We start from the raw sequence: 111,110 nt of genomic DNA on the forward strand, positions 1-111,110 counted from the left end.
TGCCGCCCCAGGTCGCCCCGGCAAGCGCCAGGGCACTGGCGGAGGCCAGCTTGAACGTCTTCATGTTTATCCTCCCGTTGGCATCACGCGACCCGGCTCCTCTCCGAATCGGCTGCTGACCCGACGGTAATTGAGGCACGTGCCTCACGTCTAGGGTTTTGTTCGCCGCCCAATGCGCGCGGCCATCTGTCCGGCAGGGCTTGCATCTCCGGGCGCCCGCTTCTATGTAGCGTCCAACAGCGGTGCCTTCGGGCTCCACCGACACTTCCAGCGGGCCGCACGGCCCGCTTTTTCGTTTCCGGGGACAGCAATGTCGGATCTCATCGCCAAGACGGCCATGGACAAGCGCCTGGCCGAGATCGTGACGCCCATCGTCGAGGACATGGGCTATGAACTCGTGCGCCTGCGCCTGATGTCCGGCAAGACCGCGACGCTGCAGATCATGGCCGACCTGCCCCAGGGCGGGATCGAGGTCGACGCCCTGGCCGCGATCAGCACGGAGCTGTCCGCCAATCTCGACGTCGAGGACCCGATCGAGGGCGAATACACGCTCGAGGTCTCCTCCCCCGGCATCGACCGGCCGCTGACCCGGCTCAAGGATTTCGACGTCTGGGAAGGCTACGAGGCCCGGATCGAGACGACGGACCTGATCGACGGCCAGCGCCGCTTCAAGGGGACGCTGATGGGAACCGAGGGCGACGAGGTCCTGATCGAGATCGAGCAGGGCAGCGAGACGCCGGTGATCGGTCTCAAGTTCGACTGGCTGAGCGACGCCAAGCTGATCCTCACCGACGAGCTGATCCGCGACGTGCTGAAGGCGCGCAAGGACGACGGTCGGATCGACGAGACCCAATTCGACGAAGTGAAGACTCTCATGGACGGTGAGGAGGACTGACGATGGCGATTACATCCGCCAACCAGCTGGAATTGCTGCAGATCGCCGACGCGGTCGCGCGCGAGAAGATGATCGACCCCGGCCTCGTGGTCGAGGCGATGGAAGACAGCCTCGCCCGGGCCGCCAAGTCCCGCTACGGCGCCGACATGGACGTGCAGGTCTCGATCGATCGCAAGACCGGCCAGGCCACCTTCACCCGCGTCCGCACCATCACCGACGAAGAGCTGATCGAGAACGAGAAGGCGGAGATGACCGCCAAGGCCGCCGCCGACACGGTGCGCAGCCAGGGCGGCGCCGTCTTCGTGACCCGGCGCAAGATCCCGATCTGGGGCGAAGAGGGCAAGAAGGTCGGCGAGAAGGAGGTCCGCGCCTTCTACCTGATGAAGCCCGGCGACAAGGACGCCAAGCGCATGGAAGGCGTCGACCAGCAGACGCCGCCGCAGCTAGGCGACGTGCTCGTTGACGTTATCCCGCCCGTCGACATGGGCCGCATCGCCGCGCAGTCCGCCAAGCAGGTCATCCTGCAGAAGGTCCGCGAGGCCGAGCGCGACCGCCAGTACGAGGAATTCAAGGACCGCGCCGGGACCATCATCAACGGCCTCGTCAAGCGCGAGGAATACGGCAACATCATCATCGACATCGGCGCCGGCGAAGCCGTGCTGCGCCGCAACGAGAAGATCGGGCGCGAGGCCTACCGTCCCGGCGACCGCATCCGCGTCTACATCAAGGACGTGCGGCGCGAGCAGCGCGGCCCGCAGATCTTCCTGTCGCGCACCTCGCCCGAGTTCATGAAGAAGCTGTTCGAGATGGAGGTCCCCGAGATCTACGACGGCGTCATCGAGATCAAGGCCTGCGCCCGCGATCCGGGCAGCCGCGCCAAGATCGCCGTGATCTCCTACGACAGCTCGATCGACCCGGTCGGCGCCTGCGTCGGCATGCGGGGCAGCCGCGTGCAGGCCGTCGTGAACGAGCTTCAGGGCGAGAAGATCGACATCATCCCCTGGAACGAGGACGCGCCCACCTTCCTCGTGAACGCGCTTCAGCCCGCCGAGGTGACGAAGGTCGTCCTCGACGACGAGAACGAGCGGATCGAGGTCGTCGTCCCCGAGGAGCAGCTGAGCCTCGCCATCGGCCGGCGCGGCCAGAACGTGCGTCTGGCGTCGCAACTGACCGGGCTCGACATCGACATCCTCACCGAGGAGGAGGAGTCGAAGCGCCGCCAGGCCGAGTTCGAGGTCCGCACCAGGCTCTTCATGGACACGCTCGACCTCGACGAGTTCTTCGCCCAGCTTCTCGTCTCCGAAGGCTTCACCAATCTCGAAGAGGTCGCCTATGTTGAGACCGACGAGCTTCTGGTGATCGACGGCGTCGACGAGGACACGGCGGCCGAGCTTCAGGCCCGCGCCCGCGACTACCTCGAGGCGCAGAACGCCAAGGCTCTGGAAGCCGCGCGCGAGAACGGGCTCCAGGACGATCTCGCCTCCTTCGAGGGGCTGACGCCGCAGATGCTGGAGGCGCTGACCAAGGACGGCGTCACCTCGCTGGAGGATTTCGCCACCTGCGCTGACTGGGAACTGGCCGGCGGCTGGACCGTCGAGAACGGCGAGCGCACGAAGGACGACGGCCTGCTGGAGCCCTTCGGCATCACCCTGGAGGAAGCGCAGGACCTGATCATGACCGCGCGCGTGATGCTCGGCTGGGTCTCGCCCGAGGATGCGCTCGGCCAGGCCGAGGACGACGCCGAGACAGAGGAGGCCGGGGCGTGATCGCCCCGGATCGTTTCCTTGACCCGCGGTGGCAGGACGAAAGACCGCAGCGAGCCTGAGCGCCGCTGCATCGTGACCGGCGAGACCGGCCCCAAGGAGGGGCTGGTCCGCTTCGTCGTCGGACCCGACGACATGGTCTATCCCGACGTGGCCGGCAAGCTGCCGGGCCGTGGCATCTACGTGACCGCGACGCGCGAGGCCTTGGAAAAGGCCGTCGCCAAGCGCATATTCTCCAAAGGGGCCAAGAGACAGGTCGGCGTACCCGACGGATTGGTGGCCCTGGTCGAGACGGCGCTCCTGCGACGGGTGCAGGACATGCTGGCGATGGCCCGGAAGGCGGGCCAGGCGATCACGGGATACGAGAAGGTCAAGACCGCCCTCGCCTTTGAGGACATGCGCGTCCTGCTCCAGGCCTCCGACGGGTCGGAGCGGGGCAAGGGCAAGTTGTCGACGCCCGAAGGCGGCAAGTGGATCGGATTCCTGACGGCGGACGAGCTGGGACAGGCCTTCGCCCGCGACCGGGTCATCCATGCGGCGGTGGCCGCTGGAACCTTGGCGGAACGTATTGTAGAGGAAGCCGCAAGGCTTCAGGGCATCAGACACGACGGCGGCAAACCGGCTGCCGAGAAGGATATCGGGAACGCATGAGCGATACGGACGGAAAGAAACCCCTCGGCCTCTCCGGAGGCGCCCGCAGTGGACAGGTGAAGCAGAGCTTCGCCCGCGGACGCACGAAGAACGTCGTGGTGGAGACCAAGCGCAAGCGCGTGCAGGTCCCAAAGCCGCAGGCGCAGAGCGCCGCGGCCGTGAACGCGCAGGGCGGCAAGGCCGCCGGCACCACCGACGCGGAGATGGAGCGTCGCCTCAGGGCATTGCAGGCCGCCAAGGCCCGCGAGGCCGAGGATAACGAACGCCGTGCCCGCGAGGAGCGCGAGGCCGAGGAGGCCCGCGCCCGTCGCCGCGAGGAGATCGAGGCCAAGGCCCGCGAGGAGAAGGAGCGCGAAGAGCTGCTCCGCCAGAAGGCCGAGGAGGACGAGCGTCGCAAGCGCGAGGCTCAGGAAGAGAAGGAAAGGCCCGCCGAACCCGTGGCCGCCGAGGCCCAGCCCGCGCCGGAGCGGCAGCGCAATCTCGGCCCCGACGCCAAGCCCGGCGGCGAGAAGCGCCGCCGCAGCGACGACGAGGGTGGCAAGCCCAAGGGCGGCGGCGAACGGCGCGGCGGCAAGCTGACCGTGAACCAGGCGCTGCGCGGCGGCGAAGGCGGGCGCACGCGCTCGCTGGCCTCCATGCGTCGCAAGCAGGAGCGGCAGCGCCGCGGCGGCGGCGACTCGGGTCCGCAGGAGAAGGTGGTCCGTACCGTCCAGCTTCCCGAGACCATCGTCGTCTCGGAGCTGGCGAACCGCATGACCGAGCGTGTGGCCTCCGTGGTCAAGGCGCTGATGCAGAACGGCATGATGGTCACGCAGAACCAGGTGATCGACGCCGACACCGCCGAGCTCATCATCGAGGAGTTCGGGCACAAGGTGCAGCGCGTCTCGGAATCCGATGTCGAGCAGGCCATCGAGGTCGAGGCGGACAGGCCCGAGGACCTCAAGGACCGCGCGCCCGTCATCACGATCATGGGCCATGTCGACCACGGCAAGACCTCGCTTCTGGACGCGATCCGCAAGACCAAGGTCGTCGCGGGCGAGGCCGGCGGCATCACCCAGCACATCGGCGCCTATCAGGTCGAGGTGAACGGCAAGAAGCTCAGCTTCCTCGACACGCCGGGCCACGCGGCCTTCACCTCGATGCGCGCCCGTGGCGCGCAGGTGACCGATATCGTGGTTCTGGTCGTGGCCGCCGATGACGCGGTCATGCCGCAGACGATCGAGGCCATCAACCACGCCAAGGCGGCGGGCGTCCCGATGATCGTTGCGATCAACAAGGTCGACCTGCCGGCGGCGGACCCGAACCGGGTACGCACGGCCCTGCTTCAGCACGAGGTCGTCGTCGAGGAGATGTCGGGCGACGTGCAGGACGTCGAGGTCTCGGCTCATACGGGCAAGGGCCTGCCGGAGCTTCTGGAAGCCATCGCGCTTCAGGCCGAGATCCTGGAGCTGAAGGCCAACCCGGACCGCGCGGCGCAGGGCGCCGTCATCGAGGCGCAGCTCGACGTGGGCCGCGGCCCGGTCGCGACCGTCCTCGTGCAGAACGGCACGCTCAAGCGCGGCGACATCTTCGTCGTGGGCGAGCAGTGGGGCAAGGTGCGCGCCCTGGTCGACGATACCGGCCGGCGCGTGGACGAGGCCGGCCCGTCGGTCCCGGTCGAGGTGCTGGGCCTCAACGGCACGCCCGAGGCGGGCGACGTTCTGAACGTCGTCCGGACCGAGTCCGAGGCGCGCGAGATCGCCGCCTACCGCGAGCAGGCCGCCAAGGACAAGCGCGCGGCGGCGGGTGCGGCGACGACGCTGGACCAGTTGCTGGCCAAGGCCAAGGACGACAAGAACGTCTCGGAGCTGCCCATCGTGGTGAAGGCCGACGTTCAGGGCTCGGCCGAGGCCATCGTCCAGGCGATGGAGAAGATCGGCAACGAAGAGGTGCGCGTCCGCGTGCTCCATTACGGGGTCGGCGCGATCACCGAATCGGATATCGGTCTCGCCGAAGCCTCGGGCGCGCCGGTCATCGGCTTCAACGTCCGCGCCAACGCGCCCGCGCGCGCGGCGGCCAACCAGAAGGGCGTGGAGATCCGCTACTACTCGGTGATCTACGACCTCGTGGACGACGTGAAGGCGGCCGCTTCGGGCCTGCTCTCGGCCGAGGTTCGCGAGAACTTCATCGGCTATGCCGAGATCCGCGAGACCTTCCGCGTCACCGGCGTCGGCAACGTCGCGGGCTGCCTCGTGACCGAGGGCGTGGCCCGCCGGTCCGCCGGGGTGCGCCTGCTGCGCGACAACACGGTGGTCCACGAGGGCACGCTGAAGACGCTCAAGCGCTTCAAGGACGAGGTGAAGGAAGTCGTCTCCGGCCAGGAATGCGGCATGGCCTTCGAGAACTACGACGACATCCGCGTCGGCGACGTCATCGAGATCTTCGAGCGGGAGGAGGTCGAGCGCTCGCTCACCTGATTCCCCCGTCACGAGACATGGAAAAGGGCGCCTGCGGGCGCCCTTTTTCGTGCCTGGCCGGTGTGAGTCGGGATCACCTCACCGCGTCATGGTCGAGTCAGGCCCGGGGATGCCGGCGCAGCGGAAACACCTCCGTGCGCCAGCGGAACACCCGGGAACGGGCCTATCTCGGCGGCCGCGCCATGAAGATCGGGTGCGGCTGGAACGGCTTGCCCTTGATCGGGGTCGCCTTGCTGGCCCGCTGGGTCGACTGGACGGGCTCCCGCTTCAGCGGCGGCGTCATCTGCGCCACCCTCGGGGATCCGGCCGCGGTTCCGGCGTCAGCCCCGGCGGCGGCCATGGCCGGCGCGGGCTTCGCGGCAGGCATGACGGCGGGCTTCGCCGCAGGCATGGCCACAGGCTTCGCCGCCTCCATCTGCGCGGTCGCCCGCAGCGGCGGCATTGGCTCCCGCATGGCGTGGGAATAGACCGCGGCCTGCGTGCGGGCGCGGTGCGTCTCCTCCTGCAGCAGGCGGATACTGGCCAGCGTGTCCAGCGTCGCGTTCAGATGCACGCCCCGCATCACCAGCCCCAAGCCCAGCAGGGCCACGACGAGGCCCGGCGCCAGCCCGACCAGCCAGCCCGCCTCCGGCAGGCCCGGCAGGCCCCCGGTCAGCACCGCCAGCCCCACGAGGCCCAGCCCCGCGATCACGCCGCCTGTTCCGATTATCGTCGCGATGGCCGCCATTCGCTCTGCCATCACGCTCCGGTCCGTTCGATCTGCCATCTGCCGTCCCTCTTGTTTTTCTTCTTGATGACCGCGCCGCGCCCGATCCCGCAACAGCAAAAAGCCGGCCCCACCGGGGCCGGCCAATTTTCCGCCGAAGCGTGACCTTGAATCAGGCGGGATCCTGCGCCTTGCGGCGCGACTTGACCGGCGCCCAGATCCGCTTGTTGGTCAGGTAGAGAAGCACCGACAGCACCGTCAGCATGATGACGGCGGTCAGCCCCATCTGCTTGCGCGCGGCCAGCTTCGGCTCGGCGGTCCACATCAGGAAGGCCGAGACGTCCTTGGCGACGCTCTCGATGTCGTTGGGCGAGCCGTCGTCGAAGTCGACGTCCTCACCGTAGATCGGCGGCGCCATCGAGATCCAGCCGCCCGGGAAGGCGGTGTTCTCGTAGAGGATGGTGCCCGCCACCTCCTGCTCCTCGCCGGTATAGCCGAGCAGCAGCGAGGTGATGTATTCCGGGCCGCCCATCCCCTTGAAGATCTGGTTGAGGCCCAGGTTGTAGGGGCCGTGGAACCCCGCCCGCGCCTTCGCCATCAGCGACAGGTCAGGCGCGCCGACCGCGGTCACCGCCGGGAAGTGGTCGGTGGGCAGCGCGGTGCGGAAGTCGCCTTCGCCGAAGTTCAGCGTCGGGTCCCAGACCTCGAAGGTCTCGGTGTAGGCCTTCATCTGCTCTTCCGAGAAGCCCGGCCCGCCCTCGTCCGCGAGGGTGCGGAAGGGGACGTATTGCAGGCCGTGGCAGGACGCGCAGACCTGCGTGTAGACCTTCAGGCCGCGCTGCAGCTGGATCGGGTCGTAGGTCCCGGTCAGCCCCTCGAAGGGGAAGTCGTAGTTGTAGACTTCCCCGGCGGACCCGGCCGCGAAGACGGGACCTGCCGAAAGGGCCAGGACGGCGAGGGATTTGGTAAAGATGTTCATGATGTCCCTCACTCCGCCGGCGATGCGGCTTTCTCACCGGGCAGGCGCATGCCCGTCCCGTCGGCGCCCCCCGCGCCGTAATGGGCGGCGAACTCCTCCTCGATCGTGGCCGGGCGCGGCAGCGGCTTCTCGAAGACGCCGAGCAGCGGCAGGATCACCAGGAAGTAGGCGAACCAGTAGGCCGAGCCGAGCAGCGAGAGCGAGCCCCACGGTTCCTCGGCGGGCATGGAGCCGAGCCACATCAGGAAGAAGAAGTCGACGACCAGCAGCCAGTACCACCACTTGAACATCGGGCGATACCGGCCCGAGCGGACCGACGACGTGTCGAGCCAGGGCGCGAACGCCATGACCGCGATCGCGCCGAACATGGCGAGCACGCCGAAGAAGGCCGCATCGATGATCCCGCCCGAGATCCAGCTGAAGAACATCACGATCCAGACGTCGGAGGTGAAGGCGCGCAGGATCGCGTAGAAGGGCAGGAAGTACCATTCGGGCACGATATGGGCCGGCGTCGCCAGGGCGTTCGCCTCGATGTAGTTGTCCGGGTGGCCCAGGTAGTTCGGCATGAAGCCGACCACCGCGAAGAAGACCAGCAGGATCACGGCCAGCGCGAACAGGTCCTTGATCACGAAGTAGGGCCAGAACGGCAGCGTGTCCGCCTCCGCCTCGGCCTTCGAGGTGCGGCGCACCTCGACCCCGGTCGGGTTGCTGTTGCCGGTGTGGTGGAAGGCCCAGATCTTCATGATCGTCAGGCCGAGGATCAGGAACGGCATCAGGTAGTGCAGCGAGAAGAAGCGGTTCAGCGTGGGGTTGCCCACAGCGGGTCCGCCCAGCAGCCAGGTCTGCAGCGGCTCGCCGATGAACGGGATGGCGCCGAAGAGGCCGGTGATCACGGTCGCGCCCCAGAAGGACATCTGACCCCAAGGCAGGACGTAGCCCATGAAGGCGGTGCCCATCATCAGCAGGTAGATGACGATACCCAGGATCCAGGTCAGCTCCCGCGGGGCCTTGTAGGACCCGTAGTAGAGGTTGCGGAAGATATGCGCGTAGACCGCGACGAAGAACAGCGAGGCGCCGTTCTGGTGGATGTAGCGCAGGGCCCAGCCGCCGTTCACGTTGCGCATGATGTGCTCGACCGAGGCGAAGGCCAGGTCGACATGCGGCGTGTAGTGCATGACCAGCACGATGCCGGTGACGATCTGCAGCACCAGCGTGAAGGACAGGATGATGCCCCAGATCCACATCCAGTTGAGGTTCTTCGGGGTGCGAATCATCAGCGTGTTGTAGAGCAGGCTGATGATCGGCAGCCGGGTCTCGACCCACTTCTCGCCCTTGGTGGACGGGGTATAGGTGTCGTGGGGAATACCAGACATGTGTCTCTCCTCAGCCCAGGGTCACGGTCGTCCCGTCGAAGACGACGGGCGGAATCGGAAGGTTGCGGGGCGCCGGGCCGCGCCGGACACGGCCGGACACGTCGTAATGCGACCCGTGGCAGGGGCAGAACCAGCCGCCGAAATCGCCGGCGCCGTCGCCGAGGGGCACGCAGCCCAGATGGGTGCAGACGCCCATCATCACGAGCCATTCACGGTTTTCGCCGATCGCGCGATTCTCGTCCAGCGCCGGGGCGGCGCCGTCGATATTGGCATTGTTCGCAAGCGGGTCCGGCAGCGCCTCGATGTCGATCTGCGCGATGGCCTCGAGGATCTCTTCCTCGGTGCGACGGCGGATGAAGACCGGCTTGCCCAGCCACAGGGCGGTGATCTGCGTCCCCGGCTCCACGCCCGAGACGTCGACGTCGATCGAGGCCAGGGCCTGCACGTCCGCCGAGGGGTTCATCTGGTTTACAAGCGGCCAGACCGCGGCGCCCGTCGCGACGATCCCTGCGCCAGCGGTGGCGTAGTAGAGGAAGTCGCGCCGGGTGCCCTCGTGATGATCGTCTGCATGTGCCACGTTGAGGCGTCTCCCCTGCTTGGGTGGGCGGTCCCGCCCGATTGCGCTGCGGCCGCCGCGTGCGGCGCCGCCATGTCCAGAGGCCCTTACCCCAATCGGGATACGGAATTCCAGCGGACAATCCACCGCAGCATCGTCCCTTCGTCGGAGCGCGATCTAGGCCCGGCCCGCGTCCCGTCATCGGGCTGCGACCGCGCGCCGCTCCCTACAGGGGGCGCGTCATGTCGCGGTGGGGAATGCCCGCATCGTCGTAGACCGGCCCCTCCGCCACAAAGCCCAGACGCTCGTAGAAGCCAAGCGCCTCGGTCTGCGCGCCCAGCAGCGCCGTCCCGAAACCCATCGCCCGCAGCTCCTCCATCACGTGGCGCATCAGCCGCGCGCCAAGGCCCCGGCCGCGGGCGCGGGCCAGCACCGCGACCCGCTGGATCTTGGCCACCTCGCCCAGCGGCATGACGCGCAGGGTCGCGACCGGCCCCTCGGCATCGGTCATCAGCCAGTGCAGGCAGTCCGGGTCCGCGCCGTCCACCTCGTCGGCGAGCGACACGCCCTGCTCGCGCATGAAGACCTCCGCCCGGATGGCGAGCGCGGCCTCGAGGTCCGTGACGCGGGCGATCCCGCTCATGCAGGCCGGGTCGCGTCCATCGCAGGCCGCGCGGCGAAGCGCTCGGCCCAGGCGGCGAGCGACGGGCGCCCCGGCCGCCAGTCGCGGTCGCCATGACGGAGGTCGAGATAGCCCAGCGCGCAGCCCATCGCGATCTGCGCGGCGTTCAGCGGCCCTTCCAGCAGCGGCATCGACCGGTCCTCGGCCGCGTCCAGCGAGCGCGTGACCTTCGTCCATTGCGCGTCCATCAGCGGCTGGTGCCACTTCTCCTCGGGGCGCAGGCGCTTCTCGTAGACGATGGCCAGCGCCGCCTCGAGGATCGCGTCTGCATTCGCCTCCAGCGCCAGCACCTCCCAGAGCCGGCTCTCGGGATAGAGCTTCCCCCCGCCGATCGCGTCGAGATAGCGCGTGATGACCCGGCTGTCGTAGAGCGCGGGTCCGTCGTCGCGGATCAGGCAGGGGATCTTGCCCGAGGGATTCGCGGCGTTCAGGTCGGCATCGCCGCCCAGCGGGTTCGCGGTCACGGTGCGGACCTCGACATCGGTCTGGCCGAGCTCCAGCAGGGTGACGCGGCACTTGCGCGCGAAGGGCGAGGCGGGGGAGCTGAGAAGCTGCATCGGGGTCTCCGGGAATGTGGTCGCGGCGACGCTAGCCGCGGCGCCCGCCGGAGGGAAGCGCCCCGGTCAGCCGTCCCGCATCAGCGCGGCCAGCGCACCAAGCTCCGACCCGACCCCCTGCCCCACCGCCCCGGCGGCGCGCAGGCGGACGTCGTCGGGCTTGTTCTGGCCCAGCTTCCAGGTCGCGTCGGTCTCGATCCCTTCAAGCCGGCAGGGCACGATCTGGCGCATCATCCGCTCCAGCACCTCGGGCGTCATCTTTGCCGTGGTCCAGGGCGCCTTGCCCTCGAGCCGTGCCTCGAACCCGGCGCTCTGCCGGTCGAGCATGTCGCGCATCGCGTCCTCCGGCAGCCGCACCAGCCGCCCGCGCAGATGCGCGGCGACATAGTTCCAGGTCGGCACCTGGTCGGGCACCCCGTACCAGTCCGGCGAGACGTAGCCGTCCGGCCCCGAAACGGCGATCACCGCCGCGCAGGGCAGGCAGGCGAGGATCGGGTTGGAGCGGACGAGGTGCAGATCCGCCGACCGCCCGTCCTCCGCCAGAAGGAACGGAATATGCGACAGCAGCGGCCCGGGTTCGGCGTTCACGGCAAGCGTGCCGAAGGACCGCGCGCGGACGAAGTCCAGCGTGCGGGGCTCGGGGACGCGGCGGAAGGCGGGGTTCGGATGCATGGTCCCGGCATGCCCTTGGGCTAGGTCGCAGGCAACGGAGGAATTGCATGCTGTCAGATCTTTCCACCCCCGTCGTCGCCGCGATCTTCGTCGCCGCGGCCGTCGTCGTGTTCCTCGTCTCGCTGCGGATCACCCGGCTGGCCGACGTCATCGCCGACCGCACCGGCATCGGCGAGGCGCTGGCGGGTGGTCTGCTTCTGGGCGCGGCAACCTCGCTCTCCGGCCTCACGGTCTCGGCGACGGCGGCCTGGTCCGGCGACGCAAGCCTCGCCATCGCGAACGGCGTGGGCGGCATCGCGGCGCAGACCGCCTTCCTCGCCGCCGCCGACATCGCCCTCCGCAAGGCCAATCTGGAACATGCCGCGGCCGAGCCCGCGAACCTGTTCCAAGCCGCGCTGCTGATGACGCTTCTGACCCTGCCGATTCTGGCCTTCGCCCTGCCCGCGCAGTCGGTCTTCGGCGTCCATCCGGCCAGCGTGATGATGGCCGTCGCCTATCTCTACGGGGTGCGGGTCGCGTCGCAGGTGCGCGAGACGCCGATGTGGCAGCCGGTGCAGACCTCCGACACCCGCAGCGACGAACCCGAGGACCCGGAGGAGGAGAACCGCAGCGCGCTGAAGCCCGCCCTGGCCTTCGCGGTGCTGGCCGCGATCCTCGGCCTGTCGGGCTGGACGATCGCGCAGACCGCATCCGTGGCGGTCGAGCGGCTGGGCCTGTCCTCGACCGCCGTCGGGGCGCTCGGCACGGCGCTCGTCACCTCCCTGCCGGAACTGGTGACGACCGTGGCCGCGGTCCGGCGCGGGGCGCTCCAACTGGCGGTGGGCGGGATCATCGGCGGCAACACCTTCGACACGATGTTCCTCGTGGTGTCGGACGCGTTCTACCGCGACGGCCCGATTTTCGCGGCGATGGCGCGCGAGGACCTGTTCTGGCTCGCCGTCGGCCTGACCATGACCGGAGTGCTGACCGCGGGCCTGATCCGGCGAGAGCGGCGCGGTCCCGGCGGCATCGGGGTCGAGACGGTCACGCTTCTCGCGCTCTATGGCGGCGCGGTCGTCGTCCAGTCTCGCCTGATGTGAGGCCCGGCGCCGACACGGCTTGCAACTGCCGGGCGGCGGACGCAATTTGCCCGAATGGCCGAAGCCCTCGCCTTCCCCCCCGACCGTCTGCGGTCGGCCATCCTCCTGCGCGTGCTGGCCGCCGCAATGGGAACCGGCATCGGCATCTGCATCCACGGCGCCAGCAAGGCGGGGGCGACGACGGGCCAGGTCGTGCTGCTGCGCGCGGCGCTCTCGATCCCGATCCTGCTTCTCTGGGTCTCCGTCTCGGGGCCGCTGAAGGCGGCGCTGCCTAACAGCACGCGAGCGCATCTGATGCGCGGCCTTCTGGGCGGAACGGTGATGGTCCTGAACTTCTATGCGCTGGGCCAGCTGCCGGTCACCCATGCGCAGACGATCTCCTACCTGACGCCGATCCTCGCCGTGCCCGCCGCCGTGATCCTGCTGGGTGAGCGGCTCAGCGTGAAGGCGGTGCTGGCCGTGTCGCTGGGCTTCGCCGGGATGATCGCGATGCTCTACACCACGGCGGCCAATCCCGACTGGGGCTGGGCGGAGCTGTCAGGCATGATCGCCGGGCTCTGCTCGGCGATGGTGATGGCGCTGCTGCGGGTGATGATCCGCAAGATGACGCTGACCGAGACGACCAGTTCGATCGCGATCTCCTTTGCCCTGATCGCCAGCTGCGTCGGGCTGGTCGCCGTGGCCTTCACCGGCTGGACGCCGATGACCGGGGAGCTCTGGGCCTGGCTCGCCGCGGCGGGCCTGTTCGGCGCGGCGACCCACATCACCGCGACCGAGGCGGCGCGCCGCGCGCCCATCGGCGCGCTGGCGGCCTACGACTATACCGGCCTCGTCTTCGCCGTGGCGCTCGACTTCCTGCTGTTCTCGAACCTGCCGGGTCCCTGGGCCTGGCTCGGCATCGCGCTGATCGTCGGCGCGGGCGGGCTGGCCGCCTGGACGCCGCGCCCCGAGGGCACCTGGCTGCGTCTCAAGTAGGGGCGCGGCGCCCGGGCATCAGGGCAGCAGCACCGCGTCGATCACATGGATCGTCCCGTTCGAGGCGACGACATCCGGCGTCGTCACCGTCGCCCCGCCGACATGCACCGCGCCGCCCCGCCCGTTCACGCGCAGCGGCCGGCCGTTCACCGTCGGGATCGTCCCACGCGCGCCCAGCAGCGACGAGGCAGGATAGTTCGCGGGCGCGACGTGATAGGTCAGGATCGAGGTCAGCCGGTCGCGGTTCTCTGGCAGCAGCAGGCTGTCGAGCGTGCCCGCCGGCAGCGCCGCGAAGGCCGCGTCGGTCGGCGCGAAGACGGTGAAGGGACCCGGACCCTTCAGCGTCTCGACCAGCCCCGCCGCCTCGACGGCGGCCACGAGCATCGTGAGGTCGCCCGCCGCGACAGCGGCATCGACGATGTCGGGCTGGCCCGGCGCGGCGGTGACGCAGCCCGTCAGGGCGGTCATCCCGACGAGGCCCGCGCCGAGCGTCAGCACGCGGCGGCGATCGTAGTAAAGGCTCATGGCAGTTCTCCCGCTTGCGGCCATCTCTGCGGATGACAAGGGCGCACTGCCCCCGCGCACCGGGAACGGTTCACCCGGCGGCGGTCACGGCTGTGTGAGCGGGCTCCGCCACGAGCCGCATGCCGTCGGTTCCCGCGATCCGGGCGGCGACGATCCGGCCCTCCGGCTGGTCGCTGTCGAAGGTCACCTCGGCGAACTGCGCCGTGCGGCCCATCCGCGGGCTCTCCATCAGCACCGCATGGCGCTTCCCGACCTGCGCCGACAGGTGGCGGGCGGCGGCGGCCTCCCCGGCGGCGCGCAGCCGCGCGGCGCGATCGCGAACGACCCGCCCGTCGAGTTGCGGCATCCGCGCGGCAGGCGTGCCCTCGCGCGGCGAATAGGGGAAGACGTGCAGCCAGGTCAGGTCGCAGGCCTCCACCAGCGACAGCGACTCGGCGAAATGCGCTTCGGTCTCGGTCGGGAAGCCTGCAATGATGTCGGCGCCGAAGGTCAGGTCGGGCCGCGCCGCCCGCGCCTCGGCGCAGAAACGGATCGCGTCGGCCCGCAGGTGACGCCGCTTCATCCGCTTCAGGATCAGGTCGGCCCCGTGCTGCAGGCTCAGGTGCAGATGCGGCATCAGCCGCGGCTCCTCGGCGATGCAGCGCAGGAGCGCCTCGTCCACCTCGATCGAGTCGATGCTGCTGATCCGAAGCCGCGGCACGTCCGTCAGCCGCAGGATCCGCGCCACCAGGTCGCCCAGCGGCGGCCGCCCCGGCAGGTCCGCGCCCCAGGAGGTCAGGTCGACCCCGGTCAGCACGATCTCGTTGAAGCCCTTCGCCACCAGCCGGTTGATCTGGTCGACCACCACGCCGGCGGGCACCGAGCGCGAGTTTCCGCGCCCGTAGGGAATGATGCAGAAGGTGCAGCGGTGGTCGCAGCCGTTCTGGACCTGGACATAGGCGCGCGAGCGGGTGCCGAAGCCGTCGATCAGGTGGCCCGCCGTCTCGGTCACGGACATGATGTCGTCGACCTGCACCGGCTCGCTGCCGCCGGTGGCGAGCCCGGCCCAGGTTCCGGCCTGCATCTTCTCGCTGTTGCCGAGGACGTGATCGACCTCAGCCATGGCGGCGAAGGACGCGGGATCGGTCTGCGCGGCGCAGCCGGTGACGATCAGCGTCGCCCCGGGATTGGCGCGGCGCAGGCGGCGGATGTCCTGGCGCGCCTTGCGCACGGCTTCAGCCGTCACGGCGCAGGTGTTTACGATGACGGCGTTCTCCAGCCCCGCACGGCCTGCGAGGTCGCGCATCGCCTCGGCCTCGTAGGCGTTCAGGCGGCAGCCGTGGTTCGACAGGATCGGCCCGCCCGCACGCGCGGGCAAAACGAGATCGTCCTTCATCGCCACACCCCGTCGAAGACATGGGCGGTGGGGCCCGTCATCCAGACCCCGTCCTCGCGCCAGTCGACGGCGATCTCGCCCCCGTCCAGCACCAGCGTCACCGAACGGCCCGTGATCCCCCGCCGCGCGGCGGCGACGGCGACGGCGCAGGAACTGGACCCGCTCGCCAGCGTGATCCCGGCCCCTCGCTCCCAGACCCGCATCCGCAGCCGGTCGGGGCCGATCCGGCTGGCGACCTGGACGTTCGTCCGCTGGGGGTAGAGCGGGTGATGCTCGTGCTCGGCGCCGAAGGCGGGCAGGTCGACGGCCTCTGCATCGGCGACGAAGAAGGTCAGGTGCGGGTTGCCCATGCCTGTCGCCGCCGGGTCGCCCGCGATGGGCAGGTGCAGCGTGCAGACGTCGCGCGCCAGCGGGATCGCGCGCCAGTCGAGGATCGGCTGACCCATGTTGACGGAGGTCAGCTCGCCCTCGGCCCGCGCCTCCAGCACGCCCCTCTCGGTCCGCAGCGTCAGGCGCGCGCGCCCGAGCCGCGCCATCTCCCAGGCCGCGATGCAGCGGGTGGCATTGCCGCAGGCGCCGGCGGTCGATCCGTCGGAGTTCCAGAACAGAAGCTCGACATCCGCCTCGCCGCTCTTTCGGATGACGGCGAGCTGGTCGAAACCCACGCCGCGGTGCCGGTCGCCCATCGCGCGCGCGAGATCGGCACCGACCGCCGGGCTGCCCGCCCGCGCGTCGATCACGACGAAGTCGTTGCCCAGCCCGTGCATCTTCATGAACGGCAGGCCGTCTGGTCCTTGGGTCGCCATCCGCGCCAGATACGTCCCCGCCCGCCAATTTGAAAGGCCCGGCTTGACGGGGGCCGGAGGCGGCGATAGGTGCGCCCCCGGAGAGCCGATAGCTCAGTTGGTAGAGCAACTGACTTTTAATCAGTAGGTCCAGGGTTCGAACCCCTGTCGGCTCACCACTCTCCCGCTTCCATCTCGGCCCGCGACAACGGCGACCGGCCCGCCATGCCGCTTTCCGGCGCCGGCCCCCCATTGCACCCGTTCCTTACCCATGACACCTTTGCTCATGTCACCCGAGACCCTCCCTTCCTGGCCCGACGCCGCCCCCGACCTCATCGCCATCGCCGCCGGTCGCGCTCCTGCCGAGACCGTGATCCGCGGCGGCCGGGTCGTCCTCGTCCACACCCGCGAAGTGCTCGACTGGCAGGTCGCCATCGCCCGGGGCCGCTTCGCCTATGTCGGCCCCGACGCCTCCCACTGCATCGGCCCGGAGACCGAGGTGGTCGAGGCCGATGGCCGCTACCTCATCCCCGGCCTTTGCGACGCGCACATGCATGTCGAATCGGGCATGCTGACCCCGGCCGAGTTCGCCGCCGCCGTGATCCCCCACGGCACGACAACGATGTTCACCGACCCGCACGAAATCGCCAACGTGCTGGGGCTCGGCGGCGTCCGGCTGATGCATGACGAGGCGCGGGGCCTGCCCTGCTCGATGTTCGTGCAGATGCCCTCCTGCGCGCCCTCGGCGCCGGGGCTGGAGACGACGGGGCGCGAGATCGGGCCCGAGGACGTGGCCGAGGCGATGACCTGGCCCGGCATCGTGGGCCTGGGCGAGATGATGAACTTCCCCGGCGTGGCCGCGGGCGATCCGAAGATGCTGGCCGAGATGGCGGCGACGGCGCGGGTCGGCAAGATCATCGGCGGGCACTATGCCTCGCCCGACCTCGGTCCGGCCTTCCACGCCTATGCCGCCGGCGGCCCCGCCGACGACCACGAGGGCACCTGCGAGGCGGACGCCGTCGCCCGCGTGCGCCAGGGGATGCGGTCGATGATGCGGCTCGGCTCCGCCTGGTACGACGTCGAGGCGCAGATCACCGCCGTGACCGAGAAGGGGCTCGACCCCCGCAACTTCATCCTCTGCACCGACGACTGCATGGCGGGCACGCTGGTCCGCGACGGCCACATGGACCGCGTGCTGCGCCACGCCATCGCGACGGGCTGCGATCCGCTGGTCGCGCTGCAGATGGCGACGCTCAACACGGCGACCCATTTCGGCCTCGAGCGCGAGCTCGGCTCGATCGCTCCCGGCCGCCGCGCCGACCTGATCCTGACCTCCTCGCTGACCGAGCTGCCGATCGAGCGCGTCGCGGCGCTGGGACAGTGGGTCGCCCGCGACGGCGAGATGACCGTCCCCTGCCCGCATATCGACTGGCCCGAGCCTGCCCGCGCCACCGTCAACATGGCGCGCGACCTGACCGCCGCCGATTTCGACATCCCCGCCCCCGAGGGCGCGAACGAGGTCCGCGCCCGCGTCATCGGCGTGGTCGAGAACCAGGCCCCGACGAAGGCCCTGAGCCGCGACCTGCCCGTGCGCGACGGCCGGGTCCAGGGCGACGCGCTGACCGGCGGCGACACCTGCCAGATCGCGCTGGTCGAACGCCACCGCGCCACCGGCGCCGTCACCAACGCCTTCGTCGCGGGCTTCGGCTACGACCGGCCGGTGGCGATGGCTTCGACCGTGGCCCATGACAGCCACCACATGATCGTCGTCGGCACCTGCCGCGACCACATGGCCCGGGCCGCCAACCGCCTGCGCGCGCTGGGCGGCGGCGTCACCCTCTTCGCCGAGGGCGAGGAACGCGCGACCGTCCCCCTGCCCATCGCGGGCCTCATGTCCGACAGCCCCGCCGCCGAGGTGGCCGCCCAGGCCGAGGCTCTCATGCAGGCGATGCGCGACGCCGGCTGCACCCTCAACAACGCCTACATGCAGCATTCGCTGCTGGCGCTCGTCGTCATCCCCGAGTTGCGTATCAGCGATATGGGCCTCGTGGACGTGACGAAATTCGAATTGACCGACCTGATCGAGACTTGATGACCCAGCACATTCCCATCTGCGCGCCCGAGGCCGCGGACCATGCCGCTTTCACCGATCCCGCCGCCGCGGTGGCCGAGCTCCGGCGCCTCTACGACGTGGCGACCCGCTTCCTGCGCGACGGCTTTTCCGCCGCCGTCGAGAGCGGGATGCCCGACTGCCGCTACCGCGCCTTCTACCCCGAGATCCGGATTACCACGACGACCTTCGCGCGCACCGACAGCCGCCTCGCCTTCGGCCATGTGCCCGAGCCGGGCCGCTATGCCGCGACGATCACCCGGCCCGATCTCTTCACCCATTACCTGACGCAGCAGATCGACCTGCTGATCCGGTCCCATGACGTGCCGGTGCATGTCGGCTGGTCGCGCACGCCCATCCCGATCCATTTCGCGATGCTGGGCGATGCCGACCTGACCGTGCCGCAGGACGGCGTGCTGCCCTTCCTGATGCGCGACGTCTTCGACGTCCCGGACCTCGAGACGACGAACGACGCCATCGTCAACGGCACCGGCTTCACCTTCCAGGACGGCGCCCGCCCGCTGGCCCCCTTCACCGCGCAGCGCGTGGACTATTCGCTGGCCCGCCTCGCCCATTACACCGCGACCGCGCCGGACGACTTCCAGAACCACGTCCTCTTCACCAACTACCAGTTCTACGTCGATGAGTTCGTCGCCTATGCCCGCGAGGCGCTGCGCGACCCCGACTCGGGCTATGTCGAGCTTGTCGGGCCGATGAACCAGCGCGTCACCCGCGACGATCCGGACGCGCCGATGATCGACCCGCCGAAGATGCCGCAGATGCCGACCTATCACCTGACCCGGAAGGGCAGCGCCGGGATCTCGCTGGTGAATATCGGCGTCGGTCCGTCGAACGCGAAGACGGCGACCGACCACATCGCGGTGCTGCGCCCGCATGTCTGGCTGATGGTCGGGCACTGCGCCGGGCTGCGCAACTCTCAAAGCCTCGGCGATTTCGTCCTTGCCCATGCCTATCTGCGCGAGGATCACGTCCTCGACGACGACCTGCCGATCTGGGTCCCGATCCCGGCGCTGGCCGAGGTGCAGGTCGCGCTCGAGGACGCGGTCGAGAAGGTGACCGAGCTCGAGGGCTACGAACTCAAGCGCATCATGCGCACCGGAACCGTCGCCACGATCGACAACCGGAACTGGGAATTGCGCGAACAGGCAGGCCCCGTTCAGCGCCTCAGCCAGTCCCGCGCCGTCGCGCTCGACATGGAGTCGGCGACCATCGCCGCCAACGGATTCCGCTTCCGCGTCCCCTACGGCACCCTGCTCTGCGTCAGCGACAAGCCGCTCCACGGAGAGCTGAAGCTGCCCGGAATGGCCTCGGCCTTCTATCGCACGCAGGTGAGCCGGCATCTTCTGATCGGGATCAAGGCCATGGAATCTCTCAGGGAAATGCCGCTGGAAAGGCTCCATTCCCGCAAGCTTCGGTCCTTCGAGGAAACCGCCTTCCTCTGATCGGCAGATCGGGGCCGGCCGATGTCGAACCCCGCTCACAATATGTTGTAGGCCCAATGGACATTGGGCTAGGTTGCCCGGGATAAACACGAACCTGCACAGGGAGAGCCGCAAATGGCACAAAAACCGATGACGAAGACGCAGCTTGTCGCCGCCATGGCCGACAGGATGGAGACGGACAAGAAGTCCGCCAGTTCTGCGCTCGACGCGATCACCTCGATCATCACCGAGGAAGTGTCCAACGGCGGGGCGGTCACCCTGCCCGGCATCGGCAAGATCATGTGCCGCGAGCGGCCCAAGCGGATGGTGCGCAACCCCGCCACCGGCGAGCAGTTCGAGAAGGAAGCCGACAAGGTGGTCAAGATGACCATCGCCAAGGCGCTGAAGGATTCCGTCAACGAGTGAGGCCCGCTGCGCACCCGGGACCGAGCTCGAGGGGCGCCGATCCGGCGCCCCTTTTTCGTTTCCGCCGCCTTGCCTTCGCGGCACCGGGGGGCGTATGGGCGCGGCACCCTCCCGACCCGAGCTTCCCCATGGACCTCCGCGCGCTCCTCCTCGGCATCTCCTTCGCGCTGATGTGGTCCTCGGCCTTCAGTTCGGCCCGGATCATCGTCGCCGAGGCCCCCCCGATCCTGTCGCTCTCCCTGCGTTTCGCGATGTCGGGCGCGCTGGGCGTCCTGCTGGCCTATGCGATGGGACAGCGGATGCGGCTGACGGCGGGACAGTGGCGTGCCGTGGTGGTGTTCGGCATCTGCCAGAACGCGCTCTATCTCGGCCTGAACTTCGTCGCGATGCAGTGGATCGAGGCGTCCCTCGCCGCGATCATCGCCTCGGGCCTGCCGCTGCTGGTGGCGCTGGCCAACTGGGTGATCTTCCGCGAGGGCACGCGCGCTCTGGGCGTCGCGGGGCTGGTCGCGGGCACCTTCGGCGTGATGCTCATCATGGGCACCCGGCTTCAGGGCGGGGCCGACCCGCTGGGCATCCTGCTCTGCCTGCTCGGTGTCGCGGCGCTGACGGCGGCCACGCTGTCGGTGCGCGGCGCGTCGGGCGGCGGAAACCTGATGATGGTCGTCGGGCTGCAGATGCTGGTCGGCTCTGCGGCGCTGCTGCCCGTGGGCCTTGCGACCGAGACCTGGGACGTCACATGGACGCCCCGCCTCGTCGCCGCCCTCGCCTACACGACCCTCGTGCCGGGCCTCGCCGCGACCTGGATCTGGTTCCTGCTGGTCGCCCGGATCGGCGCCACCCCGGCCGCGACCTTCCACTTCCTCAACCCGTTCTTCGGCGTCGTCGTCGCCTGGGCGCTTCTGGGCGAGGCGCTGGGCCCGCTGGACGTCGTGGGCGTGGCCGTGGTCACCGGCGGCATCCTCGCCGTGCAGGTCAGCCGGATGCAGACGCGGCGCGGCGCGCCCGTGGCCCCCGCGCAGGCCGCCGGCGCGATGGCCGCCGCGCCGGGCAGGACGTCACCGGAGTAGGCGCGGAGCGGAACGCTCGACAGCGTGGTGGTCCTCTACCCACGGCCCATCAGGGTACTCTCCGACGGTCGGCGACCTCGCGGTCGCGAAGCGCCTCAGCGCTTCTCCGCCTCGTCGAGTCCCTCGAAACTCCTTGCGTCGCTCAGCAGCAGCGCCACCGGGCGCAGGCGTTCCACGCGGGCGAAGCCCACGACCACCGCGATCAGGACGGGCGTCGACAGCAGCGCCCCGGGCAGGCCCCAGATCCAGATGAACAGCAGCAGCGCCGTCAGGATCACCACCGGCGAGATCGAGATCTGCCGTCCCTGCACCCGCGGGTCGACGTAGTTCCCGATCGCCTGCTCGATCACGAACAGCCCGGCTCCGACCATCATCGCAGTGCCGAAATCCTTCGTCAGGAAGGCGTAGATCGCCGGCAGGATCCCCGACACGACCGAGCCGAGATTGGGCACGAAGCTGAGCAGGAACGCCAGGATGCCCCAGACCCACAGCAGGTCGATGCCCCAGGGCCAGAGCCACAGCATGTAGAGCGCCCCGGTCACCAGCCCCAGGCCCGCCCGCACCAGCAGGAAGCGCTGGATCTGCCGGCTTGCCACCCGGGTCGCGCCGGCGATCTCGTCCGCCCGGTCGCCGCCGAACACCTTCGCCAGCCGCTCGCGCCAGTTCGGCCCGTCGATCAGCATGATCAGCGCCAGGAAGATCACCAGCGTCAGCCCGGTGACGGCCGCCGTCGCGAACTGCATCACCGTCAGCGCCGCGCTCGAGGCGAAGCCCGCGAGCCGCGACGCGATCTGCCCGCCCGGATTTTCGAGGAGGGAGCCAAGCCCCGAAGATTCCTCCCCATCCTCCTGCGACGTCTCCTGCCCGGCGCCCGACCCGGCCGCCGCACTCTCGGAGCCCGATGCCCCGCTCTCCAGACCGGACGCGTCCATGCCCGGGATCATCGCCCCGACCGACGGCATTTCCGAAAGCGGCGGGAATTCCGACGCGATCCGCTGAACCGCGAAGAACAACCCCGAGGCGAACAGCACGATCACCACCAGCATCACCAGGAACGCCGCCAGGTGGCCCAGCCAGTCCTGCCCCGTCCGCCGGATCACCCATTGGTGCAGTGGCGCCATCACGACCGCGAGGAACAGCGCCGCGACCACGACCGAGCTGACCGAGGCGGTGGCGTGCAAGGCCCAGCCCACAAGGACGACCGCCACCGCGATGCGCAGGCCGAGGACGGTGCGCGACAGGTCCAGCCCGCTCCCGTCCCGCCGGAAGGGAATCGATCCGTGTTCATTCATGTCAACCTCCGGGTGTCACGACCTGTCCGTGCCGTTGCCTCGTCGGGTCAACGGAACACAATCGGAGGTTGTTCCGGATTCCGGCCCGTCGACAGGCGCCTACCCGATCCGCCCGCCCGCGTCCCCGACCTGCCCGCGATGCAGCAGCAGGTGGTCCAGCACCACGCAGGCCATCATCGCCTCGGCCACCGGCACCGCGCGGATGCCGACGCAGGGGTCGTGCCGCCCCTTCGTCACGATGGTCGTGTCCTCGCCCGACTTCGTGATCGTCCGCCGCTCCGACAGGATCGAGCTCGTCGGCTTGACGGCGAACCGCACCACCACGTCCTGCCCGGTGCTGATCCCGCCCAGGATCCCCCCGGCGTGGTTGGACGAATAGACCGGCCCCTCCGGCCCCATCGAGATCTCGTCGGCATTGTCGCGCCCGGTCAGGCGGGCCGCGTTCATGCCCTCGCCGATCTCGACGCCCTTGACCGCGTTGATCGACATCATCGCCGCCGCGAGGTCGGTATCCAGCTTGCCGTAGACCGGCGCCCCCAGCCCCGCCGGGACCCCCCGCGCCACGCATTCGATCACCGCCCCGACCGAGTTGTGGTCGTCCTTCCGCAGCCAGTCGAGATGCGCCGCGAACTCCTGCGCCGCGACCGGGTCGGGGCACCAGAAATCGTTGCGCCCGATCTCGTCCCAGTCGAACCGCGCCCGGTCGATGTCGAGCGGCCCCATCGCCACCATGTAGCCCTGTATCCGCACCTGCGGGGCGAGCACCCCCAGCGCCGCCCGCGCCACGCCGCCGGCCGCGACCCGCGCCGCCGTCTCGCGCGCCGAGGACCGCCCGCCGCCGCGATAGTCGCGCACGCCGTATTTCTGCCAGTAGGTGATGTCGGCATGGCCGGGCCGGAACTTCTCGGCGATGTCGCCATAGTCCTTCGACCGCTGGTCGGTGTTCCGGATCATCAGCTGGATCGGAGTGCCCGTGCTGACCCCCTCGAACACGCCCGACAGGATCTCGACCGCATCGGGCTCCTTGCGCTGGGTGGTGTGCTTCGACTGCCCGGGCTTCCTGCGGTCCATCCAGACCTGCAGGGCCTCCGCCTCGACCGGCACCCCCGGAGGACACCCGTCCACCGTCGCCCCCAGAGCCGGCCCGTGGCTCTCCCCCCAGGTCGTGACGCGGAACAGGTGGCCGAAAGTGTTCAGGGACATGCGCGCTCTCCTTGCCGTGGGCTTAGTGGGAGGGGGGCGGGGGGGCAAGGTGGGGGCGCGTACCTCGACGTCATGATCGGTGCCCGTCACATTCCGCGCCCGCGGTGCTTTTCCCAAAGCCATTGAATGTCCTAGGCTTGCTTCGCTGCAAACCGGAGACATCGAATGGCCACCCCCACCCGCGTCAACGCACCCAATCCCGACATCGACGGCAACCCCGACGTCACCGACCTCGCCGACGGCCGCGCCGCCATCGCCTACCAGTCGCGCCGCGCCGATGGGGAGTTCGATATCGTCATGCGGATTCGCGAGGCCGACGGAACGCTCAGTGACGAGATCCACCCCGAGGGAGCCTGGACGCGCGCCGGCAAACCCGAAGTGACGACCCTGAGCGATGGAAGCGCCCTGCTGTCTTGGCTGGCAACTGACGAGGGCACGACGCCCCCGTCCAAGATTTTCGCGCAGCGCTTTGACGACGCGGGGACAGCGCTGTCTCCGGCGTTCCTTCTCGCCGACATAGCAGAATTGCGTCTGAGGGACAGGACATTTGACGAGTATCGCGTCGAAGCCGACCCCGACGGCGGGTTTTCTGTCTATTGGAGCTGGAATTTCGTGAACAGCGAGGGACAGGTGTACCCTCGGCAATCGGCGATACAATACGCTACGGACGATGCGCTCTTCGCATATGGGTCCCTCGGTTATTATACAACGCGACTGGACGGGAACGCCTCCATTACCAAAGGCGACGATTCGATTCTCTGGTCTGAAGGCGGACAAGTCGCAAGCTTCGGGGACGCGATCTATCTTGATCCCGATACAAGGTCGGATATCCGGATAACTGGTATCCCGCCAATCTACGGGGAACTGAACTCCCGTGACATGCGAGCTTGGGCTACCGAGTTCGTCCCCTACGGCGATGACAGTGTTCTCTTCGTGGTAAACAAGCCGTATAATCACTTCTTGGATTTCGACATGACGGATCCAGATAAGTCCAGCGTCGCGAGCGACTTCTCCCCGTTCCACGCATACATAATGACGCGCTCCGAGGTAGATGGGCAGGTCGAGATAACGGCGAGCGACCCGATATTTTTCCCTGAGGATCGAAGCTATATTGACCCTGTGGAAAGCTATGATGTCATCACGCTGCAGGGTGGCGGCTTCGCGGCGGCCTGGAGCCGAGATGCGGACATCTTCGCTCAGGTATTCGACGCGGATGGCACGCCGGTTGGTGATAATTTTGTCGTCGCGGGCGGAGAGGCACCCCAGCGCAACGCTTCCCTTGCGCAAGTCGATGACGGAAATCTCCTCTTCATCTGGTCCGAGAAACGGGACGGTGACAAGAACATTTATTCCCGGGAAGTCACGCTGTCCGAGATGAGCCAGGGCGATTACGCCGCCGCGCCGCGCCCCTTCATAGAATTCACTGGCAGACTGGAAGGGGAGGCGTTGGAAGGGACTGTTCTGCGTGTGACGGGCAGTGTCGAAAGCAGCTATTCAATCGTGGAGACGACACTACAGTGGGAACGGCTGCTGCCCGAGGACGGGACCGGACGATCCGAATGGGAGGCAATAACCGGCGCCACCGGCCTGAGATATACGTTGGGTGCTGCGGATGTCGGCGCGTCCGTCAGGTTCATCGCTACGGCGCGCGATACGACCGGCCTCGAACAATCGGCGGAACTTATTCTTACAGGGCCAGGGGGAAGACTGCTGGGCACTGTTAAGGACACTCCGGATCCTGCCGAAGGGACAATCCTGGTGAATGGCACGCCCGTCGTCGGTGAGACCCTGACGGCCCGGCCCGAAATCACAGATGCCGATGGCATCCCTGAAGGTGCTTTCCTCTACCAATGGCTACGCGACGGAGAGGAGATCGCAGGCGCCTTCCGTCCCACTTATCGGCTCACGGACGACGATATCGGCGCGAGGATAGAGGCCGAGATCCGGTTCTTGGACGCCAATGGCGCGCAGGAGCGGGTGGTGTCGGACGAGGTCTTCGTTCGGGCCGAGCCGACCAACGGCGTCGACACCCTTGTCGGTGGCGCGGCTGCCGATCTGATCTCGGGGCTCGGCGGTGACGACAGGATCGACGGAGGACTGGGGGCGGACACCCTTCGCGGAGACTCGGGTGCGGATGTCTTCGTCTTCGCGCGCGACTACGGCGTGGATGACATCAGGGACTTCACGCCAGGCACCGACCGCGTTGAGTTCGATTTCGAGGACATCGGCGGCATCAAGGCGCTGCTCCGCACTGCCGACGTGTCGCAGCGTGGCGACCACGTTCGGATCGACTTCGGCAACGACGACGTCCTGATCCTGCGTGACGTGGACAAGGGCGATCTCACGCCCGCCGACGCGCTCTTCCTCTGATGCCGAAAGGGAGGCGCGCGCACAGAACGCGGGCCTTCCCACTCCCAACCGTGCGCAGAACGCGTATGACGCGGATCACCCGCGGATCACCCGTGGATCACCCCCTGATCGTCCGGGGGCTTTACGCGGTCGCGCTCCGGGCCTATCTCAGGCGCACCTCGGGGTGCCACCAGGCTGAGATGCGCAAGCGAACCCGTTGAACCTGAACCGGTTAAGACCGGCGGAGGGAAGGTACGTCTCGTGTCCTCACCCCCGCCCGTCGCCATGGGAGCAGACATGAGACTGACCATCGCCACGGGACTGACCCTTATCGCCTCCGCCGCCAGCGCGGAGCCGCTAACCGTCTATGCCCCCGACTATTTTTCCTCCGAATGGGGCCCCGGCCCGGCCATCAAGGAAGCCTTCGAAGCCTCCTGCGACTGCGAGATACAATACATAACCGGCGACGTCCTCCCCCGCCTCAGGCTGGAAGGAAACCGCACCTCCGCCGACGTCGTCATCGGCCTGAACACCGACGACGCCGAACGCGCCCGACAGACGGGCCTCTTCGCCCCGCATGGCGTTGAAATCGAAGGGCTTACCATGCCCATCGACTGGTCCGACGAGACCTTCGTCCCCTTCAACTGGGGCCACACCGCCTTCGTCTACGACACCACCAAACTGGACGACGTCCCCGGCTCCTTCCAGGCCCTGCTCGACGCCCCCGACGACCTCCGCATCGTTATTCAGGACCCGCGTACCAGCGTGTCCGGCCTGGCACTGGCCCTCTGGATCGAAAAGGTTTTCGGCGAAGAGGCGAAGGCCGCCTGGGCCGCGCTGGAGCCGAAGATCGTCACCGTGACAAGGGGCTGGTCGGAGGCCTACGGCATGTTCACGGAAGGCGAAGCCGACATGGTCCTGTCCTACACCACCTCGCCCGCCTACCACATCATCGCCGAGGACGACCCGACCAAGAAGGCCGCAATCTTCGACGAAGGCCATTACGTCATGGTCGAGACCGCCGGCCAGATCGCCGAAACCGACCAGCCCGAGCTCGCCCAGGCCTTCCTCGACTTCATCCTCACCGAGGAGTTCCAGTCGATCATCCCCGAAGGCAACTGGTCCCTGCCCGCCAAGCTGGACCCGTCCAGGCTGCCCGAGGGGTTCGCCCAGCTCGAGATGCCCGAGACCGCGCTGATCTACGACAGCGCCGAGGCGGAGGCTCTGCGCGACGAGGCCATCGCCGCCTTCGAGGCCGGTCTGGGCCGCTGACCGTCCGGCCCCCGTGACCCCGCCCGCCTCTGCCGGCACGAGGCTTGGCCTCGCCGCCGCCCTCATGGTGGCGGCGGCGCTGGTCGGGCCCCTGATCGCCGTCGCCCTGCGGGCCGAGGGGTGGAGCGCGCTGAAACCCTCGGACTGGGGCGCGCTGCGCTTCACGCTCTGGCAGGCGGCGGTCTCGGCGGGGCTGTCGGTCCTGCTCGCCGTGCCGGTGGCGCGGGCGCTGGCCCGGCGGCGCTTCGCCGGGCGGGGCGCGGTGATCCTGCTGCTCGGCGCGCCCTTCATCCTGCCGGTGATCGTCGCCGTGCTCGGACTCGTCGCCGTCTTCGGGCGGACCGGACCCGTCGCATGGGTGGCCGGGGCCTTCGGCCTTGACCCGCCGTCGATCTACGGGGCGCATGGGGTGATCCTCGCGCATGTCTTCTTCAACATGCCGCTGGCGACGCGCCTGATCCTGCAAGGGTGGCAATCGATCCCCGGAGAGCGGCTGCGCCTCGCCGCCTCGCTGGGCTTTACCGCGCGGGACACGTTCCGCCTGCTGGAATGGCCGATGCTGCGGGCCACGGTGCCGGGGGTGGCGCTGGTGATCTTCCTGATTTGCACGACCTCCTTCGCTGTCGCGTTGGCGCTGGGAGGCGGCCCGCGGGCGACGACCGTAGAACTGGCGATCTACCAGGCCTTCCGCTTCGATTTCGACCTTGCCCGGGCCGCGACCCTTGGCGGCGTGCAGCTTCTGCTCGGCGCCGTCGCGGCGCTGGCCGCGCTACGGCTCACGCTTCCATCGGGATTCGGCGCGGGGCAGGACCGGGTGGTGCCGCGCTGGGATTCGCAGGCGCCGGCGCTCCGGCTCCAGGACGGTGTGGCGATCGCGCTGGCCTGCCTGTTCCTGCTGCTGCCGATGGTCCTCGTCCTGACGGAGGGTGCGGCTTACGTCCCGTCGTTGCCCGGCTCGGTCTGGGCCGCCGCCGCGCGGTCGCTCGCCATCGCGCTCGGCGCGGCGGTGCTGACGGTCGCCCTGGCGCTGGCCATGGCGGTGGCCGCGCTGCGGGCGCCCTGGGTCGAGGTTGCGGGGACGCTCGCCATCGCCGCCTCGCCGCTGGTGCTGGGAACGGGGCTCTACGTGATCCTGCTGCCGGTGACGAACCCGATCGCGCTGGCGCTGCCGGTGACGCTGTTCGTGAACGTTCTGCTCGCCCTGCCCTTCGCGCTGCGCGCGCTGATCCCTGCCGTGCGGGAGTTGCACGCGGATTACGGGCGGCTTTCGGCCTCGCTTGGCCTGACCGGCCTGACCTGGCTGCGCCGCGTCGGCCTGCCGCGGCTGCGCCGTCCGGCGGGCTTCGCCGCAGGGCTGACGGCGGCGCTGGCGGCGGGGGACCTCGGGGTGATCGCGCTGTTCGCGACACCGGATCAGGCGACGCTGCCGCTGATGCTCTACCAGCTTATGGGCGCCTATCGCATGGAAGAGGCGAAGGCCGCCGCGCTGCTGCTGGTGGCGCTCAGCCTCGGGCTGTTCTGGCTGTTCGAGAGAGGGTCGCGCGATGCTTGAGCTGGAAGGGCTGGAGATCGTGCAGGGCAGCTTCCGCCTGACGGCGGACGCGACGCTGCCCGAGGGCGGGATCACCGCGCTCATGGGGGCGAGCGGGTCGGGCAAGTCGACGCTGCTGGCCGCCATCGCCGGGTTCCTCGCCCCTGCGCGCGGCCGCATCCGGATCGGCGGAGAGGACGTGACCGACCTTGCCCCCGGCGACAGGCCGCTGTCGATGCTGTTCCAGGACAACAACCTCTTCCCGCACCTGACAGTCGCGCAGAATGTCGGGCTCGGCCTGCGGCCCGACCTGCGGCTGTCGGCCGAGCAGAAGGCCGCGCGCGCCGAGGTTCTCGCCCGCGTCGGGCTGGACGGGCTGGAGGAACGCCGCCCGCGCGACCTGTCGGGCGGCCAGCAAAGCCGCGCGGCTCTCGCCCGCGCCTTGCTGCGGGGGCGTCCGTGGCTGCTGCTCGATGAGCCGTTCTCGGCCCTTGGCCCCGCCCTGCGGACCGACATGCTGGAATTGCTGCGCGAGACAGCCGAGGCCGAGTCTCTGTCGGTGCTGATGGTGACCCACGATCCGCTTGATGCGCGCCGGGTCGCGGACCGGACCTGCCTCATCGCCGACGGGACGCTGCTGCCCCCCGCGCCGACCGAGGCGCTGTTCGCCGATCCGCCGCAGGCGCTGCGCGACTATCTAGGCGAATGACGGATTGCGCCGCAGAACCGACGCGTTCAGCGCCCCCGCGACCGTGACCCAGACGAGGTAGGGCACCATCAGGAGCGCCGAGAGCCGGTCGAGCGGCCAGGCCGACCAGATTAGCCCGGCGACAGCGACCCAGAGGAACAGCATCACGACGAAGGCCGCGCGCATCTTCTGCAGGCCGAAGAAGACCGGCGTCCACAGCGCGTTGAAGGCGATCTGCATCGCCCAGAAGGCCATTGCGTATTCCGACCCCGGCAGCGGCGCGAGCCGCGCGCCGACGAAGGCCAGCGCGAGGTAGAGCGTCGTCCAGACCACCGGGAAGACCCAGTCGGGCGGCGTCCAGGTCGGCTTGTCGAGCCGCTCGTACCAGTCGCCCGGCGGGAACATGGCGCCGGTCGCCCCGGCGCCGCCGGTGGCAAGGAGGAAGATGGCGAAGAGGATCCAGTCCATGCGCGGTCAGCTAGCGCGCGCGCGGGTTCGGTCCATGCCGCGATCGTTCGCGGCGAGCTGGGCGAAGACGTCGAGCACCTCCTCGCTCCAGCCGCCCTGGACCGGGCGCGGATCGCTGGCCGCAGAAACGAGGAAGGCGACCTCGTCCAGCGGGCGCGCGTGCAGCACCGCCGAGCGCGGGACCAGCGAGACCAGCCCCGCCTGCACCACCGCCCGGCCCAGCCAGCCCAGCTTCTGCCGACCGCTCGTGTGGGCACGGCGCGTGACGCTGTCGAACCCGGCGCGACGGACCTCTCCGCCGATGCCGTCATAGACGAAGCGCGCCGCCAGGATGCCGGGCCGCGCCGCGAGCGGCAGCGCCCGGACCCCGGCCTCGGAGCGATGGTAGAGCCTCTGCGCCTCGGCCAGCAGGCGGCGGGTCATGTCGCGCACCGCCGTGGTGGCCTGCGGGTCGGCGAGAAAGACGGCCGGGTCCAGCCCCGCCGCGTCGCACCATTCGGTCGGCAGGTAGAGCCGCCCGGCCCGCGCATCCTCACCCACGTCGCGGGCGATGTTGGTCAGCTGCATCGCGACGCCCAGGTCGCAGGCGCGGGCGAGGGCGTCCGCGTCGCGCACCCGCATCAGCACGCACATCATCGCGCCCACGGCCGAGGCGACGCGAGCCGAATAGCCGCGCAGCGCGCTCAGGTCGGGATAGGTCCGGCCCTGCGCGTCCCAGGCGAGCCCCTCCAGCAGGGCTTCGGGCAGGGCGCGGGGCATGTCGAAGGCTTCGATCACGCGGGTGAAGGCGCGGTCGGCGGGCGCGCCGAAGGGGCGGCCGGCATAGGAGGCGTCCAGCCGGTCGCGCAGGCGAAGGACGGCGGCGGCCTTGTCGGCGACCTCGTCGACCGAGTCGTCGGCCAGCCGACAGAAGGCATAGAGCGCCAGCGCCGGGTCGCGCACCGCGCCGGGCAGGAGGCGCGAGGCCGCGTGGAACGAATGCGAGCCGGTGCGGATCGCCTCGCGGCAATGGTCCATGTCGGCGCGCGCGCTCATTCGGCGGCCTGCGCCAGCGGCGCCCCCCAGGCGGCGGCGCCGCGCGCGGGCGGCACGACCTGCTCCAGCACCTCGGCCGAGGCGACGACGCCCGGCAGCCCCGCGCCCGGATGCGTGCCCGCGCCGACGAGGAACAGGCCCGGCGCCTCTTCCGAGACGTTGTGGGGCCGGAACCAGGCCGATTGCAGGATCCGCGGCTCGATCGAGAAGCCGCAGCCGTGGGGCGACAGGTAGCGGTCGCGGAAGTCCTGCGGGGTCAGGCACATGCTGGCGGTGACGCGGGTGCCGAGGCCCGGCATCACCTCGCGCTCCAGCACGGCCTGGACCTTGGCGCGATAGTTCTCGGCCTCGCGCACCCAGTTGACGGGGTCGCGGTGGCCCAGATGCGGCACCGGCGAGAGGGCATAGAACGTGTCGTCCCCCGGCGGCGCGACGCTCGGGTCCGTGACCGAGGGGCGGTGGACGTAGAGGCTCATGTCCTCGGCCAGATGCCCGCGCCGGAACACGTCGCGCAGCAGCCCCTCATAGCGGGGGCCCGACAGGATCGTGTGATGGCCCAGGTCGGGCCACATGTCGCGCGTGCCGCGGGTGCCGAAGTACCAGACGAACAGCCCCATAGACCAGCGCGCCCGGCCCAGCTTGCGGTCGGTCCAGCGGAGCCTCGGGCGCTTGCCCAGCATCCGCGCGTAGGTGTACCCCGCATCGGCGTTGGAGACGACGATGTCGGCGGCGATCCGCTCTCCGTCGCCCAGCCGGACGCCCGCGACCACGCCGCGCGCGTCCTGCAGGACGGTCTCGACCTGGGTGCGCAGCCGGACCTCTCCGCCCTGGGCATGGATCACGTCGACCATCGCCTGCGCGATCGCGCCGACCCCGCCCATGGCGTAATGCACGCCGTGCGTCTTCTCCAGATGGCTGACCAGCGCATACATCGAGGTCACCCGCGCCGGATCGCCGCCGATGAAGAGCGGGTGGAACGACAGCGCCATGCGCAGCCGCTCGTCCTTCACCCGCGACCGGGCCAGCGACAGGATCGACCGGTCGGCGCGCAGCATCGCGAATCGGGGCAGCACCTTCGCCGTCTCGGCGAAGCGGTGCATCGGCTTCGTCAGCAGGCCCTCGTAGCCGACGACATAGCGCTTGGCCGCGTCGTCGAGAAAGCGCCGCCAGCCGGCGACGTCGCCGGGCGAGAGACGTCGGATCTCGGCTTCCATATCCGCGTCGTCCGCGCGCGCGGCGAGGTGGGAGCCGTCGGGCCAGCGGATCGTGTAGAACGGGTCGAGCGGGATCAGATCGACCACCGAGTCGAAATCCTGCCCGCAATCGGCGAAGAGCTTCCGGAACACCTGCGGCGCCGTCACGATCGTCGGGCCGAGATCGAAGCGGTGGCCGCCGGAGTGGATCGCCGAGGCGCGCCCGCCCGGCATGTCGAGCCGGTCGAGCACCGTTACCCGCCAGCCCTTCGCGCCAAGCCGCATGGCGGCGGCCAGGCCGCCCAGCCCGGCCCCGATCACGACGGCATGGGAACGGGTCTCGGGCTCGAAGGAAGTGTGACGTGTCATGCGGTCGCGACTACCTCGGATGACTTGGCAGGAGTGTCTAATTGAGTTTACAGTGATCTTGTAACACACGACAAGCCCCCTGTGGCAACCCATTCCGTCGAGGACCGGACCATTCAGACCGTGACCCTAAGCCTCTTCCGGTTCGGCCCGATCCCGGCCCGGATCTGGGCCTTCGCGCAGATGGGGTTCGCACGCCTCGCGATGCGGCGCCTCCCCGAACTCAGCTTCTGGAAGCTTCTCGGGTCGGGCATGGGCGAGGGCTTCACGCCGATCCCGAACACCGCGGTCTATGCGATCCTCTGCGTCTGGTCGGATGAGGCGGCCGCGGCGCGCGGGCTGCGCGCGCCCGTCTTCGACCGCTATGCCCGCCATGCCGTCGAGATCTGCACCCTGACGCTCCACCCGTTGACGTCGCGGGGCCGCTGGTCCGGCGTCTCGCCCTTCCGCCCGCTGAGCGAGCGGCCAGGTCCCGGCCCGCTGGCCGCGCTGACCCGCGCGACGGTGCGGCCCGGGAACCTGCTGCGCTTCTGGCGCCGGGTCCCCGACATCTCCCGCCGGATCGGCGACAACACCGACGTCCTTCTCAAGATCGGCGTGGGCGAGGTGCCGTTCCTGCATCAGGTCACCTTCTCGATCTGGCCGGACGCCGCGTCCATGGCCCGATTCGCCCGGACCTCCGGCCCGCATGCCGCCGCCATCGAGGCGGTACGCGCGGGCGACTGGTTCGCCGAGGAACTCTATGCCCGTTTCGCCGTCGCCGATGCCCATGGCGTCTGGCAGGGCCGCCCAGCCGCCGAGGTGCTTTCATGACCGCATTCCCCTTCACCGCCATCGTCGGCCAGGACGAGATGAAGACCGCGATGATCCTGACGGCGGTCGACCCCGGCATCGGCGGCGTGCTCGTCTTCGGCGACCGGGGGACCGGCAAATCGACGGCCGTCCGCGCGCTGTCGGCCCTGCTTCCGCCGCTGGAGATGGTCTCGGGCTGCCCGGTCAACTCGGCCCGCAAGGCCGACGTGCCCGACTGGGCCGGCCCCGTCGGCGAGACGATCACCCGGCCCACACCGGTCGTCGACCTGCCGCTCGGCGTGACCGAGGACCGGGTGACCGGCGCGCTCGACATCGAGCGGGCGCTGACCCGCGGCGAGAAGGCCTTCGAGCCGGGGCTGCTGGCCCGCGCCAATCGCGGCTATCTCTATATCGACGAGATCAACCTGCTCGAGGATCACATCGTCGACCTGCTGCTCGACGTGGCGCAGTCGGGCGAGAACGTGGTCGAACGCGAGGGGCTGTCGATCCGGCACCCCGCGCGCTTCGTGCTGGTCGGCTCCGGCAACCCGGAGGAAGGGGAGCTGCGGCCTCAGCTTCTCGACCGCTTCGGACTGTCGGTCGAGGTGACCTCCCCCGCCACTGTCGCGGAGCGGGTCGCCGTCCTGCGCCGGCGCGACGCCTTCGACCGCGACCGCGCCGCCTTCGCCGCCGCACAGGCCGCCGAGGAGGAGGCGCTGCGCGACCGGATCGTCGCCGCGCGCGCCGCCCTGCCGAGGACCGCAGCCCCCGAGGGGCTGCTCGTGGATTGCGCGACGCTGTGCCTCGCCCTCGGCGCGGACGGGCTGCGCGGAGAGCTGACGCTGCTGCGCGCCGCCCGCGCGCTGGCCGCCTTCGAGGGCGGGACGCCCTCGCGCGAGCAGCTGGTCCGTGTCGCGCCGATGGCGCTGCGCCACCGCCTGCGCCGCGACCCGCTGGACGAGGCGGGCAGCACGGCCCGCATAAGCCGCGCCCTGGCCGAGGCATTCCCGGAGGAGGTCCCGGCGTGACCGACCGCTGGGCCGTCGCGGTCCGCGCCGCCCATTGCCTCGCCCGCGACCCGCTGGGCCTGGGCGGGCTGCATCTGCGGGCGCGGGCGGGCGATGCGCGCGACCGGCTGATGCGCCTCCTGCGGGACTTCCTGCCGGACGCGGCCCGGCTGCACCCGGAGATGGGGGACGAGGCGCTGTTCGGCGGGCTCGACCTGTCCGAGACGCTGCGCACCGGCCGCGCGGTGCGGCGCGGCGGGCTGCTCGCTCGCGCCGAGACGCTGATCCTGCCCATGGCCGAGCGCGCCCGTCCGGCGCTGGCCGCGCGGCTGGGGCAGGCGCTCGACGGCGGAGCGCACGCGCTGATCGCCCTCGACGAGGGTGCGGAGCCCGAGGAACGGCTCGCCCCGGCGCTGGCCGACCGGCTGGCCGTCACGCTCGATCTCGAGGGGCTGCGTGCGGGCGACATGCCCGCTCTCGCGCCGCTGGAGGGTCCTGCCGCCGAGGACCCCGAGGACCGGCTCGCCGCGCTGTCGGTGGCGCTGGGCATCGCGTCGCTGCGCCGTGCCGGCCTCGCCCTGCGCCTCGCCCGAACCTCGGCGCTGATCGACGGGCGCGATGCGCCGTCGGAGGCCGACCTCGCCTTCGCCGTCACCTGCGCGCTGGCTCCGCACGCGACGCAACTCCCGGCCCCGCCCGCAGAAGAAGGCGCCGAGGACGAGCCCGCCCCGGACGAAGTCCCCGACCCATCGCCGCGGCAGGAGGCCCTGCCCGATGGCGACCTGCTGCTGGAGGCGGCGCTGGCCAGCCTGCCCCCCGATCTTCTGGAACGGCTCGCCTCCGGACCGGTCCCGCGCGCGTCCGGCATGGGCGCCGGGGCCGCGCGCAAGGGCAACCGGCGCGGGCGGCCCCTGCCGCCGCGGCCCGGCCGGCCCGACGGGCGCGCGCGGATCGACCTCGTCGCCACGCTGCGCGCGGCGGCCCCCTGGCAGAGCCTGCGGGGCGGCGGACCGGGCCATCCGGTGCAGGTCCGCGCGCAGGACATCCGGCTCAGACGCTACGAGACCCGGTCGGACCGGTTGGTGATCTTTGCTGTCGACGCCTCCGGCTCCGCCGCCTTCGCGCGGCTGGCGGAGGTGAAGGGCGCGGTCGAACTGCTGCTCGGGCAGGCCTATGCGCGGCGCGACCATGTCGCGCTGGTCTCGTTCCGCGGCACGGGGGCGGAGCTTCTGCTGCCTCCCACGCGGTCCCTGCTTCGCACCCGGAAGGAGCTGTCGGGCCTGCCCGGCGGCGGCGGGACGCCGCTGGCCGCGGGCCTGCGCGCCGCGCTGGAGCAGGCGGTGCAGGCCCGCGGGCGCGGCATGGACCCGGCGGTGGTGCTGCTGACCGACGGACGGCCGAACGTCGCCCTGTCCGGCGACGCGGATCGCGCCGCGGCCATCGGCGACGCGACGGCCATGGCCCGCGCGCTGCGCGTCTCCGGCGTCACCGCGCTGGTCATCGATGCGGGCAACCGCCCGAGCCCCGCGCTGCGCGACCTCGCCTCCGAGATGGGCGCGCGCTGCCTGCCCCTGCCCCGCGCCGACGCGGCGCGCCTCGAACGGTCGGTCGCGGACGCCCTGGGATGATCCCCGCCGACTGGCCTTTTGCCGAGCATGGCCGCATCGTCGAGAGCCGCCCGCATCGCTGGCACGTCCAGCAGGTCGGGAACGGCCCCGAGGTCCTGCTGCTGCACGGCGCGGGGGCCGCGACCCATTCCTGGGCCGGACTCGTCCCCAGGCTGGCGGAGCGGCTGCGGCTGACGATGATCGACCTGCCGGGCCACGGCTTCACCCGGATGGGGACGCGCGCGCGCTCCGGTCTCGATCCGATGGCCGAGGACGTCGCGTCGCTTCTGCGCACCCTCGGGGTCGAGCCCGCCGCCTATGTCGGCCATTCCGCCGGCGCTGCGCTGGCGCTGCGCCTGTCGCTCGATGCCGGGCGGCAGCGCCCGGTCGCGGCGATCAACGGGGCGTTCCAGATGTTCGACGGGATCGCGGGGTTCCTGTTCCCGCTCATGGCGAAGGCGCTGTCGCTCAGCCCGCTCACGGTGCCACTGTTCACCCTGGGCTCGACGCCCTCGCGGACGCGGCGCCTGCTGGAGGGGACGGGCAGCCAGGTCGATCCGCTCACCCTGAGCCGCTACCACCGGCTCGTCTCGGACCAGAAGCACGTCGCGGGCGCGCTCGCCATGATGGCCAACTGGTCGCTGGACGGCCTGCTGCGCGACGCGCCGGAGCATCACGCGCCTGTCCTGCTGCTGGCCGGGGGCCGGGACCGGACGGTCCCGGTGGCCGTCAGCCGTGACATGGCGCGGCGCCTGCCCGACGCCCGGATGGTCGTCGAGACCGACCTCGGCCACCTGCTGCACGAAGAGGCCCCCGACCTTGCGGCGGGGGCCCTGCTGTCGTTCCTTGAGGAGTCGGGCGTGATCGCCCGCGGCGCTTAGGAGCCGCTGTCCTCTGCCTGCTCGCCGAACTGGGCGAGGAAGGCATACAGGTTCACGGCGTCCTCTTCGTTGCGGACACGGTAGGTCATCTTGCCCCGGCCGCTCTCACCGGTGAATTCCTGCAGATGGCCGGTGGGGTCCTGGACGTAGCTGGCGAAGGTCGCCTCGTCGTAGACCATGCCCATCTCGCCCGCCGTGACCATCAGGTCGGAATAGCGGAAATCCTCGACCGTGCCGGCGGTGCGGCCGGCGACGCCCCAGAGGTTCGGGCCGGTCTTGGCGGCGCGGCCGGCCAGGATCTCTCCATCGGGGCTCTCGACGACATGGCAGGACTGGCACTGGCGGAACGCGCTCTCGCCGGCGGAGACATCGCCGGTGGCGGTCAGGTCGACCTCGGCGGTGTGGCTGTCGGCGAGGGCGGGGCCCGCCGCCAGCACGGCAGCGAGGATCGTGAGCTTGCGGATCATGGTGTGACGTCTCCCTAGAGTCTCGTTCCGGAACCGAACCTAGATCGGCAGGCTCTGTCTTCCAATAGCAATGGCGGTTTCTATCAGGCCGTCTTCCTCGCGATCGCGCATTGCTTCCACAGCACCTTCAGCGCCATGACCAGATGATCGATATCGGCGTCGGTATGCCGCGGGCCGGGGGTAAAGCGCAGTCGCTCCGTCCCCTTCGGCACGGTCGGGTAGTTGATCGGCTGCACGTAGATCCCGAACTCGTCCATCAGGTAGTCCGACAGCATCCGTGTCTTGACCGGATCCTTCACCATCACCGGGATGATGTGCGACGGATTGTGCTCGTGCGGGATGCCTTCGGCGTCGAGCCGGGCGCGCAACCGCTCCACCTGGCGGCGCTGCAGCGCGCGCTCGGTCTGGCTGACCTTCAGGTGGCGGATGGAGGTCGTGGCCGCGGCGGCCACGGCGGGCGGGAGTGCGGTGGTGAAGATGAACCCGCTGGCGAAGCTGCGGATGAAGTCGCAGAGTGCGGCGGAGCCGGTGATGTAGCCGCCCATCACTCCGAACGCCTTGCCCAGCGTGCCCTCGATCAGGGTGACGCGGTCCATCAGCCCCTCCTGCTCGGCGACGCCGCCGCCGCGCGGGCCATACATGCCGACGGCATGGACTTCGTCGAGATAGGTCATGGCGCCATGCTTCTCGGCGACCTCCACGATCTCGCGGATGGGGGCGATGTCGCCGTCCATCGAGTAGACGCTTTCGAAGGCGACGATCCTGGTCGCGTTGGCGGGCAGCGCGGCGAGCTTGCGGTCGAGGTCCTCAGGGTCGTTGTGCTTCCAGATGACCTTCTGCGCGCGGCTGTGACGGATGCCCTCGATCATCGAGGCGTGGTTGAGGCTGTCCGACAGGATCACCGCGTTCGGCAGACGCGCGCCCAGCGTGCTGAGCGCGGCCCAGTTCGAGACGTATCCGCTGGTGAAGACCAGCGCGGCGTCCTTGCCGTGGAGGTCGGCCAGCTCCTGCTCCAGCTCCAGATGCTGGTGCTGGGTGCCGCTGATGTTGCGCGTGCCGCCGGCGCCGGTGCCGCATTCCATCGCCGTCCGGGCCATCGCCGCGACCACGTCCGGGTGCTGCCCCATGCCGAGGTAATCGTTGGAACACCAAACCGTCACGTCGCGCACACCGCCGTCATGGTGGTTCTTGGCGCGCGGGTGCTGACCGCATTTGCGGGTCAGGTCGGCAAAGTAGCGGTAGTTGCCCTCGGCCTTGAGTGCATCGAGCTGTGCCTCGAACAGTTTATCGAACGGCATCGGGCCCCTCCTCCAGTAAGACTTCTTTCTTGGGCAGCATCCACCGCCACAATTTCTCGTCGGGCAACCGGACCACCATGAACCAGTGTTCCAGTAGCGCGAGCGCGCACATCGTCGCGAGCAGGGAAAACCCCACCCGCGCCGCATCCATGTCCGCCATGACCACGCGCTCGAGCAGGCAGGCCACCGCGAAGGACAGGGCCGTGACCGAGGTCGGGAACAGCCAGTTGATCCGCGCTTCGCGGAAATGGCTGGGCAGATGGGTCAGCGCGCGGGGGATGAACTCCGTGTTCACCTTGCGCACGCCGAGATAGAGGTTGAGCTTCGCGCTGATCCTCGCCGCGTAGAGGATCGCGAAGGTCCAGAGGCCGACCTTGTTGGCCGCGCCCTGGCCCGTCAGCGCCATGGCGATCAGCGCAGCGGTCAGGGTCATCTCGTGATAGGCCACCGTGCCCCAGGCACGGATGAACCGCTCCCATTCCGGGACGCCGGGCTTGGCGGCCAGCCGCGAGGGTCCGGTGACCACGCCGGTCAGGAAGGCCAGCTCCAGCCAGCCCCAGACGGCGAGGGCGGCGAAGAAGGCGCCGTAGGCGGCCGCGACGCTGGTCGCCTCCAGCGTCAGCCAGAAGACCGCCGCGCCGGCCAGCCCCAGGGGCAGCGTCGCGAGCACGGCCGCCACGTCCCGCCCCGCCCGGTCCGCGCGGCGCACGACCACCAGGATCGCCCCGGTGGAGGCCCACCAGGCGAACAGGGCGACCAGCGCCGCGATCCAGGGCGAGGCGAGGGTCATCAGTAGGCGGGCTCCAGCCGGGTCTTCGCAGGCACGTCGTGCCGGATCGCCGGAATGGTGTAGAGCGAGACGAAAGCCGCAGCGGCGCGGGCGGAGGCCGTGGCCTTGCCGACCAGTCGCGCGAGCCCGGTCTTCTTTTCGGCCTTCGCCAGATCCACGTTGGCGCGGTTGAGCCGCTCCAGCGTGGGCTGCCAGCGCGGATGCTCGATGTCGAGCGTGATCGGAAAGACCTGGCGGCTGATCTCGGATGTCTTGGTGAAGACCGAATGGGCGTACCAGTCCGGATCGACGCCGAGCGCCTTGTGGAACTCGGGCCGCTGGTGGTCGCGCACATACATCGTGCCGTAGACCGCCGTCAGGAAGAACTTGATCCACCAGACGTTGACGCCGGAGGTCAGCTTCGGGTCGGTCTTCATCAGCAGGGCGAAGGCTTCGCCGTGGCTGAACTCGTCGTTGCACCACTCCCGGAACCACTTGAAGATCGGGTGGAAGCGGTGCTCCGGATGCTGCTCCAGATGGCGGAAGATGGTGATGTAGCGGGCGTAACCGATCTTCTCCGACAGGTAGGTCGCGTAGTAGATGAACTTCGGCCGGAAGTAGGTGTACTTCTTCTTCTGCGTCAGGAAGCCGAGGTTCACCGCGATCCCCGCCTCGCGCAGCGCATCGTTGATGAAGCCCGCGTGCCGCGCCTCGTCCCGCGCCATCAGCTGGAACAGCGTGGTGATGTCGCTGTTGGAGCCCCGGCGCTTCATCTCTTTATACAGGACGCAGCCCGAGAACTCGGCCGTGCAGGACGAGATCAGGAAGTCGATGAATTCCTTCTTCAGGGCGGGGTCCATCCCGTCCCAGTCGACCTTGTCCCAGTCCTCGTTCTTCTTGAAATGGCCCCGGTTCGGGTCGGCCTTCATCTGCGCGATAAGCTGATCCCAGTCCTTGCGGACGGGGGTCACGTCGATCGCGTCCATCTCGTCGAAATCGGTGGTGTAGAAGCGCGGCGTCAGCAGCGTGTTCGACATGGCGACCTGCGTCGCCGTCTCGCTGTCGATGACCGCGTTCTGGTTGTCGGCGCCGAGCGCTTCCTCGACGGTGCGGGCATCGGCGGAATGCTTGAGCGGGGCGTTCATGACAGCGCCTCCCCGCTGAAGGAGAATTCGCAAAGCTCCATGAATTCGAAATCGCCGGTGGCGCGGGTCCACATCCGCTCCAGCCCCGAGGCGCGGGTGATGATCGCGGTGCGGTGCTCCTCGATGCATTCGCCGTAGGGCGCCATGATCTCGGCCCCCTGCACCTCGACCGCGTCGCCCGGATGGACCACGGCGCCGTTGTCGAAGCGGACATGCGCCGACAGCTCCTCGAAGCGATGCGACACCGTGACGGTGCAGGGTGCCTCCTCGCGTGTTCTCGTCAGAAATCCCATGGGTCGTTCCTCCCGATTTCAGTTCAGCAGTCTGGCGAAGGTGTCTGCGTTCTTCGCCCCGAATCCGACCAGCTCCGCGCGCCACCCGGTCACGTCGTCGCGCAGGCTGAGTTGGCCGTTCTCGTAGAGCACCAGGCGGATCGGCCGCACCTGGGTCTCCCCTCTCCTCTTGCGCTCGAATGCGAGGACACGTTCCACGCCGGCGACGAAGCCGCCTTGACTCGGATCAAGGTCGGCGATCACGGAGCCGTTGACGTCGAGCACGCGGGCCGCGCCCGAGACGCCGTCGGCGTCCAGATAGATCAGCCGCTGCTTCACGACCGCGACCTCGCCGTCGAGCGCCGGCATCGCCTCGAGCGGGCGGTCGGTGAAGCTGGCATAGGCGGTGATGAGCAGCGCCGAGACCACGAGCACGCCCATCGCGCGAACCAGCACGGTGGGGATCATCTCGCGGTCGCGGTGGCGGAGGCGGGCTTCGGGGGTCATGGGCCTTACTCCGCCGGAACCGCGAGGCCCGGGACAGGCCGCGCATCGCGTTCGATTACAGGGACCGTCCGGGCGGCGCCCGCCGCCTCGGCGATCAGCCGCGCGACCTTCGCCGCCTCGGGGATGCAGCGCAGGGCGGGCTGGGTGCGCGCGAAACGCCAGGGCCGGGCGTGCGGCCAGAGCAGCAGGTAGCTGAACCGCGTCTCGCCCAGCGTGCGCAGCGCGATCGTCCCGGTCCCGTCCGAACGGGTCACGAGATCGGCAGAGCCGACCCACTTGTAGGGAAACTGCAGCGTCATCGTCAGCGCCGCGCCGATCCGCATGATCACGCGCCGGTCGGTCACGGTGTAGACCGTGGCCCGGGCCTGCGCCCAGGCGATGGCGCCGAGCAGGGCGCAGCAACCCGCGCCCAGCACGAGGTAGAAGGAGGACTCGGCCGCAGCCCGACCCCATGACATCCCTGCCGCCAGCACCACCGTGTTCCAGGCGAAGAACAGCGCGAAGTAGCCCGCCACCCAGCGCAGGCGCAGCGCGTCGCGCGCCAGCGCCCGGGCCGAGGGGGCGCCCTGCCACAGGATGCGTTCGCCCTCGGGCAGCATCTCCGGCAGGCCCCTGATGGGCTCCTGTTCGAAATCGTCATGGTCCATGGGCCGGTCCTCCCTCTCAGGTCTTCACAGCTGCGGCTCTTGCCGGTCGAGCGAGGCGTAGAGCTTGCCTCCGCCGACGAAGCCGCTGATCTTGTCTTCCTCCAGCAGGGTCACCTGCGTGGGGGACTTGGTCGCCGGGATCTGGGCGAAATGCGCCTTGTGGAGCGACTTCACCTCGACGTGGTTGCCGTGGATGCGGCACAGCTGCATCGGCACGAGGCGCTTGCCGGCCTCGGCCACGTCCACCTCGATGAAGCGGACGAACTGCTCCGGGACGTCGATCCACATGTCGCTGACCTCGCCCGCGATGAGGCCGTCGTCGCCCATCACCGGCAGGCCGCGCGGATCGGTGCCCGCGCTGACGCGAAAACCGTCCAGGCTTTCCATCGGCGCGATCTTGGGATGGCCGTGGCCGTCGAGCTCCGGCACGTCGCGGCGCGGCGCCCAGGAGGCGGGGCCGACGCCGTCCAGCATCGGGTTGCCGGTCGGCTCGAACGGGAAGCCGTTCGGCACGGCCGACTTGCGCATCGCGATCTCGCGGCCCTCAGGGTCCATGTCGGGCACGGTCACCTGCCCGCGGCCATGCGGCAGCAGGAAGGTCTTCTGCCCCGGCAGCGGGAACGGGCCCTGGTTAGGCGCCAGCGTGCCGTCGTCGTTCTCGAGCGGATAGCCCTCGCGCATGTTCTCGGTCTGCAGGTAGTAGATCAGCAGCGCGAAGAAGCCGTAGAACAGCCAGAGGCTGAGGCTCGCGAGGTCGAAGTTTCCGAAAAAGGCGTCCACCATCAGGGTGTCCTCCGGTTCATGTGGGGAAGTCGGCCAGTCCGATCCTGGCCTCCTTCTGGTCGGGTCTGTCTGTCTGTTCGGTGCGGCTCACCAGCGGGCCGAGCGCCGCGAGCGTGAGGAAGAGAAGGCCGATCTCCAGGTGGTAGACGACCGAGTAGCCGGTCGTGGCCGAGGCCAGCGCCTCACCCAGGGCGCCCGATGTCGCCAGCGCGTTGACGCCGTCGCGAATGCCGCCGCCCATCGCCGTGCTCAGCCCCTGCGCGGTCGCCTGCGCCGCGCCCCAAGCGCCCAGCGCGAGGCCCCGGCCGGCGAGGTCGGTCACCGGCAGGGTCATGGCCGTGGTCAGCGTCGCCACCGCGAAGAGCCCGCCGCCGAAGCCGATGCCGAGGCTCCCTGCGAAGAACAGCGGCGCCGAGCCGAGCGGGGCCGCGAAGATCACCGCCGAGAAGGCGGCGATCCCGGCCAGCACGCCGCGCGCCGCCATCCGCGTCGGGTTGAGCCCGGCCGACAGCCACCGCGCCGCCAGCGCGAAGGCCAGGATGGCGCCGGCCGCCCAGGACGCGGTCAGCAGCGTCGTCTTCGACACCGACAGGCCTAGGATCTCGCCGCCATAGGGCTCCAGCAGCACGTCCTGCATGTTGAAGGCCACGGTCCCGAGGAACACGGCGGCCAGCAATCGCCCGGCGGTGCCGCCGCGCGTCAGGTCGGCCCAGGCATCCTTGAAGGCGGGGGGCGGGGCGCTGCGCTCCTCCCGCGTGGTCGGGCGCAGGCTCTCCTGCTTCCAGAGCGCGACGACGTTCAGCGCCAGCGTGACGACGGCCGTGCCCTGCACGACGCGGATCAGCATCACGCCGTCGAAATCGCGCAGCAGCCAGCCGATCACGACGGACGAGACCAGCATCCCCGCCAGCAGCGCCACATAGAGGAAGGCCACGACACGCGGCCGCGTCTCGTCGTCGGCGCGGTCGGCGGCGAGCGCGAGCCCCGCGGTCTGCGTCATGTGCATCCCGAGGCCGGTCATCACGAAGGCGAGCCCCGCGGCGACCTCGCCCGCGAAGGGCGGGATGGCGATCTGGTCGTAGCCGCCGAGGATCAGCAGCGCGAAGGGCATGATGGCGAGGCCGCCGAACTGCCAGAGCGTGCCGAACCAGAGATAGGGGATACGCTTCCACCCGATGGCGGAGCGGTAGGTGTCGGACTTGAAGCCGAGCAGCGCGCGGAACGGCGCGACCAGCACCGGCAGCGCGATCATCGCGGCGACGAGGAAGGCGCCGAGCCCCAGTTCGACGATCATCACCCGGTTCAGCGTGCCGAGCAGCATCACCGCCGCCATGCCGACCGAGACCTGGAACAGCGACAGCCGCAGAAGCTGCCTGAGCGGCAGCGCCGCCGATCCGGCATCGCTGAAGGGCAGAGCCCGAAGCGCGATGTTCCGGAAGCCGCTCATGCACGCAGCTCCAGCGCGGTCGAGATGTAGAAGCCCGAGGTCACCCGCTCCAGCACGGTGCCGCCCAGTTCGGCCGCCAACCCGTCGACGTCCTGCGGCACCATCGCCGGGGAACGGTCGGCCCGGGGGAACGCCTTGCCCGCCCAGAACATCGCCTGAAGCAGCGCCGTGCGCGGCGCCAGGCTGGTCACGACCAACGGGCTGCGTGGGCGCAGCGCAGCCAGATGCGCCGTCAGCGCGCGCGGCGCGTAGTAGATCATCGAATCCTGCGCCACGACGGCGTCGAAGCGGCCCAGCTCGCCGTCGAACATGTCGCCCATCATGAACCGCACCCGGCCGCGCAGCGCCGGGTCCAGCCGCTCGCGCGCGACGGCCAGCATCGCCGGCGCCACGTCGACGGCCACGACCTCGGCGCCGCGCCTGGCCAGCGCCTCGGCCTTGGCGCCGGTGCCGCAGCCCGCATCCAGAACGCGCGCACCCGTCAGGTCCTCGGGCAGGCGCGACAGGATCGTCGCGCGCATCCGGTCGCGCCCGGCCCGCACCGTGGCGCGGATGCGAGAGACCTTCGCCTCGCCCGTCAGGTCGACCCATGCCCGGGCGGCGCGCTTGTCGAAATAAGTCTGCACCCGCGCCCGCGTCGCGTCGTAGGAACCGGGCAGTACGGCCGGGGCCATGGTGGTATCGGAGGCCATCAATCGAATCCCAGCAACTCGAAGATCTCGCGGTCTGGCAGAGGCGCGGGGGCCAGCCCCTCGGTCCCGTCCCAGAGCAGCTGGGCGAGGCGCACATATTCCGCGCGGCAGCGGACGATGTCCTCCTCGTCGTCCATCTCGAACAGGGTCTTCTTCTTGAGCCGCGACCGCCGGATCGCATCCACATCCGGCATGTGCGCGATGCGGTTGAAGCCGACCACGTCGCAGTAGCGGTCCACCTCGTTCGTCTCGCGCGAGCGGTTGGCGATGCAGCCCGCGAGACGCACCTTGTAGTTCTTGGCCTTGGCCTGCACCGCGGCGATGATCCGGTTCATGGCGTAGATGCTGTCGAAGTCGTTCGCCGTCACGATCAGCGCCCGGTCGGCATGCTGAAGTGGCGCCGCGAAGCCGCCGCAGACCACGTCGCCCAGCACGTCGAAGATCACGACGTCAGTGTCCTCCAGCATGTGATGCTGCTTCAGAAGCTTCACGGTCTGGCCCACGACATAGCCGCCGCAGCCGGTGCCCGCGGGCGGGCCGCCCGCCTCGACACATTTCACGCCGCCATAGCCTTCGACGACGAAATCCTCGGGCCGCAGCTCCTCGGCGTGGAAGTCGACGTCCTTCAGCGTGTCGATCACCGTCGATTGCAGCCGCCCGGTCAGGGTGAAAGTCGAGTCGTGCTTCGGGTCGCAGCCGATCTGCAGCACCCGCTTGCCGAGCTTTGAGAAGGCCGCCGAAAGGTTCGACGAGGTGGTGGACTTGCCGATGCCGCCCTTGCCGTAGACCGAGAAGACCTTGGCGCCCTCGATCTTCGCCGAAGCGTCCTGGTGCACCTGCACCGAGCCTTCGCCGTCCAGTCCGGTCAGGTCGGGGATATCCTTGGGCATGTCGTCTCCTATTCCGCCGCCACGCCGATGCCTTCAAGCCGGTCTTCCAGCTCGTCAGCGGCATCCTGCAGGGCGGCCAATGTGTCCGCGTCTGGCTGCCAGAACCGGCGGTCGCCCGCCTCCAGCAGCCGGTTGGCCATGCGCGCGCTGGCCTTCGGGTTCAGTTCGGCGAGGCGGCGGCGCATCGCCTCGTCCAGGACGAATGTCTCGGAAAGCCGGGCATAGACCCAGGGCTCCACCGCGCCGGTCGTCGCCGACCAGCCCAGCGTGTTCGTCACCTGCGCCTCTATCATCGACACGCCCTCGGCGCCGTGCTTGAGCAGCCCCTCGAACCAGCGGGGGTTCAGGCTGCGCGACCGCGTCTCCAACGCAACCTGGTCGGCCAGCGTGCGCACCTTGGCCGCGCCGGTGGTCTGGTCGCCGATATAGACCGGCGCCTCACAGCCCTTCGCGCGCTTTACCGCGCGGCTGATGCCACCCAGCGTGTCGAAATAGTGGTCGACGGTGGTCACCCCCAGCTCGACCGATTCGAGGTTCTGGTAGGCGAGGTCTACGTCGCCCAGCGCCGCCTGCATCACCTCGGCCTGCCGTGCGGCCTTGCCGTTGCGCCCGTAGGCAAAGGACTTCCGCGCCTCGAAGGCGTCGGCGAGGTCGCCCTCGTCCTCCCAGGCGCCGCTGTCGACCAGATGGTTGACGTTGGAGCCATAGGCGCCCTCGGCATTCGAGAAGACCCGCAGCGCCGCCGTCTCCAGGTCGCAACCGACCTTCGCGGCATAGGCGAGGGCATGGGCGCGAACGAAGTTCTGCGCCTCCGGTTCATCGGCCGTCGCGGCGAGCCACGCCGCCTCGGCCAGCAGGCGCGTCTGCAAGGGCAGCAGGTCGCGGAAGATACCCGAGAGGGTCATCACCACGTCGATCCGCGGGCGGCCCAGTTCCGGAAGCGGGATCAGCTCCGCCCCGGCCAGCCGCCCGTAATGGTCGAAGCGGGGCCGCGCGCCGAGCAGCGCCAGCGCCTGCGCGATCGGCACGCCGTCGGACTTGATGTTGTCCGAGCCCCAGAGGACCAGCGCGACCGAGCGCGGCACGGAGGCATGGGTCTCGATCAGCAGTTCCGCCTGCCGCACGCCGTCGGCCAGCGCATAGGCCGTTGGCATCCGGAACGGGTCGAAGGCGTGGATGTTGCGGCCCGCGGGCAGGACTTGCGGGGAGCGGATCAGGTCGCCCCCAGGCACCGGCGCGACGAAACGGCCCGAGAGCGCCCGCATCAGCCCGTCGAGCTCCGCCGAGCCTCGCAGCGCCGCCGCGGCGTCCGCGCGGGCGTCGTCGCTCAGGTGGCCCAGATAGGCCGCGATCTGCGCGTCGCTCAGCGCGCCGCCGACCACGTGCAGCCCCTCGGGGATCAGCGCGGCCTCGGTCTCCAGCAGCGTCAGCCACAGCGCGTCCGGGTCCGCCCCGTCCATGTCCACCGCCGCCGCCTGGTCCGCGATCAGCGCCGCGAGCACCCCGGAGCGGTCGCCCCCGCGCCAGCGGTCGACCGAATCCTTCAGCGCCTGCAACCCCTTGTAGAGCCCCGAAGCAAGCAGCGGCGGCGTCACATGCGTCACCGTCACCGCGTTGCTGCGCCGCTTGGCCAGCGTCGCCTCGGACGGGTTGTTGGAGGCATAGAGATAGACGTTCGGCATGTCGCCGATCAGCCGGTCGGGCCAGTCGCCGGGTCCCATCCCGGCCTGCCGCCCCGGCATGAACTCCAGCGCGCCGTGCATGCCGAAATGCAGCACCACATCGGCCGAGAAATCCCGCCGCAGCCAGCGGTAGAAGGCCCCGAAGGCATGGGTCGGCGCGAAGCCCTTCTCGAACAGGAGCCGCATGGGGTCGCCCTCGTAGCCGAAGGCGGGCTGAAGGCCGACGAAGACCTTGCCGAAGCGGGCGCCCAGCACGAAGACGCCGCGGCCGTCCGACTGCGCACGTCCCGGGGCGGGACCCCAGGCGGCTTCCGTCTCGGAGAGCCACGGGTCCTCGGCGACCAGCCGGTCGGCAGGGATGTGATCCACGACGTTCGCGTCCTGCCCGTACGCGGCGGCATTGCCTTCGAGAATGGCGCGGCGCAGCGCCTCGACGCTGTCGGGCAGGTCCACCTCATGCCCCTCGGCGGCCAGCCGGCGAAGCGTGTTGAGCAGGCTCTCCCAGACGGCGAGATACGCCGCGGAGCCGGAGCGGCCGGCGTTAGGAGGGAAGTTGAACAGGACGATGGCGACTCGGCGATCGGCCGCCCGCGACCGGCGCAGCGCGGCCAGGCGCGCGGCCTTGGTGACCAGTGCCTCGACCCGCTCCGGACAGGGAGCAAGCTCCCGCGTGCCCGTGCCCCGGCACATCCGGGCGCAGCCGGCGCAGCCGCCCTCGCCGTGGCGCCCGGCGAAGACCGTCGGGCAGGTCGCGCCGTCGATCTCGGGCAGCGCGATCAGCATGGTCGTCTCGACCGGCCCCAGCCCCTGCCGCGCCCCCGCCCATTGGCCCAGCGTCTGGAACTCCAGCGGATGGGCGGCGAGATAGGGCACGTCGAGCGCCTTCAGCACCTCCACCGCGGCGGGCGAGTCGTTGTAGGCGGGGCCGCCCACCAGGCTGAAGCCCGACAGGGAGACCAGCGCGTCGATGCGCCCGCCGTCGAAATAGGCGGCGACTGCCGGCCGCATGTCCAGCCCGCCGGCGAAGGCGGGCAGCACCCGAACGCCGCGCGCCTCGAAGGCGCGGATGACCGCGTCGTAATGCGCCGTATCCCCCGCCAGCACATAGGAGCGCATGAGCAGCAGGCCCACCGTCGGCCGTCCGTCCTTGCCGGGCAGTTCCGCGACCCCGGTCGCGATCCGCGCCGGCAGGTCGGGATGATAGAGGCCGACATCCGGATAGACGACCGGCGCCGCTGCCCGGGTCTCCCACCGGCCGTAGCGGCCGATCAGGTGCCGAAGCAGCCCCTCGAAATTGTCGTCGGATCCGCCCAGCCAGTACTGCATGCAGAGAAACCAGGCCCGCAGGTCCTGCGCCTTGCCGGGGATGTAGCGCAGAAGCTTCGGCAGCCGCCGCAGCATCTTCATCTGCTTCTCGCCGGACGATCCCGACGGCGCCTTCGTCCCGCGCAGCCGCTTGAGCAGCTCGACCGCCGCCGAGGAGGGCTGGGCCATGTCCAGATCGCCCATCCGCGTGGCCTTCACGATGGCGGGGTCCGAGACCATGCCGACCACCGCGTCGCAGGCGCCGCGACGTGCCAGCACGTTGGGAAGGATGGCGCGGACATGCTCGTCGATGAAGATCAGGCCGCAGACGAGGATGTCCGCCGTGTCGACGGCGGCGCGCGCCGCCTCCAGCGCGCCGGGCGTCTCGGACCACGAGGCGGCGGCGTGGACCTCGACCGTCAGGCCCGGAAACTCCGCAGCCATGCGCAGGGCGACCCGCTCCACGGGGCCGGCCGCATGGGCGTCCATCGTCACGATGACGATGCGGTACGGAAGGGGACCGTCACCGCGCATAATGGGCCTTCGCCTCATAGAGGGTGTCGACGGTGATCTCGGCCACGCCGCGCTCGGCGGCGAAACTCTCGGTATTGCGCCGCGCCTTCCCGCGCACGAAGAAGGGGATCTTTCGCAACTCGCGTTCGGCGGCGGCGGCCCAGACAGGCTCCGCATCCTTCCTGTGGCCGGAAATACTCCGGGGGGAGTCCGCCTCCGGCGGATGGGGGGCAGAGCCCCCCTCCCCCGCGGCCACGGGCGCGTGGCCGCCATGATGGGACGGGCCGGCGGCATCCGAGAACTCGAAATCCTCGCGGAACATCGTCAGCAGATGCTCCTCCAGCCCCATGACGAGGGGGTGCACCCAGGTGTCGAACAGCACGTTCGCGCCCTCGACCCCCATCTGCGGCGAATGGCGCGCGGGGAAGTCCTGGACATGCACGGGGGCGGAGATCACGGCGCAGGGGATGCCGAGGCGCTTGCCGATATGCCGCTCCATCTGCGTGCCGAGGATCATCTCCGGCGCGGCGGCGGCGATGGCCCGCTCGACCTCCAGGTAGTCGTCGGTGACGGTCGCCTCGACGCCCATCTCCTTCGCCAGCGCCCGAAGGGGCCGCGCGAATTCGCGGTTGTAGCAGCCCAGCCCGCAGACCTCGAAGCCCATCTCGTCGCGGGCCACCCTCGCGGCGGCCATGGCGTGGGTCGCGTCGCCGAAGACGAAGACGCGCTTGCCGGTCAGGTAGGTGCTGTCGACCGACGCGCTCCACCAGGGTTGGCGCAGGTCGCCGGTGTCGAGCCGCGGGGCGATGCCGGCCAGCCCGGCGACTTCCTCGACGAAGGCGCGGGTGGCGCGGGTGCCGATGGGGATCGTCTTCGTGAAGGGCTGCCCGTGCTCCCGCTCCAGCCAGCGGGCGGCGGTCTCGGCATGCTCGGGGTAGAGGACCACGTTGAAATGCGCGGCACCCAGCCGGGCCAGATCCGAGGGCCGCGATCCCATCGGCGCCACGACGTTGACGGCGATGCCCATCGCGTCGAGCAGCTTCGTCACCTCGACCACGTCGTCGCGGTGGCGGAAGCCGAGTCCGGTCGGGCCGAGGATGTTGCAGCTCACCTCGGGCGTGCGGCCGCAGGGCTGCGCCAGGGTCCGGGCGAGCTGATAGAAGGTCTCGTCGGTGCCGAACAGCTCCTTGCGTGAATAGCTCGGCAGTTCCAGCGCGATGACCGGAACCGGCAGCCCCAGCCGCTCGGCAAGGCCGCCCGGGTCGTCCTGGATCAGCTCGGCGGTGCAGGAGGCCCCCACGATCAGCGCCTCGGGCCGGAAGCGGTCGTAGGCGGCAAGACAGGCGTCGCGGAACAGGGTCGCCGTATCCGCCCCCAGGTCCCGGGCCTGGAAGGTGGTGTAGGTGACGGGCGGGCGCTTGCCGCGCCGCTCGATCATGGTGAAGAGCAGGTCGGCATAGGTATCGCCCTGCGGCGCGTGGAGCACGTAGTGCAGCCCCTCCATGCCCGTGGCGACGCGCATCGCGCCGACATGGGGCGGGCCCTCATATGTCCAGACGGTCAGCTTCATGGCGCGCGCCGGGGCTCTGCCCCGGACCCCGGAGTATTTCCGGCCACAGGAAGCGAAAAAGAGCCGGCGAGGATCGCCTTCCGGCGCAGCGGCCGGGCGAAGAGTGCAGCGAGATCGCCCGCCTGTTCGTAGAAATGGACCGGCGTGAAGACGAGCTCGATCGCCCACTTGGTCGTCAGCCCCTCGGATTCGAGCGGGTTGGCGAGGCCCAGTCCGCAGACCGTCAGGTCGGGCCGGTCGGCGCGGAGCCGGTCGAGCTGACGCTCGACGTCCTGGCCCTCGGACAGACGTACGGGCGTCGGCAGCAGGTCGAGCTCGGGCGCCATCAGCCCGGCATGGAGGTAGGGCGTGCCGATCTCGACCGGCTCCATCCCGCATTCGCGGGCGAGGAAGCGGGCCAGCGGGATCTCCAGCTGGCTGTCCGGCAGGAAGGTGACGCGCTTGCCCGACAGTGTCCCGGCGGCGGCGGCCACGGCCCTGCGTGCGCGGGCGCGCGGGGCGTCGGTGGCGCGCGCGAAGGTCGCCTCGTCGATGCCGAAGGCGTCGGCCACGGCACGCAGCCAAGCGGTCGTGCCCTCCTCCCCGAACGGAAACGGCGCCTCGATCCGGGTCGCGCCGCGCCCGTCGAGCGCCGCCGCCGTGTCGCCGAGGAACGGCTGGAGCAACGCATAGCGCGTGTGCGGGCCCACGGCGGGGTCCTGGTCGGCGCGCCGGCCCGGGAGGACCTGGACGTGGTCGATGCCCAGACCCGCGAGGAGGACGCGGGCCTGATCCTCGACCACGTCCGGCAAGGCACCGACCAGGAGGAGATTGGATGTCTCGGTGGCGGGCAGTCCCGGCACCATCGCGGCGAGGCAGGCATCCTCGCCCTGGGTGAAGGTGGTCTCGATCCCGGATCCCGAATAGTTCAGCACCCGCACATGCGGCGCGTGGACCCGCGTCAGGCGCTGCGCGGCGCGCGCGAGGTCGAGCTTGATCACCTCGGAGGGGCAGGAGCCGACGAGGAAGAGCTGGCGGATGTCAGGGCGGCGTTCCAGCAGGCGCGCGACCTCGCGGTCGAGCTCCTCGTTGGCGTCCTTCAGGCCGGCGAGATCGCCTTCCTCCAGGATGGCGGTGCCGAAGCGGGGCTCGGCGAAGATCATGACGCCGGCCGCCGATTGCAGCAGGTGCGCGCAGGTGCGCGAGCCCACGACGAGGAAGAAGGCGTCCTGCATCTTGCGGTGCAGCCAGACGATGGCGGTCAGCCCGCAGAAGACCTCGTGCTGGCCGCGCTCGCGCAGGACGGGGGCGGACCGGCAGCCGATGGGGGTTCCGTCGTTCATGCGGGCGCCCCTTCCAGCCGCGCCATGCGCAGCTTCCAGACGAATTGCACCGCATTGACGAGGTAGGCGGCATAGGCCGCCAGCGCGCAGGCCATCTCGGCCGCCGGAGAGAACGCGGCCGACAGGATCATCGCGACATAGGCGAGGTGGAGCGCGATCACGCCGAAGCTGACCACGTCCTCCCAGAAGAAGGCGGGGGCGAAGAGCCAGTGGCCGAAGACGACCTTCTCCCAGATCGAGCCGGTGACCATGATCGTGAGCAGCACCAGCGTCTTGATGACGACCGAGGCGGTCGTCGCGACGTAGCCCTCGCCGGTGAGCAGGAACCGCGCGACGAGGGCCAGCGAGACGAGGAAGACGGCGAACTGCACCGGCGCCAGCACGCCCTGGACGAGCGTCCAGCGCGTCGCGTCGCGGCGCGCCCGCTCCTCTGGCGAGTAGAGCCGGAACGGCTCGGGCCTGATGCTCGTCGGTGTCATGCGGATCGACTCTCCCTATCGACAGTATCATCGTAATGACGGTCCGATTGTCAACTTGAACTTACACCTCTTCTTGGCTACTGTCGAACCAACTTGACGCGGGACGGCAGGTAGACTGTCATCTCTGTCTGACAGGCCCCGGATCATCGAGGCTCACCGCGGGAGGCGCGCGCGCCATGCGAGGGAACATCCAATGACGAAGGCGCGGCTCGTTCTCCCCTCCCTGCCGGAGGCGGTGTCGGCGGGGGTGCTGCAGCAGCAGGCCGCCCGCTTCACCGGGCTCGTCCGCGACGACCTCGCCGACGCCTCCGCGGTCGACGGGTTCGTGCCCGTCGCCGAGCGGGTGGTCCTGCATCCCGACGAGACGCCACGCCGCGCGCTGCTGGCCGAGGCGGCGGCGGACCCGCGCCTCGCCGTGCTCCTGCTCGGCACGGTCTTCCCGCGCGTCGCCCGCCTGCTGGAGGAGGGTTGGAACACCGACCGGCTGTCCTTCGTCGACGTCACCATCGCGGCGGCGCGCCTGCAGGACGCGGTGCGCGTCCTGGGGCAGTTCACCCTGCCCGCCCGGACCGACGCGCTGGTGATGGTCGTCCCCCCGTGGGAGCAGCATACCCTGCCGGCCAGCCTCGCCGCCGCGCGGCTTCGGCGGAAGGGCGTGCCGATTCGGTTGATCCAGGCCATCTCGGTGCCGCAGATGCTGCCGCTGATCGCGCGCTGCGGACCCGCCGGCGTCCTGATCAGCGTCGGCAGCTACCGCTCCGCCGGAAAGCTGCGCCCGCTGATCGGCGCGCTCCGCAGCCACGTCCCGCGCGCCCTGCCGATCGTGGTCGGCGGCCCGGCGATGGAAAGCGACGCGGCGGTCTGCCGCCGGAGCGGGGCCGATCTGGCAACCAACGACCTCGATGCGGCGTTGAGCTTTTGCGAACTCGCACTAGATGATGTTGCTGTCCGCCAGAGCAATGTAGATGCATAGGGGGGACGCGACCTTCGCTCCGTATCGATTGGGATACACTTGATGAACACGCGCGAGAGCGACTTCTGGAACGAGCGTGCCGGCCCGCGCATCGCGCCCGAGCATTTCGGCGAGATCGTGGCGACCGCCGCCGATCTCGCCATCGTCGTGGGAGAGAGCGGCAGGGTCATCTCGATCACGACCAACCCCCTCAATTCCGCCATCGGCAGCGTCGATCACTGGGAGGGGCGGCCGATCCGCGACTTCCTCGCCCCCGACAGCGTCGACAAGGTCAGCCGCCAGATCGCCGCGACCCTTCGGCAGGAGGAGCGGCGCCCCGAGACCATCGAGGTCAACCATATCGACGGCGCGGCCTGGGAATTCCCCGTCCGCTACACGATGCACCTGACCGGCCGCGACGGCCGCGTGCTGATGCTGGGCCGCGACATGCGCCCGTTGGCCGAGCTGCAGCAGCGGCTGGTCCGCGCGCAGATCGCGCTGGAGAAGGACTACGAGCAGCAGCGCATCTACGAGACCCGCTACCGTGTCCTGCTGGACGCGATGCGTGAGGCCGTGGTGCTGGTCGACGTCGCCTCGGGCCGAATCCTGGACGCGAGCGACGCCGCAGCCAGCCTGCTCGGCACGGACCGCGGGGCCCTGACCGGCGCCGCCTTCACCCAGGAATTCGCGGGCAAGCGCCGGTCCGAGTTCATCGATTCGCTCTGCCGCGCCGCTGCGGACGACGGGGGCAGCGTCACCGCACCGCTGCGTGACGGCGGGCCGGAGGTCACGCTGCGGCCGGTCCTGTTCCGCAACGCGGGCGACCGGACGCTGCTCTGCCGGCTGGAGACGCAGGCGGACCGCCCGGGGGCAGGCGATCCGGCGCTGGCCGCGCTGTTCGACGGCGCGCGCGAGGCGATCGTCCTGACCGACGCGGAGGACCGGATCCTGCGCGCCAACGACAGCTTCCTGACCATGATGGAAGTCGACTCCCTGACCGAGCTGCGCGGCCGCTCCTTCGGCGACCTGCTGTCGCGCGGCAGGGTCGACCTGAAGGTTCTGCAGGACGGTGGCCAGACCGGGCCGCTCTCGACCCGGCTCATCACCCGCTTCGGTTCGCATCTGGCGGTCGAGATCACCTGTGCCGGCCCGGTCGGGGCCGGGCAAGGTTATGTCCTGCGGGAAGCCGACCGATTCGCCCAGCTCGACTCGGACGCCACGCCCGAGGACGACCTGACCGGCGGCAGCGACGCGGGCCGGGTCCGTGCCCTGGTCGGGTCGGCGCCGCTGCGCGACATCGTCGCCTCGATGACCGACGTGATCGAGAAGCAATGCATCGAGGCCGCGGTCGAGCTGACGAGCAACAACCGCGTTGCCGCCGCCGAGATGCTCGGGCTCAGCCGACAGAGCCTTTATGTCAAGCTGCGCAAGTATGGCCTGCTGCAGCGCGACGAATCGTGACAGCCGGCAAAGTGTAAACTTGTTGTGACAGATGGGGTGTATGTCGTAGCATACGCCCATGAGTTTCGCCTCGCACATCCCCCCCGCCCGCCGCTGGCCCGAACCGGCCGCGTTGCTGCGCCTGATCAAGCCGATCACCTGGTTCCCGCCGATGTGGGCCTATCTCTGCGGCGTGGTCTCCTCGGGCGTTTCGCCCGGCTCCAGCCCCGGACTGGTCCTGCTGGGCGTCCTGCTCGCCGGACCTGTCGTCTGCGGGATGAGCCAGGCCGCCAACGACTGGTGCGACCGCCATGTCGACGCGGTGAACGAGCCGGACCGCCCCATTCCCTCCGGACGCGTTCCCGGGCGCTGGGGCCTCTGGGTCGCGCTCGCCATGAGCGTGCTGGCCCTGGGGCTGGCCGTGCCGCTCGGCCCCTGGGGCCTCGGCGCGACCGTTCTGGCCGTCGCGGCCGCCTGGGCCTATTCGGCGGAGCCGGTGCGCGCCAAGCGTTCCGGCTGGTGGGGGCCCGGGCTGGTCGGGCTCAGCTACGAGACGCTGCCCTGGATCACCGGCGCCGCCGTCCTCGCCGCCGGGGCGCCCGACGCCCGGATCGTCGTGGTCGCGCTGCTCTACGGGATCGGGGCGCACGGGATCATGACGCTGAACGATTTCAAGGCGCTGGAGGGCGACCGCCAGCACGGCGTCGACTCTCTGCCCGTCACCCTGGGCCCCGAACGCGCCGCACGCGTCGCCTGCTGGGTGATGACCCTCCCGCAGATCGCCGTCGTGGCGCTGCTCTGGTCCTGGGACCGCCCCGTCCACGCGTTGATCGTCGCGGCCCTGATCGCAGCGCAGGGGGCCGCGATGCGGCGTCTGCTGCGCGACCCGAAACGCCTTGCGCCCTGGTACAACGGCACCGGCGTCCTTCTGTCGGTGGCCGGCATGATGGTCGCCGCGATCGCGCTGAGGGGGCTCTGATGGGCTGGGGCGGCATCGCGCGGCTCTGCCTCGTCAACATGGCCATCGGCGGGATGGCGGCGCTGCCGCTGAACCTCTTCAACCGGCTGATGACGGTGGAGCTTGCCCTGCCGGCGATCCTGCCGGGCCTTCTGGTCGCGCTGCACTACGCTGTGCAGATCACGCGACCGGCCTGGGGCCACCGCTCCGACCGGACGGGCGCGCGGGTGCCGGTGATCCTGGCAGGCATGGCAGTGCTGGGCGCCGGCGTCGTGGCGGCGGCCTGGGCAGTGAGCCTGCCCACCGGGGCCGCGCTGGCGGTCTGGGTCGTCGCCTACACGGCCATCGGCCTCGGCATCGGCGCGGCGGGGACGTCCTTCCTCGCGTTGCTGGCCATCGCCGCGCCGGACGACAAGCGCGGTGCCGCGGCGACCCTGGCCTGGCTGTTGCTGATCGCGGGCGCGATCCTCGCCTCGGTCGGCGTCGGCATAGCGCTGGAGCCCTATTCCCCCGCCCGCCTCGTCGGCGTGGTCGCCGTCGCGGCCCTCATTGCCTTCCTTCTGACCGTGCTGGCCACCTGGCGGATGGAGCGTCGCGGCGACGCACCGCCCGAGACTCCGCCGCTCGCCGCCGCCCTTCGGGCGGTCTGGGCCGACCCGGCCGCGCGGCGCTTCACCGGGTTCGTCTTCCTGTCGATCCTCGCATTCCACCTGTCGGAGCTGATCTTCGAGCCCTTCGCCGGCCATGTCCACGGGTTGCCGCCCGAGGGCTCGACCAAGCTGTCCGGCGCCAAGGACGGCGCGGCCCTGCTGGGCATGCTGGCCAGCGGCGGGCTCGCGCATCTCCGCATCGGGTCCCTGCGGGCCTGGGCGATCGTCGGCTGCCTCGTCTCCGCCGTCGGGCTGATGGCCCTGGGCGCGGGTGCGCCGCTGGTGCCGGCGACGGTCACGCTGGGCCTCGGCAACGGTCTCTTCGTCGTCGGCGCGATCGGGTCGATGATGCGTCTCGCCTCCTCGCGCGCCTCGGCCGAGGGCACGACGATGGGCGTCTTCGGCGCCGCGCAGGCCGTGGCCGCGGGGCTGGCCGTGGTCGCCGCGACCGCCACGCTCGACCTGCTGCGCGCCGTCCTGCCAGACGGCCCGGCCTATGGCACGCTCTTCGCGCTCGAAGCCGCGCTGTTCCTCGCCGCCGCCCTGATGGCGGCCCGCATCCTGGGCCCCGCGCCCGTCCCCGCCGCAATCCCCGGAGAATGACCATGAACCAGACCTTCGACGTCGTCGTCATCGGGGGCGGCCCCTCGGGCGCGACCTCCGCCATGGACCTCGCCAGGCTCGGCCGCTCGGTCGCGCTGATCGACCGGGACGGGCGGATCAAACCCTGCGGCGGCGCCGTGCCCCCGCGCCTGATCCGCGACTTCGAGATCCCGGATGACCAGCTCGTCGCGAAGATCAACACGGCCCGCATGATCTCCCCCACCGGGCGGCGCGTCGATATCCCGATCGAGGGCGGCTATGTCGGCATGGTGGACCGCGAGCATTTCGACGAGTTCCTGCGCCGCCGCGCCGCCGAGGCCGGGGCCACGCGCCTGACCGGCACCTTCCTGCGGGTGGAGCGGGCCGGCAACGTCGCCACCGTGATCTACCGCGACAAGGCCAGCGGAGAAGAAGCGCATCTCGACTGCCGCCTGGTCATCGGCGCCGACGGCGCCCGCTCCGCCGTGGCCCGGACCGAGATGCCCGGCGCGCGCGAGATCCCCTACGTAATCGCCTATCACGAGATCATCGAGGCGCCCGCCGCCGTCGGCTCCTACGATCCGGGCCGCTGCGACGTGGTCTATGACGGCGCCATCAGCCCCGATTTCTATGGTTGGGTCTTTCCGCACGGCAAGCAGGCCAGCGTCGGCATGGGGACCGGGCGCGACGGCGTCGACCTGAAGGCCGCGACGAAGGCCCTCCGCGCCGCCTCGGGCCTCTCCGACTGCGTCACCATCCGGCGCGAGGGCGCGCCGATCCCGCTGCGCCCGCTCGATCGCTGGGACAATGGCCGCGATCTGGTGCTGGCGGGCGACGCCGCCGGGGTCGTCGCGCCGTCCTCGGGCGAGGGGATCTTCTACGCCATGGTCGGCGGCCGGGTCGCCGCCGTCGCCTGCGAGAAGGTGCTGGCCACGGGCAAGGCTGCGCATCTGGCCTTGGCACGCAAGCTCTTCATGAAGGACCACAAGGCCGTCTTCCGCATCCTCGGCGCGATGCAGGACGCCTATTACCGCTCCGACGAGCGGCGGGAGCGCTTCGTCACCCTGTGTCACGATGTCGACGTGCAAAGGCTGACTTTCGAGGCCTATATGAACAAGGAACTCGTGAAGGCGCGCCCGATGGCTCATATCAAGATCGGTCTGAAGAACCTCGCCCACCTCGCCGGCATCGTGTCCGCCACGGGGCGGGCATGAGCCAGCAGATCCCCGCCTGGATCGACGGGACGCTGACGCCCGTCGACAAGCTGGAGGTCCATGAGCGCGGCCTGCGGCACCCCGCCATCTCGGTCTTCGTGATGGAGGGGCCGCGCGTGCTGATCCAGCGCCGGGCGCTGTCGAAATACCACACCCCGGGTCTCTGGGCGAATACCTGCTGCACCCATCCCCATTGGGGCGAGGCGCCGGAGACCTGCGCCACCCGCCGCCTCGACGAGGAGCTGGGCATCACTGGCCTGCGGATGCGGCCGCGCGGTACGCTGGAATACCGGGCCGATGTCGGCGGCGGGCTGATCGAGCACGAGGTCGTGTCGGTCTACACCGCCGACGCACCCGCCGATCTGCCGGTCAGGCTCAACCCCGAAGAGGTCGACTCGACCCGCTGGGTGGACCTCTACGACCTCTGCGCCGAGACCCGCCGCCACCCGGATCGCTTCACCCCCTGGCTGCGCATCTACATGGCCGAGCACATGGACGCGATCTTCGGGGTCCTGAACCGGGCCTGACAACCAACGCCGACCGGCCCTCAGGACGACTGCATCCGAAGGTCCTCGATCCGGTCGAGCCAACGGGCGAGCGGAGGCAGCCGCCGCGATCCCCTCGCCGCCAGCCACGCCATCGCAGAGGCGGAGCAGGCCCGCCCCGCTGCAATCGCACCGCCGATCTCGACCGGAGGCAGGCCAGCCAGCGCGCAGACGAGCACCGCGCTGCGGGGTGGCGTCGGCAGGAGCGCGAGCGCGGCGAGCACCCAGACCCCCTCCGCCTCGATCCACGCAATGACCGGCCCGGCCGCCTCGATCTCGCCGGTCAGGAACCGCGCGACGCTTCTGCTGTCGGCGATCTGCACGACGAGGGTGACGGCGACCGCCCCCAGCGCCGAGGCGATGGCGAAGGTGAGCGCGATGGCCAGCCAACGCTCCCGATGCAGGCAGGCAAGCACGAGCAGCAGGATCTGGTTCGGCAGGACGGGCAGCGCGTAGTCGAGGAAGGGAAACGCGCCCATCCGCGGATAGTAGCCGGCCCGGGCCGCCTGCCGGTCGATCCAGCGCAGCGCCGAGGCCAAGCGCGCCCTCGCCCGCCTGCCGGGGCCGCTCATGCGCGGCCTCCGCGGAGCAGTCGCTCGGGCAGGCCCGGGGCGACCCGGCGGAGCACACGCAGCACGCGCGCCTTGCCGATCCAGCTTTCCGCCCGACCGGCCTCGATGCCGCGCAGGATCGCCTCTGCCGCGTCGCGTGCCGGGATCTTGCCCCGGCCGCGACCGGCGGTCATCGCGGTATCGACCATCGGCAGGATCGCCTCGTTGACGAGGATCCGCGGCGCGTCGCGGGCGCATTGATAGCGCAGCGCCTGCGTGAACGCGTGCAGCCCCGCCTTGGCCGCGCAGTACCCGGGCGCAGCTTCCTTCGGAGCGAAAGCCACCCCCGACGTGACGTTGCACAGCAACGCCCGGTCCCGTGACCGGAGCAGCGGCAGAAGCCCCATAGACAGGACCATCGGCGCCTCCAGGTCGAGGGCTATCTCTTCCCGGGCGCGGGCCGCATGCGCCTCCGCGTCGCCCTGAACGAGCCGCATCTCGTGTTGCACGGCTGCGTTGTTCACCAGCCCCGCGATATCCGGCCGGTCCCGGCGACACCACTCGATGAGGTCATCGACGGCGTCCCGGTCCGCGAGGTCGGCAGCGCGAATCCCGCACCGCCCGCGCAGGAGGGCCGCCGTCTCTTCCAGGGCGGCACCGTCCCGCCCCACGAGGATCGGGCGCGCACCCCTTGCGTCGAGGCCGCGCGCAATCTCTCGCCCGATCCCGCGACCGCCGCCAGTGACGAGGATATCAAGGCCCTCGAGATCCATGCCGTCCCCGCCTCCTGCCGTTGCAGGAAGAAGAATATGAGCCTACGCTCACATTCTCCACTCGCGTTTCCGGGACCGGCCATGGCGAAGATCAGACCCCGCAAACACGCGGTACAGGCACGGTCTCGTGCGACGATCGCCGCGATCCGCGAGGCCACGGCTCGCATTCTGGCCGAACGCGGACTCGGCGCGGTCACGACGAATGCCGTCGCGGAGCGGGCGGGCGTCAGCATCGGATCGCTCTACCAGTACTTCCCCGGCCGGGACGCCATTCTGGCCGACCTGCTGCGCGACAAGCTGACCGCCCTGCTCGACGATATCGAGACGGCCACAGAGGCCCCGGGCTTCGACGCGGCGACGCGGGCGATGCTGACCGGGCTTGCGCGCAGCTATCTCGCGCGGCCCGCGCTGGCCTCCGCACTGCTCTATGTCGAGACGCTGATCGGGGACGACGCCGAGATCGCCGGGATGCGCAGGCGCCTCGGCGAAGCGGTGGTCGGTTTCCTTGTGCGTCACGACATCTCCGAACCAGAAATCGCCGCGCGGGACATCGTGGCGATGACCCGTGCACTTGCGATGACGGCGGGACTTGCCGGCGAGACGGACGAGGCCGCCGTGGTGGACCGGATGGCGCGCGCGGTGTCGGGCTACCTCGGCAGAACGCCCTGAGGGTCACGTGAAAGGGGCAGCCGGCGGTCTGCCGGCTGCCCCTCCGCTTGTCGTGCGAGGCGTTCCCGTCACTCGTAGACGGGCGGCACCGTGCTTGCCAGTTCCGGCCAGTCCGCGATCGCGTTCAGCCCCTGCATCGGCTGGTTGTAGCCCTTGTGGCAGGTCGCGCAGGCGGCCTTGGGGGCGTCCGCGTAGAGCGGGCCGAGGCGGTGGGGCGGGTAGACCGGACCCAGCGGTTCGAGGAAGTCGGTGTTGAGCTCCTGCACCATCAGGATCGCCAGCGACGCGTTGGACCATTGCGGCGTGACCTGCCCCGGATCGTAGAACGCCCGGCTGTTGTGGCAGAACACGCAGTTCACCCCCAGCGAGTTGGAGAAGTAGTTCATCAGCGAGTAGGTTCGCTCCGTGTCCTGGATCGAGGCGTAGGCCCCGACGCCAGGCTGCCCGGCCACGCGGCTTTCGAGGTCGTGGACCGCGATGACGTTGTCCTCGTAGAGATAGCGGTAGAGCGCGTCCGAGGGCAGCGACGTGTATTGCGACTGCGGCGTGACGTAGTTCTGGACACTGGCCCAGCCCTCGGTGGCGTTGGTCACCGGGTCGATGCGGAACCAGATATCCGACGGCACGTTCTCGCCGCGGTGGCAGGTATAGCAGTTCACCCCGACCTCGGCGTTGTAGTTGACGTGCGCGTTCCACTCCTCGTTGATGTACTGCGTCATCTGGATCATCCGCCGGGAGACGACCTTGGTATAGAGGTCGTCGTCGGCGTAGTTCCCCTCGTCCGCGCCCGCATGGCAGTAGGCGCAGCCCTGATCCGGCGCCACCCAGAGGGTGATCGCGTTCATCAGGCGCAGGAAGTTGCCCTCCGAGACGCCGCCCAGGACCTGGACGTTCTCGTAGATCTCCGCGGCGAGGGGCTCCCCCACGTCGCGGGGATAGGGCGCCTCGGTATAGTACTCGATCAGCGTCGGGTCCGGCGTGCGGGTGGCCAGCGAAGCCACCTGCATCCCGATGCCGCGCGGGCCGGTCTGGGTGAACTCGTCGTTGAACGGGTTCCCCCAGCTGACGACGAGGGCCGACAGGACGACCGCTCCGCCCAGGGCGCCGACCAGGATCGCCGGCCCGAAGACGTTGGTCGGGTTCTCGGAGTTCCAGTCATTGAACCACTTCGGAAACATCAGTTCACCTCCGGAACGTAGTACTCGTAGCCATAAGGCTCGAGATAGGTGGGGGCGAAGTTGTGCTCCTGCGCCCAGATGAACCAGTTGTCGACGACCGTGCCCGTGAGCAGGATGCCGATGCCGCCGGTGATCGTGGTCAGGACGGCGAACCACCAGGCCCAGCGGTGGATGCCTTCCATCGAGGCGTTGAAGCCCATGGTCCAGCGCCAGAACAGCGAGGCGCGCTCGGTCGCGGTTCCGCGGTCATAGATCTGCTCGAGTTCCCGGTCGCCGCCGTAGCGGGTGACGGCCAGGATTGTGGCGCCGTGCATCGCGAACAGCAGGACCGAGCCGTAGAGGAACACGATCGAGAGCGCGTGGAACGGGTTGTAGTAGAGGTTCCCGTAGCGGATCGAGAAGGCCGTGGTCCAGTCGAGATGCGGGAAGATGCCGTAGGGCACGGCCTCGGACCAGGATCCCATCAGGATCGGACGGAAGAGGCCCAGCACCAGGAACAGCCAGATCGCGGAGGCGAAGGCCCATGCGACGTGCTTGCCCATGCCGTGCTGCTGCGCGAGGAAGTAGGACCGCGCCCACCAGGACATCACCGAGATCAGCAGGAAGAAGCTGGAGATGATGTACCATCCGCCGTCCTGCAGCGGCGGCATCGTCAGGCCGTATTCCGGCGAGGGCGGGTCGAGCGACAGCCAGAACAGCTGCCGGATGAACTCCGGGATCGACCAGTCGACCTGCGCGAGGAAGTTGAAGCCGATGATGTTGAACCACAGCGTCCCGGTGATGAGCGAGACGACCCCGAAGAAGCCCAGGTAGATCGGCCCCACCTGCGCGTTGCCGATCAGGCCGAGCAGGGTCGAGAACGAGGTGCCTTTGGTGCGTTCCCGGTGCATCTCGTTGGCGTTGTCCATGCCCATCTCGGGGGCACCTTGGACCTGCACCTGGGTGAAGATGTTCTGATATTCAGGCCACCAGCTCATGTCATAGTCCTCCCGTCACCGGCCAGATCGGCAGCGTCAGCCACCAGTTCCACCATTCGGGCCAGCCCCTGGTCCAAAGCGGACCGCTGATGATGATGCAGACCGCCGACCAGAAGCCGGCGTTGATCGCGAGCAGGAAGCCCAGGCGGTGGATGCCCAGCGTCCCGATCGAGTAGCCGATGAAGTCGCGGAAGAAGGTGTCCTCGTGATCCGGAGTCTTGGCCTCCTCGCCCTTCTCGGGGTTGGCGGCGGACAGGATCAGCGCCCCGTGCAGCGCGAGCGCCAGCGTGGTGGTGAAGAAGAAGGTCACCGCCAGCATGTGCGCCGGGTTGTAGTGGAAGTGCAGGTAGGCGTAGCCGGTGTTCGACACCCAGTCGAGATGGGAGAAGATGCCGTAGGGGAAGGCGTGCCCCCAGGCGCCCATCAGGAAGGGGCGGAAGACGTTCAGCGTCACGAAGGCGAAGATCGCGACCGAGAAGGCGAAGGGCACATGGTAGCCCATGCCGAGCTTGCGGCAGATCTCGACCTCGCGCAGCGCCCAGCTCACGAAGGAGCCGACCGCGCAGAAGGTGATGATCTGCCAGAGCCCGCCCTCGCGCAGTGGCGCCATGCCGAGGCCGTAGGCCAGGTCGGGCGGCCGGATGTCGATGAGCCAAGGATTGGCCTCGCCCTGCCAGGACGCGCCGATGAAGACGAGGATCACCCCGAGCAGGGTGAAGAAGGCGCCGGACACTCCGAAGAAGCCGACGTAGAACGGCCCCACCCAGAAGTCGAACAGGTCGCCCCCGATCAGCGTCCCGCCACGGACGCGGTATTTTCTCTCGAAGCTGAGCAATGCCATTGGCAGCCTCCGCGCTTTGGGGACGGGTCGTCAGGGCGCGGGGTCGTGCCACGCGAGCCGTCGAATGAAGGGGAATTGGATCGCGGGCGGCTGGCCGCCCGCGATCCGGATCGCATCAGTCGATCGCTGCCGCGAGGCGCGCAGCCTGGCTCAGCTCGAACCAGTTGTAGCCATCGTAGGAAAGCAGAACGAGATGGATCATCGCCGCGAGCAGGAAGAGGAACACCCCCTGCGCCACGAAGACCCTGCGGGGGTCGAAGACCAGCCAGATCTTGTAGAACTTGCTCATGATCTATCCCCTCACCAGCTGAACCAGGGGAACACGATGTAGGTGAGCAGGTGGGCCACGACGGCGACTGCCGAAAACAGCCAGAGCCCGCTCAAATACACCGCGTGCAGTTCCTGGGCCTGCTCGTCGGTCAGACCTGTGAAGGACAGGTCGGTTCTGTCAGCCATGGGAAACTCCTTAGGACTGACGCCGCACACCCTGCGGCCGGGCCCCGGTGCCGCCTCATTGCGACACCGGCCGTCCATCCTCCTGGCGGAGGATGGAAACGGTCGCTCCCATCCGCCCGGCCGCGGGAGTGGAAGCCTATGACGACCCCGGCGTGTCTGACGTGCCGGGGTATCTCGTGGCGCCCCGGGGCGGGGGCACCGATTCCGCTCAGATCGAGCAGATGGTCGTGGTCACGTCCCGCGCGCGGCGGACGGCATCGGTCAGGATGCCGGGCCGCGGGGCCGGATCCGAGGTCAGGATCGCCACGCCCGCACGCAGCGCCGCCAGCGGCAGCGACAGCGCGAAGACGGGGACGAAATAGGCCTGATACTCCCAGCCCGGAGCCCTGCGGCTGCGGTGGTGCATCGGGGTGTTCGAGGTCATGTCAGACATGGGAGTCCTCCTTGGTCTCATGGGAAGGGGCGAGGCGGGCGACGGTGGCGCGGTCGACCCGCGCGGCGCCTGCATTGAGGGCCGCCCGCTCCGCGTCGTCGCGGAGGCTCTTGGCGGCGGAAATCCGGGTCAGCACCGGGAAGCCCGCGACGATGCGGTCGAGCAGGGCCTGCGCCTCCGGCTCCCAGGGGAAGTCGCGGCGCAGCGGGGTGGGCGTGGCCTCGGCCGCGTCCATCTCGGTGCCCAGCGGCAGGATGTGGAACAGCGCGTCGAAGAGGCTGTTGCAGATCTCCTGCAGCAGGTAGGTCGCGCCGGCATAGCCCATGAAGGGCGTGCCCGTGGCGCGACGGATCGCGGCGCCGGGGAAGGAGGCGGGGATGAAGGCCGGCTTCGGCCCGTGCCCGCCCGCCATCTCGGCGAGATACATCTTCTCGTTGATCGACCCCATCAGGATCAGCGGCCGCTTGCCGTGGATGTCGGCGCGCACACGGTCGTTGTCGGACTTCTTCCCGGCCACCCGCGCGGTTGCGAAGGCGCAGGGCAGGCCCAGATCGTCCTCGAGATACTTTCGGATGCCGCGCGTGTAGGTCTCGTTCGCGACGATCCCGAAACTGGCGGTCGCGAAGAAGTCCTGAGTGACCGAGCGCCAGAGGTCCCAGACCGGCTTCAGCGTCGAATGCTTCTCGGTCTCGATGAAGGGTTCGGGGTCGAGCCCGGTCAGCCGGCCAAGCTCCCGCAGGAAGAGGGTCGTCGACTCCATCCCGATCGGGGCCTGCAGGTAGGGCTTGCCCAGAACCTCGCAGAGCCCGCGCCCGAACTCCCGGTACATGCAGATGTTGACGTCCGCGTTCACGAGATTGCGCATCTCGGCAAGATGGCTGCCCAGCGGCATGACCATGTTGACCTCCGCGCCGATCCCCTCGACCAGGCGGCGGATCTCGTGCAGGTCCGAGGCCATGTTGAACGTGCCGTACATCGGCCCGAGGATGTTGACGCGGGGCCTGGCTCCCTCCTCGCGCGCGGCCTCTTTGGGCATCCGGCCCTTGGTCATGCCGAACTCGGTGAAGATCCAGGTCATGGCGCGGTCGGCGGCCTGCCACTGGTCCTCGTCGATGGTGCGCGGAAGGAAGCGCTGGATGTTGGTGCCCTGCGGGGTCACGCCGCCGCCGATCATCTCGGCGATCGAGCCGGTGACGACCACCGCAGGCAGCGCCGGGTCCAGCGTGCCCCAGGCCCGCTTCATCGCGCCCTCGGTGCCCTCGCGGCCCAGCTCCTCCTCGCCGAGCCCCGTCGTGACGATCGGCAGCTCGTGCGGCGGAAGCGCGTCGGTGTAGTGCAGCACGCTCGTCACCGGCAGGTTCTCGCAGCCCACGGGCCCGTCGATGACGACCTGCAGGCCCTTGACGGCGCAGAAGGCATAGACCGCGCCCCAGTAACCGCCCGCCCTGTCGTGATCCTGGATCAGCATGCGAAGGCCCTCCCCTTCGATGCTCCCCAAATATGCCGGGGGGTGCGGGGGGCTGGCCCCCCGCTTCGGCCATATGTCACGCGCGCGCCCATCAGATCATCTGCGCGGCCTGTTCGGCCCGCGCCTTCTTGTCGAGTTTCTTCTGATGCGCCGCGCGGAAGTCGGGACGCAGGTTCGGATCGCCTTCCCAGATGCCGGCGGTGTCGCCATGGCCCACGCCGTCGAAGAAGCCCTTCATCCGGCTCATCCGGTCGCGATTGCCCATCGCAGCATTCACCACCTGCTGCAGCGATCCGGCCCCGGCGGGACCCATCAGCGGGCGCGCCGAGATGAGGTTCGTGAAGTAGAGCGAGGGGATACCCAGCTCCTTCGCCTTCTGGACGACGGGCGTGGTGCCGATGGCCAGGTCGGGGCGCAGGCCCTCGACCACGGCCAGGTCGTCCTCCAGCGAGGCGCGGAACTTCACGGTGACGCCCTTCGCCTCCAGCCAGTCGAGATCCGGCGCCGACCACGGCGTCTTCGGGCAGGCCGTGCCCACATATGGCACCGTGGCGCCGCTCTCGATCAGCAGGCGGGCGACGAGGAGCTCGGAGCCTTCGTAGCCCGACACCGTCACCGTCCCGTCGATCCGCGCGGCGGTCAACGCGCTGCGGATCGCGGGAATGAATTGATTCTGCACCCCGGCAACAACGTCGCGGGCAATCCCGAACGCATCGCCGATCGAGGCGAGCCACGCCGCCGTCCCGTCCGCGCCCACGGGGGCGCTGGGGAGGATCGGGCGTCCGGCCGCCTGAAACTCCCGCACGGAGGCGGTGTAGAACGGGTGGATCGCGGCGACGGCGCCGCAATCCAGCGCAGAATAGAACTCGCGCCACTCACGGCAGGGAACGACCGGACCTGCCGCCAGACCGAGTGGCGCGAGCATTCCAGCTATACCCAGAGGGTCAGCTGGAAACATTTCGCCCAACAGCGTGACTGTCGGACGATCTGACTTGCCCGCGGCGGGAGCGGGCACGGGGCCGGCCGCCGCTTCCTTGCGGGCGTAGGAAAGCATGGCTCCGGCCAGTACGTCCTTGGCCTCGGCATGGGTGGGAATGCCGAAGCCCGGCACGTCGATGCCGATGATCCGGACCCCGTCGATTTCGTCGGGCAGAAGCCGGAGCGGCACGCCGCTCGCGGTCGGCACGCAGAGATTGGTGACGACGATGGCGTCGAGCTTCTTCGGGTCGGCCAGATCGTGGACCGCCTCGCGGATGTCCTCGAACAGCTTGCCCGTCACCAGCGTCTCGCTGTCGAAGGGCACGTAGCCGACCGAGCGGCGCGCACCGTAGAAATGCGACACGAAGCTGAGCCCGTAGACGCAGCAGGCCGACCCCGACAGGACCGTGGCCACGCGCTTCATGCGCAGGCCGACGCGCAGGGACCCGAAAGCCGGGCACATGCTCTGCGGCTTGTCATGCGGCCCGACGGGATAGTCCGCCTTGAACCGGTCCAGCAGGTCGCCCTGCCCCGCCTTGCGCGCGGCCTGCTCCATCGTCTCGGACGAGGAGCACCCGCCCGTGGGGGCGTCGTTCATATGTCCAAAATCCTCAGGCATCGTCGTAGACGACCTCCAGCGAGGGCTTCGGCGCGTAGAACTTGCCGCGCATGTCGGCATCGGTCGCGGGCACCAGCGTATAGCCCGCGCCCGTCTCGGACCCGTCGAACAGCGCGAGCAGCCCGTCCTGGTCGACCGGCGTCGGCCGGACCGGGGGCGCCACGGCGACCGCGTCGCCAAGCTGGGCGAACAGGGCGCCCCAAGGCGAGGCGTCGGTGCCGACGATCTGGTAGTTGGCGGACTTCTTCCTCAGGTCGTCGTCCTGCGGGATCGAGGCGAGCACCGGGATGCCCGCCACCTCGGCGAAGGCCTTGGCCTCGCCCGAGCCGTCGTCCTTGTTGATGACCAGCCCCGCGACGCCGACATTGCCGCCCAGCTTGCGGAAATACTCCACCGCCGAGCAGACGTTGTTGGCGACATACAGCGACTGCAGGTCGTTGGAGGCGACCAGGATCACCTTCTGCGCCATGTCGCGGGCGATCGGCAGGCCGAAGCCGCCGCAGACCACGTCGCCCAGGAAGTCGAGCAGCACGTAGTCGAAGTCCCAGTCGTGGAAGCCCAGCTTCTCCAGCAGCTCGAAGCCGTGGATGATGCCGCGCCCGCCGCAGCCGCGCCCGACCTCGGGGCCGCCCAGCTCCATTGCGAATACGCCGCCGCGCTTGAAGCAGACATCGCCGATCGCGACCTCCTCGCCCGCAAGCTTCTTGCGGGTCGAGGTCTCGATGATCGTCGGGCAGGCCTTGCCGCCGAACAGCAGGCTGGTCGTGTCCGATTTCGGGTCGCAGCCGATCAGCAGCACGCGCTTGCCCTGCTCGGCCATCATGTGGCTGAGATTGGCGAGCGTGAACGACTTGCCGATGCCGCCCTTGCCGTAGATCGCGATGATCTGCGTCTTCGAGGTCGGCTCGCCCTGCGGGACTTCCAGACTGGGCTCTTCGCCCGCCTCGTCGCGCAGACGCTGAGAGAAGTCTTTCAGGTTCGGAACGTCGTCGAGGCTCATGAAGGCGTCTCCCAGTCGAGGATCATCTTCAGACAGTCGATCGAGTCGAACGCCTGGGCATAAGCGGCCGCCGCATCGGTGGCGGGCCGCGTGTGAGTGATCAGGCCATCGAGCGACACGATGCCGTCCTCGACCAGATCGCGGGTCGCGACGAGGTCGTCGCGCGTCCATTCGGCGGAGATGCGGAAGCGGGCTTCGCGCATGAAGGCGGGCGGATAGGCGAAGGCGACGGGCTTCGGGTAGAAGCCGGCCAGCACGATCTCTCCGCCCTTGGCGAGGCGCCCGACCAGCTCGTCCAGCAGCCCGACATTGCCCGAGGCGTCGTAGATGGTGCGGTAGTCGCGGCGGGTGTCGTCGGCGGGGTCAATGACCTCGTAGCCGCGGGCGCCGCTGCGGCGCTCCGGCGCGGTCTCCCAGACGGTCGGGCGGCCACCGGCGGCGACGGTCAGGCGGGCCAGCAGGCGCCCGAAGGCACCATGGCCGACGATCAGCTCGGGCAGGTCGGTACGCAGACCCACGATGGCGTGGCGCGCCGTGGCGGCCAGCGCCAGCAGCGCGCCGCGCGGCCCGTGGCCTGCGTCGATCTTCACCAGCCGCTCGGCCGGGGTGACGATGCGCGAGGCGGCGGCGCCGAACAGGCCGCGCGCGCCGTCGTAGCAGTCGGCGCCGGGCACGAAGACGCGGTCTCCGGGACGCAGCGCGTTGGTGGCGCGAACCTCGACCACCTCGCCCACGGCCTCGTAGCCGGGGACCAGAGGATAGCCCATCCCGGGGAACGGGGGCATCTCGCCGGACCAGAGCAACCGCTCGGTCCCGGTGGAGATGGCAGAGTGGCGGATGTCGACGACGACCGAGCCCGGCGCGGGATCCGTCAGGCCGAGCGCGTCGAGGGCGATGGCCCCCGGTCCGGTCATGATGATCGCCTGCGTCTGCACCGTCGCCCCTCCCTGGGTGGGGAGCCCCGAGGACTCACCCGTTCCCTCACTCTCGCGGACAGGCCTCGATATGTCAATCTGTCCTGACAGATTGTCTGTCATCTTTGTCTGTCATTTGAACGCCTCGACTACATGGGTCACGAAGGGACGGGTCGTCCCGGCATCGCGGATCCGGGCAAAGCCCGCCCGGCGCAGAAGCGCCGTCACCTCCTGCGGAGAGCGCGCGCGCCCGGTGCCCATGGCCATGCAGTAGAAGGCAAAATAGGCGTCGCCCGCGCGATGCGGCCGGGGGCCGCCGGTCATCGGCTCGCTGACGACGAGGCGCCCACCCTCGGGCAGGACGGCATGCACGTCGCGCAGCAAGGCCAGCACCGTCTCGTCGGCATGATCGTAGAGGACGCGCACCAGCGTGACGGTGTCCGCGCCCTCGGGCAGGCCGTCGTCGCGGAAGCTGCCGGGGGTGATCCGGACCCGGTCCGAGAGGCCCGCGGCGGCGAAGGTGTCAGCCGCGCCGGACAGGACGGCGGGCAGGTCGAAGAGATGCAGGCGCGGCCCGCGATGGGCCTGCCCGAGCGCGGCCAGGAAGGCGCCGGTCCCGCCGCCGATATCCAGCACCTCACGGGCGCGGGACAGGTCGACGCGGCGCAGCGTCTCCTCGGCGACGAGGACCTGGCTCTCGGCCATCAGCGTCGAATAGCGGCGCGCGACGTCCGGCGCCTCGGCCGCGGCGGCGCCGAAGACATAGGGCCAGAACAGCGCCAGCTCCGTCTCGCGGCCGCGCAGCACCGAAAGCGGGTCGGCGAGGTCGCGGTAGAGCACGGAATGATGCGATACCATCGCCTCGAGCCCCGGCACGCCCAGCATCGCCGCGCCCCGGCGGGCCAGGCGATAGGCCCCGTCGCGCTTTCGGAAGAGGCCGAGCGCCACCGCCGCGTCGCAGAGCGCCGCCATGCGCGGGGCGGCGATGCCGGTCCCGCGGGCCAGCGCCTCGGCCGTCAGCGGCCCGTCGGCGAGCCTGTGGGACAGTCGGAGCTCGACCACGGACCAGAGGACCTGCGAATGGACGAAGCCCGCGACGATGTCGAACAGGGCCTCGCCGTCACGGCGGGCGATGCGGCGCAGGACGGGGATGCGGGCACAGAGAGACTGGAACCGGCGCGACGCGGCCAGCCGGGTCGTCCATGACCCGCCCCCGCGCCGCGCCGGGGGCTCCAGTGCCGTCATTCGGCGGCGGTCGCGTGATGCGCAGGGACCAGTCGCTTGGCGGTGCGGTGCACCATCTCGGCCAGCATCGCCTCTCCGGCGCAGGCGGGGATGGAGGCGATGGCGCCGGAGAGGATATCCTCCAGCCGCCGGATCGCGCCGTCGACGCCATAGGTCGCCACCGCCGAGGGCCGACCGTGGATCGCGTCCTGCCCGGTGGGCTTCCCGGTGTCCGCCTCGCCCTGCATGACGTCCAGAAGGTCGTCCGCAACCTGGAACGCCTCGCCGATGCGGGCGCCGAGTTCGGTCCAGGGCTCCGCGTCCTGGCCGGCGGCGATCGCGCCCATCCGGGTGGCGGCGGTGAACAGCGCGCCGGTCTTGGCGCGGTGATAGGTGGCGAGATCGACCACCTCCTCGCTCTCCCAGCCCTGTCCGGCGCAGATGCCGTGGGGCATCCCGGTATGGCGCGCCAGCTCCGCCGTCAGCCGCAAGGCGCGGGCGGGATCGGAGGTACCGGTCTCGGCCAGCGTCTCGAAGCCCTGCACGATCAGCGAATCGCCCGCCAGCACGGCCAGCGCCTCCCCATAGGCGCGGTGGACCGAGGGCTTGCCGCGCCGCGTCTCGGCGTCGTCGAAGCAGGGCAGGTCGTCATGGACGAGCGAGGCGCAGTGGATCAGCTCCAGCGCGGCGGCGGCGCCGTCCGACAGCTCCGGCCGGTCGTCGCCGCAGGCCATGGCCACCGACAGCAGGATCGTCGGCCGGATCCGGGCCCCGCCCGGCTTCACCGCATGGTGCAGCGCCGCGGCCAGCTTCGGCGGCGGCAGGCCCGAGGTCGCCCGCGCGAGCGCGCGCTCGATGCTGCCTTCGATGCGGGTGGAGAGCGGCATGGCGGACCTCGGGGCTGGACATGTCAGGTTCGATTGACAGATGATGTCACCTAGTTTGGACATAAACCTGTGTCTGTCAACTCGGACCGGAGGGGTCATGGGAAACAGGGTCGTCGTCATCGGAGCCGGCATCGGCGGCCTCGCCTCGGCGATGCGTCTGGCCGCGCGAGGCTGCGACGTCACCGTGCTGGAGCGGGCGCCGCAAGTCGGCGGCAAGATGAGGACTTTACCAAGCATCGCCGGGCCCGTCGATGCCGGACCGACCGTGCTCACGCTGCGCGACGTGTTCGACGATCTCTTCGACGCCTGCGGCACGACGCTCGCCGCCCATGTCACGCTGGAGCCGCTGGAGGTGCTGGCCCGCCACCACTGGGAGGACGGGAGCGTTCTGGACCTGTATCCGGACGCGGACCGCTCCGAAGCGGCCATCGCCGCCTTCGCCGGCCCGAAGGAGGCCGCCGCCTTCCGCGCCTTCCACCGCGACACCGCGCGCCTGTTCGATGCCTTCGAGGCGCCGATGATGCGCGCCGCCATGCCCAGCCTGGCGGGAATGACCGGCGTCGTCGCCCGCGACCCGGGCCTGATCCCGGCGATGGCGCCGGGCCGGTCGCTCGCCGGGGCGCTGGCCCGGCGCTTCGGCGACCCTCGGCTCCGGCAGCTCTTCGGGCGCTACGCGACCTATGTCGGCGGCGACCCGGCCGCCTCTCCGGCGCTGCTGTCGCTGGTCTGGCAGGCCGAGTCGCGTGGCGTCTGGACCGTCGGCGGCGGCATGCACCGGCTGGCGGCGGCGATGCGCGCCGTGCTGGAGGGCCTGAGCGCAAGGGTGATCTGCGGCGCCCATGTCGACCGGATCGAGGTGCAGGCCGGTCGCGTCGCCGCAGTCCATGCAGCCGGCCATCGCCACGCCTGCGACGCCGCCGTCTTCAACGGCGACCCGGCGGCGCTGCATCGCGGCCTACTCGGCCCCGCACCGGTCCCTGCCCGCGCGGTGACGCCGCGCAGTCTCTCGGCCTTCGTCTGGTCCTTCGCCGCGCGCGTGACCGGACTGACGCCCGCGCATCACAACGTCTTCTTCGCCCGGACCCCGAATTCGGAGTTCCCCGAGATCGCCCGGGGCCGCCTGCCCTCGGACCCCACCCTCTACGTCTGCGCGCAGGACCGGGGCGCCGGTGCCGCCCCCAAGGGGCCCGAGCGCTTCGAGATCATCGTCAACGGCCCGCCCCGGGCCGCTGCCCCCCCCGACCCGGAGGAGACCGAGACATGCCGCGAGACGACCTTCACCAGACTGCACCGGATGGGACTGAGCTTCGACCGGCTCCCGGGGCCGGACCGGCTGACGACGCCCGAGGGCTTCGCGACCCTGTTCCCGGCCTCGGACGGATCCCTCTACGGGCGGAGCCCGCACGGGACGCTCGCGGCCTTCGCCCGGCCCCGGGCGCGGACGGCCCTGCCGGGGCTCTATCTCGCGGGCGGTGGGACGCATCCGGGGGCGGGGGTGCCGATGGCGGCCCTGTCCGGCAGGCTCGCGGCCGAGGCGATCTGCACGGACCTCGCTTCGACCTCGCCGTCCCGCCGGATGGCTACGGCTGGTGGTATGTCGACGGGGTCAGCCACGATGGGACCCGCTCGCTCTCGGTGATCACCTTCATCGGCTCGGTCTTCTCGCCCTGGTACGGATGGTCGGGGCGCGCCGACCCCGAGGACAACGTCTGCATCAACGTCCTGCTGTCTGGCCCCGGCGGGCGCTGGACCATGACCGACCGGGGCCGAGGCGCCCTGCGCCAGACCGAGGAGACGATCCGCATCGGCCCCTCGGGGCTTCGCTGGGACGGCGAGACGCTGGTGATCGACCTCGACGAGGTCTCCACCCCCCACGGGCAGCGCATCCGGGGCAGGATCACCCTGACCCCCCGCGCCGTGACCGAGGTCGAGGTGCCGCTGAAGTCGGACGGGACCCATGTCTGGCGCCCGCTGGCCCCGGCCTCGGACATCGTCGTCGAGATCGACCGGCCCGGCTGGTCCTGGGAGGGGCACGGATATCTCGACTCGAATTTCGGCACCGCCGCGCTGGAGGCGGACTTCGCCTATTGGCACTGGGGCCGCTTCCCGGTCCCGGACGGGCGCGTGATCTTCTACGAGGCGGAGCTGCGCGACGGCTCCGAGACGCGGGTGGCGCTGCATTTCCGCGACGACGGCACGGTCACGCCGGTCGATGCGCCGCCGCTGGCCTCGCTCGGACGCTCGTCCTGGCTGCTGCGGCGCGAGACGCGCTGCGACGCGGGCCACCGGCCCCGGGTGATCCGCGCGATGATCTCCGCGCCGTTCTACGAGCGCTCGGTCGTCGAGACGGTGATCGACGGGCATCGCAGCACCGGCGTGTGGGAGGCGCTGGATTGCGACCGCTTCGCCGCCTGGTGGATGAAGCCCCTGCTCGCCCTTCGGGTCCCGCGCCGGCCGGGGTGGCGGTTTCCGGACTGAACGCCCATATCCCGTCGCGACGGACAGGAGACGGATCATGAGCGATTTCCCCGGCTGGCACGGCACCACCATCATCGGCATCCGCAAGGGGGGCCGCGTCGTCGTCGCCGGCGACGGTCAGGTCAGCGTCGGCCAGACCGTGATGAAGGGCACCGCGCGCAAGGTGCGGCGGCTCTCGCCCGGCGGGGCCGAGGTGGTCGCGGGCTTCGCCGGCTCCACCGCCGACGCCTTCACCCTGCTGGAGCGGCTGGAGAAGAAGCTGGAGGCGACGCCCGGCCAGCTTGCCCGCGCGAGCGTCGAGCTGGCGAAGGACTGGCGCACCGACAAATACCTCCAGAAGCTGGAGGCGATGCTGATCGTCACCGACGGCCGTGACCTCTTCGTCATCACCGGCGCGGGCGACGTGCTGGAGCCGGAGCACGACGTGACCGCCATCGGCTCTGGCGGGAACTATGCGCTGGCCGCCGCGCGGGCGCTGATCGACAGCGACCTCGACGCCGAGGCCATCGCCCGCAAGGCGATGGCGATCGCGGCCGACATCTGCGTCTACACCAACGGCAACCTGACGGTGGAGACGATCGGGGGCTAGGTCAGCCCTTCGACCGCCCGCACGAAGGTCGCATGCTGTGCCCGCAGCCAGCGGATCGCCTCGGGCCATTGGCGGCGCACGGTGACGCAGGCCTTGCGGTTGTCCTTGCGGAACCACCGCCCGAGGGCCGCCTCGCCGGTGGCCTCGCCGACGCTGGTGCGCAGACCGCGCGCGAGCTCGGGCAGGTTCCGCTGCACGAACTCCCGCGCCGGCTCCGAGCGGGCGACGAGGTAGACCGAGGTCCTGTCCTGCGAGAGCGACATCTTGATCCGCAGCCGCCCGCCGCAGGCGATGCCGATCTCCCTCTCCTGGCCGGTCCCGCCCTCTATGCCGAATTCCGGCGCGGCGGCGGCCAGTTCGGCCCAGAAAGCCGCCCGTTCCGCATCCATGATCCCCGTCATCGCGTCCCCCCTTACGGCGGGATCAGAGGGTCAGGGGCAGGCGGGGTCAAGCCCGTCCATTCATCCGGATTGGCTTGAGGCGCAGCTCGAACGGCTCGCGCCCGGACGAGGCACCGTCGTCCTGGCTGTCGCGGGTACCGGCGGCGACCGCGAAGTCCGGACCCCCTTCGTGGCAGCGGCGGATGCAGGCATCCGGGCGCGATGCGCGGACCGCCGCAGGACCGCGCCGCCGCCCTCATCGGCGGCGTTGCGTTTCCGGATGCGGCGCTTAGGTAGGCCCGACAAGGAGAGACCCATGACCGACCTGACCCCGCGCGAGATCGTGTCCGAACTGGACCGCTTCATCATCGGCCAGAAGGACGCCAAGCGCGCGGTGGCCGTCGCGCTGCGCAACCGCTGGCGCCGCAAGCAGCTGGGCGACGACCTGCGCGAAGAGGTCTATCCGAAGAACATCCTGATGATCGGCCCGACCGGCGTCGGCAAGACCGAGATCAGCCGCCGGCTGGCCAAGCTGGCCCACGCGCCCTTCCTGAAGGTCGAGGCGACCAAGTTCACCGAGGTCGGCTATGTCGGCCGCGATGTCGAGCAGATCGTCCGAGACCTCGTCGACGGCGCCCAGCTGATGATCCGCGAGCGGATGCGCGAGGAGGTGAAGTCGAAGGCCCACCAGGCCGCCGAGGAGCGGGTGATCACAGCCCTGGCCGGCACCGATGCGCGCGAGGGCACGCGCGAGGCGTTCCGCAAGAAGCTGCGCGCCGGCGATCTCGACGACAAGGTGATCGAGCTGGAGGTGGCCGATACCTCCAACCCGATGGGGATGGCGATCCCGGGCCAGCCGGGCATGGACCAGATGGCGAACCTTGGCGAACTCTTCGGCAAGATGATGCAGCGCCGCGTCAAGAAGCGCTTGACCGTCGCCGCCTCCTACGACCTGCTGATCGACGAGGAGGCCGACAAGCTGCTCGACCCCGAGACGGTCACCCGCGAGGCCGTCCGCGCGGTGGAACAGAACGGCATCGTCTTCATCGACGAGATCGACAAGGTCGCCGCCCGGCAGGACATGCGCGGCGGCGACGTCTCCCGCGAGGGGGTGCAGCGCGACCTGCTGCCGCTGATCGAGGGCACGACCGTCTCGACCAAGCACGGGCCGGTCAGGACCGACCACATCCTCTTCATCGCGAGCGGAGCCTTCCACATCGCCAAGCCCTCGGACCTGCTGCCCGAGTTGCAGGGCCGCCTGCCGATCCGGGTCGAACTGCGCGCCCTGACGGAGGCCGATTTCGTCCGCATCCTCACCGAGACCGACAACGCCCTGACCCGGCAATACACCGCCCTGATGGCGACCGAGCAGGTGACCGTCACCTTCACCGAGGAGGGCATTGCCGCGCTGGCGCGCATCGCCGCGCAGGTCAACGAGAGCGTCGAGAATATCGGCGCCCGCCGTCTCTATACCGTGCTGGAGCGTGTCTTCGAGGAACTCAGCTTCGAGGCGCCCGACAAGGGCGGCTCGGAGGTGGTGATCGACGCCGATTTCGTCGAGGCGCAGCTCGGCGAGCTGTCCCGCTCCACCGACCTCAGTCGATACGTGCTGTGAGCGACACCGCCCCCGCCGAGCGGGGCTCTACGCTCACCTTCCTGCGCGACAACGTCCCGTTCCTGAGCGCCGGCGTGACCCTCGCCTTCACGTCGAGCTACGGCCAGACCTTCTTCATCGCGCTCTTCGCGGCGCAGATCATGGCGGCCTTCTCGCTCAGCGACGGGCAGTGGGGGCTGCTCTACGCCGTCGCCACGACCGCCTCGGCGGCGCTGATGGTCTTCGTCGGGCCGGTCACGGACCGGCTGCGCATCCGGCACCTCGCGGCGCTGGCGGGGATGGCGCTGGCGGCGGCCTGCCTGCTGATGGCGGGGGCCTGGCACTGGGCGGTGCTGGGACTTGCGGTCTTCGCGCTGCGCTTCGCCGGGCAGGGCATGATGAGCCATCTCGCCGCGCTGGCCATGGCGCGCTGGTTCGTGGCGACGCGGGGCCGGGCGCTGTCGATCGCGGCGATGGGCTTCGCGCTGGGACAGGCGGTACTGCCGATCGTCTTCGTGGCCGGGATGACCGTGATCGACTGGCGCACGCTCTGGGTGATCTCGGCGTTGCTAGTGCTGGCGACGATGCCGGTGGTGACGCGGCTGCTGCGCGCCGAACGGACGCCGCAATCCCTCGCGCAGGAGACGGCGGTGGCCGGCATGCGCGGCCATCACTGGACCCGCGCCGACATGCTGCGCCATCCGCTGTTCTGGATGCTGGCCCCGCTGCTGCTGGGCCCGCCGATGTTCGGGACGGCGCTGTTCTTCCACCAGGTCCATCTCGTCGCCGAGAAGGGTTGGACGCTCGCCGGTTACGTCGCGCTGCTGCCCGCCTTCACGGCCGTGTCGGTGGCGACCACGCTGACCTCGGGCGCGGTGCTGGACCGGGTCGGGGCGGCGCGGATGATGCAGCTCTACATGCTTCCCTTCGCGGCGGGGTTCCTCCTGATGGGCGCGGCCGAGACGCTGGCGGCCGCGGGCGTCGCGCTGATGGTCTTCGGGCTGGGGACCGGGTTGCAGGCGACGGTGCCGACCGCCTTCTGGGCGGAGTTCTACGGCACGCGCCATCTGGGTGGGATCAAGGCGCTGGCCACGGCGATCATGGTGCTGGGTTCTGCACTCGGGCCGGGGCTGACCGGGGCGGCGATCGATCTCGGCATGCCCTTCCCGGAGCAGATGGTCTGGATCGCCGGCTATTTCGGGATCGCCTGCATCCTCGCGGCGATCGGGGTCGCCGGGGCGCGACGGGCGGCGCACGGGTAAGGATGGCTGGCCGCGGCGGGGGAGAGGTCGCCGCGGCCAGGCTTCAGTCCTGGCGCGTCCACCAGGCCTGAAGTGTCTCGGCAGAGCCACCGTGCCCCGCCGCATCCCGCACGAGGACGCGCGCGCCCTCGGTGCCGGGGGTCGCGGCGATGGTGAGGTGGTCGCCGTCGAAGGAGGTGAAGCGCATCGCCGCGGGCGCTCCGCCCAACCGGTCGCGCAGCATCGCGACCGCCAGCCGCTCGCCCAGTCGCAGCGCGGCGCGCGTCTCGGACGGCGCGGCCTGCCCGGCGAAGCAGCGCGCGGCAGCAAGGTTGGCGGCGAGCTTGTCGATCTCGCCCTGCAGGCTCAGCGCGGCCCCCGCCACGGGGCGCAGATGCGTGGGATCGTCCGGATCGGCCTCATAGGCGCAGGGCAGCATCGCCCCCGCCCCGGTCAGCGGGCGGGCACGGGGGCGGCCCGTCACCGGATCCGGCTCGAACATCTCGAAACAGGCCTTGAGCACCGTCGCGCAGGCCCCGGCGGCGGCGGCATGGGCGAGGCGCGTGCCGCGATCGGGCGCGTCCCGGGTCGTGGCGAGCGGCAGCAGGACGTTGTCCTCGGGCGCGAGCGGGCCGAGGTCGCCGCGCCCGTCGCGGGGCGACCAGAGCCTGTTCTGATAGGCGTTGTGGGCAGCGATCCGCTCCGGCAGGCCGCTCGGCTCCAGCGCGGCGGCCATCGCGGCGAAAGCCTCCCGCCGCTCGCCAAGCCGCCGGCCCTGGTCTCCGGCGCGGGCCAAGGCGAGACCTGCGGCAAGCTCGGAGGGCGTCGCGCGGCCGTCGTCGGGCAGGCGTGGCAGCACGTCCACCGCCCGCGCCGCGGCGCCCAGGACGAGCGCCTCGATATCCGCCGGCCCGACCGCATCCCCGGCCAGCGACAGCCCCCCGTCGAGCGGCGTCCCCGCGTCCAGGATCAGATGCAGCGCCGTCAGGAACGCCTGATGGGGCGCGCCCAGATCGACGAAGCTGGCGAGGTCTCGCGGCGTCGCGACGAAACGCGGATGGCACTCGAACGCCGCCGGTCCCAGTATCGCCCCCGCCGCCGCCCGCCGCCCGGTCCAGTCCGTCCCGTGGTCGAGCCGCGCGAGATATCCGGTGATCCGCTGGTGCAGGCACTGCGCGCCGTAGCGGACGATCCCGGCCCCGGGGCCGTCGTCTTGGGCACCGCCCGTCCCGACCGAACCGCCATCGGCCCACCCCCGCGCGGCGGGCCGCGCGCCCGTTCCGACAAGCAGGAATTGCGACACGTAGGGCCCCTGCCCCGCGCCGAGAGTGGCGTCCGCGAAAGGGATCTCGCCCCGGTCCGGTATCGCCCTGGGTCCGGGCCGGGACGGCAGCGACGCCACGGCCTGCGACACGGCCACTGCCGCCGGGTGCCCCGCCCAGTCGGCGAAGTGGACATCGCGCAGCAGGGCCGCTCCCCAGAGCGTCCCGATCTCGGTGGTCATCGCCTTGGAGCCCAACGCCGGTCCGGGCGGCAGCCCTACCGCGCCGCCATGCCCGCCGGACGGCGCCTGACCCAGCGTCTTGAGCCGGGCGACCAAGGCTTCGGCCCGGTCCTGCTCCGCCTCTCCTGCATCGCCGCCGGTCACCAGTCGCAAAACCATGGCTCGATCTCCTGTCCGTCGTGTGATTCGAACGTCCTGGCCTCAGGGAACAGCATCGCCGTGATTTCTGCGTGACCTCGCGCCGGAACCGCTGACGCAGCGTCAGGATCGGCTAGGCTGCGGGTCTAGGATCGGGGACAGGTCGGGGACACGTCATGCCATTCGCCAACGCTCAGAACGCGCAAAATGCTCAAAACGCCCAGAATGCGCAGAACGCCCAGAACGCGCAGGCGGAGCTTGTCCATGCCGGGCAGGGCAGCTCCTCCCGGCTCAGCGCGGCGCTCGACGCGGTCGGGATCGCGCTGCCGGGACAGGTACCCGCGACGGCCATCGCCCAGGGCATCCCCTCCCCCGACCCGGCGGCGGCGCTGCGTCGGCTGAACGCGCGCCACCGGCAGACGCTTCTGGTGGAGGAGCTGGTCGCCGGAATCGTGGTCGCCGAGGCCGAGGGGACGGCCCGGGTGACGACCGCGACCCCCGCCGGAGAGGTGTCGCTGACCTCGCCCTTCCACGGGCTCGAAGGCGACGACCTCGAAGGCGCCGCGCAGCAGGCACTTGCCGGCGTGATGGCACGGCGCTGGCTGCGGGCCGAGCGGATGAACGAGATCCTGGAGCAGCAGAGCGACCTGATGAGCTTCCTTGCGCTCGCCCACCCGATCTCGGCGGCGACCCATCCGATGACGATGGCGCTGCTCTCGGCGATCCATGGCGCGGCCGAGCGCATCGCGGTGCAGGCCAAGGCCGTCCTGTCGGTGCCGCGTCCGGCCGACCTGAGTTCGGCGGTGGCGCCGGTGATCCACACGCCCTCGCACAGCGCCGCGCCCAGCGGCCACGCGAGCGAGGCCTTCACCCTGGCCTTCGCGATGGAGGCGCTGATCTTCGGCGGCGCCAGCCGCGAGCTGCGCCTGATCGCCGCCCGCATCGAGGAGAACCGGGTCGTCGCCGGCGTCCATTACGAGCATGACGGCTTCATGGGCCGCAAGTTGGCCGCGCTGCTAGCGCCGGTCTTCGCCGTGCGGATGGGGCTGGAACCCACGGCGCCGGAGCCGGACCGGATCTGGCACCGCTCGGGCGAGGACGGCGTGCTGACCTCGGGCCAGAGCGGCCAGCCTGGCCGCCCCGCCCGCGTGCAGACCCAGGCCCCGGACGCGGGCGACGGCCGCGTCGCCCTGCTGACACGGATGGCGCTGGCCGAGATCGGGGGTTGAGCGATGCTGTCCCTGACCGACCGCGCGACCGCCGCGCTGACCGGCCTGCCCGAGGAGGCCCTCGCCGCCTATCTCGAGGCCCGGATGGAGCGTGAGGCTGACCCGCCCTTCTGTCGCCTGGTCCGGGGTGAGGACGCGCTGACGCTCGACGCGCTCGACGGGACCGCGCTGCGCGCGATGGTCGAGGCGCGGCTGACCGGCGCCGAAGGGGCCGCGACCGACACGGTGGCCGTCGCCCCGGCGCTGCTGCGCGACGGCGATCCGCTTTCCGTGGCGCTGCCGAAGACGCGGCCGACGGCGCCGGCGCCGGACGCCCCCGCGGAGATCGCCCTGATCGACGCCGGGATCGCCTTCTGGAACCCCGGCTTTCTGGAGCTGGAGATCTGCTCCGTCGGCCATCTCGCCCCCTCCGGCTTCGGCGGAATCCAGCAGCTCACGCGCGCGGAGATCGACACGGCCGTCGCGCGCGGAGGCACGCAGGAAGGCGACCGGACCAACCGCCTGATGCTGGCCGCCGCCTTCCCCGGCTCGGTCCATTCGAACCCGCCGGGGCGCGCGCCGCTCGTCCGCCCGGGTCGCCCCGCTCACGGGACGGCGATGCTCGACGCGATCGGGCGCAAGGCGCCGCAGGGCGCGCGGGTCCACGCGCTGGAGCTCCCGCGCGCGGTGCTCCGCGATTCGACGGGTATCCGGATGCGCACGGTGCTACCGCTGGCGCTGGCGGCGGTGGCCGGAATGGCAGCCAGGGCGGCGGGGCCGACGGCGCCGCTCAGGCTCGTGGTGCTGCTGGCCTACGGCTTTCCCGGCGGCCCGCAGCGGGGCGCGGACCCGGGTTTCCTGCGCGCGGTCTCGGAGGTGATCGAGGCGCTGGCCGCGCGCAACATCGCGCTGGAGCTGGTGTTGCCGACCGGCAACCACCTGCAGGGCCGGGGCGTCGCGCATCTGCCCGCGCCCGCGCCCGGCGCGGCGCGCCCGCCGCTGACATGGCGCACCCTGCCCGGCGATCACTCCAACAACCGGCTGGAGCTGTTCCACGACCCCGGCGCGCCCGAACTGACGCTGACGGCCCCCGACGGCGCGCGGTTGACGCGGGGCGAGGGGGAGACCTTCGCGCTGATCCGCAGCGACGACCATGTCGTCGGACTGGTCTATACCCAGCCCGCCTCGGACACGATCTGGCGGACCGAGGTGATCCTGTCGGGCAGCGCCGCGCGGCGGGACCGGCCCGGCGCGCCCTTCGGCGCCTGGACCCTTGGCCTCGGCGGCGAGGGAGAGGCGCGCGCCTATGTCCGGCGCGACGATTCCGGCTATATGGACGACCGCGCCGCGCCCTTCCGTCCCTCGTGGCTGGAGGATCCGGCCTACAGGGCGCGCGACGCCAGGGGCCTGCCCGGAGCGGACGACGCCGACCACCCGGACAGCCTCGTGCGGCGAGCGGGCACGGTCTCGGTTCTCTGCACCGGCGAGGACGCGCGCCTGCATCCCGTCGGCGCGCGCTGGGAAGGGGGCGGCGAGTCCGGTCCCTCGATCTATGCCGGACTTGCCGCCAGTCCCGGCACGACGCCCGAGACGGAAGCCGTCGACGGCCCGGGTCCCTTCATCGGCATGCCGCTCCGGGGCGACGGCAGCACGCGCCTGTTCCGGCTGTCGGGCACCTCCGTCGCCGCCGCGCTTCGCACGGGCGCGAAGGCCGCGGGTCAGATCCCGACCAGCGCCTCTCCGTAGCCGGTCTTGCGCAGCGTCATCAGCGGGTAGTCCGGCCGCGTCAGATGCGAGATGCGGAAGCCCGGTTCATGCTCGGCCAGCTGCCGCGCATGGAAATGCGCGGCCTCGACATCGTCCCGGATCAGGTCCAGCGCGACGAGGTAGCGCAGCGCGGGCCGGAAGCTGCGGGCCTTGGCATGGGCCGCGCGGGCTGACTTGTGCGCCAGATCGACGTCGCTGACGCCGAGCGCGGTCAGGCAGACCTCCATGTCCCAGGCATAGGCGTTGGGCAGGCCTTCGGCCGTCAGCCGTCCGGTCTGGGCCAGCCGATGCGCCTTCGACGCCTCGCCCGAGATCAGCGCGACCTGCGCCGCCGCATAGAGCGCATAGGGGTTGCGGTCGCAGGCACGCAGGCCCGCGTCGGCCAGATAGGCGGCGCGGTCGGTGTCTCCGACCAGCTCCAGCGCGACCCGCGCGGCGAGCGAGGCGATGACCGGGTTGTCCGGGCGCAGGGCGAAGGCCTCCTCGGCCAGGGCGGCGGCCTCGGCGGCGGTCTCGCCGCGGTCGATGAATTCCAGGCTGCGGGTCAACCCCGCGAAGGCGCGCCATGCCAGCGCCAGCGGCAGCGCGTCGCCGGAGGACAGCGCGGCCAGCTCCGCCTCGGCGAGGCGCAGCTGCTCCTTGTCGCCGGTGAAGAGCCGCGCCGCCGCGGCCTGCAGCGCGAACACGCCAGAGCGGTCGGTCAGCCGCCAGGCCCGGAGCCGCGCGCTGATCTGCGCGATCGCGGTCGAGGCGAAGGCAGGCAGGCGGTGCCCTTCGGAGATCTCGCGCAGGTCCATCGGCAGCTGGACCGATCCCGACCAGACGAAGCGCCGGTGGGCGTCGGCCATGGCGCGCAGCTGCACCGTCCAGTTGCGCGCATCGCCCAGTCCGGCCGACAGCTCGATGCGCAGCAGCCGCGTGCCGCGCAGTTCGGCGGCGGGGACGGGCTCGGTCCCGCGATAGATGTCCGAGACGCCCTCGGCGGCGAAGCGGCTGGCGAGGTGATCGGCCAGCGCCGCCGTCAGGTAATCCGCCTCGATCTCCCTCGGGCGGCCCTGGACGACGATCTCGACGCTGGTCCGCTCGGGCAGGCTGGCACGGGCGCCGGGGCGGCGCGGGGCGGGGTCGTCGCCGCAGCGCAGGTCGCGCAGCCAGTCGTCGAGCGCGGGGTCGATCCCGTCGAGCGTCTCGAGCAGCTCGGCCTCGCCCCCCGGCGCGCCGCGGTCGAGACCGACCCAGGGACGCAGGGCCACGGTCTGGGGATCGGCGGTGTCGAGGATGTCGGCATCGGGCCCGAGTTGCTTGCGCAGGTTGCTCAGCGCCCGGCGGAAGCTGGTCAGGGCCTGCTCGGGCGCGCGGTCGGACCAGAGGATCCCGCGCAGCCAGCTGCGCGTCCGCATCCGCTCGGGGGCGCAGGCCAGCAGCGCCAGGATGGCGGCCTCCTTGCGGCGCGTGGGCGTCAGGTCCGTCCCGTCGGACCGGACGACCCGGAAGCGCCCGCGCAGGCGCAGCGTGACCCTGGCCGTGCCGGCCATCGCAATCCCCACTCAAATTGCCTGTCGGGACCCGGACGAAACGGCCTTGAAACGCGTCTGTCAACGCTCCGGGTAATTCCGGCTCGGCGCAGAAGCCGGCGACGGAGGCCGGTCAGGGCGGCATTCTTAAATCGGGACAGTGGTTTGGCGCGTTCGCGCCACAAGCCAATCGTCGAACCAACGCCCGGTCCGCACCCGCTGCGCCCTCCGCCTCCAGATGCAATTTCAGGCAGTTGGCGCGACGCGCAGTCGACCCGCCCCCGCCGCTCAGCCCAGGCGTGGCGCCAGCAGCAGCAGGCTGATCGCCGCGATTGTCGCCCCGCCCACGAGGTGCAGGAGCCCCGCCGTTACCTGAAACGACGCCGCCTCGCCCGACTGCACCAGCCGCCGCGTCAGCACGCCCGAGACCGCGACCGAAGCGTTGAAGGCGGCCGTCCCCAGCCCCATCGCCAGCGTCGCGAGGATGCCGACCGTCATCACGTCCAGCCGCGCGGCGATGACCAGCAGGAACAGCGCCCCGGTGCAGGGCCGGATCGCGACGCTGACCACCAGCGCCGCCGACTCGCGCCAGCCCTCCAGCGTCTCGACCTGCGCGGGCGATGGCCCGTGCGCGTGGCCGCAGCCCGAACAGACCGGCGCAGGGGCGCGGGCCCTGGACAGAAGGCGCAGCCCCCGGACCGCGATGACCGCCCCGATGGCGGCGAAGAGCGCGTAGCTGAGCGGCGCGAGCCAGGCCTCGACCAGCTCTGCGGCGCTGCCGGAGTTCAGCACCGACAGCCCGCCGACCAGCGCCATGACCAGCACGATCGCCGTCCCGGCCTGCGCCAGCGCCGAGACGACCGACAGGACCACCATCCGCCGCAGCGTCGCCTGCGAGGCCAGGGCCGCACCGCCCAGCAGGACCTTTCCATGCCCCGGGCCCAGCGCGTGGACAAAACCGTAGGCGAAGGTCGCCGCGCAGAGCGCCAGCACCGCCGCCGGTTCGCCGCCCTGCACGGCGCGCAGCGCGCGGGCCATCGCGTCCTGGAACTCCCGCTGGGCGCCGACGGCCCAGGCATAGAGCGCGTCCCAGGGAAGCGCGAAGGCCGCCAGGGCCAGGCCTGCCAGCGCAGCCAGCGGCACCGCCTGCGCGGTCAGTCGCATGTCAGCACCACCGTCTCGGCGAAGGCCGCGCCCACATTCGGGTCGTCCGGCACCTCTTCGCGCGACAGCGCGGCAAGCCTCAGCCGAAGCTCCTCGGCGGCATCGTCCAGGTCGGGGCGCAGCACCTCGGCCGTGCAGCCCTCGGGCGCCTCGGCCTCGACGGTATAGGCGTAGTAGTAGATCGGATCGTAGACCTCGACCATCAGCGCCCCGGCATCGCGCGGCGCCTCGAAGGGCAGCGTGAACGAGACCCAGATCCGCTCGTCCTCCTCTCCGGCCTCGGCGTCGACGGGGCGGGCGAAGCCGGGCCCGTCGGACAGGTGCAGGTCGCCGGTATAGCCCTCGGGCCAGTCGGTTTCCCCTTCGGCGACCTTGGCGAAATCCTCGGCGTCCAGAATCCCGTCCCGCTCCGGATCGAGGTCGAGGATGTCCCAGAGCGTCAGCGAGGTGAAGGCGTCGTAGTGCCAGCGCACGCGCAGCGCGGTCACGTCGCCCTCGGCGTCGCGCAGGAAGGCGATGCGGGTGTCGGCGAAGATATGCGGATGCGCGGAGGCCGGGCCCGCGCCCGCGCCCATGGCGAGCGCCAGCAGCCAGAGGCCGATTCCCCTCTCGCGTCCCATCGACATGAACCCTCGCTATCTCCGCGCCCCAGATAGAACGTCGCCCGCCGCTCCGCCAGCCCGCCCCCGGGCGCCGCGCAGGATGGCGCCGACGGGCGCGGCCGTCAGGCTGCCGCTTCGGGGTCGCTCAGCGATTCGAGGATCGGGCAATCGGGCCGCGCATCCCCGGCGCATGCGCCGATCAGATGCGCCAGCGTCCCGCGCATCTCGCGCAGCGCGGCGATCTTGGCGTCGATCTCGCCCAGCTGCCGCTCGGCGATGCGCTTGACCTCGGCGCTCGACCGCGTCTCGTCGTCCCAGAGTGCCAGCAGCGTCCGGCACTGCTCCACCGGGAAGCCCAGCGCGCGGGCGCGGCCGACGAAGACCAGCTTGTGCAGGTCCGCCTCCGAGAAGGCGCGGTAGCCGTTCCCGGTCCGGGCGGGCCGGATCAGGTCGATCTCTTCGTAGTAGCGGATCGTCTTGGCAGGCACGCCGGTGCGGCGGGCGACGTCTCCGATGTTCATGATGTATCTCCCTCTTGACCTTCCAGTCACTGGAACCCCTATCTGAGGTCCACGTCAAGATATGCGCCGCAGGAGAAGCCTCATGTCCGCCCCGATCATCACCCTGCCCCTCGAAGGCCTTTCCTGCGCATCCTGCGTCGGCAGGGTCGAACGGGCGCTCGCCGCCGTGCCCGGCGTGACTGGCGCGTCGGTGAACCTCGCCGTCTCCCGCGCCACGATTGAAGGCACGGCCGACCGCGCGGCGCTCGTCGCCGCCGTGCGGCAGGCAGGCTACGAGGTGCCGCAGCGCACGGTGACGCTGGAGGTCGAAGGGCTCAGTTGCGCCAGCTGCGTCGGCCGGGTGGAGCGGGCGCTGGCCGAGGTGCCGGGCGCAGGCGAGGTGTCGGTCAACCTCGCCACCGGGCGGGCGACCGTCACCGGCGGGGCCGAGGCGCCCGCGCTGATCGCCGCCATCACGGCGGCGGGCTACGGCGCGCTGCCGGTCGAGGCCGAGGCCGAGGACACCCGCCCCGACGAGGCCACGATCCTGCGCCGCAAGGCGATGCTGGCCGGGGCGCTGACGCTGCCGGTCTTCGTGCTGGAGATGGGCGGCCATCTCGTGCCCGCCTTCCACCACATGATCGCCCACACCGTCGGGACCCAGACGAGCTGGCTGCTGCAGCTGATGCTGACGACGCTGGTGCTGGCCGGGCCGGGGCGCATGTTCTACGCCAAGGGCCTGCCCGCGCTGGTCCGCCGTGCGCCCGACATGAACGCGCTGGTCGCGCTGGGGACGGCTGCGGCCTATCTCTATTCGCTGGTCGCGACGCTCGCCCCCGGGCTGCTGCCGCCCGATTCGGTCGCCGTCTACTACGAGGCGGCGGCGGTGATCGTGACGCTGATCCTGACCGGCCGCTGGCTGGAGGCGCGTGCCAAGGGCCGCGCCTCGCAGGCCATAAAGCGGCTCGTCGGCCTGCGCCCCGCGACGGCCCGCGTCCGGCGCGACGGCGGCGTCGAGGAGGTCCCGGTCGATGCCCTGACCCCCGGCGACGTGATCGAGCTGCGCCCCGGCGCCCGCATCCCGGTCGACGGGATCGTGACCGAGGGCACCGGCACCGTCGACGAATCCATGCTCACCGGCGAGCCGCTGCCCGTCGCCAAGTCCCCGGGCGAGCCGGTCACCGGCGGCACGGTCAACCAGACCGGCGCGCTGGCCTTCCGTGCGACCGCCGTCGGCGCCGACACCCAGCTCGCCGCGATCATCCGGCTGGTCGAGGCCGCGCAGGGCGGCAAGCTGCCGATCCAGGCGGTCGTCGACCGCGTGACGGCCTGGTTCGTGCCCGCGGTGCTGGCGCTCGCCACGCTTACCTTCGCGGTCTGGCTGGCCATCGGCCCGGACCTCGCCCATGCGGTCGTCGCCGGCGTCTCGGTGCTGATCGTGGCCTGCCCCTGCGCGATGGGTCTGGCGACGCCGGTCTCGATCCTCGTGGGCACGGGGCGCGGGGCCGAGATGGGCGTGCTGTTCCGCAAGGGCGCGGCGCTGCAACGGCTGAGCGAGGTCGCCGTGGTCGCCTTCGACAAGACCGGCACCCTGACCGAGGGGCACCCTCGCCTGACCGACCTGGAACTCGCCCCCGGCGCCGCGCGCGACGCCACCCTGGCGCGTATCGCCGCCGTCGAGGCCCTGTCGGAGCATCCGCTGGCCCGCGCCGTGGTCGACGCGGCCGAGGGACTGCCCCTGCCCGAGGTCTCCGGTTTCGAAGCCGTGCCCGGCATGGGCGTCTCGGCCCTGGCCGGCGGCCAGCGGGTCGAGATCGGCGCGGCGCGGTACATGGCCGCGCTGGGCCACGACACCGGTCCCTTCGAGGCCGCCGCGCGCCGACTGGCCGAGGCGGGCAAGACGCCGGTCTTCGCGGCCATCGACGGGCGGATCGCCGCCGTGCTCGCCGTTGCGGACCCGGTGGCCGAGGCGACGCCGGCGGCGCTGGCGGCGCTGCGCGAACGGGGCGTGACGCTGGCCATGATCACCGGCGACGACCGCCGCACCGCCGAGGCGGTCGCGCGCGGGCTCGGGATCGAGGACGTCTCCGCCGAGATCCTGCCCGGCGGCAAGGCCGAAGCGCTGGCCGCGCTGCGCGCCCGCCACGGCGCGGTGGCCTTCGTCGGCGACGGGATCAACGACGCGCCCGCGCTGGCCGAGGCCGATGTCGGCATCGCGCTCGGCACCGGGACCGACGTCGCCATCGAGGCGGCGGAGGTGGTGCTGGTCTCGGGCGCGTTGACCGGCGTGCCCAACGCGCTGGTCCTGTCGCAGGCGACGCTGCGCAACATCCGCGAGAACCTGTTCTGGGCCTTCGCCTACAACACGGCGCTGATCCCGGTCGCGGCGGGGGTTCTCTATCCGGCCTTCGGCTGGCAGCTGTCGCCGATGCTGGCGGCGGGGGCGATGGCGCTGTCCTCGCTCTTCGTGCTGGGCAACGCGCTGCGCCTGCGCGGCTGGCGCCCGCCGCTCGCCCCGGGCGGCGCCCGGCCCGCGGCGCGCAGGCGCGATCCAGTCGCCCCGGAGGCCCGCGCCGCGGCCTGATCGCGGCGCCTTGCGCTCCGCTCGGGCGCAAGGCAGGAGGTCGGGCCATGCGGCCCGCCTCTCCGACCCGGCGCATCTAGCGTGGACGACCTGCTCGACGGCTTGGCCGCGGCGGTCCGGCTGATCGTCACCGCCGACGCGGAGCTGATCGCCATCACGCTGCTGTCGCTGCGGGTCACGCTGACCGCCGTCGCCATCGCCTGCCTGATCGGCCTGCCGCTGGGCGCCTGGCTCGCCGTCAGGCGCTTTCGCTGGCGCCGCGCTGTGATCGCCACGCTCAACGCCCTGATCGGACTGCCGCCGGTGGTCGTGGGCCTCGTCGTCTACCTCATGCTGTCGCGCTCGGGCCCTTTCGGGGTGCTGGGGCTGCTGTTCACGCCGACCGCGATGATCGTCGCGCAGGTGGTGATCGTCACGCCGCTCGTCGCCTCGATTGCGCATCAGGCCATGCGGGAGCTCTGGGCGGAATATCACGACCTGCTGATCTCGCTGGGCGCGACGCGGCGCCAGCGGGTGCTGGCGCTGATCCTCGACGGGCGCCGGTCGCTGCTGACGGCGGCACTGGCGGGATTCGGGCGTGCCATCGGCGAGGTCGGCGCGATCATGATCGTCGGCGGCAACATCGATGGCGCGACCCGCGTCCTGACCACCGCCATCGCGCTGGAGACCGGGCGGGGCGACTTCGCGCTGGCACTGGGCCTCGGCTTCGTCCTGATCGCGCTGGCCCTCATCGTCTCGGGCGCAAGTCACTGGGCCATGCGCACCGAGCGGCAGAGCCGATGGTGAGCCTACTGCCGCTGGAGCTGGAGGGCGCGACCCTGACACGCGGCGGACGAAGGCTGGTCGGACCGATCGACCTGCGCGTCGAGGCTGGCGGGATCACCGTCGTGATCGGGCCGAACGGGTCGGGCAAGACCTCGCTTCTCAGAATGATGCACGGGTTGCAGCCGGCGAAGGGCACCCTCCGCTGGAACCTTCCCGAGGCGGAGGCCCGGCTGCGCCAGTCCTTCGTCTTCCAGCGCCCCGTCGTCCTGCGCCGCAGCGTCGCCGCCAATCTCGCCTATCCGCTCCTGCTGCGCGGCACGCCTCGGGCGAAGGCGCGCGCGATGGCCGAGGCGCAGGCGGCCCGCTTCGACCTGACCGGCCAGCTCGACCAGCCTGCCCCCTCGCTCTCGGGCGGGGAGCAGCAGCGCCTCGCGCTCGCCCGCGCGCTCATCACCGCGCCGGAGATGCTGTTCGCCGACGAGCCCTGCGCCGCGCTCGACGGCCGCGCCACCCGCGCGGTCGAGTCGCATCTTCGGTACGCAGGCCGGCGCACGACCCTGGTCATGTCCACCCATGACATGGGGCAGGCGCGGCGCCTCGCCTCTCGCGTCGTCTTCCTGCTTCATGGCAGGGTCCACGAGTCCAGCCCCGCCGCGCAATTCTTCGCCCGGCCCGAGACCGAGGCCGCCCGCGCCTTCCTGAACGGAGACATCGTCGAATGATCCGCACCCTGCTGATCCTGCTGCTCACCGCTCTGCCCGCCAGCGCCGAGACGATGCGCATGGCGGTCACGACCTCGTTCGACGCCTCGGGCCTGGCCGAGGTGCTGCTGCCCGAGATCGCCGCGGAGACCGGGATCGAGGTCCAGCTTCTCGTCGTCGGCACCGGGCAGGCGCTGCGCCTCGGCGAGGCCGGGGACGTCGACGCCGTGCTCGTCCATTCCCGCACCGCCGAGGAAGCCTTCGTGGAGGCGGGGCACGCCACCCACCGGCGCGAGATCATGTATAACGACTTCGTCCTGATCGGCCCCACGGGCGACCCTGCCGGCATCGCCGGTGCCCCCGACGCGGCTGCGGCCCTGACCCGCATCGCCGAAAGCAGGGCGCCCTTCGTCAGCCGCGGCGACGACAGCGGCACCCACAAGGCGGAGCTGGCGCTCTGGGACGCCGCCGGGATCGCGCCCGAGGGCGCGTGGTACCGCCCGACCGGCTCGGGCATGGGCGCGGCGCTGAACACCACCGTCGCGATGGGCGCCTACATCCTGTCGGACCGCGCGACCTGGCTCAACTTCGGCAATCGCGAGGGCATGGCGGTCCTGTTCGAGGGCGATCCCGCGCTCTTCAACCAGTACGCCTACCTGCCGATGAACCCGGCTCGGCACCCCCATGTCGCGAGCGGCGCCGCTATGGCGGTCGAGGACTGGCTGACGTCGGAGAAGGGCCAGGCCCTCATCTCAGGCTTCACCATCGCCGGAGAGCGTCTGTTCACCGCCAACGCGATGCCCGCCGCAAAGTGACCTCCCCCACAGAACCCCGGACCCGGACCCGATGACCCAGCCCAACATCCTGATCCTGATGGTCGACCAGCTCAACGGGACGCTGTTTCCCGACGGCCCGGCCGACTGGCTCCACGCGCCGAACCTGAAGCGCCTCGCCGCCCGCTCCCGCCGGTTCCGCAACTGCTACACGGCCAGCCCGCTCTGCGCGCCGGGGCGGGCGAGCTTCATGTCGGGCCTGCTACCCAGCCGCACGAAGGTCTACGACAACGCCGCAGAGTTCGCCTCGGACATCCCGACCTATGCCCATCACCTGCGGCGCGCGGGCTGGCGGACCTGCCTGTCGGGGAAGATGCATTTCGTCGGCCCCGACCAGCTGCACGGCTTCGAGGAGCGGCTGACGACCGACATCTACCCCGCCGATTTCGGCTGGACCCCCGACTACCGCAAGCCGGGCGAGCGGATCGACTGGTGGTACCACAACATGGGCAGCGTCACGGGCTCGGGCGTGGCCGAGATCACCAACCAGATGGAATACGACGACGAGGTCGCGCATTTCGCGCGGATGTGGCTCTATGATGCGGCGCGCGAAAAGGACGGCCGGCCGTGGTGCCTGACCGTCAGCTTCACCCATCCGCACGACCCTTACGTCGCCCGCAGGCGGTTCTGGGACCTCTACGAGGACTGCGACCACCTCGACCCGCCGGTCCCCGAGATGCCCTACGAGCAGCACGATCCCCATTCCCGCCGCCTTCTGGAAGCCAACGACCGCGGCAATTTCGACGTCACCCAGGACGACGTGCGCCGGTCGCGCCGGGCCTATTTCGCCAACATCTCCTATCTCGACGAGAAGGTCGGAGAGATCCTGCAGGTGCTGGAGGACACGCGGCAGGAGGCCATCGTCCTCTTCGTGTCGGACCACGGGGACATGCTGGGCGAGCGGGGGCTCTGGTACAAGATGAGCTTCCTCGAAGGCTCCGCCCGCGTGCCGCTGATGATCGCGGCGCCGGGGATCGAGCCCGGGCTGGACCTGACGCCGGTCAGCAACATAGACGTCTGCCCGACGCTCTGCGATCTGGCGGGGGTCGACATGTCCGCCATCGCGCCCTGGACGACGGGCGAGTCGCTGGTGCCCTTGGGCCGCGGGGGCACGCGCGAGACGCCGGTGGCGATGGAGTACGCCGCCGAAGGGTCGTGGGCGCCGATGGTGGCGCTGCGGGCGGGGCAGTGGAAATACACCCGCTGCGCGCTGGACCCCGAGCAGCTCTTCGACCTCGACGCCGACCCGCACGAACTTGAGAACCGCGCCGAAGACCCGGCCTGCGCCGAGCAGCTCGCCGTCCTGCGGACCGAAGCCGATGCCCGCTGGGACCTCGACCGCTTCGACGCCGAGGTGCGCGAAAGCCAGGCGCGGCGCTGGATCGTCTACGAGGCGCTGCGCCAGGGCGGCTACTACCCCTGGGACTGGCAACCGACGCGCGTCGCCTCGGAACGCTACATGCGCAACCACATGGACCTGAACGTGCTGGAGGAGGCCCAGCGCGCGCCGAAGGACTGAAGGGTCCGGGACGCCTTGCTTTCCTGCCGGACGGTCAGCGCGGCGCTTTGCGCGAATGGCATCTCCGGGGGCGATCCCGGCCTGTCGCTGCTACCGTGCGATCGGAAGCATTGACCGATCAACCCTACCCCGTCAGCGCCTCGCCCGACCGCGCGCGGGGCTGGTAGGCGCCGACGCCCTTTTCGGCCCGAAGCTCCCCGTCGGCGACCACCGTCCGACCGCGCAGGATGGTCCGGACCGGCCAGCCCTTCACCCGGATCCCCTCGTAGGGGGTGTAGTCGGCGCCGTGATGCAGGATCTCCTGCCGGATCGTTTCCTCCCGCTCCGGGTCCCAGAGGGTGAGGTCCGCATCCGACCCCACCGCGATCGTGCCCTTCCTCGGATAGAGCCCGTACATCTTCGCGTGGTTCGTCGAGGTCAGCGCGACGAAGCGGTTCAGGCCGATGCGGCCCTTGGTGACGCCTTCCGAGAAGAGGATCGGGTGGCTCGTCTCGACGCCGGGGATGCCGTTCGGCACCCATTTGAAGGATTTGAGCCCCTGCGGGTGCTTCTTGCCCTCGCTGTCGTCATAGCGGAACGGGCAGTGGTCCGACGAGAAGACGTCGAACACCCCCCGCTCGATCCCCGACCAGCAGGCGGCCTGTTCGGCCGTGTCGCGCGGCGGGGGCGAGCAGACATATTTGGCGCCGTCGAAGCCGGTGGTATCGAGGTCGTCCGCCGTCAGCACCAGGTATTGCGGGCAGGTCTCGGCGTGGACGGTGCCGCCGCGGGCCCGGCCTGCCTCGATCTCCGATATGGCATCGCCGTTCGAGACGTGGACGATCATGATCGGCACGTCGACGATCTGGGCGAGCGAGATAGCGCGATGCGTCGCCTCGCGCTCGGCCGGGATGGGGCGGGTCGTGGCGTGGAACTTCGGCGCGGTGTCGCCGCGGTCCATCGCGCGGTCGCGCAGATACTCGATGGCGTCGTCGTTCTCGGCATGGACCATGGGCAGCGCGCCGCAGGACTTCGCAGCCTCCAGCGTCTCGAGGATCTGGCGGTCGGTCAGCTTCATTCCCTCGTAGGTCATGAAGACCTTCACCGAGGTGTAGCCGTCCTCGACCAGCGCCGGCAGGTCCTGGTTCAACGCCTGCGGCGTCGGGTCGGTGACGATCAGGTGGAAGGCGATGTCAGTGTAGCACTCGCCCTCGGCCAGCCCGTGATACCAGGTGACCGCATCCCGCAGGCTCTGCCCCTTCCGCTGCAGGCAGAAGGGCAGCAGCGTCGTCATCCCCCCGAAGGCGGCGGAGCGCGTCGCGCTCTCGAAATCGTCGGCCATGGTCACGCCGTCGCCCGAGGGCTGCGAGATGTGGACATGGCTGTCGATCCCGCCGGGCAGGACAAGCAGGCCCGTGGCGTCGACGATCTCCGCCGCCTCGCCCAGATCGAGGCCGATGGCGGCGATCTTGCCGTCCCTGATCCCGATATCGGCGCGGAACGTGTCGGCGGCAGTGGCGACGGTGCCGCCCTTGACGATGGTGTCGTAGGTCATGCCGCCTCCAGCGCGGAGATGAGGCGGTCCATCTCGTCCAGGGTGTTGTAATGCACGGCCGAGACCCGGATGACGCCGTCGCCGTTGGGCAGGTCCAGCCCTTCCACCAGGGACCGCGAGTAGAAGTCGCCGTAGCGGATGCCGATGCCGGTCGGGTCCACCGCCTCGACCACCTCGCGCGACGACCGGCCCGCGATCACGAAGGAGATCGTGGGGACGCGCAGGGTGCGGTCCGCCTCGGGCGCGCCCACGATGGTGACGTCCTCCCGCCCGCGCAGGTAGGACAGAAGGCGCTCCGACAACTTCTCCTCATGGGCGGCGATGATCCCGAAGGCGGCCTCGATGGCGGGGCGGCCGGTCGCGTTGATGCCATGGGCCTGCGCGAAGGCCTCGAGGTAGTCGATGATGCCGAGGCAGGCATGGGCCAGCTCGTATTGCGCGTTTCCCGGCTCCATCTTCTGCGGCACCTTGGAGCGGTCGAAGAAGCGGTGGTTGATGTTGGCCGCCGCCAGCAGCGCGTCATGGCGTCCGTAGAGCGCGGCGAAATGCGGACCGTAGACCTTGTAGGCCGAGAAGACGTAGAAATCCGCGCCCAGCGCGGGCGCGTCCACCGCCCGGTGCGGCGCATAGGCGACCCCGTCGACGCAGAGCAGCGCCCCGGCCGCACGGACGATGTCCGCGATCTCGGCCACCGGGTTGATGGTGCCGTAGATGTTGGAGACATGGGCCATCGCGACCAGCTTCGTGCGGTCCGACAGCAAGGGGCGCAGGGTCTCGGGGTCGGGGCGGTGCTGGCCGGGCGCCAGTCGCCATTCCTTCACGACGACGCCCTGCGCGGCCAGCTTGGCCCAGGGCCCGATATTCGCCTCGTGGTCGAAATTGGTGACGACCACCTCGTCTCCCGGCTCCCAGTCCTGGCTCAGCGCGGCGGCGAGCTGGCCCAGAAGCTGGGTCGAGGTCGCGCCCATCACCACCTCCTCGGGGCGGGTGGCGTTGACCAGCGTCGCCAGCGCCGCACGACCCTCGGCCACGCGCGCGCCCGCCTCCCGCGAGGCGGCATAGCTCGCGCCCAGCTGGACGTTGGGGCCGTAGAGATAGCCCATCAGCCGGTCCCCCACATGCCGCGCCACCTGGCTGCCGCCCGCATTGTCCAGGAAGACCCGGTCGCCGGAGAGCGCCGGAAAGGCACCCGTCACGAAGGTGGAATCGAGGTCGGTCACGGGCGCTCCTCCTGGCCTTGGATCGTGTCGAGTCACGCTAGGCGCCCCGGTGACGGACCCCAAGGGGCGATCCGCCCGCCCCGCAAGCGGCCCCCGATCCGGTCATAACGCCATCATGTTCCCGTCCGTCCCGCACAAAAATTGGGCCATTGCCGAGATCGGCCCGCATCTCGGGCAGGCGCGCTTGGCGCGTTCGCAATTGTATCGGGACAATGATCGCGCAACCGGCGGACCAACCCGCCGGAGCCAAAAGACGGGGAAGTGACCATGAAGAAGACGATCTTGACCGGCGCCCTGCTGGGGGCCGCCGCCGCCTTGCCTGCCGCCGCCCAGGACACGCTGGCCACCGTGAAGGAACGGGGGATGCTGAACTGCCAGGTCGGGTTGCCGACGCCGGGCTTCTATGCGCTGGCCGATGACGGGACCTGGTCAGGCATGGATGTCGACATGTGCCGCGCGGTGTCGGCCGCGATCTTCGGCGATCCCGACATGGTGGAATACCAGTCCGTCACCTCGGCCGTCCGCTTCACCGCGCTCGCCAATGCCGAAAGCGACATGCTCTCCCGCACGACGACCTGGACGGCCGTGCGCGACACGCAGCTCGGCCTCGATTTCACGCTGGTGAACTTCTACGACGGCCAGGGCTTCCTCGTGCCCGTCGACAGCGGCATCACCTCGGCGCTGGATCTGGACGGCGCGACCGTCTGCGTCCTGACCGGCACCACGACCGAACTGAACCTCGCCGACTACTTCCGCGCCAACGAGATGGAGTTCACGCCGGTCACCAACGAGAACGTCAACGTCCTCGTCGAGACCTATCTCGGCGGCGGCTGCGACGCCTATACCAACGACAAGTCGGGCCTCGCCGCGCGCCGTTCGGCCTTCCCGGACCCCGAGGCGCATGTCATCCTGCCCGAGACCGTCTCGAAGGAGCCGCTGGGCCCGGTGGTGCGGCAGGGCGACGACGCCTGGGCCAACATCGTCCGCTGGGTCGGCTTCGGCCTGATCAATGCCGAGGAACTGGGCGTCACCTCCGAGAACGTGGCCGAAATGGCCGCCAACCCGCCCTCCCCGAACGTCGCCCGCCTGCTCGGCGCGGAAGGCAATATCGGCGAGGAGATGGGGCTGGAGCCCGACTTCATGGTCGACGTGATCTCGGCGGTCGGCAACTACGGCGAGATGTACGAGCGCCATATCGAGACCGGCATCGGCATCCCGCGTGCGGGCTCGCTCAACGCGATGTGGACCGAGGGCGGCATCCTCTACGCCCCGCCCTTCCGGTAACTTCTCCCGAGACCGCGCCCCCCTCGCCGCGACCGGCCGAGGGGGGCGCGCGCATCCGGGCGAAGTCCGCAGATGCGGCGCGCTCCCGACCTGCTGTCTGCCAGCGAGGCCAAGGCGATGACGATCCTTCCCGACCAGACCAGACCTCCCGCGCCTTCGCGCCCGGCGCTGAAGGCGCTCAACGACGCGCGCGTCCGATCCGCGGTGATCCAGGCATTGACGCTGCTGGCGGTCTTCGTCGGGCTGTGGTGGATCGTCAGCAACACCGTCGCGAACCTCGCGGTGCGCAACATGTCGGCGGGGTTCGGCTTTCTCGACGTCTCGGCCGGCTTCGGCATCGGCTTCACCATCATCCCCTACCAGGAGGGCGACACCTACCTGCGCGTCTTCTTCGTCGGGATCGCCAACACGCTGCTGGTCGCGATCGTCTCGATCGTGCTGGCGACGGTTTTCGGCCTGATCGTGGGCCTCGCGCGGCTGTCGGACAACTGGATCATCGGCGTCGTCGCGCGGTCCTATATCGAGATCATCCGGAACACGCCGCTGCTTCTGCAGATCATCGCGTGGTATTTCGGCGTCTTCAACCTGCTGCCCCGGCCGCGCGACAGCATTGAACTGGGCGCGGGCTTCGTCCTGAACAACCGCGGCTTCTACCTGCCCGCGCCGGTGGCCGAGGCGGGGCTGGGCGCCTTCCTCCTGCTCTGCGGCGCCGCCGTCGCCGGGGCCGTCGGGCTCTATCTCTGGTCGAATCGGCGGCTGGAGAAGACCGGCCAGAGCTTCCCGGCGCTGCGCGTCGGCGCCGCGCTGGTGATCGGCGTGCCGGCGCTGGCCTATCTCGCCCTCGCCCCGGTCTCCTGGGACATGCCAGAGCTTCAGGGCTTCAACTTCCAGGGCGGGACGTCGGTGCCGCCGGCCTTCTGCGCGCTGATCGTGGCGCTGTCGGCCTATACCTCCTGCTTCATCGCCGAGATCGTCCGCTCGGGCATCCAGTCGGTGCCGAAGGGCCAGCTCGAGGCGGCGGGGGCGCTGAACCTGCCGCCCAACTGGACGCTGCGCCGGGTTGTGATGCCGCAGGCGATGCGCGTCATCATCCCGCCGCTCATCAGCCAGTACCTGAACGTCACCAAGAACTCCTCGCTGGCCATCGCCATCGGCTTTCCGGACCTCGTCAGCGTCTGGATGAACACCTCGCTGAACCAGTCGGGCCGCGCGATCCCGATCGTGGCGATGACGATGGCGTTCTACTGCACCGTGTCGCTGGCCGTCTCGGCAGTGATGAACGTCTACAACAAGCGCGTCCAGCTGCAGGAGCGATGAGCATGGCCCCGAAGGTCTTCGTCCCGAGCCCCGACCGCCCGCCCCCGGTCGACACGAGCGGCCCGCTTGTCTGGATCCGCCGCAACCTGTTCCGCGACGTGCCCAACACGCTGATGACGCTGCTCGGCGCCTATATCGCCGTGACTTTCGTGACCGCGGTCGTCGACTGGGCGCTGATCGACGCCGTCTGGCAGGCCGAGTCGCGGCGCGAATGCCTTGACCTCGTCGGCCGCTCCGGCGCGTGCTGGCCCGGCGTCTTCGTCTGGTTCGAGAACCTGATCTACGGGCTTTATCCGAAGGACCAGGTCTGGCGGATCAACACGGGCTTCCTGCTGCTGGTCGTGTGGATGGTGCCGCTCTGGATGCCGCGGGTGGTCTCGAAGGTGGCGATCGGGCTCAGCGCGGTGATGCTCTACCCGTTCCTCGCCAGCTACTTCTTCCTCGGCGGCGAGAAGGGCCTCGTCTGGACGGCGCTGATCGCCGCCGGGCTCTGGGGCCTGATCTGGGTCTGGGCCACCGCGCTGACCGAGACGCTGACCGGCAAGTCGGTGGGCACCTGGCTGATCGGGCGCCTCGGGCGAAGCGGCGCGGACGAGGCGACGCAGATGCGCATCCGCCGGGGTGCGGCGTTGGCGCTGTTCGTCGTCTCGGTCCTGCTCGTGGCCCCGGCCGAGTTCGTCGAGGTGCGCACGCAGTTCTGGGGCGGGCTGTTCCTGACGCTGGTGATCTCGGGGATCGGGATCACCTTCTCGCTGCCGGCGGGCATCCTGCTCGCCCTCGGGCGGCGGTCGAAGATGCCGGTGGTCGCGACGCTCTGCACCGTCTTCATCGAGCTCTTCCGCTCGGTCCCGCTCATCACGATCCTGTTCATGTTCAACACGATGCTGCCGCTCTTCCTGCCGGCGGGGACCGAGGTGAACCAGCTCGTGCGCGCCATCGTCGCCGTCTGCCTGTTCGCGGCCGCCTACATGGCCGAGATCATTCGCGGCGGCCTCCAGGCGATCCCCTCCGGGCAGTACGAGGCCGCGACCTCGCTGGGCCTCGGCTACTGGCAGACGACCACGCAGGTGGTGCTGCCGCAGGCGCTCAAGATCATGATCCCGGCCATCGTCGGCAACTTCATCGGGCTCTTCAAGGATACGACGCTGGTGTCGATCATCGGTCTCTTCGACCTGATGAACATGGCCCGCGCCGTGGGCGAGGACAGCAACTGGCTCGGCCTCTTCATCGAGCCCTTCTTCGTCGTCACGCTGATCTACTTCGTCTTCTGCTTCGCGATGTCGTGCTATTCGATGAATCTCGAACGCAAGCTCTCGGCCGGGAGGGAACGGTCGTGACCGCGCGCATGATCGAGGTCCGGGGCCTCAACAAGTGGTACGACCAGTTCCACGTCCTCAAGGACATCGACCTGACCGTCCGTGACGGCGAGAAATACGTGATCTGCGGGCCCTCGGGGTCGGGCAAGTCGACGCTGATCCGCTGCATCAACCAGCTGGAGCACCACCAGGAGGGCGACATCGTCGTCGACGGGATCGCGGTCGAGAAGAAGGGGCGCAACCAACGCGCCATCCGCTCCCGCGTCGGCATGGTGTTCCAGAGCTTCAACCTCTTTCCGCACATGACCGTGCTCGACAACTGCACGCTGACGCCGCTGCTGGGCCTTGGCATGCCGAAGGCCGAGGCCGAAGAGATCGCCATGACCCACCTGACCCGCGTCGGCATCGCCGAGCAGGCGCTGAAGTTCCCGCTGCAGCTGTCGGGCGGGCAGCAGCAGCGCGTGGCCATCGCCCGGGCGCTGACGATGCGGCCGAAGATCATGCTCTTCGACGAGCCGACCAGCGCGCTCGACCCCGAGATGATCAAGGAGGTGCTGAACGTCATGGTAGAACTGGCCGAGGGCGGGATGACGATGATCTGCGTCACCCACGAGATGGGCTTCGCCCGGCAGGTCGCCGACAGGGTCGTCTTCATGGACGGCGGCGAGATCGTCGAATCCGCCCCGCCCGACGCCTTCTTCGACAGCCCGACCTACGACCGCAGCGCGGCCTTCCTGTCCCACATCCTCTGAGGGGCCTTCTTTGCCCGAGCGCCCGGCCTCGCGAAACGGAGAATTCCCGCGCTCGGCCCCCTGCCACGCTTCGCCGACGGACCGATTCGGCCCTAGGCTCGCCGCATGGAGACGCCGCCCGATCCTTCCCTGCGCGAGCTGTCGGTCTTCGTGGTTGGCTACCCCCGTTCCGGGACGACGCTGCTGCGACGGCTGCTGACGGCGCATCCCGATCTCTGCATCCTGCCGGAGACGCTGGCCCTCCGCCGCGTGTCGGCGGCCTGGCGGAGAGGACTGCGGAGCGAGGGCGACATCGCACGGGCCTTCGCGGCCTTGCCGGAACGCGACCGCGGCGTCTTCGACCGCGCGGCCTTCGCCGCCGCGGCGGGGCCGCGGATGCCGATGGACCGGGCGGCGGCGCTCTCGCTGCTCTATGCGACGGCTCCCATGGCGCGGGACCGGCCGTCGGCCCGGCTGGGGCACAAGTTCCCGGCCGATACGCCCGCCGTGCCGATCCTCGCGCGCTGGTATCCGCGCGCCCGCTTCGTCCACATCCACCGCCACCCGGCCGAGGCGGTCGGATCGCTCTTCGCCCATGGCCTGCAGGGGCGCGCCAAGCGGCCGGAGATCGCGGCCTGGCACTGGCGCCATTACATGCGCCTGCTCGCCCGCGCCGAGGCGGGACCGGCGGCGGGGCGCCTCCATGTGCTGTCGCTCCCGGCGCTGCTCGCAGCCCCCGAGGCGGAACTCACGCGCCTCTGCGTCGCGATCGGCCTCGACCCGGGCGGCGTGGCCGCGATGCTTGCCGACGACCGGCCCGACCACGCGACCGAGCGCTCCGAGGCGGGGCGCCCGCACATGCTGCGCAGCCGCCGCGCCCTGGGCGAGGCGGGCGAGGCTGCGCCCGACCCGCTGGGTCCCGGGGCACGGCGCCGCATCGCGACGCTCTGCGCGCCGGAGATGCGGCGCCTCGGCTATCGCGCCGACGACCCGGGCCCCGCGGTGGAGCGCATGGCCCTGGCTGGCCTGTCGCTCGGGCTCGGCGCGGCCTTCGCGGCGCTGCGCGCAAGGCGGCGGCTGCGCGGCGAGGTCTGAGCCGGGGCCGGCGGCCTATGGCGCGGCGGCGGTCACTTCGACCTCGACCAGGAATTCCGGCCGGGTGAAGCCCGAGACGATCACCAGGGTCGAGGCGGGCAGGCGGTCGATCCTGGCCAGCCAGGCGTCGCGGGCCGCCATGTAGCCGGGCATGTGGGCGCGGTCGGTGACGAAGGCGTTGATCCGGATGACGTCCGCGGCACCCATCCCCGCTTCGGCCAGGATCGCCGCGCAATTGGCGAAGCAGAGCCGCGCCTGCGCTTCGGCCCCGTCCGGCACCGTGCCGTCCGCGGCGAGCGCCAGCTGCCCCGAACTCGCCGCGAGCCGCCAGCCGGGCGGGACCTCGACCCCGTGGGCATAGCGGGCGAAGGGCGGGGCGATGGAGGCAGGGGCAAGGACGCGCATGGACCGAGCAGGCCGCAGCCGCGCGCCGGGTGCAAGGGACCGGCGCCCGCCCGAAACGGGATGCGCAAGTGCGCGGCAAACCCGCGCCGGACCGCCCATTCCTTGGGCATCGCGATACTCCCCCATCAGGACAACCGGGCAAGCTTGCGATGCCGGGACCGGCACGCTTTCGTTCGGACGGATCAATCCGGGGGACATCATGACGACTCGCTTCCGCCCTATCGCGGCGCCGCTCCTCGCTGGCGCGCTGCTCGCCCTGCCCGCGTCCGCGCAGGACCTCACGCCGGTCAGCTTCGGGACCAATTGGGTCGCGCAGGCCGAGCACGGCGGCTTCTACCAGGCCGTCGCCGACGGCACCTACGCGGAATGCGGCCTCGACGTCACCATCGTGCCGGGCGGCCCGCAGGTGAACAACACCGCGCTGATGCTGGCCGGGCGGATCGACTTCTACATGGGCGGCACGCTCGACGCCTTCTTCGGCGTGGCCGAGGGCCTGCCGCTGGTCAACGTCATGGCCTCGTTCCAGAAGGACCCGCAGGTCATCCTGACCCATCCCGGCCGGGTCGAGGACTTCGCCGGCCTGACCGACCTGACCATGATCGTGCAGGACGGCGCGGCCTATTACGAATGGATGAAGTCCGCCTATGGCTTCACCGACGAGCAGCGCCAGACCTACACGTTCAACCCCGCCCCCTTCATCGTCAACGAGGATGCGGGACAACAGGGCTATCTCAGCTCCGAGCCCTTCGCGATCGAGCGCGAGACCGGCTGGGCGCCCGATGTCTACCTGATCGCCGATGCGGGCTTCGGGGCCTATTCGACCACGATCCAGACCCTGCGCTCCACCCTGGAGGAGCGGCCGGAGGTCGTGAAGTGCTTCGTCGAGGGCTCCATCGAGGGCTGGTACAACTACATGTACAACGACAACTCGGCCGCAGACGAGCTGATCAAGGCCGACAACCCGGACATGACCCAGGAGGCGATCGACTACGCCATCGAGGTGATGACCGCGAACGGGATCGTCGATTCCGGCGACACGCTGGAACTGGGCATCGGCGCCATGACCGAGGAACGGCTGAACAGCTTCTACGCCGCCATGGCCGAGGCCGGCGTGATCGAGGAGGGGCTCGACATCTCCACCTCCTATGACCTCTCCTACATTAACCAGGGCCACGGGATGGACCTGAAGCCGGAGTGACCGGCGAAACGCGATCCGGCGCTCACAACCTCCCCGGGGCCCGCCCCGGGGACGGAAACCTGCAAGGAACCGACGCCCCGCAGATGACCGAACCCGACCCCATCCTCCGTCTCAGGCAGGTCGACAAGACCTTCGCCGGCAACGTCGTCGCCCTGCGCGGCATGTCGATGGAGGTGCGCCAGGGCGACTTCATCTCGTTGCTCGGACCCTCGGGCTGCGGCAAGTCCACCGCGCTGCGGCTGATCGCTGGGCTGATGCGGCCGACTCATGGCCGCATCGAATGGGACGGCGGCGCCGGAACCGACGATCTGGGCGTCGTCTTTCAGGAACCGACGCTGATGCCCTGGGCCACGGTCGAGAAGAATGTCTGGCTGCCCTTCCGGCTGCGCGGCCAGCCGCTCTCCCGGACCCGCGACCGCATCCGCGAGGCGCTGGGCCTCGTCGGGCTCGACGGCTTCGCCGAGCGCTACCCGCGCGAATTGTCGGGCGGCATGAAGATGCGCGTGTCGATCGCCCGCGCCCTCGTCACCAACGCGCGGCTCATCCTGATGGACGAGCCCTTCGCCGCGCTCGACGAGATCACGCGGCAGAAGCTCAACGACGACCTGCTGAACCTGAAGGCGCAGACCGGCGCGACCGTGATCTTTGTCACCCATTCCGTCTTCGAAAGCGTGTTCCTCTCGAACCGCATCCTCGTGATGGCCCCCCGCCCGGGCCGCGTCATCGACGAGATCGCGGTGCCCGAGCCCTATCCCCGCGGCATGGACTGGCGCACCGCCCCAGCCTACGGCGAGATCACGCGGCGCACCTCGGAGACACTGCATGCGGGCCTCGCCCAGCCCGAGGAGCCGTGACGCCATGACCCCGGACACTGCCATGCACCGACTGTTAAGGTTAACGCACCCTCCCCTTCTTCGATGCTCTATAAATATGCCCGGGGGGCGCGCTTGCGCGCGGGGGGCAGAGCCCCCCTCCCTCCCCTCCCAAGTTCAGGAGACGTCGAGATGGCCGTGACCGACGGACCCCGCACCGGGCATCTGCCCATCGACACGACCGACCCCGAGGAGGAGCGCCTGGCCCGCCGCCAGCGCATCGAGGACGCCGCCAGGTGGCTTCTGCCCATCGCCGTCATGGCCGTCGCCATCTGGGGCTGGCACCGGATCGTCGTCGCCAACGAGATCCCGCATTACGTCCTGCCCGGCCCCGGCCTGGTGCTGGAGACGCTGTGGGAGGATCGCGGCCTCCTCTTCGCCTCGCTGATGATCACCCTGCAGATCACCTTCGCCGCGCTCGCCGTGGCGGTCATCGGGGGCGTCGGCCTCGCCGTGCTCTTCGCGCAGTCCCGCTGGGCCGAGATGTCGTTCTCGCCCTTCGCGGTGATCCTTCAGGTGACGCCCATCGTCTCGATCGCGCCGCTGATCTTCATCTACATCGAAAGCCGGCTTGTCGGCCTGTTGCTTTGCGCCTGGATCGTGGCCTTCTTTCCGGTGCTGGCCAACACGACGCTCGGCCTGAAGTCTGCGGACCACAACCTGCGTGACCTCTTCGCGATCTACCGCGCGACGCGCTGGCAGCGGCTGATCCACCTGCAGCTGCCCTCGGCGCTGCCCTACTTCCTCGGCGGGCTGAAGATCGCCGGGGGGCTGGCGCTGATCGGCGCCGTGGTCGCGGAATACGTCGCAGGGACCGGCGGCATCGGGTCGGGCCTCGCCTTCCGCATCCTCGAGGCGGGCTATCGGCTGAACATCCCGCGGATGTTCGCAGCACTCATCCTGATCGCGCTGACCGGCGTGGCGATCTACGGGGCGACCTCGCTGATCGCGCATCTGTCGCTGCGCCGCTGGCACGAATCGGCCCTGAAACGCGAGTGACGATGGACTTCCGCACCCTGCCCCCCGACGTCCGGCTGGAGGACGTGACCGTCCCCGGTTGCCTGATCGGCGACCCGCGCCCGCTGGTCCGCACCAGCCTGTCGGTCGTGGACGGCCTGCTCGCCGCGGAGGGCGGCGCGCCGGTCGACATGCGCGGAGCCATGGTCTTCCCGTGCTTCACCGACATGCACACCCATCTCGACAAGGGCCATATCTGGCCCCGCTCGCCCAATCCCGACGGCACCTTCATGGGCGCGCTGGAGACGGTGCGCGCCGACAAGATATCGGACGGGCCGGGCCGCTGGGACGCCGCTGACCTGACCCCGCGGATGGAGTTCTCTCTGACCTCCGCCCATGCCCACGGGACAAGCGCGATCCGCACCCATCTCGACTGGTTCGGCGACACCGACGAGGCCGCCCTCTCCTGGGAGGTGTTCGCGCGGGTCCGCGACGCCTGGGCGGGCCGGATCGCACTGCAGGCCTCGGTGCTGTCCGGGATCGACATGGCCGCCATGCCCGGCGCGCTCGACCGCTGCGCCGATCTCGTCGCGTCCCATGGCGGCATCCTAGGGGCCGTCACCTACCCGGAGCCGGGCCTCTCCGACTGGCTCCATGCCTATTTCGAGGCGGCGACGGCGCGCGGCATGGATCTCGACTTCCACGTCGACGAGACGCTGAACCCCTCGGTCAACACGCTGCGCGACATCGCCGGGATCGCGATCGAGACGAAGTTCCCCGGGCGGGTCACGGTCGGCCATCTCTGCTCGCTTACCACCATGCCGGAGGCCGAGGCGCTGGCGACGCTGGACCTCGTGGCCGAGGCCGGGCTGCACGTCGTCTCCCTGCCGATGTGCAACATGTATCTCCAGGACCGCCACGAAGCCCGCACCCCGCGCCACCGAGGCGTCACGCTGGTGCACGAGATGAAGGCGCGCGGCATCCCGGTCAGCTTCGCCTCCGACAACACCCGGGATCCGTTCTACGCCTATGGCGACATGGACATGCTGGAGGTGATGCGCGAGGCGACGCGGATCGCGCATCTCGACCATTCCGACGCCGACTGGACCCGTGCCTTCACGACCCAGCCCGCCGCGACCTGCGGCTTCGAGGCGCCCAGCCTCGCCCCCGGCGCGCCCGCCGACCTCGTCATCGTCCGCGCCCGCAGCTGGACCGAGCTCTTCGCGCGCCCGCAATCCGACCGCATCGTCCTGCGCAGGGGCCGGCAGATCGACCGCACCCTGCCCGACTATGCCGTCCTCGACCCATTGATGGAGCCAACATGTCCTTAGACGCCGCCATCGACGCCCTTCTCGCCGCCGGCATAGAGATCGACCGGAAGCCCGCCTCGGTGAAGTCCAAGAGCCGGGACTTCTTCTGGTACTCGCCCGTCCTGAAGGCCCGGCTCGACCATGTCACCGCCGACTTCGTCGCGACGCCGAAGGACGAAGGCGAGGTGATCGAGGTGCTGCGCATCTGCCATGCCCATGACGTGCCCGTCACGACGCGCGGCGCGGGCACCGGCAATTACGGGCAGGCCATGCCGCTGGCGGGCGGCTGCGTCCTGCACCTGGCGAAGATGACCGCCATCCGCGAGATCGCGCCCGGGCGGGTCGTCTGCGAGCCGGGCATCCTGCTCAAGGACCTTGACGCGGCCTGCATCGCCCAGTCCGGGCAGGAGCTGCGGATGTTCTCCTCGACCTGGGCCACGGCGACCATCGGCGGCTTCATCGCCGGCGGCTCGGGCGGCGTCGGTTCGATCCGCTGGGGCAACCTGCGCGACGTGGGCAACATCCTGCGCCTGCGCGTCGTCACCATGGAGGCCGAGCCCCGCGTCCTCGAGATCACCGGCGACGACCTGCACCGCGTCAGCCACGCCTACGGCACCAACGGCATCATCACCGAGGTCGAGATGCCGCTCGCCCCCGCCTATGACTGGGTCGGCGTGTTCATGGCCTTCGACGACTGGGACGCCGCGTTGCGCTACGGCTACGAACTGGGCGCCTGCGACGGGCTGCTCCTGAAGCTCATCACCGTCTTCGAGCCGCCCATCGCCAGCGACTATTTCCAGCGCATGGCTCCGCATGTCGGCAAGGGCGACGCGCTGGTCGCGCTGATGGTCGCCCCGCACGCGCTGCCCGGCTGGGAGACGTTCAGCAAGGCGCATCCGGGCCGCGTCATCTATCGCAGCGACACGACCGTCTGGGACCGCGACCCCGGCCACGTCTTCGAATACACCTGGAACCACACCACCCTGCGCGCGCTGAAGGTCGATCCCTCGATCACCTACCTGCAGATCGCCTATGGCACCGACGACCCGATCGCGCGGGTGGCCGCCGTGCGCGAGGCGCTGTCGCCCGAGGTGCTGCAGCATGTCGAGGTGACGCGGCAGGGCGGGCGCGTCGCGCTGGGCGGTCTGACGCTGGTGAAGTTCACCACCGAGGAGCGGCTGGACGAGATCGTCGCCATCCACGAGCGGCTCGGCGCGATGAACTTCAACCCCCACCGCTACACGCTGGAGGAGGGCGGGCGGCAGGCGGTCGACGCCCGCCAGCTCGACTTCAAGCGCGAGGCCGATCCGAAGGGCCTTCTGAATCCCGGCAAGATGATCGCCTGGGACGACCCGGACTGGTCCTACGACCAGATGTATTCCTGGCCCGGGCTGAAGCCGAAGGCCGCCGCCGAATAGGCCCTTTCCGATGCCCCGCGCGCACGTCCTCTTCGCTCATCCCGTCCCCGAATCCCTCGGCGCCGCCGCCCATGCGGCCGCGCTCGACGGGCTGCGCGCGGGCGGGTGGGAGGTGGACGATTGCGACCTCTATGCCGAGCGCTTCGACCCGGTCCTGACCTGCGAGGAGCGGCGCGGCTACCACGACACGGCGACGAACACGGCGCCGGTGCAGGGATATGTCGACCGGCTGCGCGCCGCGGACGCGCTGGTGCTCTGCTTCCCGGTCTGGAACTTCGGCTACCCCGCCATCCTCAAGGGCTGGTTCGACCGTGTGATGCTGCCGGGCGTGTCGTTCCACCTCAAGGACGGCAGGCTCTCGCCCGCGCTGCGCTTCGGATCGGTCGCGGCCGTCACGACCTACGGCGCCACGCGGCGCATGGCCTGGCTCGCCGGCGACCCGCCGCGCAAGCTGGTCCACCGCCTCGTCGGCGGCCCGCCCTGGAGCAAGCGGACCCGCTATCTTGCGCAATACGACATGAACAACATCGACCGGGCGGGCTGCGAGGCCTTCCTCGCCCGCGTCCGCCGCGAGATGGAGAGGTTCCGGTGAGGGCCCTCGTCATCCACTGCCACCCGAAGCCCGACAGCTTTGCCGCCGCCGTGCGCGATTCCGTGACCGACACGCTGCGCCGGGGCGGCGCCGAGATCCGGCTGCGCGACCTCTATGCCGAGGGCTTCCAGCCCGTGCTGACCGAGGCGGAGTGGAGCGGCTATCTCGACAGCCCCGCCAACAGGGACCCAGTCGCCGATCACGTCGCCGACCTTCAATGGTGCGACACGCTGATCTTCGTCTACCCGACCTGGTGGTACGGGCTGCCCGCGATGCTCAAGGGCTGGCTCGACCGGGTGCTGCTGCCTGACGTGGCTTTCCTGATGCCGGAAGGCCCGGGCGAGACGATCCGCCCCGGCCTCCGGCATATCGAGCGGCTGGGTGTCTTCACCACCTGCGGCGCGTCGCGCTGGCTCACGTTCCTCGTAGGCGCGCCGGGCAAGCGGACGCTGATGCGCGGCGTGGGGCTGCTGCTGAAGCCGCGCCACCGCCGCGTCTTCGCCGCGTATTACCTGATGGACAGCGCCACCCGACCCGCGCTCGAGGCGCATCTGGCGCGGGTCGCCGACAAGACCGCCCGCCTGATCGGCGCGCCCACCCAGGCCACGGAGGCCCCCGCCGAATGACCCGCCGCTGGATCGACCGCCCCGCCCCCTCGCTCGGCATCACCGACGCCACCATCGCCGTACTGCCCACGGCCGCCGTCGAACAGCACGGGCCCCACCTGCCCGTCGGCGTCGACACCCATATCAACGAGGGGCTCTGCGACCTGCTGGAGGCCCGCTGCCCCGACAGCCTCGACATCCGCATCCTGCCGATGATGGCCGTCGGCAAGTCGAACGAGCATGTCTGGGCGCCCGGCACCCTGACCCTGACGGCCGAGACGGCGATGAAGGCCTGGACCGAGATCGGCCTCTCGGTCGCGCGCGCGGGGGTGCGGCGGATGCTGATCGTGAACTCCCATGGCGGCAACACCGACCTGATCTCGATCGTCGCGCGCGAGCTGAGGGTCCGGACGGGCATGTTCTGCGTGCGCATGGGCTGGGGCGCGGGGCTACCGCCCCTCGACGTCTACTCGGAGCAGGAGAGGGCCCAAGGCATCCATGGCGGCGATGTCGAGACCTCGCTGATGCTGCACCTGCGCCCCGACACGGTGGACATGACGAAGGCCGGGGACTTCCGCTGGACCCACGGGCAGGGCGACATCCCGCCGGTCGGCCCCGTCGCCCATGGCTGGATCGCCTCGGACGTGCATCCGGCCGGGGTCGCGGGCGAGGCGCATCTCGCCACCGCCGAAAAGGGCCGCTGGACCGCCGAGCACTACGTCGCCGGCGCCATCGACGTGCTCCACCGCATCGCCGCGCAGGACCTCGCGCGCTTCGTCCCGGTGGAGACGCACTTCTGAAGTCACCACCTGACCCTCCCTCAGGATCGGCGCGTTCCCGCCCCCTCCTTCGATGCTCCAGAAATATGCCGGGGGTCCGGGGGCAGAGCCCCCGGCCCTGCCCTCTCCGCGGGCGCGTCCGGCAGATCTTTCCGGCTGCCCAAGGGCTTGCCTTCCCCCGGCCCCCGACCGATCCTCGCGCGACCACGACCCCGGAGCCCGCGCCATGTCCCCCGACCTTCCCGCCCGTCCCGGCCAGACCGAGGCCGAGGTGCTGACCCCCTCGCTGATCCTCGACCTGGGCGCGCTGGAGCGGAACGTCACCCGGATGGGCCGCCTCGCCTCCGAGGCGGGCATCGGCCACCGCAGCCACGGCAAGATGCACCGCTCGGTCGACGTGCAGCTTCTCCAGCAGCGTCTCGGCGGGGCCTGCGGGGTCTGCTGCCAGAAGGTGTCCGAGGCGGAGGCCTTCGTCGCGGGCGGGATCGCCGACCTGCTCGTCACCAACCAGGTGAGGCAACCGGCGATGGTCGACCGGCTGGCGCGGCTGGCAGGGGCGGCCCGCGTCGCCGTCTGCGTCGACGATCCCGCCTCCGTCGCGGAACTCTCCGAGGCCGCGACCCGGCATGGCAGCGAGATCGGCGTCTTCGTCGAGATGGACGTGGGCCAGGGCCGCTGCGGCGTCGCGACCGATGCCGAGGTCGTCGACCTGGCCCGCGCCGCCGCGCAGGCCCCCGGCCTGCGCTTCGACGGCCTGCAGGCCTATCACGGCGGCATGCAGCACCTCCCTTCGGCCGAGGCGCGGCGCGAGACCGCGCGCGGCGTGGCGGATCGCGTCCGCAGGGCGAAGGCGGCCCTCGCCGAAGCGGGCCTGCCCTGTCCGACGGTCACCGGCGGCGGCACCGGCAGCTGGCACGAGGACGCGGCCTCCGGCGCCTTCGACGAGGTCCAGGCCGGCAGCTACGCCTTCATGGACGCCGATTACGGGCGCGTGCCTGGCGCCCGGAGCGCCCGCCTCGATGCGGAATGGGAGAACGCGCTCTTCGTCCTGGCCTCGGTCCTCAGCGTCAAGCCGGGCCGCGCGATCCTCGATGCCGGGCTCAAATCCATGTCCGGCGAGAGCGGTCCGCCCACGGTCTTCGGACGGAAGTTCGAGGTCGTGAACCTCTCGGACGAGCACACCGTGCTTGCCGACCCCGCGAACGCGCTGAAGGTGGGCGACCGGCTGCGCCTGATCCCGGGCCATTGCGACCCGACCTGCAATCTGCACGACGCCTATGTCTGCCTGCGCGACGGCCGGGTCGAGGCGCTCTGGCCCGTCTCGGCCCGGGGCCGGTCGTGGTGAGCCTTCACAGAGCTTGACGAAGCCCCTCCTCCCGGTCCCCATGCGACAAAACCGGAGGCGGTGCGATGCGGGACAGATACGACGTTGTGATCGTGGGCGGCGCGATCATGGGAAGCTCCACCGCGTGGTGGCTGACGGAGCTGGGCTTCGACGGCTCGATCCTCGTGGTCGAGCGGGACCCGAGCTATGCCAA

General features: G+C 70.4%; 106 protein-coding genes, 1 tRNA gene and 1 riboswitch (2 of these 108 cut by a window edge). Of the genes, 53 read left to right on the top strand and 54 right to left on the bottom strand.

Features of this window, described 5'->3' with window-relative positions; translation table 11 throughout:
• Nucleotides 1–64 carry the start of an ABC transporter substrate-binding protein gene (locus DR046_RS04915; RefSeq protein ID WP_115380581.1) on the bottom strand. 1,256 nt of this gene lie to the left of the window's left edge, so 64 of the gene's 1,320 nt are visible here — the first part of the coding sequence; it begins with the start codon at nucleotides 62–64; the stop codon falls past the left edge of the window.
• A gap of 246 nt (nucleotides 65–310) precedes the next feature.
• On the opposite strand from DR046_RS04915, the gene rimP reads away from it, so the two are divergent.
• Genes rimP through infB form a run of 4 tightly spaced genes read left to right on the top strand, consistent with a single transcriptional unit; the run spans nucleotide 311 to nucleotide 5,765 of the window.
• On the top strand, nucleotides 311–895 hold the full coding sequence (gene rimP, locus DR046_RS04920; protein WP_115380582.1) for a ribosome maturation factor RimP: 585 nt from the start codon (nucleotides 311–313) through the stop codon (nucleotides 893–895).
• Between the two features lie 2 nt (nucleotides 896–897).
• Nucleotides 898–2,661 (top strand): transcription termination factor NusA, encoded by a 1,764-nt coding sequence (gene nusA, locus DR046_RS04925; RefSeq protein ID WP_115380584.1) that lies wholly within the window; start codon nucleotides 898–900, stop codon nucleotides 2,659–2,661.
• Nucleotides 2,662–2,679: 18 nt separating this feature from the next.
• On the top strand, nucleotides 2,680–3,309 hold the full coding sequence (locus DR046_RS04930; protein WP_115380586.1) for an RNA-binding protein: 630 nt from the start codon (nucleotides 2,680–2,682) through the stop codon (nucleotides 3,307–3,309).
• Nucleotides 3,306–5,765, top strand: a complete 2,460-nt coding sequence (gene infB, locus DR046_RS04935) for a translation initiation factor IF-2 (protein WP_115380588.1) — start codon at nucleotides 3,306–3,308, stop codon at nucleotides 5,763–5,765. Before DR046_RS04930 ends, infB begins: the two co-directional genes overlap by 4 nt.
• A 163-nt stretch (nucleotides 5,766–5,928) precedes the next feature.
• Here infB and DR046_RS04940 read toward each other — a convergent pair whose 3' ends face one another.
• The 7 genes from DR046_RS04940 to DR046_RS04970 form a co-directional block, all read right to left on the bottom strand.
• Entirely contained in the window at nucleotides 5,929–6,531 is a 603-nt protein-coding gene (locus tag DR046_RS04940; protein WP_135227259.1) for a hypothetical protein, read from the bottom strand.
• Between the two features lie 112 nt (nucleotides 6,532–6,643).
• Nucleotides 6,644–7,450, bottom strand: coding sequence for a cytochrome c1 (locus tag DR046_RS04945; protein WP_115380592.1), 807 nt, complete (start codon nucleotides 7,448–7,450; stop codon nucleotides 6,644–6,646).
• Between the two features lie 8 nt (nucleotides 7,451–7,458).
• Nucleotides 7,459–8,823 carry a cytochrome b gene (locus tag DR046_RS04950; protein WP_115380594.1) on the bottom strand — a complete coding sequence of 455 codons (1,365 nt, stop codon included), beginning with the start codon at nucleotides 8,821–8,823 and terminating at the stop codon, nucleotides 7,459–7,461.
• 10 nt (nucleotides 8,824–8,833) lie between these two features.
• Nucleotides 8,834–9,400: a ubiquinol-cytochrome c reductase iron-sulfur subunit gene (petA, locus tag DR046_RS04955; protein ID WP_115380596.1), complete on the bottom strand. Its 567-nt coding sequence runs from the start codon at nucleotides 9,398–9,400 to the stop codon at nucleotides 8,834–8,836.
• 205 nt (nucleotides 9,401–9,605) lie between these two features.
• On the bottom strand, nucleotides 9,606–10,022 hold the full coding sequence (locus tag DR046_RS04960; protein ID WP_115380598.1) for a GNAT family N-acetyltransferase: 417 nt from the start codon (nucleotides 10,020–10,022) through the stop codon (nucleotides 9,606–9,608).
• A complete protein-coding gene (locus DR046_RS04965) occupies nucleotides 10,019–10,618 on the bottom strand; it encodes a glutathione S-transferase (protein ID WP_115380600.1) in 600 nt (199 codons plus the stop codon). The genes DR046_RS04960 and DR046_RS04965 overlap by 4 nt, the downstream gene beginning before the upstream one ends.
• Nucleotides 10,619–10,684: 66 nt before the next feature.
• A complete protein-coding gene (locus tag DR046_RS04970) occupies nucleotides 10,685–11,290 on the bottom strand; it encodes an FMN-binding negative transcriptional regulator (protein WP_115380602.1) in 606 nt (201 codons plus the stop codon).
• A 47-nt stretch (nucleotides 11,291–11,337) separates the two neighbouring features.
• On the opposite strand from DR046_RS04970, the gene DR046_RS04975 reads away from it, so the two are divergent.
• A complete protein-coding gene (locus DR046_RS04975) occupies nucleotides 11,338–12,369 on the top strand; it encodes a sodium:calcium antiporter (protein ID WP_115380604.1) in 1,032 nt (343 codons plus the stop codon).
• 54 nt (nucleotides 12,370–12,423) lie between these two features.
• Nucleotides 12,424–13,344: a DMT family transporter gene (locus tag DR046_RS04980; RefSeq protein WP_115380606.1), complete on the top strand. Its 921-nt coding sequence runs from the start codon at nucleotides 12,424–12,426 to the stop codon at nucleotides 13,342–13,344.
• Nucleotides 13,345–13,362: 18 nt separating this feature from the next.
• Here DR046_RS04980 and DR046_RS04985 read toward each other — a convergent pair whose 3' ends face one another.
• The 3 genes from DR046_RS04985 to dapF all read right to left on the bottom strand — a co-directional run bounded on the left by DR046_RS04985 (nucleotide 13,363) and on the right by dapF (nucleotide 16,050).
• Complete coding sequence (locus tag DR046_RS04985; protein ID WP_167766898.1) at nucleotides 13,363–13,869, bottom strand: fasciclin domain-containing protein; 507 nt, start codon at nucleotides 13,867–13,869, stop codon at nucleotides 13,363–13,365.
• 70 nt (nucleotides 13,870–13,939) lie between these two features.
• Entirely contained in the window at nucleotides 13,940–15,244 is a 1,305-nt protein-coding gene (gene mtaB, locus DR046_RS04990; RefSeq protein WP_135227260.1) for a tRNA (N(6)-L-threonylcarbamoyladenosine(37)-C(2))-methylthiotransferase MtaB, read from the bottom strand.
• A complete protein-coding gene (gene dapF, locus DR046_RS04995) occupies nucleotides 15,241–16,050 on the bottom strand; it encodes a diaminopimelate epimerase (RefSeq protein WP_245190807.1) in 810 nt (269 codons plus the stop codon). The genes mtaB and dapF overlap by 4 nt, the downstream gene beginning before the upstream one ends.
• Nucleotides 16,051–16,132: 82 nt before the next feature.
• Here dapF and DR046_RS05000 point away from each other — a divergent pair.
• The 5 genes from DR046_RS05000 (at nucleotide 16,133) to DR046_RS05020 (ending at nucleotide 21,077) form a co-directional block, all read left to right on the top strand.
• Nucleotides 16,133–16,208, top strand: a tRNA-Lys gene (locus DR046_RS05000).
• Nucleotides 16,209–16,315: 107 nt separating this feature from the next.
• On the top strand, nucleotides 16,316–18,121 hold the full coding sequence (locus DR046_RS05005; protein WP_115380612.1) for an adenine deaminase: 1,806 nt from the start codon (nucleotides 16,316–16,318) through the stop codon (nucleotides 18,119–18,121).
• Nucleotides 18,121–19,602: an AMP nucleosidase gene (locus DR046_RS05010; protein ID WP_115380614.1), complete on the top strand. Its 1,482-nt coding sequence runs from the start codon at nucleotides 18,121–18,123 to the stop codon at nucleotides 19,600–19,602. Before DR046_RS05005 ends, DR046_RS05010 begins: the two co-directional genes overlap by 1 nt.
• Before the next feature lie 114 nt (nucleotides 19,603–19,716).
• Nucleotides 19,717–20,007 (top strand): HU family DNA-binding protein, encoded by a 291-nt coding sequence (locus DR046_RS05015; RefSeq protein WP_115380616.1) that lies wholly within the window; start codon nucleotides 19,717–19,719, stop codon nucleotides 20,005–20,007.
• A 128-nt stretch (nucleotides 20,008–20,135) separates the two neighbouring features.
• Entirely contained in the window at nucleotides 20,136–21,077 is a 942-nt protein-coding gene (locus DR046_RS05020) for a DMT family transporter (RefSeq protein ID WP_115380617.1), read from the top strand.
• A 95-nt stretch (nucleotides 21,078–21,172) separates the two neighbouring features.
• On the opposite strand, the gene DR046_RS05025 is transcribed toward DR046_RS05020, so the two are convergent.
• Together DR046_RS05025 and aroC are read right to left on the bottom strand one after the other, a co-directional pair.
• On the bottom strand, nucleotides 21,173–22,369 hold the full coding sequence (locus DR046_RS05025) for an AI-2E family transporter (protein ID WP_115380619.1): 1,197 nt from the start codon (nucleotides 22,367–22,369) through the stop codon (nucleotides 21,173–21,175).
• Between the two features lie 99 nt (nucleotides 22,370–22,468).
• On the bottom strand, nucleotides 22,469–23,572 hold the full coding sequence (gene aroC, locus DR046_RS05030; protein ID WP_115380621.1) for a chorismate synthase: 1,104 nt from the start codon (nucleotides 23,570–23,572) through the stop codon (nucleotides 22,469–22,471).
• 165 nt (nucleotides 23,573–23,737) lie between these two features.
• Between aroC and DR046_RS24110 the strand changes: the two genes are divergently transcribed.
• The 4 genes from DR046_RS24110 to DR046_RS05050 all read left to right on the top strand — a co-directional run bounded on the left by DR046_RS24110 (nucleotide 23,738) and on the right by DR046_RS05050 (nucleotide 29,433).
• Nucleotides 23,738–25,942 (top strand): hypothetical protein, encoded by a 2,205-nt coding sequence (locus tag DR046_RS24110; protein ID WP_115380623.1) that lies wholly within the window; start codon nucleotides 23,738–23,740, stop codon nucleotides 25,940–25,942.
• Between the two features lie 149 nt (nucleotides 25,943–26,091).
• Nucleotides 26,092–26,188, top strand: a riboswitch (TPP riboswitch).
• Between the two features lie 30 nt (nucleotides 26,189–26,218).
• Nucleotides 26,219–27,193, top strand: coding sequence for a thiamine ABC transporter substrate-binding protein (locus DR046_RS05040; RefSeq protein WP_115380625.1), 975 nt, complete (start codon nucleotides 26,219–26,221; stop codon nucleotides 27,191–27,193).
• Nucleotides 27,194–27,257: 64 nt separating this feature from the next.
• On the top strand, nucleotides 27,258–28,745 hold the full coding sequence (locus DR046_RS05045) for an ABC transporter permease family protein (RefSeq protein ID WP_115380628.1): 1,488 nt from the start codon (nucleotides 27,258–27,260) through the stop codon (nucleotides 28,743–28,745).
• Complete coding sequence (locus DR046_RS05050; protein ID WP_115380630.1) at nucleotides 28,738–29,433, top strand: thiamine ABC transporter ATP-binding protein; 696 nt, start codon at nucleotides 28,738–28,740, stop codon at nucleotides 29,431–29,433. The genes DR046_RS05045 and DR046_RS05050 overlap by 8 nt, the downstream gene beginning before the upstream one ends.
• Here the strand turns inward: DR046_RS05050 and tspO are convergent.
• Genes tspO through DR046_RS05065 form a run of 3 tightly spaced genes read right to left on the bottom strand, consistent with a single transcriptional unit; the run spans nucleotide 29,422 to nucleotide 32,477 of the window.
• Entirely contained in the window at nucleotides 29,422–29,880 is a 459-nt protein-coding gene (gene tspO, locus DR046_RS05055; RefSeq protein ID WP_115380632.1) for a tryptophan-rich sensory protein TspO, read from the bottom strand. The genes DR046_RS05050 and tspO overlap by 12 nt on opposite strands.
• A gap of 6 nt (nucleotides 29,881–29,886) precedes the next feature.
• Nucleotides 29,887–30,915, bottom strand: coding sequence for a 15-cis-phytoene synthase (gene crtB, locus DR046_RS05060; protein WP_115380633.1), 1,029 nt, complete (start codon nucleotides 30,913–30,915; stop codon nucleotides 29,887–29,889).
• Entirely contained in the window at nucleotides 30,912–32,477 is a 1,566-nt protein-coding gene (locus tag DR046_RS05065; protein WP_115380635.1) for a phytoene desaturase, read from the bottom strand. The genes crtB and DR046_RS05065 overlap by 4 nt, the downstream gene beginning before the upstream one ends.
• 81 nt (nucleotides 32,478–32,558) lie before the next feature.
• Between DR046_RS05065 and crtA the strand changes: the two genes are divergently transcribed.
• Genes crtA through bchO form a run of 4 tightly spaced genes read left to right on the top strand, consistent with a single transcriptional unit; the run spans nucleotide 32,559 to nucleotide 36,761 of the window.
• Nucleotides 32,559–33,287, top strand: coding sequence for a spheroidene monooxygenase (crtA, locus tag DR046_RS05070; RefSeq protein ID WP_245190808.1), 729 nt, complete (start codon nucleotides 32,559–32,561; stop codon nucleotides 33,285–33,287).
• A complete protein-coding gene (gene bchI / locus DR046_RS05075) occupies nucleotides 33,284–34,294 on the top strand; it encodes a magnesium chelatase ATPase subunit I (RefSeq protein WP_115380637.1) in 1,011 nt (336 codons plus the stop codon). The genes crtA and bchI overlap by 4 nt, the downstream gene beginning before the upstream one ends.
• Nucleotides 34,291–35,901: a magnesium chelatase subunit D gene (locus DR046_RS05080; RefSeq protein ID WP_115380639.1), complete on the top strand. Its 1,611-nt coding sequence runs from the start codon at nucleotides 34,291–34,293 to the stop codon at nucleotides 35,899–35,901. Before bchI ends, DR046_RS05080 begins: the two co-directional genes overlap by 4 nt.
• Nucleotides 35,898–36,761: an alpha/beta fold hydrolase BchO gene (gene bchO, locus DR046_RS05085; RefSeq protein ID WP_115380641.1), complete on the top strand. Its 864-nt coding sequence runs from the start codon at nucleotides 35,898–35,900 to the stop codon at nucleotides 36,759–36,761. The genes DR046_RS05080 and bchO overlap by 4 nt, the downstream gene beginning before the upstream one ends.
• Here the strand turns inward: bchO and DR046_RS05090 are convergent.
• The 15 genes from DR046_RS05090 to bchF form a co-directional block, all read right to left on the bottom strand.
• Nucleotides 36,758–37,228, bottom strand: a complete 471-nt coding sequence (locus DR046_RS05090) for a c-type cytochrome (protein WP_115380643.1) — start codon at nucleotides 37,226–37,228, stop codon at nucleotides 36,758–36,760. The genes bchO and DR046_RS05090 overlap by 4 nt on opposite strands.
• An 83-nt stretch (nucleotides 37,229–37,311) precedes the next feature.
• Nucleotides 37,312–38,526, bottom strand: a complete 1,215-nt coding sequence (hemA, locus tag DR046_RS05095; protein ID WP_115380645.1) for a 5-aminolevulinate synthase — start codon at nucleotides 38,524–38,526, stop codon at nucleotides 37,312–37,314.
• The gene (gene puhE, locus DR046_RS05100) at nucleotides 38,513–39,316 is read right to left on the bottom strand and encodes a putative photosynthetic complex assembly protein PuhE (protein ID WP_115380647.1); all 804 of its coding nucleotides are present in this window, start codon (nucleotides 39,314–39,316) and stop codon (nucleotides 38,513–38,515) included. Before puhE ends, hemA begins: the two co-directional genes overlap by 14 nt.
• Complete coding sequence (gene acsF / locus DR046_RS05105; RefSeq protein ID WP_115380648.1) at nucleotides 39,316–40,440, bottom strand: magnesium-protoporphyrin IX monomethyl ester (oxidative) cyclase; 1,125 nt, start codon at nucleotides 40,438–40,440, stop codon at nucleotides 39,316–39,318. The genes puhE and acsF overlap by 1 nt, the downstream gene beginning before the upstream one ends.
• Nucleotides 40,437–40,733, bottom strand: coding sequence for an O2-dependent cyclase accessory protein (locus tag DR046_RS05110; RefSeq protein WP_115380650.1), 297 nt, complete (start codon nucleotides 40,731–40,733; stop codon nucleotides 40,437–40,439). Before DR046_RS05110 ends, acsF begins: the two co-directional genes overlap by 4 nt.
• A gap of 18 nt (nucleotides 40,734–40,751) precedes the next feature.
• Nucleotides 40,752–41,219, bottom strand: coding sequence for a photosynthetic complex assembly protein PuhC (puhC, locus tag DR046_RS05115; RefSeq protein ID WP_115380652.1), 468 nt, complete (start codon nucleotides 41,217–41,219; stop codon nucleotides 40,752–40,754).
• 5 nt (nucleotides 41,220–41,224) lie between these two features.
• Nucleotides 41,225–41,866, bottom strand: a complete 642-nt coding sequence (gene puhB, locus DR046_RS05120) for a photosynthetic complex putative assembly protein PuhB (RefSeq protein ID WP_115380654.1) — start codon at nucleotides 41,864–41,866, stop codon at nucleotides 41,225–41,227.
• A 24-nt stretch (nucleotides 41,867–41,890) separates the two neighbouring features.
• The gene (puhA, locus tag DR046_RS05125; RefSeq protein ID WP_115380656.1) at nucleotides 41,891–42,649 is read right to left on the bottom strand and encodes a photosynthetic reaction center subunit H; all 759 of its coding nucleotides are present in this window, start codon (nucleotides 42,647–42,649) and stop codon (nucleotides 41,891–41,893) included.
• Between the two features lie 16 nt (nucleotides 42,650–42,665).
• Nucleotides 42,666–44,096 carry a PucC family protein gene (locus tag DR046_RS05130; RefSeq protein ID WP_115380658.1) on the bottom strand — a complete coding sequence of 477 codons (1,431 nt, stop codon included), beginning with the start codon at nucleotides 44,094–44,096 and terminating at the stop codon, nucleotides 42,666–42,668.
• A complete protein-coding gene (bchM, locus tag DR046_RS05135; protein ID WP_115380862.1) occupies nucleotides 44,093–44,770 on the bottom strand; it encodes a magnesium protoporphyrin IX methyltransferase in 678 nt (225 codons plus the stop codon). The genes DR046_RS05130 and bchM overlap by 4 nt, the downstream gene beginning before the upstream one ends.
• 17 nt (nucleotides 44,771–44,787) lie before the next feature.
• Nucleotides 44,788–45,678, bottom strand: coding sequence for a ferredoxin:protochlorophyllide reductase (ATP-dependent) iron-sulfur ATP-binding protein (bchL, locus tag DR046_RS05140; RefSeq protein ID WP_115380660.1), 891 nt, complete (start codon nucleotides 45,676–45,678; stop codon nucleotides 44,788–44,790).
• A gap of 8 nt (nucleotides 45,679–45,686) precedes the next feature.
• Complete coding sequence (locus DR046_RS05145; RefSeq protein WP_115380662.1) at nucleotides 45,687–49,199, bottom strand: cobaltochelatase subunit CobN; 3,513 nt, start codon at nucleotides 49,197–49,199, stop codon at nucleotides 45,687–45,689.
• Nucleotides 49,189–50,748, bottom strand: a complete 1,560-nt coding sequence (bchB, locus tag DR046_RS05150) for a ferredoxin:protochlorophyllide reductase (ATP-dependent) subunit B (protein WP_115380664.1) — start codon at nucleotides 50,746–50,748, stop codon at nucleotides 49,189–49,191. Before bchB ends, DR046_RS05145 begins: the two co-directional genes overlap by 11 nt.
• Nucleotides 50,745–52,070: a ferredoxin:protochlorophyllide reductase (ATP-dependent) subunit N gene (locus tag DR046_RS05155; protein ID WP_115380666.1), complete on the bottom strand. Its 1,326-nt coding sequence runs from the start codon at nucleotides 52,068–52,070 to the stop codon at nucleotides 50,745–50,747. Before DR046_RS05155 ends, bchB begins: the two co-directional genes overlap by 4 nt.
• On the bottom strand, nucleotides 52,067–52,549 hold the full coding sequence (gene bchF / locus DR046_RS05160) for a 2-vinyl bacteriochlorophyllide hydratase (RefSeq protein ID WP_115380667.1): 483 nt from the start codon (nucleotides 52,547–52,549) through the stop codon (nucleotides 52,067–52,069). Before bchF ends, DR046_RS05155 begins: the two co-directional genes overlap by 4 nt.
• A 193-nt stretch (nucleotides 52,550–52,742) precedes the next feature.
• Here bchF and DR046_RS05165 point away from each other — a divergent pair, with 193 nt between their 5' ends.
• From DR046_RS05165 to idi, 6 genes are read left to right on the top strand one after another with little or no spacing between them, the layout of a single operon-like run.
• The gene (locus DR046_RS05165) at nucleotides 52,743–53,522 is read left to right on the top strand and encodes a hypothetical protein (protein WP_115380669.1); all 780 of its coding nucleotides are present in this window, start codon (nucleotides 52,743–52,745) and stop codon (nucleotides 53,520–53,522) included.
• Nucleotides 53,523–53,564: 42 nt separating this feature from the next.
• On the top strand, nucleotides 53,565–54,962 hold the full coding sequence (ppsR, locus tag DR046_RS05170) for a transcriptional regulator PpsR (RefSeq protein WP_115380671.1): 1,398 nt from the start codon (nucleotides 53,565–53,567) through the stop codon (nucleotides 54,960–54,962).
• Between the two features lie 58 nt (nucleotides 54,963–55,020).
• Nucleotides 55,021–55,920 carry a chlorophyll synthase ChlG gene (gene chlG, locus DR046_RS05175; protein WP_115380673.1) on the top strand — a complete coding sequence of 300 codons (900 nt, stop codon included), beginning with the start codon at nucleotides 55,021–55,023 and terminating at the stop codon, nucleotides 55,918–55,920.
• Complete coding sequence (locus DR046_RS05180) at nucleotides 55,920–57,152, top strand: MFS transporter (protein WP_115380675.1); 1,233 nt, start codon at nucleotides 55,920–55,922, stop codon at nucleotides 57,150–57,152. Before chlG ends, DR046_RS05180 begins: the two co-directional genes overlap by 1 nt.
• Before the next feature lie 2 nt (nucleotides 57,153–57,154).
• Entirely contained in the window at nucleotides 57,155–58,345 is a 1,191-nt protein-coding gene (locus DR046_RS05185) for a geranylgeranyl diphosphate reductase (RefSeq protein ID WP_370815682.1), read from the top strand.
• Nucleotides 58,342–58,872, top strand: coding sequence for an isopentenyl-diphosphate Delta-isomerase (gene idi, locus DR046_RS05190; protein WP_115380679.1), 531 nt, complete (start codon nucleotides 58,342–58,344; stop codon nucleotides 58,870–58,872). The genes DR046_RS05185 and idi overlap by 4 nt, the downstream gene beginning before the upstream one ends.
• A 20-nt stretch (nucleotides 58,873–58,892) precedes the next feature.
• Here idi and DR046_RS05195 read toward each other — a convergent pair whose 3' ends face one another.
• Together DR046_RS05195 and DR046_RS05200 are read right to left on the bottom strand one after the other, a co-directional pair.
• Entirely contained in the window at nucleotides 58,893–59,462 is a 570-nt protein-coding gene (locus tag DR046_RS05195) for a hypothetical protein (protein ID WP_115380681.1), read from the bottom strand.
• Entirely contained in the window at nucleotides 59,459–60,214 is a 756-nt protein-coding gene (locus DR046_RS05200; protein ID WP_115380683.1) for an SDR family NAD(P)-dependent oxidoreductase, read from the bottom strand. Before DR046_RS05200 ends, DR046_RS05195 begins: the two co-directional genes overlap by 4 nt.
• 81 nt (nucleotides 60,215–60,295) lie before the next feature.
• Between DR046_RS05200 and DR046_RS05205 the strand changes: the two genes are divergently transcribed.
• Nucleotides 60,296–60,883, top strand: coding sequence for a TetR/AcrR family transcriptional regulator (locus DR046_RS05205; RefSeq protein ID WP_167766903.1), 588 nt, complete (start codon nucleotides 60,296–60,298; stop codon nucleotides 60,881–60,883).
• Nucleotides 60,884–60,951: 68 nt separating this feature from the next.
• Here DR046_RS05205 and pufC read toward each other — a convergent pair whose 3' ends face one another.
• The 12 genes from pufC to DR046_RS05265 all read right to left on the bottom strand — a co-directional run bounded on the left by pufC (nucleotide 60,952) and on the right by DR046_RS05265 (nucleotide 71,858).
• Nucleotides 60,952–62,061, bottom strand: coding sequence for a photosynthetic reaction center cytochrome PufC (gene pufC, locus DR046_RS05210; protein ID WP_115380687.1), 1,110 nt, complete (start codon nucleotides 62,059–62,061; stop codon nucleotides 60,952–60,954).
• On the bottom strand, nucleotides 62,061–63,038 hold the full coding sequence (pufM, locus tag DR046_RS05215; protein ID WP_115380689.1) for a photosynthetic reaction center subunit M: 978 nt from the start codon (nucleotides 63,036–63,038) through the stop codon (nucleotides 62,061–62,063). Before pufM ends, pufC begins: the two co-directional genes overlap by 1 nt.
• Nucleotide 63,039: 1 nt before the next feature.
• Nucleotides 63,040–63,879, bottom strand: a complete 840-nt coding sequence (gene pufL, locus DR046_RS05220) for a photosynthetic reaction center subunit L (protein WP_115380691.1) — start codon at nucleotides 63,877–63,879, stop codon at nucleotides 63,040–63,042.
• A gap of 115 nt (nucleotides 63,880–63,994) precedes the next feature.
• Nucleotides 63,995–64,168 (bottom strand): light-harvesting antenna LH1, alpha subunit, encoded by a 174-nt coding sequence (gene pufA / locus DR046_RS05225; protein ID WP_115380693.1) that lies wholly within the window; start codon nucleotides 64,166–64,168, stop codon nucleotides 63,995–63,997.
• A gap of 11 nt (nucleotides 64,169–64,179) precedes the next feature.
• Nucleotides 64,180–64,335: a light-harvesting antenna LH1, beta subunit gene (pufB, locus tag DR046_RS05230; RefSeq protein ID WP_115380695.1), complete on the bottom strand. Its 156-nt coding sequence runs from the start codon at nucleotides 64,333–64,335 to the stop codon at nucleotides 64,180–64,182.
• Nucleotides 64,336–64,543: 208 nt separating this feature from the next.
• Nucleotides 64,544–64,768: a cytochrome PufQ gene (gene pufQ, locus DR046_RS05235; protein ID WP_167766905.1), complete on the bottom strand. Its 225-nt coding sequence runs from the start codon at nucleotides 64,766–64,768 to the stop codon at nucleotides 64,544–64,546.
• Entirely contained in the window at nucleotides 64,761–66,236 is a 1,476-nt protein-coding gene (gene bchZ, locus DR046_RS05240) for a chlorophyllide a reductase subunit Z (protein WP_115380699.1), read from the bottom strand. Before bchZ ends, pufQ begins: the two co-directional genes overlap by 8 nt.
• A 91-nt stretch (nucleotides 66,237–66,327) precedes the next feature.
• Nucleotides 66,328–67,812 carry a chlorophyllide a reductase subunit Y gene (bchY, locus tag DR046_RS05245; protein WP_167766907.1) on the bottom strand — a complete coding sequence of 495 codons (1,485 nt, stop codon included), beginning with the start codon at nucleotides 67,810–67,812 and terminating at the stop codon, nucleotides 66,328–66,330.
• Nucleotides 67,813–67,825: 13 nt separating this feature from the next.
• Nucleotides 67,826–68,833, bottom strand: coding sequence for a chlorophyllide a reductase iron protein subunit X (locus DR046_RS05250; protein WP_115380703.1), 1,008 nt, complete (start codon nucleotides 68,831–68,833; stop codon nucleotides 67,826–67,828).
• Nucleotides 68,830–69,768 (bottom strand): chlorophyll synthesis pathway protein BchC, encoded by a 939-nt coding sequence (gene bchC, locus DR046_RS05255; protein ID WP_115380705.1) that lies wholly within the window; start codon nucleotides 69,766–69,768, stop codon nucleotides 68,830–68,832. Before bchC ends, DR046_RS05250 begins: the two co-directional genes overlap by 4 nt.
• Before the next feature lie 111 nt (nucleotides 69,769–69,879).
• Nucleotides 69,880–70,992 (bottom strand): methyltransferase, encoded by a 1,113-nt coding sequence (locus tag DR046_RS05260; RefSeq protein ID WP_115380707.1) that lies wholly within the window; start codon nucleotides 70,990–70,992, stop codon nucleotides 69,880–69,882.
• Entirely contained in the window at nucleotides 70,989–71,858 is an 870-nt protein-coding gene (locus tag DR046_RS05265; RefSeq protein WP_115380709.1) for a polyprenyl synthetase family protein, read from the bottom strand. Before DR046_RS05265 ends, DR046_RS05260 begins: the two co-directional genes overlap by 4 nt.
• 97 nt (nucleotides 71,859–71,955) lie before the next feature.
• On the opposite strand from DR046_RS05265, the gene crtD reads away from it, so the two are divergent.
• The 3 genes from crtD to hslV are packed head-to-tail and all read left to right on the top strand — an operon-like array spanning nucleotide 71,956 to nucleotide 74,925.
• The gene (crtD, locus tag DR046_RS05270; protein ID WP_115380711.1) at nucleotides 71,956–73,497 is read left to right on the top strand and encodes a 1-hydroxycarotenoid 3,4-desaturase CrtD; all 1,542 of its coding nucleotides are present in this window, start codon (nucleotides 71,956–71,958) and stop codon (nucleotides 73,495–73,497) included.
• Complete coding sequence (gene crtC, locus DR046_RS05275) at nucleotides 73,494–74,336, top strand: carotenoid 1,2-hydratase (RefSeq protein ID WP_115380713.1); 843 nt, start codon at nucleotides 73,494–73,496, stop codon at nucleotides 74,334–74,336. The genes crtD and crtC overlap by 4 nt, the downstream gene beginning before the upstream one ends.
• 37 nt (nucleotides 74,337–74,373) lie before the next feature.
• On the top strand, nucleotides 74,374–74,925 hold the full coding sequence (gene hslV, locus DR046_RS05280) for an ATP-dependent protease subunit HslV (protein ID WP_115380715.1): 552 nt from the start codon (nucleotides 74,374–74,376) through the stop codon (nucleotides 74,923–74,925).
• On the opposite strand, the gene DR046_RS05285 is transcribed toward hslV, so the two are convergent.
• Complete coding sequence (locus DR046_RS05285) at nucleotides 74,922–75,326, bottom strand: flagellar hook-length control protein FliK (protein WP_115380717.1); 405 nt, start codon at nucleotides 75,324–75,326, stop codon at nucleotides 74,922–74,924. The genes hslV and DR046_RS05285 overlap by 4 nt on opposite strands.
• A gap of 295 nt (nucleotides 75,327–75,621) precedes the next feature.
• On the opposite strand from DR046_RS05285, the gene hslU reads away from it, so the two are divergent.
• Nucleotides 75,622–76,920 carry an ATP-dependent protease ATPase subunit HslU gene (hslU, locus tag DR046_RS05290; protein ID WP_115380719.1) on the top strand — a complete coding sequence of 433 codons (1,299 nt, stop codon included), beginning with the start codon at nucleotides 75,622–75,624 and terminating at the stop codon, nucleotides 76,918–76,920.
• Nucleotides 76,917–78,161, top strand: coding sequence for an MFS transporter (locus DR046_RS05295; RefSeq protein WP_115380721.1), 1,245 nt, complete (start codon nucleotides 76,917–76,919; stop codon nucleotides 78,159–78,161). The genes hslU and DR046_RS05295 overlap by 4 nt, the downstream gene beginning before the upstream one ends.
• A gap of 43 nt (nucleotides 78,162–78,204) precedes the next feature.
• Here the strand turns inward: DR046_RS05295 and DR046_RS05300 are convergent, their stop codons facing one another.
• The gene (locus DR046_RS05300) at nucleotides 78,205–79,803 is read right to left on the bottom strand and encodes a hypothetical protein (protein WP_115380723.1); all 1,599 of its coding nucleotides are present in this window, start codon (nucleotides 79,801–79,803) and stop codon (nucleotides 78,205–78,207) included.
• 155 nt (nucleotides 79,804–79,958) lie between these two features.
• Between DR046_RS05300 and DR046_RS05305 the strand changes: the two genes are divergently transcribed.
• Entirely contained in the window at nucleotides 79,959–81,011 is a 1,053-nt protein-coding gene (locus DR046_RS05305; RefSeq protein WP_115380725.1) for a phosphatase PAP2 family protein, read from the top strand.
• 3 nt (nucleotides 81,012–81,014) lie between these two features.
• Complete coding sequence (locus DR046_RS05310; protein WP_115380727.1) at nucleotides 81,015–82,736, top strand: hypothetical protein; 1,722 nt, start codon at nucleotides 81,015–81,017, stop codon at nucleotides 82,734–82,736.
• Here the strand turns inward: DR046_RS05310 and DR046_RS05315 are convergent.
• The 4 genes from DR046_RS05315 to cueR all read right to left on the bottom strand — a co-directional run bounded on the left by DR046_RS05315 (nucleotide 82,709) and on the right by cueR (nucleotide 86,558).
• Nucleotides 82,709–84,292 carry an AfsR/SARP family transcriptional regulator gene (locus DR046_RS05315; protein WP_115380729.1) on the bottom strand — a complete coding sequence of 528 codons (1,584 nt, stop codon included), beginning with the start codon at nucleotides 84,290–84,292 and terminating at the stop codon, nucleotides 82,709–82,711. The genes DR046_RS05310 and DR046_RS05315 overlap by 28 nt on opposite strands.
• A 267-nt stretch (nucleotides 84,293–84,559) precedes the next feature.
• Nucleotides 84,560–85,435, bottom strand: coding sequence for a nickel/cobalt transporter (locus DR046_RS05320; RefSeq protein ID WP_115380731.1), 876 nt, complete (start codon nucleotides 85,433–85,435; stop codon nucleotides 84,560–84,562).
• The gene (locus DR046_RS05325; protein ID WP_115380733.1) at nucleotides 85,426–86,061 is read right to left on the bottom strand and encodes a DUF1007 family protein; all 636 of its coding nucleotides are present in this window, start codon (nucleotides 86,059–86,061) and stop codon (nucleotides 85,426–85,428) included. Before DR046_RS05325 ends, DR046_RS05320 begins: the two co-directional genes overlap by 10 nt.
• 98 nt (nucleotides 86,062–86,159) lie before the next feature.
• Nucleotides 86,160–86,558, bottom strand: a complete 399-nt coding sequence (gene cueR, locus DR046_RS05330; RefSeq protein ID WP_115380734.1) for a Cu(I)-responsive transcriptional regulator — start codon at nucleotides 86,556–86,558, stop codon at nucleotides 86,160–86,162.
• 82 nt (nucleotides 86,559–86,640) lie between these two features.
• On the opposite strand from cueR, the gene DR046_RS05335 reads away from it, so the two are divergent.
• From DR046_RS05335 to betC, 5 genes are all read left to right on the top strand, one after another.
• Nucleotides 86,641–89,121, top strand: coding sequence for a heavy metal translocating P-type ATPase (locus DR046_RS05335; RefSeq protein WP_115380736.1), 2,481 nt, complete (start codon nucleotides 86,641–86,643; stop codon nucleotides 89,119–89,121).
• An 81-nt stretch (nucleotides 89,122–89,202) separates the two neighbouring features.
• On the top strand, nucleotides 89,203–89,907 hold the full coding sequence (locus DR046_RS05340) for an ABC transporter permease (RefSeq protein ID WP_115380738.1): 705 nt from the start codon (nucleotides 89,203–89,205) through the stop codon (nucleotides 89,905–89,907).
• On the top strand, nucleotides 89,901–90,608 hold the full coding sequence (locus DR046_RS05345; protein WP_115380740.1) for an ATP-binding cassette domain-containing protein: 708 nt from the start codon (nucleotides 89,901–89,903) through the stop codon (nucleotides 90,606–90,608). Before DR046_RS05340 ends, DR046_RS05345 begins: the two co-directional genes overlap by 7 nt.
• Nucleotides 90,605–91,402 carry an ABC transporter substrate-binding protein gene (locus DR046_RS05350; RefSeq protein ID WP_115380742.1) on the top strand — a complete coding sequence of 266 codons (798 nt, stop codon included), beginning with the start codon at nucleotides 90,605–90,607 and terminating at the stop codon, nucleotides 91,400–91,402. Before DR046_RS05345 ends, DR046_RS05350 begins: the two co-directional genes overlap by 4 nt.
• Nucleotides 91,403–91,433: 31 nt before the next feature.
• The gene (gene betC / locus DR046_RS05355) at nucleotides 91,434–92,939 is read left to right on the top strand and encodes a choline-sulfatase (protein ID WP_115380744.1); all 1,506 of its coding nucleotides are present in this window, start codon (nucleotides 91,434–91,436) and stop codon (nucleotides 92,937–92,939) included.
• A gap of 124 nt (nucleotides 92,940–93,063) precedes the next feature.
• On the opposite strand, the gene hydA is transcribed toward betC, so the two are convergent.
• Both hydA and DR046_RS05365 read right to left on the bottom strand, forming a co-directional pair.
• Nucleotides 93,064–94,473 (bottom strand): dihydropyrimidinase, encoded by a 1,410-nt coding sequence (gene hydA, locus DR046_RS05360; RefSeq protein ID WP_115380745.1) that lies wholly within the window; start codon nucleotides 94,471–94,473, stop codon nucleotides 93,064–93,066.
• Complete coding sequence (locus DR046_RS05365; RefSeq protein ID WP_209313547.1) at nucleotides 94,470–95,693, bottom strand: cysteine desulfurase-like protein; 1,224 nt, start codon at nucleotides 95,691–95,693, stop codon at nucleotides 94,470–94,472. The genes hydA and DR046_RS05365 overlap by 4 nt, the downstream gene beginning before the upstream one ends.
• Nucleotides 95,694–95,960: 267 nt before the next feature.
• Here DR046_RS05365 and DR046_RS05370 point away from each other — a divergent pair, with 267 nt between their 5' ends.
• The 5 genes from DR046_RS05370 (at nucleotide 95,961) to DR046_RS05390 (ending at nucleotide 101,436) form a co-directional block, all read left to right on the top strand.
• Nucleotides 95,961–96,977, top strand: a complete 1,017-nt coding sequence (locus DR046_RS05370; RefSeq protein WP_115380748.1) for an amino acid ABC transporter substrate-binding protein — start codon at nucleotides 95,961–95,963, stop codon at nucleotides 96,975–96,977.
• Between the two features lie 72 nt (nucleotides 96,978–97,049).
• Nucleotides 97,050–98,294, top strand: coding sequence for an amino acid ABC transporter permease (locus tag DR046_RS05375; protein WP_245190809.1), 1,245 nt, complete (start codon nucleotides 97,050–97,052; stop codon nucleotides 98,292–98,294).
• A gap of 2 nt (nucleotides 98,295–98,296) precedes the next feature.
• The gene (locus DR046_RS05380; RefSeq protein ID WP_245190810.1) at nucleotides 98,297–99,631 is read left to right on the top strand and encodes an amino acid ABC transporter permease; all 1,335 of its coding nucleotides are present in this window, start codon (nucleotides 98,297–98,299) and stop codon (nucleotides 99,629–99,631) included.
• 8 nt (nucleotides 99,632–99,639) lie between these two features.
• Nucleotides 99,640–100,362 (top strand): amino acid ABC transporter ATP-binding protein, encoded by a 723-nt coding sequence (locus DR046_RS05385; RefSeq protein WP_115380867.1) that lies wholly within the window; start codon nucleotides 99,640–99,642, stop codon nucleotides 100,360–100,362.
• Between the two features lie 105 nt (nucleotides 100,363–100,467).
• Entirely contained in the window at nucleotides 100,468–101,436 is a 969-nt protein-coding gene (locus DR046_RS05390; protein ID WP_115380752.1) for a sulfotransferase family protein, read from the top strand.
• Between the two features lie 15 nt (nucleotides 101,437–101,451).
• Here the strand turns inward: DR046_RS05390 and DR046_RS05395 are convergent, their stop codons facing one another.
• A complete protein-coding gene (locus DR046_RS05395) occupies nucleotides 101,452–101,841 on the bottom strand; it encodes a RidA family protein (RefSeq protein WP_115380754.1) in 390 nt (129 codons plus the stop codon).
• A 199-nt stretch (nucleotides 101,842–102,040) separates the two neighbouring features.
• Between DR046_RS05395 and DR046_RS05400 the strand changes: the two genes are divergently transcribed.
• From DR046_RS05400 to DR046_RS05445, 10 genes are all read left to right on the top strand, one after another.
• Nucleotides 102,041–103,039, top strand: coding sequence for an ABC transporter substrate-binding protein (locus DR046_RS05400; RefSeq protein WP_115380756.1), 999 nt, complete (start codon nucleotides 102,041–102,043; stop codon nucleotides 103,037–103,039).
• 83 nt (nucleotides 103,040–103,122) lie between these two features.
• Complete coding sequence (locus DR046_RS05405; protein ID WP_115380758.1) at nucleotides 103,123–103,893, top strand: ABC transporter ATP-binding protein; 771 nt, start codon at nucleotides 103,123–103,125, stop codon at nucleotides 103,891–103,893.
• 150 nt (nucleotides 103,894–104,043) lie between these two features.
• Nucleotides 104,044–104,910, top strand: coding sequence for an ABC transporter permease (locus tag DR046_RS05410; RefSeq protein WP_115380760.1), 867 nt, complete (start codon nucleotides 104,044–104,046; stop codon nucleotides 104,908–104,910).
• A 2-nt stretch (nucleotides 104,911–104,912) separates the two neighbouring features.
• Nucleotides 104,913–106,199 (top strand): cytosine deaminase, encoded by a 1,287-nt coding sequence (locus tag DR046_RS05415; RefSeq protein ID WP_115380762.1) that lies wholly within the window; start codon nucleotides 104,913–104,915, stop codon nucleotides 106,197–106,199.
• Complete coding sequence (locus DR046_RS05420; protein WP_115380764.1) at nucleotides 106,190–107,596, top strand: FAD-binding oxidoreductase; 1,407 nt, start codon at nucleotides 106,190–106,192, stop codon at nucleotides 107,594–107,596. The genes DR046_RS05415 and DR046_RS05420 overlap by 10 nt, the downstream gene beginning before the upstream one ends.
• 10 nt (nucleotides 107,597–107,606) lie before the next feature.
• On the top strand, nucleotides 107,607–108,188 hold the full coding sequence (locus DR046_RS05425) for an NAD(P)H-dependent oxidoreductase (RefSeq protein ID WP_115380766.1): 582 nt from the start codon (nucleotides 107,607–107,609) through the stop codon (nucleotides 108,186–108,188).
• Nucleotides 108,185–108,814, top strand: coding sequence for an NAD(P)H-dependent oxidoreductase (locus DR046_RS05430; RefSeq protein WP_115380768.1), 630 nt, complete (start codon nucleotides 108,185–108,187; stop codon nucleotides 108,812–108,814). Before DR046_RS05425 ends, DR046_RS05430 begins: the two co-directional genes overlap by 4 nt.
• Nucleotides 108,811–109,593 carry a creatininase family protein gene (locus DR046_RS05435; protein ID WP_115380770.1) on the top strand — a complete coding sequence of 261 codons (783 nt, stop codon included), beginning with the start codon at nucleotides 108,811–108,813 and terminating at the stop codon, nucleotides 109,591–109,593. Before DR046_RS05430 ends, DR046_RS05435 begins: the two co-directional genes overlap by 4 nt.
• Before the next feature lie 205 nt (nucleotides 109,594–109,798).
• The gene (locus tag DR046_RS05440) at nucleotides 109,799–110,917 is read left to right on the top strand and encodes a DSD1 family PLP-dependent enzyme (RefSeq protein ID WP_115380772.1); all 1,119 of its coding nucleotides are present in this window, start codon (nucleotides 109,799–109,801) and stop codon (nucleotides 110,915–110,917) included.
• A gap of 65 nt (nucleotides 110,918–110,982) precedes the next feature.
• A protein-coding gene (locus DR046_RS05445) for an NAD(P)/FAD-dependent oxidoreductase (protein WP_115380774.1) crosses the window boundary here: on the top strand, nucleotides 110,983–111,110 show its 5' portion. It continues 1,054 nt past the right edge of the window; only the first 128 of its 1,182 coding nucleotides appear in the window; it begins with the start codon at nucleotides 110,983–110,985; its stop codon lies off the right edge, out of view.

Source organism: Jannaschia formosa (assembly GCF_003340555.1).
Lineage (GTDB): Bacteria > Pseudomonadota > Alphaproteobacteria > Rhodobacterales > Rhodobacteraceae > Jannaschia > Jannaschia formosa.

Excerpts from the sequence above, each read along its gene's own strand:
- rimP (WP_115380582.1), top strand. The coding sequence starts at position 311 with ATGTCGGATCTCATCGCCAAGACGGCCATGGACAAGCGCCTGGCCGAG.
- nusA (WP_115380584.1), top strand. The coding sequence starts at position 898 with ATGGCGATTACATCCGCCAACCAGCTGGAATTGCTGCAGATCGCCGAC.
- infB (WP_115380588.1), top strand. The coding sequence starts at position 3,306 with ATGAGCGATACGGACGGAAAGAAACCCCTCGGCCTCTCCGGAGGCGCC.
- DR046_RS04940 (WP_135227259.1), bottom strand. The coding sequence starts at position 6,531 with ATGGCAGATCGAACGGACCGGAGCGTGATGGCAGAGCGAATGGCGGCC.
- DR046_RS04945 (WP_115380592.1), bottom strand. The coding sequence starts at position 7,450 with ATGAACATCTTTACCAAATCCCTCGCCGTCCTGGCCCTTTCGGCAGGT.
- DR046_RS04950 (WP_115380594.1), bottom strand. The coding sequence starts at position 8,823 with ATGTCTGGTATTCCCCACGACACCTATACCCCGTCCACCAAGGGCGAG.
- DR046_RS04960 (WP_115380598.1), bottom strand. The coding sequence starts at position 10,022 with ATGAGCGGGATCGCCCGCGTCACGGACCTCGAGGCCGCGCTCGCCATC.
- DR046_RS04965 (WP_115380600.1), bottom strand. The coding sequence starts at position 10,618 with ATGCAGCTTCTCAGCTCCCCCGCCTCGCCCTTCGCGCGCAAGTGCCGC.
- DR046_RS04970 (WP_115380602.1), bottom strand. The coding sequence starts at position 11,290 with ATGCATCCGAACCCCGCCTTCCGCCGCGTCCCCGAGCCCCGCACGCTG.
- DR046_RS04975 (WP_115380604.1), top strand. The coding sequence starts at position 11,338 with ATGCTGTCAGATCTTTCCACCCCCGTCGTCGCCGCGATCTTCGTCGCC.
- DR046_RS04980 (WP_115380606.1), top strand. The coding sequence starts at position 12,424 with ATGGCCGAAGCCCTCGCCTTCCCCCCCGACCGTCTGCGGTCGGCCATC.
- DR046_RS04985 (WP_167766898.1), bottom strand. The coding sequence starts at position 13,869 with ATGAGCCTTTACTACGATCGCCGCCGCGTGCTGACGCTCGGCGCGGGC.
- mtaB (WP_135227260.1), bottom strand. The coding sequence starts at position 15,244 with ATGAAGGACGATCTCGTTTTGCCCGCGCGTGCGGGCGGGCCGATCCTG.
- dapF (WP_245190807.1), bottom strand. The coding sequence starts at position 16,050 with ATGGCGACCCAAGGACCAGACGGCCTGCCGTTCATGAAGATGCACGGG.
- DR046_RS05005 (WP_115380612.1), top strand. The coding sequence starts at position 16,316 with ATGTCACCCGAGACCCTCCCTTCCTGGCCCGACGCCGCCCCCGACCTC.
- DR046_RS05010 (WP_115380614.1), top strand. The coding sequence starts at position 18,121 with ATGACCCAGCACATTCCCATCTGCGCGCCCGAGGCCGCGGACCATGCC.
- DR046_RS05015 (WP_115380616.1), top strand. The coding sequence starts at position 19,717 with ATGGCACAAAAACCGATGACGAAGACGCAGCTTGTCGCCGCCATGGCC.
- DR046_RS05020 (WP_115380617.1), top strand. The coding sequence starts at position 20,136 with ATGGACCTCCGCGCGCTCCTCCTCGGCATCTCCTTCGCGCTGATGTGG.
- DR046_RS05025 (WP_115380619.1), bottom strand. The coding sequence starts at position 22,369 with ATGAATGAACACGGATCGATTCCCTTCCGGCGGGACGGGAGCGGGCTG.
- aroC (WP_115380621.1), bottom strand. The coding sequence starts at position 23,572 with ATGTCCCTGAACACTTTCGGCCACCTGTTCCGCGTCACGACCTGGGGG.
- DR046_RS24110 (WP_115380623.1), top strand. The coding sequence starts at position 23,738 with ATGGCCACCCCCACCCGCGTCAACGCACCCAATCCCGACATCGACGGC.
- DR046_RS05040 (WP_115380625.1), top strand. The coding sequence starts at position 26,219 with ATGAGACTGACCATCGCCACGGGACTGACCCTTATCGCCTCCGCCGCC.
- DR046_RS05045 (WP_115380628.1), top strand. The coding sequence starts at position 27,258 with ATGGTGGCGGCGGCGCTGGTCGGGCCCCTGATCGCCGTCGCCCTGCGG.
- DR046_RS05050 (WP_115380630.1), top strand. The coding sequence starts at position 28,738 with ATGCTTGAGCTGGAAGGGCTGGAGATCGTGCAGGGCAGCTTCCGCCTG.
- tspO (WP_115380632.1), bottom strand. The coding sequence starts at position 29,880 with ATGGACTGGATCCTCTTCGCCATCTTCCTCCTTGCCACCGGCGGCGCC.
- crtB (WP_115380633.1), bottom strand. The coding sequence starts at position 30,915 with ATGAGCGCGCGCGCCGACATGGACCATTGCCGCGAGGCGATCCGCACC.
- DR046_RS05065 (WP_115380635.1), bottom strand. The coding sequence starts at position 32,477 with ATGACACGTCACACTTCCTTCGAGCCCGAGACCCGTTCCCATGCCGTC.
- bchI (WP_115380637.1), top strand. The coding sequence starts at position 33,284 with ATGACCGCATTCCCCTTCACCGCCATCGTCGGCCAGGACGAGATGAAG.
- bchO (WP_115380641.1), top strand. The coding sequence starts at position 35,898 with ATGATCCCCGCCGACTGGCCTTTTGCCGAGCATGGCCGCATCGTCGAG.
- DR046_RS05090 (WP_115380643.1), bottom strand. The coding sequence starts at position 37,228 with ATGATCCGCAAGCTCACGATCCTCGCTGCCGTGCTGGCGGCGGGCCCC.
- hemA (WP_115380645.1), bottom strand. The coding sequence starts at position 38,526 with ATGCCGTTCGATAAACTGTTCGAGGCACAGCTCGATGCACTCAAGGCC.
- puhE (WP_115380647.1), bottom strand. The coding sequence starts at position 39,316 with ATGACCCTCGCCTCGCCCTGGATCGCGGCGCTGGTCGCCCTGTTCGCC.
- acsF (WP_115380648.1), bottom strand. The coding sequence starts at position 40,440 with ATGAACGCCCCGCTCAAGCATTCCGCCGATGCCCGCACCGTCGAGGAA.
- DR046_RS05110 (WP_115380650.1), bottom strand. The coding sequence starts at position 40,733 with ATGGGATTTCTGACGAGAACACGCGAGGAGGCACCCTGCACCGTCACG.
- puhC (WP_115380652.1), bottom strand. The coding sequence starts at position 41,219 with ATGACCCCCGAAGCCCGCCTCCGCCACCGCGACCGCGAGATGATCCCC.
- puhB (WP_115380654.1), bottom strand. The coding sequence starts at position 41,866 with ATGGACCATGACGATTTCGAACAGGAGCCCATCAGGGGCCTGCCGGAG.
- puhA (WP_115380656.1), bottom strand. The coding sequence starts at position 42,649 with ATGGTGGACGCCTTTTTCGGAAACTTCGACCTCGCGAGCCTCAGCCTC.
- DR046_RS05130 (WP_115380658.1), bottom strand. The coding sequence starts at position 44,096 with ATGAGCGGCTTCCGGAACATCGCGCTTCGGGCTCTGCCCTTCAGCGAT.
- bchM (WP_115380862.1), bottom strand. The coding sequence starts at position 44,770 with ATGGCCCCGGCCGTACTGCCCGGTTCCTACGACGCGACGCGGGCGCGG.
- bchL (WP_115380660.1), bottom strand. The coding sequence starts at position 45,678 with ATGCCCAAGGATATCCCCGACCTGACCGGACTGGACGGCGAAGGCTCG.
- DR046_RS05145 (WP_115380662.1), bottom strand. The coding sequence starts at position 49,199 with ATGCGCGGTGACGGTCCCCTTCCGTACCGCATCGTCATCGTGACGATG.
- bchB (WP_115380664.1), bottom strand. The coding sequence starts at position 50,748 with ATGAAGCTGACCGTCTGGACATATGAGGGCCCGCCCCATGTCGGCGCG.
- DR046_RS05155 (WP_115380666.1), bottom strand. The coding sequence starts at position 52,070 with ATGAACGACGGAACCCCCATCGGCTGCCGGTCCGCCCCCGTCCTGCGC.
- bchF (WP_115380667.1), bottom strand. The coding sequence starts at position 52,549 with ATGACACCGACGAGCATCAGGCCCGAGCCGTTCCGGCTCTACTCGCCA.
- DR046_RS05165 (WP_115380669.1), top strand. The coding sequence starts at position 52,743 with ATGACGAAGGCGCGGCTCGTTCTCCCCTCCCTGCCGGAGGCGGTGTCG.
- ppsR (WP_115380671.1), top strand. The coding sequence starts at position 53,565 with ATGAACACGCGCGAGAGCGACTTCTGGAACGAGCGTGCCGGCCCGCGC.
- chlG (WP_115380673.1), top strand. The coding sequence starts at position 55,021 with ATGAGTTTCGCCTCGCACATCCCCCCCGCCCGCCGCTGGCCCGAACCG.
- DR046_RS05180 (WP_115380675.1), top strand. The coding sequence starts at position 55,920 with ATGGGCTGGGGCGGCATCGCGCGGCTCTGCCTCGTCAACATGGCCATC.
- DR046_RS05185 (WP_370815682.1), top strand. The coding sequence starts at position 57,155 with ATGAACCAGACCTTCGACGTCGTCGTCATCGGGGGCGGCCCCTCGGGC.
- idi (WP_115380679.1), top strand. The coding sequence starts at position 58,342 with ATGAGCCAGCAGATCCCCGCCTGGATCGACGGGACGCTGACGCCCGTC.
- DR046_RS05195 (WP_115380681.1), bottom strand. The coding sequence starts at position 59,462 with ATGAGCGGCCCCGGCAGGCGGGCGAGGGCGCGCTTGGCCTCGGCGCTG.
- DR046_RS05200 (WP_115380683.1), bottom strand. The coding sequence starts at position 60,214 with ATGGATCTCGAGGGCCTTGATATCCTCGTCACTGGCGGCGGTCGCGGG.
- DR046_RS05205 (WP_167766903.1), top strand. The coding sequence starts at position 60,296 with ATGGCGAAGATCAGACCCCGCAAACACGCGGTACAGGCACGGTCTCGT.
- pufC (WP_115380687.1), bottom strand. The coding sequence starts at position 62,061 with ATGTTTCCGAAGTGGTTCAATGACTGGAACTCCGAGAACCCGACCAAC.
- pufM (WP_115380689.1), bottom strand. The coding sequence starts at position 63,038 with ATGAGCTGGTGGCCTGAATATCAGAACATCTTCACCCAGGTGCAGGTC.
- pufL (WP_115380691.1), bottom strand. The coding sequence starts at position 63,879 with ATGGCATTGCTCAGCTTCGAGAGAAAATACCGCGTCCGTGGCGGGACG.
- pufA (WP_115380693.1), bottom strand. The coding sequence starts at position 64,168 with ATGAGCAAGTTCTACAAGATCTGGCTGGTCTTCGACCCCCGCAGGGTC.
- pufB (WP_115380695.1), bottom strand. The coding sequence starts at position 64,335 with ATGGCTGACAGAACCGACCTGTCCTTCACAGGTCTGACCGACGAGCAG.
- pufQ (WP_167766905.1), bottom strand. The coding sequence starts at position 64,768 with ATGTCTGACATGACCTCGAACACCCCGATGCACCACCGCAGCCGCAGG.
- bchZ (WP_115380699.1), bottom strand. The coding sequence starts at position 66,236 with ATGCTGATCCAGGATCACGACAGGGCGGGCGGTTACTGGGGCGCGGTC.
- bchY (WP_167766907.1), bottom strand. The coding sequence starts at position 67,812 with ATGAACGACGCCCCCACGGGCGGGTGCTCCTCGTCCGAGACGATGGAG.
- DR046_RS05250 (WP_115380703.1), bottom strand. The coding sequence starts at position 68,833 with ATGAGCCTCGACGACGTTCCGAACCTGAAAGACTTCTCTCAGCGTCTG.
- DR046_RS05260 (WP_115380707.1), bottom strand. The coding sequence starts at position 70,992 with ATGACGGCACTGGAGCCCCCGGCGCGGCGCGGGGGCGGGTCATGGACG.
- DR046_RS05265 (WP_115380709.1), bottom strand. The coding sequence starts at position 71,858 with ATGCCGCTCTCCACCCGCATCGAAGGCAGCATCGAGCGCGCGCTCGCG.
- crtD (WP_115380711.1), top strand. The coding sequence starts at position 71,956 with ATGGGAAACAGGGTCGTCGTCATCGGAGCCGGCATCGGCGGCCTCGCC.
- hslV (WP_115380715.1), top strand. The coding sequence starts at position 74,374 with ATGAGCGATTTCCCCGGCTGGCACGGCACCACCATCATCGGCATCCGC.
- DR046_RS05285 (WP_115380717.1), bottom strand. The coding sequence starts at position 75,326 with ATGACGGGGATCATGGATGCGGAACGGGCGGCTTTCTGGGCCGAACTG.
- hslU (WP_115380719.1), top strand. The coding sequence starts at position 75,622 with ATGACCGACCTGACCCCGCGCGAGATCGTGTCCGAACTGGACCGCTTC.
- DR046_RS05300 (WP_115380723.1), bottom strand. The coding sequence starts at position 79,803 with ATGGTTTTGCGACTGGTGACCGGCGGCGATGCAGGAGAGGCGGAGCAG.
- DR046_RS05305 (WP_115380725.1), top strand. The coding sequence starts at position 79,959 with ATGCCATTCGCCAACGCTCAGAACGCGCAAAATGCTCAAAACGCCCAG.
- DR046_RS05310 (WP_115380727.1), top strand. The coding sequence starts at position 81,015 with ATGCTGTCCCTGACCGACCGCGCGACCGCCGCGCTGACCGGCCTGCCC.
- DR046_RS05315 (WP_115380729.1), bottom strand. The coding sequence starts at position 84,292 with ATGGCCGGCACGGCCAGGGTCACGCTGCGCCTGCGCGGGCGCTTCCGG.
- DR046_RS05320 (WP_115380731.1), bottom strand. The coding sequence starts at position 85,435 with ATGCGACTGACCGCGCAGGCGGTGCCGCTGGCTGCGCTGGCAGGCCTG.
- DR046_RS05325 (WP_115380733.1), bottom strand. The coding sequence starts at position 86,061 with ATGTCGATGGGACGCGAGAGGGGAATCGGCCTCTGGCTGCTGGCGCTC.
- cueR (WP_115380734.1), bottom strand. The coding sequence starts at position 86,558 with ATGAACATCGGAGACGTCGCCCGCCGCACCGGCGTGCCTGCCAAGACG.
- DR046_RS05335 (WP_115380736.1), top strand. The coding sequence starts at position 86,641 with ATGTCCGCCCCGATCATCACCCTGCCCCTCGAAGGCCTTTCCTGCGCA.
- DR046_RS05345 (WP_115380740.1), top strand. The coding sequence starts at position 89,901 with ATGGTGAGCCTACTGCCGCTGGAGCTGGAGGGCGCGACCCTGACACGC.
- DR046_RS05350 (WP_115380742.1), top strand. The coding sequence starts at position 90,605 with ATGATCCGCACCCTGCTGATCCTGCTGCTCACCGCTCTGCCCGCCAGC.
- betC (WP_115380744.1), top strand. The coding sequence starts at position 91,434 with ATGACCCAGCCCAACATCCTGATCCTGATGGTCGACCAGCTCAACGGG.
- hydA (WP_115380745.1), bottom strand. The coding sequence starts at position 94,473 with ATGACCTACGACACCATCGTCAAGGGCGGCACCGTCGCCACTGCCGCC.
- DR046_RS05370 (WP_115380748.1), top strand. The coding sequence starts at position 95,961 with ATGAAGAAGACGATCTTGACCGGCGCCCTGCTGGGGGCCGCCGCCGCC.
- DR046_RS05375 (WP_245190809.1), top strand. The coding sequence starts at position 97,050 with ATGCGGCGCGCTCCCGACCTGCTGTCTGCCAGCGAGGCCAAGGCGATG.
- DR046_RS05380 (WP_245190810.1), top strand. The coding sequence starts at position 98,297 with ATGGCCCCGAAGGTCTTCGTCCCGAGCCCCGACCGCCCGCCCCCGGTC.
- DR046_RS05385 (WP_115380867.1), top strand. The coding sequence starts at position 99,640 with ATGATCGAGGTCCGGGGCCTCAACAAGTGGTACGACCAGTTCCACGTC.
- DR046_RS05390 (WP_115380752.1), top strand. The coding sequence starts at position 100,468 with ATGGAGACGCCGCCCGATCCTTCCCTGCGCGAGCTGTCGGTCTTCGTG.
- DR046_RS05395 (WP_115380754.1), bottom strand. The coding sequence starts at position 101,841 with ATGCGCGTCCTTGCCCCTGCCTCCATCGCCCCGCCCTTCGCCCGCTAT.
- DR046_RS05400 (WP_115380756.1), top strand. The coding sequence starts at position 102,041 with ATGACGACTCGCTTCCGCCCTATCGCGGCGCCGCTCCTCGCTGGCGCG.
- DR046_RS05405 (WP_115380758.1), top strand. The coding sequence starts at position 103,123 with ATGACCGAACCCGACCCCATCCTCCGTCTCAGGCAGGTCGACAAGACC.
- DR046_RS05410 (WP_115380760.1), top strand. The coding sequence starts at position 104,044 with ATGGCCGTGACCGACGGACCCCGCACCGGGCATCTGCCCATCGACACG.
- DR046_RS05415 (WP_115380762.1), top strand. The coding sequence starts at position 104,913 with ATGGACTTCCGCACCCTGCCCCCCGACGTCCGGCTGGAGGACGTGACC.
- DR046_RS05420 (WP_115380764.1), top strand. The coding sequence starts at position 106,190 with ATGTCCTTAGACGCCGCCATCGACGCCCTTCTCGCCGCCGGCATAGAG.
- DR046_RS05425 (WP_115380766.1), top strand. The coding sequence starts at position 107,607 with ATGCCCCGCGCGCACGTCCTCTTCGCTCATCCCGTCCCCGAATCCCTC.
- DR046_RS05435 (WP_115380770.1), top strand. The coding sequence starts at position 108,811 with ATGACCCGCCGCTGGATCGACCGCCCCGCCCCCTCGCTCGGCATCACC.
- DR046_RS05440 (WP_115380772.1), top strand. The coding sequence starts at position 109,799 with ATGTCCCCCGACCTTCCCGCCCGTCCCGGCCAGACCGAGGCCGAGGTG.